The following is a 113,715-nucleotide window of genomic DNA, read 5'->3' on the forward strand; positions in this document are numbered from 1 at the left end:
TGGGCTGGGCCCTGCAGCGGCCTTTGCCGATCGAGCCCCTCAAAATCAGCAAGGCCAACACCGCGGCCCAGATCGTGTTCGCCGGCCTCGTGCTCGGAGGCGACGGATTCGGGCTGCGGTTCGGCATGCTGGAGGCCGCGGTTGGCTGGGTGGTCGCCGGCTTGACGCTGGCTTCGGCGGGGGCATATCTCCTCGCATTCGCAAAACACATGGCGCGCGCGGAGACCGGACGGCGGGACCCGTGACCGCGGACCGTCGCGGGAGAGACGAGACCACGATGGCCTTGCAGCGTCAGGTACTGTTCTGGATCGGACTGGCGGCGGTCGTCGTCCTCTTTCTCTACCTCTTCTCCAGCATCCTGCTGCCGTTCGTGGCGGGCCTCGCGCTCGCCTATCTGCTCGACCCGCTCGCCGACCGGCTCGGCCGACTGGGGCTGCCGCGCGTCTGGGCGACGGTCGTGATCCTCGTCACGGTGGTGCTGACCTTCGTGCTGCTGATCATGCTGATCGCGCCGCTGCTGGCCGAACAGCTCGCAAACTTCGTCGAGCGGCTGCCGCAGACCATCGCCCGCCTGCAGGAGCTGATCGCGCAGCAGAACCAGCCGTGGATCGAGCGTCTGCTTGGGCAGGGGCTCGGCCAGGTCCGTTCCTCCATCGGCACGATCGTCAGCCAGGGTCTGAACTGGATGACGACGTTCCTCGCCTCGCTCTGGACCGGCGGGCAGGCGGTGCTCTCGGTGATCAGCCTGCTGGTGGTGACGCCGGTCGTCGCCTTCTACATGCTGATCGACTGGGACCGGATGGTGGAGACCATCGACGGCTGGGTGCCACTCCGCCACAAGGCCACCATCCGCCGGCTCGCACGCGACATCGACGGGGGCGTGGCCGGCTTCGTGCGGGGCCAGGCGTTGGTCTGCCTGCTGCTCGGCACGTTCTACGCCATCGCGCTGAGCATGGTGGGGCTGAACTTCGGCCTGCTGATCGGCCTCGGCGCCGGCTTGATCGGCTTCATCCCCTACATCGGCTCGATCACCGGCCTGCTGGTGTCGCTCGCCGTCGCGATCGTCCAGTTCTGGCCCGACTACACCATGGTGGCGATCGTGCTCGGCATCTTCGTCTTCGGACAGTTCGTCGAGGGCAACTTCCTGCAGCCCCGCCTCGTCGGGCGCTCCGTCGGGCTGCATCCGGTGTGGCTGATGTTCGCGCTGGTCGCCTTCGGCTACCTGTTCGGCTTCGTCGGCCTGCTCGTCGCCGTGCCTCTGGCGGCGGCGGTCGGCGTGCTGTTGCGGTTCGGGCTGGACCGCTACCTCGAAAGCCCGTTCTACACCGGCGACGAGGGCGAACCCGACGTGCTTCCGGGCGGCCCCAAGGGCGCGAGCCTGTTCGGACCGCGCACGACGATCGCGCCTCCTCCTCCGCCCGCCGCGCCTCCCGCCGAGGGGCGCTGAGGACCGCCGTCTTGGCCCGCGACATTCCGCGCCAGATCCCGCTCGTCCTGCCGCACGACCCGCGCTTCGGCGTCGAGGATTTCCTGGTCACGCCTGCGAACGCCGCGGCGCATGCGATCGTGACATCCTGGCCGCGCTGGCCGGATCGCTCGCTGCTGCTCGTGGGCGCGGGCGGCGCGGGCAAGAGCCATCTCGCCGAGATCTGGCGCGTGGCGAGCGGGGCGGCGGCCGCGGCTTCGGCCGAGGATGCGATCAATCGCCTGCGCGCCGAGGCGGACGACGCAGCGCTGCTGCTCGACGACGTCGATCGCGACGGCGCCGACGAGAACGCGCTGTTCCACCTGCTCAATCTGGCGCGCGAACGCGCCGCTCGCTTGCTGCTGACCGCGCGCCAGGCGCCCACGCTGCTGTGGCCGACGCTGCCCGACCTCGCGTCGCGGCTTCGCGCGCTGCCGGTCGCGCGGCTCGAGGAGCCCGACGACGAGACGGTCCGCGCCGTCCTGCTGAAGCTGCTCGACGACCGGCAGCTCAAGGTCGAGGCGGGGGTGATCGACTATGTCGCCCGACAGTGCGACCGTTCGCTCGGCGCCGTTCGCGAACTCGTGGAGGCGCTCGACCGGGAATCGCTCGCCCGCGGCCGATCTATCGGCCGGGGGCTCGCGGGCGACGTCCTGCACCGCTTGAGGGGAGACGATGACTGAGAGCGCCGTTGCGAAGTCGTCACACAACCGTCGTATGCAGCCTCGCCGCGCCCGCGCCAAGCCGAGCGCCGCGGTGACGGTTTCGCCGGCGAAGGGTGACGACATGGCCGAGATTGCAAGCGTGACGCCGCGGGCCGCGATCGCCGAGGCGAAGCTGGAGAGCGCGCCGGCGACACCTGCGTCGGAAAAGACGGGCGACCCGTCGCGCTTCGTCAACCGTGAGATTTCGTGGATCTGGTTCAACCGACGCGTGCTGGAGGAGGCGGCGAACCAGAGCCATCCGGTGCTGGAGCAGCTCCGCTTCCTGTCGATCTCGGCGAACAATCTCGACGAGTTCTTCATGGTGCGCGTCGCGGGCCTGCGCGGCCAGCTCCGCTCCGGCCTGACCGAGCTAAGCCCCGACGGCCGGACGCCGGCCGAGCAGCTCGCGCGGATCGGCGAGGTGGTGTCCTCGCTCGCCCACGACCAGCAGATCCGCTGGCTCGAACTGCGCGCGGCGATCCAGAAGGCCGGCATCGTCCTGGTCGAGGGGCCCGGCCTGACCAAGGCCGAGTTGGTCTGGCTCGAAGAGCATTTCCTGAACTACGTGTTCCCGATCCTGACGCCGCTCGCGGTCGATCCGGCGCACCCATTCCCGTTCATTCCCAATCTCGGCTTCACCATCGCGCTGCAGCTCGCCCGCCATTCGGACGGCCGCCCGCTGAACGCGCTGATCCGCATGCCGGCGCGGATCGATCGCTTCATCCGGCTGCCGGATGGCGAGCCGGGCGTGACCCGCTTCATCAGCCTGGAGCAGGTCATCGGCCTGTTCACCCGTCGGCTGTTCCCCGGCTACGACATCAAGGCGCAGGCCGCCTTCCGCGTCATCCGCGACAGCGACCTCGAGGTGGAGGAGGAGGCCGAGGACCTCGTCCGCGTGTTCGAGAGCGCGCTGAAGCAGCGCCGGCGCGGGTCGGTGATCCGGCTCGAGATCGAAAACGCCATGCCGCCCGAGTTGCGCGCCTTCGTGGTGGCCGCGCTCCACGTGGCCGACGACGAGGTGTTCGTGGTCGACGGCGTGCTGGCGCTCGGCGACCTCAGCCAGATCGTCTCGATCGACCGCCCTGAGCTCAAGTTCAAGCCGTACAACCCGCGCTTCCCCGAGCGGGTGCGCGAGCACGCCGGCGACTGCTTCGCGGCGATCCGCGAGAAGGACATCGTCGTCCATCACCCATACGAATCGTTCGACGTCGTGGTGCAGTTCCTGAACCAGGCGGCGCGCGATCCGAACGTGGTAGCGATCAAGCAGACCCTCTACCGCACCTCCTCCGACAGCCCGATCGTGAAGGCGCTCGCCGAGGCCGCCGAGGCCGGCAAGTCCGTCACCGCGCTGGTGGAGCTCAAGGCCCGCTTCGACGAGGAGGCCAACATCCGCTGGTCGCGCGATCTGGAGCGCGCCGGCGTGCAGGTGGTGTTCGGCTTCATCGAGCTGAAGACCCACTCCAAGCTGTCGCTTGTGGTGCGGCGCGAGAGCGGCGGGCTCACCAGCTACTGCCACGTGGGCACGGGCAACTACCACCCGATCACCGCCAGGATCTACACCGACCTGTCGTTCTTCACCGCCGATCCGGTGATTGGGCGGGACGTCGGCCGGCTGTTCAACTTCATCACCGGCTACGCGGAGCCGGACGCTCTGGAGCGCATGGCGGCCTCGCCGCACACGCTGCGCAAACGCTTCCTCCAGCACGTCCATGAGGAGATCGCGCACGCGAAGGCCGGCCGGCCGGCCGCGATCTGGGGCAAGTGCAACAGCCTCGTCGACCCCGAGACGATCGATGCGCTCTATGCGGCGAGCGAGGCGGGGGTGCAGGTCGATTTCGTCGTGCGCGGCATGTGCTCCCTCCGCCCCGGCGTGCCCGGCCTCAGCGAGAACATCCGCGTCAAATCGATTGTCGGCCGCTTCCTGGAGCACAGCCGCATCTACGCCTTCGGCAACGGCCACGGCCTGCCGTCGCCGAACGCGCATGTCTACATCTCCTCGGCGGACCTGATGCAGCGCAATCTCGACCGGCGCGTCGAGGCCTTGCTTCCGATCCTCAACCCCACCGTCCACGAGCAGGTGCTCGACCAGATCATGGTGGCGAACCTCAAGGACAATCAGCAGAGCTGGACGCTGTTGCCCGACGGAACCTCGCGACGCATAGTCCCGGCCGACGGCGAGGAGCCTTTCAATGCGCATCAGTATTTCATGACGAACCCCAGCCTCTCGGGACGCGGCAAGTCGTCCAAGACCAGTTCGCCGCGCCGCCTGGCCAAGCGTGGCTAAGCCCAAATCGCCGTCGGAAGGAACGTCCGGAAGCGGACGCGCCCTCCCTCCCGGGCGCCTGCCTTACGGCCCGCCCGTCGCCATCGTCGACATCGGCTCGAACTCCGTCCGCCTCGTCGTCTACGAAGGGCTGTCGCGGGCCCCGACGCCGATGTTCAACGAGAAGGAGCTGTGCGCGCTCGGTCGTTCCGTAGCCGTCACGGGCCGTCTGTCCGAGGACAGCATGGCGAAGGCCTTCGCGGCGCTACGGCGGTTTCGCGCTCTCGCGGACGCCATGGGCGTCGGGCGCATGTTCGTGCTCGCGACCGCGGCCGCCCGGGACGCCGCCAACGGCCAGGAGTTCATCGCCGAGGCCGAGCGCCTGTGCCGGACCGAGATCCAGCTCCTGTCGGGCAAGCGCGAGGCCAGGCTTTCCGCGCTCGGCGTGGTATCCGGCTTCTTCAAGCCGGACGGGATCGTCGGCGATCTCGGCGGCGGCAGCCTCGAACTCATCAGCGTGTCGAAGGCGCGGCTGTCGGACGGCGCGACCTTCCCGCTCGGCGGCATCCGCCTGCAGGACGTGTCGGAGCAGTCGATCAAGAAGGCGGACCGCATCACGCGCGACGCTCTCGACGACGCCCGCGAACTGGAGAAGCTCAAGGATCGCACGTTCTACGCCGTCGGCGGCACCTGGCGCGCGCTCGCCCACATGCACATGGTGCAGAAGAACTACCCGCTGCACGTGCTGCACGGCTACACCATCCCGGCCAAGGAGGCGCTGGAGTTCTGCCGCCTCGTGCGGCGGGTCGACCCCGAGACGCTGCCGGGGATCAACGTGGTGTCCTCGGAGCGGCGCCCGCTGCTGGCCTATGGCGCCGTCGTGCTCGAACACATCCTGCGCATCGGCAAGCCGCGCGAGGTCGTGCTGTCCTCGCTCGGCGTGCGCGAAGGCCTGCTCTACGAACTGCTCGACGACGACGGCCGCCGCGAGGATCCGCTGATCTCTTCGGCGCGGGATCTCGGCTATCTCCGCGCCCGCGCGCCCCGGCACGGCGACGACCTCGTGGAATGGACCGACCGGCTGTTCCGTTCGGTCGACATCGACGAGACGGTGGAGGAGCGCCGCTGGCGGCATGCGGCCTGCCATCTCGCCGACATCGGCTGGCGCGCCCACCCGGACTACCGCGGCGAGCAGAGCCTCGACACCATCGCCCATGGCAGCTTCGCAGGCGTCGACCATTTCGGCCGCGCCTACATGGCGCTCGCCATCTTCTACCGGCACATGGGCCTGCTGGACGACGAGGCCAGCCCGCGCATCCGGGAACTCGCCTCCACCCGCATCCTTGACCGGGCGCGGACGCTCGGAGCAGCAATGCGCGTCGCCTATCTCGTCTCCGCCGCGGTCGCCGACGTGCTGCCGCGCGCGCCGCTGACGCTGAAGCGCGACGTGCTCACGCTCCGGCTGCCGACCGAGCTCGGCGAACTTGCCAGCGACCGTCTGCGCAACCGGCTGAACAAGCTCGGCAAGCTGCTGGCCCGCCCGACCGCGATCGAGACGATCTGAAAGCGAGGGCGCGTCAGTCGGCGGACGCGGCCGCCGGCTCTTCGCTGCGGCGTTCGCCGCCGCCGCGGCGCTTGCGGCGCTGGGGGGCGGGCAGGGGCTCGTCGCTCGACGGATCGCGCTCCACCGCGACGACGCGGCCCCGCTCCAGCGCCAGCGCCAGCGTGCCGGCCTTCAGGCTCAGCGCGCGCTGGCCGAACAGCTCCCGCCGCCATCCCGCAAGCGCGGGCACGTCGGCGTCGTCGTCGGACGCGATCCGCTCCAGATCGTCGGCGGTGGCGATGATCTTGGCGGCGACGGCGTTCTGCTCGGCGATCATCCGCAGCAGGACCTTCAGCAGCTCGACGGTCGCGCCGCTCGCGGGCGTCGCGCCGCGTTCGCGGTCGATGGGCGGCAGGGAGGCGGGATCGCGCTCGAGGCCGCGGGCGACCGCCTCGAGGATGTCCTGTCCGGCGCGGGAGCGTTCATAGCCGCGCGGGAAGGTGCGCAGCGCGCCGAGCGCGTCCACGGTCTTCGGCGCGCGCATCGCCACCTCGACCAGCGCGTCGTCTTTCAGCACGCGGGAACGGGGCACGTCACGCCCCTGCGCCTCGCGCTCGCGCCAGGCCGCGACCTCCATCAGCACAGCGAGATCGCGCGGTTTCCTCACGCGGGACCTGAACCGCTGCCAGGCGTCCTCCGGATCGGCCCGGTAGGTGGCGGGAGAGGTCAGCACCTCCATCTCCTCCACGAGCCATTCGGCGCGGCCGCGGCGCTCCAGATCCGCCGAGAGCTTGGCGTAGACCGTGCGCAGATGGGTCACATCCGCGATCGCGTAGGTGATCTGCTCCTCGGACAGCGGGCGACGGCTCCAGTCGGTGAAGCGCGAGGACTTGTCGAGCGTCACGCCGGCGGTGCGCTGCACGAGCTGGTCGTAGGAGATCGAGTCGCCGAAGCCGAGCACCATCGCGGCGACCTGGGTGTCGAACACCGGATGGGGCACGAGGCCCGCGAGATGGTGGAAGATCTCGATGTCTTGCCGGCCGGCGTGGAAGACCTTGAGCACGGCCTCGTTCGCCATCAGCTCGAACAGCGGCTGAAGGTCGATGTCCGGCGCGAGCGCGTCGACCACGACCGGCCCCTCGGCGTCGGCGATCTGCACCACGCAGAGCTTCGGCCAGAAGGTCGTCTCCCGCAGGAACTCGGTGTCGACGGTGACGAAGTCGGCGCGCGCGAACCGCGCGCAGGCGGCCTGGAGGTCTTGGGTCGAAGTGATCATCATGTCGTCTCCGCATATAGCGGAGTCGAAACGACCTGTCTCGCGTCCGTCGGGCCATTCGCCTTGACAAGCCGCGCGCGCGCATGCCGTGGTCCGGCGGCTTTTTCGGGCGCCCTACGGGCGCCGACCGATCCGGGATCTTTCGACGATGCACCGCTACCGCACCCACACCTGCGGCGAACTCAGGGCCGAGCATGTCGGCCAGAACGTCCGCCTGTCCGGCTGGGTGCACCGCGTCCGCGACCACGGCGGCGTGCTGTTCATCGATCTGCGCGACCATTACGGGCTCACCCAGGTCGTGGTCGATCCCGACAGCCCCGCCTTCGGGCTCGCCGAGACGGTGCGTTCCGAATGGGTGATCCGCATCGACGGCGCCGTGCGCACGCGGCCCGCAGGGACCGAGAACGCAGAGCTGCCGACGGGGCAGGTCGAGATCTACGCCCGCGACGCCGAGGTGCTAGGGCCCGCGGCGGACCTGCCGCTGCCGGTGTTCGGCGATCAGGACTATCCGGAGGAGACGCGGCTCAAGTACCGCTTCCTCGACCTGCGCCGCGAGAAGCTGCACCGGAACATCATGATCCGCGGCGCGATCATCGACGCCATGCGGGCCAAGATGAAGGGGCAGGGCTTCTTCGAGTTCCAGACCCCGATCCTGACCGCGTCGAGCCCCGAAGGCGCGCGCGACTTCCTGGTGCCGAGCCGCATCCATCCCGGCAAATTCTACGCGCTGCCGCAGGCGCCGCAGCAGTATAAGCAGCTCATCATGATGAGCGGCTTCGACCGCTACTTCCAGATCGCGCCCTGCTTCCGCGACGAGGACCCGCGCGCCGACCGCCTGCCCGGCGAATTCTACCAGCTCGACCTCGAGATGAGCTTCGTCGAGCAGGAGGACGTGTTCGCGGCCGTCGAGCCGGTGATCACGGGCGTGTTCGAGCAGTTCGCGAACGGCAAGCCGGTGACGAAGAACTGGCCGCGTATTCCCTACGCCGAGGCGATCGCGAAATACGGCACCGACAAGCCGGACCTGCGCAATCCGCTGATCATGCAGGACGTCTCCGAGCATTTCCGGGGTGCGGGCTTCAAGGTCTTCGCCCGCATGCTGGAGACCGAGGGCAATCAGGTCTGGGCGATCCCCGGGCCGACCGGCGGCAGCCGCGCGTTCTGCGACCGCATGAACTCCTGGGCGCAGAGCGAGGGCCAGCCGGGCCTCGGCTACGTCATGTGGCGCGAGGGCGGCGAGGGCGCGGGTCCGATCGCCAACAACATCGAGCCGGAGCGCACCGCCGCGATCCGCGACCAGCTCGGCCTCAAGGAGGGCGACGCGGCTTTCTTCGTCGCGGGCGACCCGGCGAAGTTCTGGAAGTTCGCGGGCCTCGCCCGCACGCGGGTCGGCGAGGAGCTGAAGCTCGTCGACCACGATCGCTTCGAGCTCGCCTGGATCGTCGACTTTCCGTTCTACGAATGGAGCGAGGAGGAGAAGAAGGTCGACTTCTCCCACAACCCGTTCTCGATGCCGCAGGGCGGGCTCGACGCGCTGACGGGCCAGGACCCGCTGACCATTAAGGCGTTCCAGTACGACATCGCCTGCAACGGCTTCGAGATCGCCTCCGGCGGCATCCGCAACCACCGCCCGGAGGCGATGGTGAAGGCGTTCGAGATCGCGGGCTATGACGAGCAGACGGTGATCGAGCGCTTCGGCGGCATGTACCGCGCGTTCCAGTACGGCGCGCCGCCCCATGGCGGCATGGCGGCGGGCGTGGACCGCATCGTCATGCTGCTGACGGGCGCGCAGAACCTGCGCGAGATCTCGATCTTCCCGATGAACCAGCGCGCCGAAGACCTGCTGATGGGCTCGCCGTCGCCCGCGACGCCGAAGCAGCTCAAGGAGCTGCACATCCGGCTCAGCCTGCCGCAGAAGTAGGCCGAGGCTCAGAGCGCCCGGCTCAGCACCGACACGTCGAGCGCCTGGGCGACGCCCGCCGGTCCGAGCTGGATCAGCCCCAGCAGCTGGAGCAGCGTGGTGTCGGGCGAGCGGGGGACGATCCGGGCCTCGAGCGTTCCACCTGTGCGCAGAAAAAGCTCGGTCGCGATCGCCGAGGCTTCGGCGCTCGGGCCGAGCACCGCCTCCATCCGCTCTTTTGCCTCCTGCGCGAAGCCGTTGCGGTAGGCGGTCGGGTCCGCGCTTTGCGCCTTCGCGGCGGAGGCGAGCGCGCCCGCGATCCCGCCCTTGTCGGTCAGGCGCAGGGTGAAGGGCTGAAGGGTGACGCGCGAGAGCTTGTCGACGAGCTCGGCTCCGGTCGCGACCATGAGCGTCGGGTCCACCTGCGTGAGCTCGCCTTCGAGATGGAGGTCCGCGATCTCGGGCGAGGAGTAGTCGAGGCCGTCGAGCTTCAGAATCTGCGTGCTGGGATCGAGCGACAGCAGCACCCGGAAGTCGAGGTCGAGGCGCTCGACGCCTGCGTCGGCGAGGTACTTCGAGTACCAGCGGTCGGTCGGAGCCGCCGCCTCGAAGTCCTCGATCCGGAGACCGATGCGGTTCGGAACGGTGTCGTTCTCGCCGCGCGCTCCGGTCCGGATCATCCCGACCCGGACGACGCCGTGCCGGCGCGTCAGCAGCTCGACTTTCGAGACGCCGGCGCGGCGCGGGCGCGGGATGAGCTCCAGCATTTCGTCGGGCGCGGGCGTCGTGGTGAGCAGGATCTCGTCGCGGCCGACCCGCTCAGCGTGCGTGAGCAGGTTCGCGGCGTCGATCTGGTCGACGAAGGCCTCGCCGATCGTGGCGCTGCGTCCGTCCCACGCGATGCGGGCGCCCATCGTGACCACACGCTCAAGCGCCGCGTCGGCGTAGCCCGCGAACACCACGCGTTCCGCCGCGAACGACAGGGGCGGGGAGGCCGGAGGCTGCGCGTCGAGCGAGGCGTCGAACGCGCCGATGCGCGCGAAGGCCACGGCGCGCGCGGCGTCGGTCATCAGGGTGATCTGCCGGCGCGTTTCGGCGGGCGTCAGCGGTTCGCCGCGCTCCGCCTTGCTCTGGATCAGTTCGAGTGCCTCGGCCGGCGCCGCCAGCGCGCGCAGGCGCAGATCGTCGATCTCGAACCGCCCGATCGCGCCCTTGACCGGTCCGAGCGTGGCCGTCGGCGCCGAGAAGGCGATCCGCTCGATCGAGGCTTTCGCGATGGCGGCCTCGCGCGTGCCTTGTCCGTCGCCGGCAAGGAAGCGCAGCAGCGCCGGCAGGCTCAGGCCCTCGAAGCTCATCGCGCCGGTCGAGGCCTCGAAATCCGGGCCGACCCGGGCCGAGAACAGGCGCGCCGGCGCCTGCGCGGTCGCGCTCCCGACGTCGACGCGGCGCGCGACGCCGGCCTCCGTCGGCCCGAACGCGACCTCCGTGATCCGCCGCCGCACTCCAGCCTTGTCGTTGTCGATCTCGATGATGGGAATCGTGGCGCCGTCGGCCCAGAGACCGGCCGCGATCTCGGCCTGCGTGCGGGCCACCACGCCCGAGCCCGTCGCGGCGACCAGCCCCTGGGGCGGCCCCGCATAGCCCGTCAGCGTGACCGACGGAATGCGCACCGTCTCGCGACCGAGGCTTACGACGACGTTGTCGAACCGCACCTTCGCCGCCGTGATGCGGCCGTCGCTTTCGCTTGGGCGCTCGATCGTCACCAGCGCGATCCGCAGCCGGGCGCCGTCCGCCCCCGGCGTGTCGACCGCCACGTCGCGCACGGCGACGGAACGTGCGCCGATGTCCACGGCGATGTCGCCGCGGGTGACGACAGCGGTGCTGCGGACGCGCACCTCGTCGAGCGCCTTGTCCACCTTGGCGGTCGCGTAGCGGTCCACCGCCCAGGGCAGGGCGGCGAGGCCGGCGAGCAGCAGGACGCCGCCCGCCGCGGCGATCGTGATGGCGCGTATGTTCATATGTCCTCGGGGCGTCCCTGGCGTCGGCGCGTTTCGCAACGCTCCTGACACGCGTCGAGGTAGGACGCCCTTCGCCGCCGTCCATCGCTTGAAGGGGCGATCGTTCGGCGGCATGGTGCCGCCCTCCCTCTCGGCCGCCTCGGCCGCAGGCCCGCCCGCGCTTCCCCGGACTTCGATGTGACCCAGACGTTCATATGCATTCGCTGGGGCGAGCTCTACGGACCCGATTACGTCAACAAGCTCTACGCCATGATCGCGCGGAACACCGCGCGGCCGATGCGGCTCGTCTGCTACACCGACGACGCGTCCGGCATCCGGCCTGAGGTCGAAACCTTTCCGCTGCCGCCGATCGACATGCCGGCGAGCCACATGTGGAAATCTTGGCGCAAGGTGTCGCTGTGGGGCCCGGCGCTCGAAGGGATTTCGGGGCGCGTGCTGTTCACCGATCTCGACGTGGTGATCACCGGCGGCCTCGACGCGTTCTTCGACTTCGCGCCCGAGGCGGACTTCGTGGTGGCCGAGAACTGGACCCAGATGGGGCAGGGCGTCGGCAACACCTCGGTCTACCGCTTCGACGTGGGATCGAAGGCCCACATCTACGACGCGTTCCGCAACGACCCCGAAGGCACGATCGCGGGTTACGACAACAGCCAGACCTACATCTCGCGCACGATCGGCGAACGGCGCTATTGGCCGGCGCCCTGGTGCGTCAGCTTCAAGCACAGCCTGATGCCGCGCTGGCCGTTCAACTTCGTCCGGACGCCCGCGCTGCCGGCCGACGCCCGGATCATCTGCTTCACCGGGCGGCCCAATCCGGACGAGGCGCGCGACGGCCACTGGCCGACGACGCCGATGAAGCGGCTCTACAAGCACGTGCGGCCGACGCCCTGGATCGCCGAGCACTGGCGGGAGTAGGTCCGGTGGTGGACGGCGCGGCTCCGCTTCGCGCGCTTGTGCTGACGGACGGCGTCGCGGGCCACGACCGCATCAATCTCGGCGTGCTGGCGGCGCTCGGCCGTCTGGCGCGCGTCGAGGCGCGCTGGATCGGCGTACGGGAGGCAGGCTCGCGCTCGCGCGGCTTCGACCGGATCGCGGCGCGGTTCGTCCCGTTCGAGCGGTTTTTTCGCAGCCGTTACGAGATCGAGGGCAAAGAAGCGAGATGGCTTGGTCCGGCGGAAGGCGCGCGCTTCGACGTCGTGGTCTCCGCCGGGCCATCGACCGGCGCGGCGAACATCGCACTCGCGCGTCAGGTGGGCGGTCGCTCGATCTTCTTCGGCTTTCCGAAGCTGCCGCTGCTGCCCGAGTTCGACGTCCTGCTGCGGCCCGACCGGCCGGCGGTGCGGCTCGGCCGCGGCGTCACCGTGCTGCGGCCGAGCGAGATCGATCCCGACGCGCTTCCGCGTCCGCGCCGCGGCGGGGAGGCGCGCACGATGGCCGCGTTGATCGGCGGCGACACCAAGCACTACGCCTTCACCGCGGAGGATTTCGCGCTCCTCGCCGAAGGCCTGCGCCGCGCGGCGGCGCGGGGCGTCACTGTCACGGCCTTCAACTCCCGGCGAACGCCTGCGGCCCATTTCGACGCCTTCGTCGCGGCGTTCGCCCCGGACGACGTGACGCGCCGCGTGGTCGATTTCCGCCGCGAGGGCTTCCGGTCCAACCTCGACGCCTACGCCGCGGACGTCGTGGTCGCGACCGCGGACTCGATGTCGATGATCGCGGAAGCGCTCGCAGCGCGGCGGCCGACCCTGATGGCGAGGCCGGTCGGTTATCGTCCGCCGGCGCGCGACGCCGCCGAGCTTGCGGAGCACGTCCAGGCGGGCGTCGCCGCCTTCATCGGCTTCGACGAGTTCGCCTTCGACCACTGGCCTGATCGCGCGGCGCGGCTCCGCGAGCTACCCTATCACCCGCTCGCCCGTCTGGCCGAAGCGGTCCGTCCCGCGCTACGACGCGCAGGCGCAAGATAGCCGCTGGCAATTCGCGCGATCTGTGCGAAAAGGCCGCATTAGACGTCCGACGTAGAACGACGCCGTCCTGGGAGAGTCCGCATGCCGATCCAGATGTCCGACGACCTGCGCACGGGCGCGCTGGTCTATCACCGAGGCTCGGCTGCGACCGGGGCCCGGCCGGGCAAGATCGAGATCCAGGCGACCAAGCCGCTCGGCAACCAGCGCGACCTCGCTCTCGCCTATTCGCCCGGCGTCGCCGCGGCCTGCGACGCCATAGCGGAGGACCCGGACCAGGCGGCCGAACTCACCGCGCGGCAGAATCTGGTGGCGGTGCTCTCCAACGGCACCGCGGTGCTAGGTCTCGGCGACATCGGCCCGCTCGCCGGCAAGCCGGTGATGGAGGGCAAGGCGGTCCTGTTCAAGAAGTTCGCCGGCATCGACGTGTTCGACATCGAGGTGGCGGAGAAGGACGCGGCGCGACTGATCGAGGTGGTCTGCGCGCTGGAGCCGACCTTCGGCGGCATCAACCTCGAGGACATCAAGGCCCCCGAGTGCTTCGAGGTCGAGGAAGCCTGCAAAAAGCGGATGGGCATCCCGGTCTTCCACGACGACCAGCACGGCACCGCGATCATCGTGGCGGCGGCGATCGTCAACGGGCTGGAGCTCGCGGGCAAGTCGCTCGGCTCCGTCAAGATCGTGACTTCGGGCGCCGGCGCGGCTGCGCTTGCCTGCCTCAACCTGCTGGTCACGCTCGGCGCGAAGCGTGAGAACATCTGGGTCACCGACATCGACGGCGTCGCCTACAAGGGCCGCGAAACGCTGATGGACCGCTGGAAGGCGGTCTACGCGCAGGAGACGGACAAGCGGACGCTCGGCGAGGTGATCGACGGCGCCGACGTGTTCCTCGGCCTGTCGGCCGGCGGCGTGCTGAAGCCCGAGATGGTGAAGCGCATGGCCGAGAAGCCCATGATCCTGGCGCTCGCCAACCCGACGCCGGAGATCATGCCCGACGTCGCGCGCGAGGCGAGCCCGGGCGCCATGATCTGCACCGGCCGGTCGGACTTCCCGAACCAGGTCAACAACGTCCTCTGCTTCCCCTACATCTTCCGCGGCGCGCTCGACGTGGCCGCGACCGAGATCAACGAGGAGATGAAGGCGGCGGCCGTCCGCGCCATCGCCGCGCTCGCGCGCGAACCTTCGTCCGACGTCGTCGCCAAGGCCTATGGCGGCGAGACCCGGCTGTTCGGGCCGGAATCGCTGATCCCAAGCCCGTTCGATCCGCGCCTGATCCTGCGCATCGCGCCCGCGGTCGCGCGCGCGGCGATGGAGAGCGGCGTCGCCCGCCGGCCGATCGCCGATTTCCGGGCCTACGAGGACCAGCTCAACCGCTTCGTGTTCCGCTCGGGCTTCGTGATGAAGCCCGTCTTCGGCGCCGCGAAGGCTGCGCCGAAGCGCGTGATCTACGCCGACGGCGAGGACGAGCGCTCGCTGCGCGCCGCGGAGGTCGCGCTGGAGGAGGGGATCGCGACGCCGATCCTTATCGGCCGCCCCCACGTGATCGAGGTTCGCGCCAAGCGCTGGGGCCTGACGATCAAGCCCGGCGACGTCGAGGTGATCAACCCCGAGGACGACCGGCGCTACCGGGACTATGTCGCGCTTTATCTTGAGCTCGCAGGCCGGCGCGGCGTGACGCCGGAGCTCGCCCGCACGGTGGTGCGCACCAACGCGACCGCGATCGCGGCGCTCGCCGTCGTGCGCGGCGACGCCGACGCCATGATCACCGGCCTCGAAGGCCGCTTCCACGACCATCTCGAAATCATCGATCAGGTGATCGGCCGATCGGACGCAGCGCCGGACTATTCCACGCTGTCGCTGCTGATCACGGGACGGGGCGTTTACTTCCTGACCGACACCTACGTCACGCCTGAACCCGACGCGGTCAGCGTCGCCGAAAGCGCGATTCACGGCGCCCGCAGCGTGGAGCGCTTCGGCATCACGCCGAAGGTCGCGCTGCTGTCGCATTCCTCGTTCGGGTCGCACGACACGCCGTCGGCGCGAAAGATGCGCGACGCGCTGCGGATCATCCAGGAAAAGGCGCCGCAGCTCGAGGTCGACGGCGAGATGATGGGCGATGTCGCCCTTCTGCCGTCGCTCAGGGAGCGGCTTCTGCCGTCCTCGACGCTGACGGGGGAGGCGAACCTGCTGGTTTTCCCGAACCTCGACGCCGCAAACATCGCGGCTCAGCTCATCAAGGCGCTCGCCGACGCGCTGCCCGTCGGCCCGATCCTGGTCGGCGCCAAGCGCCCGGCGCACATCCTGACGCCCTCCGTCACCGCGCGCGGCGTGGTCAACATGACCGCGATGGCGGTGGTCGAGGCGCAGGTCGGTAGCGCCGATTAGGCCGCCGTTAAGCGAGCCTGGCATACCTGTAACTGGGAATCGGGAGCCAACTCCGTCCCGTCGGGTGAGCAGGGACAGGCCAGCGTTGCGCGACGTCGCAGGCTCTTGGAAAAAGGCATTGTTGACGGGGATCGCGCTGGCCGCGGTCCCCATCGTGGGCCTCAACCTCGTTCTCGGCGCCAACATCGTCACGGTCGCTCAGGACGAGGCCGACGGCGTCGCCGCGGAGATACTCGCGGTCGTCGAGCAGCGGATCGACGACGCGGCCACCGCACTCATCAAGCTCGGCCTCAAAAGTCCGCAGGGCTGCGGCGACGGAACGCGCGCGGCGCTCCTGTCGGCGACGCTGCGCTCCGGCGCCGGCGCGGAAGTCGTCGCGGTGGATGAGAACGAGCGCGGCGAATGCGGCGCCTATGCGCCGCCGCGGATCGTCCGGCGAATCTCGGCCGAGCACGGTACGCGCAGCTCCAACGTCACGTTCTCCGCCGCAGGCTATGGAGCGTCGGGCGGGCCGCAGTTGATCCAGCTGGTCTGGCGGGCGACGCCGGGAGCTCCCGGCTTCCGTGCGCTGCTTCTCGGCGAGAACCTCGTGCCGCTGATCCTGAAAAGCCGCCTGACGGGCGACTTCTCGATCCGCGCCGTCATGATCGATGGGACCACGGTCTTCCGAAAGTCGTTGGGCGCGGCGCCGTCCGACGGGGCGGCGACCTGGCGACTGCCGGCGGTCGCGGCTTCCGCCGCCTCCGAGCGCTATCCGCTGCGGATCGAGGTGGCGGCGCCCGGCGAGGCCTTGCTGGCGGCGAACGCGAGCCTGTTCCTTTACGCCAATCTCGGCGGGCTCGCCTTCGCTCTGTTCGTCGTCGCCGCCTCGGTGCTGCTTACGCGCCGGGGAGCCGGGCCGCTGCGTGAGATCGCTGATGGCGTGCGGCGGCGGGAATTTGTGCCGTACTACCAACCCGTGATCGACATCGCGGCCGGCAAGCTGGTGGGCTGTGAGGTGCTCATGCGCTGGAAGCGGCGCGACGGCTCGGTGCTCGCCCCGGGCCGGTTCATCGCGCTCGCCGAGGCCAGCGGCGAGATCTTCCCCATGACGCTTTCGGTGATGGAGGCGGCGCGCGACGACCTTTCGGAGGTGTACGCCCGCCTTCCCCAGCTCGAGCTCGGCTTCAACCTCGTCGCCGGGCATTTCGACAGCACCGCCATCGTCGACGACGTCGTGCGCATTTTCGGCTCCTCGGCGATCCGCATGAACCAGCTCATGTTCGAGGTGACCGAGCGCCAGCCGCTGCAGGACATCACCCGCGCGCGTCTCGTCATCGCCCGCCTCCAGGCGCTCGGCGCCCGCGTCGCGCTCGACGACGTCGGCACCGGGCACGGCGGCCTGTCCTACCTGCTGAAGCTCGGCGTCGACGTGATGAAGATGGACAAGATGTTCGTCGACGCGATCGGCACCGAGCGCTACTCGGTGGCGATCGTCGACAGCCTCGTGAAGCTCGCCGACGATATGCGCCTAGAGCTGGTGGCGGAGGGCGTGGAGACCTTCGAGCAGCTCGAGTACCTGCGGGCGAAGGGCGTGCGGCGCGCGCAAGGCTACGTGTTCGCGCCGCCGCTGTCGGCGTCTTCGTTCGTGGCGCTCGTGCGCGCGATGCACCCCGGCCTCGCCGACGCTGCGGCGTCGACGCCCATGCGCGACTATGTCGGACCGCTGCGGCGGACAAGTTCGGTTTGATCCAAAGGCCGTCTTCCGCGTAAAGCAGGACAGAGCGGCGACCATGCGCCGCGCCGCGCGGGAGGGTTGGATGACCGTCGATCGCCGCACGTTTCTTGGCTTCGCCGGTGGGCTCCTTTGCTGCGCGCCCGCGGTCCCGGCGCTGGCGCAGGCCTCGTCGAGGGTTAGCGCAGCCTCGTTCTCGTTCGAGAAGCTGGACGGCGGGCGCATCAGCCTCGGCGCCTATCTCGGCAAGCCGGTGCTGGTGGTGAACACGGCGTCGCGCTGCGGTCTGGCCGGCCAACTCGGCGACATGGCCGAACTCTGGACGCGGTACCACGATCGCGGGCTCATGATCGTCGCGGTCCCTAGCAACGACTTCTGGCAGGAGCCCGGCGACCCGGCGGCGATCCGCCAGTCCGGCGCGGCCCATGGCGCGAACTATCCCTTCGCCGCCGTGCAGAAGGTGACCGGCGCGGACGCCCATCCGTTCTATCGCTGGGCCGCGCGTCTCGAGCCTCAGTCGACCCCGAGCTGGAACTTCCATAAATATCTCGTCGGCGCCGACGGGGGCCTCGCCGGCAGCTTCTCCTCCCGGACGAGCCCGACCGATCCCAAGATCGTCGCGGCGATCGAGCGCGAGTTGGCGTCGCCCGCCCAGGCCCCCGCCGTCCGCTGACGCCCGCGGTCCGCGCCGACATGGATCTCTGGGCGCCGGTGCTGGGCGTCTACTGCGAACGGCAGGACGCCAGCTTCTGGGCCGAGCCCGTCAACGCCGTCACCAACCTCGCTTTCGTCATCGCCGGCGTCGTCGCGTTCCGGCGTTCGGGGAATGATCGGGCGGCCGCGGCGCTCGCGCTAATCGTGATCGCGATCGGCGTCGGCAGCTTCCTGTTCCACACCTTCGCGACGCGGTGGGCCCTGATCGCCGACGTCGCGCCGATCCAGCTCTTCGTCGCAGCCTATTTCGGCCTGGCGATGCGGCGCTTCCTCGGACTTTCACGGGGCGGCGCGATCGTCGCGACCGCTCTCTTCCTCGCCGCGGCCGCAGGCCTCGGCGCGGCGCTGGCGCAGGGGCCGTTGCGCGGGGCCGGCGGCTACGCCGGAGGCCTCGCGGGGCTTCTCGGCGTCGCCGCAGCCTGCCTGATCCGCGCGCGCGGCGGGCCGCCTGAAACAGAGGCCGCGAGGTCCCGCCGAACGGGCTACGCGCTCCTTGGCGCGGCGGCGCTGTTCGCGGTCTCGCTCGGCTTCCGCACGATCGACGGCCTCGCCTGCGCCTATGTTCCGACCGGGACCCATCCGGTCTGGCACCTCCTGAACGCTGTGACGCTGTTCTGGCTGGTCGAGACGTTCCGGCGCGCCCGCGCCTGACGCCGACAGGCGCCAAGCGTCGTCACGTCACGGCTCATCACTTTTGGCGAAGCCACTGGCCGACGGTCGCTTTCGGCCTAATTCCGCCCGCATCGACCACGGGAGCCAGGACGCTCATGAAGAAGATCGCCACCCTCACCCTTGTCGCCGGCCTCGGGCTTGGCCTCGCCGCCTGCGGCGAGACCCGCAACGAGCGCACGCTCAGCGGCGCGCTGATCGGCGCCGGCACCGGCGCCGTCATCGGCGGCGCGGCCACCGGCAAGGCCGGCGGCGCTCTGGTCGGCGGCGCGCTCGGCGCGGGCGCCGGCGCGGTGATCGGCTCGCAGACCCGCGGCTCGCGCCGCTGCTACGCGACCAACCGCTACGGCGAGCGCTACCGCACCCGCTGCCGCTACTGAGACCAAGCGTCTCCGGTTCTTCCGCTACGGGCGCCCCGCGAGGGGCGCCCGTTTCGCGTCGGGGGCCCTATTGGCCGCGACGCGCGGCGTGGGCGAAGCGGCGGGCTTCCTCCGCCGCGCGGAACAGCGCCTTGGCCTTGTTGACGCACTCCGCCTGCTCGGACGCCGGCACGCTGTCGGCGACGACGCCGGCCCCGGCCTGCACGTGGATGCGGCCGTCCTTCACCACCGCCGTCCGCAGCACGATGCAGGTGTCCATCTCGCCATTGGCGCCGAAGTAGCCGACGCAGCCGGCATAGACCCCGCGCTTGTGCTTCTCGAGCTCGTCGATGATCTCCATCGCGCGCACCTTGGGCGCGCCCGAGACGGTGCCGGCGGGAAAGCCCGCGATCAGCGCGTCCAGCGCGTCGAGCGAGCCCTTCAGGCGCCCCTCGACGTTCGAGACGATGTGCATGACCTGGCTGTAGTACTCGAGGAAGAATTGGTCGGTCACCTCGACCGAGCCGATCTCCGCCACCCGGCCGACGTCGTTACGGCCGAGGTCGAGCAGCATGAGGTGCTCGGCCCGCTCCTTGGGGTCCGCGAGCAGCTCCTCCGCCAGCGCGCGGTCGTCCGCCGGCGTCGCGCCGCGAGGCCTGGTGCCGGCGATCGGGCGGATCGTGACCCGGCCGTCGCGCATGCGGACCAGGATTTCGGGGCTTGATCCGACGATCTGGAAGTCGCCGAAGTCGAGATGCACCAGGAACGGCGCCGGGTTGGTGCGGCGCAGCGCGCGGTAGAGCGCGAAAGCCGGCAGGTCGAACGGCGCCTCGAACCGCTGCGACAGCACAACCTGGAACACGTCGCCCGCGGCGACGTACTCCTTGGCGCGCAGCACCATGGCCTCGTACTCCTGAGGCGTGGTGTTCGAGGTCAGCTCGTAATGATCGGCGCCGGCGTTCGGCGCGGCCGGTTCGCGCGGGGCGGGGCGGTCGAGCCCCTCGACGATCTCGGTGAGCCGGTCGACCGCGCGGCCGTGGGCGACCTCGGCTGAAACGCCGGGCTCGGGCCGGACCGGCGTGATGACGGTGATCTCGTCCTTCACGCCGTCGAACACAAGCATGACGGTCGGCCGCATCAGGATCGCGTCCGGAACCTGCAGCACGTCGGGATTGGGAGAGGGCAACTCCTCCATCTCGCGCACCATGTCGTAGCCAAGATAGCCGAAGACGCCGGCCGCCATCGGCGGCAGGCCTTCGGGCGTGTCGATGCGGGAACTGGCGAGGAGGTCGCGCAACGCGTCGAGCGGCTTCGCGGCGCAGGGCTCGTAGGCGGCGAGATCGGTCAGCGCGGTTCGGTTGATCTCCGCGACTCCGCCGCGCGAACGCCACAGCACGTCCGGCTTGAGGCCGATGATCGAGTAGCGTCCGCGCGTCGCGCCGCCTTCGACGGACTCGAGCAGGAACGCGTTTGGCCGGCCTTCGGCGACCTTCAGATAGGCCGAGACCGGCGTCTCGAGGTCGCCCACCAGCGTCGTAAAGACCACCTGCGGCGCGCCGGCGTCATAGGTTGGAGCGAACGCCTCCAGCGGCGGCGATATCAGCATGGCGGAAACTCTGAAGGTATGGGCGCGTCAGCCTTCGCCGCCGCCGACGACCTGCGCCACGGCGCCGGCGTTGATCTCGGCGCCGAGATCGTTGCGCAGGCGGCGCACGAACGAGGTGACGAGATCGGCGCCGAGCCCTTGCGCGATGCGGTCGGCCTGGCCGCTTAGATCCGGCGCGTTGGGATCGAACGGCCGGGTGTTCTCGGCGGTGACCCTGAACACGAGCCGCGCGCCCTGCTCGTTGGGGGCGGTCTTGCCGAAGCCGTCGACCGGGGTCGCAAACACGGCGGTCGCCTGTTCGGCGGTGATGTCGGGAGCCCCGCCGGAGCGGGTCGTCTCGCTCTGGTCGACCTCGAGCTTCTGCGCCTGAGCCACCTGCTCGAGCGTGCGGCCGCCCTTCAGCTCCGCGATGATCGCGTCGGCGCGCGTGGCGAGCCGCTTGCGGGCCTCCTCCTCGCGCCAGCGCGCCTCGGCGGTCGCCCTGGCCTCCTCGAAGTTGCGGTCGTGGGCAGGCGCGATCTCGCGCACCTCGTACCAGACATAAGCGTCGCCGGCCGTGACCGCCTCGTTCTCCGCGCCGACCTGCGCGGCGAAGGCGGCTTCCGCCACCTTGGAGATCTCGGGAACGTCGGTGACCGGATTGCCGGCCTTGTCGGCGCCCTGGGCGTCGATCTCGATCGTGCGGACCTTCAGACCTTGCGCCTTGGCGATCTCGTCGAGCGTCTGGCCGCCGAGCCGGGCTTCGTCGATCTTGTCGTGAAGACCGCGCAGTTCGGAGCGCGCCTGCTGGTCCGCGATCACCTTGCGGATTTCCCCGCGCACGTCCTCGAAGCGACGGGCCTGCTCCTGCTGGACGCCGGTGACGCGCAGCAAGACGGTCGAGAAAGACCCTTCGACCGGCTCGCTCACCGTGTTGGGCGCGAGCGCGAAGGCGGCGTCCGCGATCTTCTTGTCGAACATCTCGGCCTTGGTCAGGTTGCCGAGGAAAGCGTCGGTGGGGGCAAGCTTGCGGGCGATCATCTCTTGCTCGAACAGGCCGCCGCCCTTGATGCGGTCGGATGCGGCTTTGGCCTCATCGAGCGACGGGTAGGTGATCTGCTCGATCGAGCGCTTCTCGGGTGTGACGTATGTCGGCTTGTTCTGGTCGAAGTAGGCTCGGAGGTCCTGCTCGCTCACCTGCTTGGTCGCGGCGATGGCGGCGGGGTCGAGCGTGAGGATCGCGAGCTTGCGGTACTCCGGCGCGGCGAAGCTGCCCTTGCGCTCCTCGAAGAAGGCCTTCAGCGCCTGCTCGGACGGCGCCGGCACGGCCGAGGGCGCCTCGGGCGCAAGCGTGAGATAGGAAATGGTGCGGCTCTCGGAACTGAAGGCGTGCAGCGCCTCGCGCATCGCGGCGGGGGCGACGACCGCGCCGGTGAGCGCGTCGGTGAGCTGGCGGCGGGCGGTGAAGGCGCGCTGGAGCGCGACGTAGTCGCTTTCGCGCAGGCCGTTGCTGCGCAGGATCTCGTTGAAGCGGTTCCGGTCGAACCGGCCGTCGAGCCCTTTAAAGATTTCATCGTCGGCGATCTCGCGCGCGACCTCGTCGTCGGAGACGGTCAGCCCGAGCGCCTGCGCGCGCTGGTCGAGCGCCGCCTCGTTGATCAGGTTGCCGAGCACGCGGTCGCCGAAGCCCGCCATGCGAGCGATCTCGGGCGTGATCGGGCGCCGCGCCTGCTCGCTCACCCGCTGGATCTCGTTGCGGTAGGACTGCCGGAAGGTCTCGACCGAGATCTCGCGGTCGCCGACCTTGGCCGCGACGTTGGGAGAGCCGCCGCTGCGGAACACGTCCTCGATTCCCCACACCGCGAAGCTCAGCACCAGCGCGCCGAGGAAGATTTTGGCGAACCAGCCGGCGGCGCCTTTGCGGAGAAGCTGCAGCATTGCGGATCACATGTCGTTTCGTTCGAGGGACGGCGGCGCCTGACGCCGTCCGTCGGGGAGCGCGACCTTAAGCATCACCGACGGATGGCCGCAAATCGCAAGAGCGCGCGTGATTTGCAAGCGCGTCGCGTTTCGCTTAACCCGCGGAGCGAGAGAAGCGCCAGACTTTTCAGGACATGAGAGGACGCCGACGCATGGCCGACGCCGCACGCAAGCCGCTGGTCGCAGGCAACTGGAAGATGAACGGCCTCGCGGCCTCCGCGCCGGAGTTCGTCCGCATCGTCGGCGGCCACGGCGCGCTGAAGGCCAAGGTCGACTTGATGGTGTTCCCGCCGGCGACGCTGCTGACCAGCTTCGCGACCGCGACGCGGGGCTCCAGCGTCCTCGTCGGCGCGCAGGACTGCCACGCCAAGCCTTCCGGCGCGCACACCGGCGACATCTCCGCGGAGATGATCGCCGACGTCGGCGGCCGGGCCGTGATCGTCGGCCATTCGGAGCGCCGCGCCGATCACGGCGAGACCGACGCCGTCGTCCGCGCCAAGGCGGAGGCAGCGCTGCGGGCGAAGCTCGTCGCGGTCGTCTGCGTGGGCGAAACCCGCGAGGAGCGCGACGCGGGCCGCGCGACCGACGTGGTCGGACGCCAGCTCGCCGGGTCGCTGCCGGACGCCGCAACGGCCGCGACCGTGGTCGTCGCGTACGAGCCGGTCTGGGCGATCGGGACGGGACTGACGCCCACGGTCGCCGACGTCGCTGAGATGCACGGCTTCATCCGCGCCGCGCTCACTGACCGTTTCGGGGAGCAGGGGGCTGCGACGCGCGTGCTCTACGGCGGCTCGGTGAAGCCCGACAACGCCGCCGAGTTGCTGCGCGCCCAGGACGTCGACGGCGCTCTCGTCGGCGGCGCGAGCCTGAAGGCGGACGACTTCCTCGCGATCGCCCGCGCCGCGATCGCCTGAAGCCGTCGGGAACCCGGTCTCAACTTCGCCGTTTCGCCATGGTGGTAACGGCGGTGCGCGTGGTGTAAACAGCGCGCCAACTTTGTCCGGCCTCTCTTTTAATCCAAGACCGTATCGCGAGCGTCATGCAGACCGTTCTCATCGTCCTCCATCTGATGATCGTGCTGGCGCTCGTCGTGGTCGTGCTGCTCCAGAAGTCGGAGGGCGGCGCCCTCGGCATCGGCGGGGGTGGCGGTTTCATGGCCGGGCGCGGTCAGGCCAATCCGCTGACGCGTCTCACCGCCTACCTCGCCGCCGGCTTCTTCGCGACGAGCTTGGCGCTGACGATCGTCGCGGGCTACGGCGGCGGCTCGGTGCTCGATCGGCTTCAGCCGACTTCCTCGACGCTGAACCCGGCCAACGCGCCCGCCGGCGCCGCGGGTCCGCAGGCGCCGCTCGGCACGGGGCAGGGCGGCATTCTGCCGGCGCTGCGCAAGGCGACCGAGCAGCAGCAGGGCGGCGCCGGCGCGCCGCCGCAGCCGCAAGCTCCGATCGGCGGAGCGCAGCCGCCGTCGCCCGAGGCGGCCCCGGCGGCGCCCACCGGCACCCCGCCCGGCACGCAGACCGACGGCGCCGTGACGCCGCAGTCGGCGGACCCCGCCCAGCAGGAGCAGGGCGCCGCGCCTGCGCTGAAGGAGGAGCCGCTGCAGGCGCCGGCGCAGGCGACATCGCCGGCCCAGGAGGGAACCGACGCGTCGTCGCCGCCCTCGCCGGCGACCCCGCCCGCCGCGACCGAGGAGCCTGCCAAGCCTCAGGGCCAGCAGTAAGCGAGGCCTTCCAAGCTTCGTAAGCGATAAAAAAGCCGGCGCTCAGCGCCGGCTTTTTCGTGTGCGGGGGCCGCAGAAGGTCAGCCGACGCCGTCGTCGTTAGCGCTCGACAGTTCGTCGACGGGGATCGATTGCGGTTCGCCGAAACCGCCGTGGTTCTGGACGTAGTCGCGCAGGGCGGCGTTAATGCGGTCCTGCCAGCCGGCGCCGTCCTCCTGGAAGTAGAGCAGCACGTCCTGATCGAGCCGCAGCGTCACCTGCTCGCGGGCGCCTGGAATTGCGGAAGCTATCGGAGCGGGCGGGGCTACGGGCGCCTTCGGCTTGAACGCGGCCTCCGCGGCGGCGCGGGGGTCGGACGGGCGGCGGGCCATGGCGGTCTCCTGGGTGTCGGAATCGGCGCCCGACGGGCGCGTGCGACGTTTCATTATGTGGCGGCCTGGCCGTCGATTGCGAGCCGCATAACCGGCGGACGGCATGACAGCAGAACGACAGGCGCACGCGATCGTGTCCGAAGTCGGAGGCCGAACCGCCGCTTCGGCCACGCAGTCCTCGTCAAAGGGATAATGGTCCGCGACAGCCTCCGGGGCTGACGAGCCGATCCATCGGACCTGCAAGGCGAATCCAGCCTTATCCGCGGCCGCGACAGCGGCGGGAGACGCTAGAAATTCCAGGTTCGTCGCCGCGGACTGCGCCCGCCCATTGCGAAGGATGGCTCTTTTGCGCGTGTGAGCGCTGCAAATTGCGCCGCGGCGCTCTCGCCGCCGGGCCGCGCCGCCGCTAGCCTTGGCTTCTTGTTCTGCATTGGAGGTCGCCTGATGAACACCACCGCCCTCGCCGCATGGACGCCGCGCGTTCTGAGCGTGCTGCGCATCATGGCCGCGCTGCTTTTCATTCAGCACGGCACGGTGAAGCTGCTCGGCTTTCCGGTGGCCTATTCGAACCCGCTGACCCCGCTCAGCCTGACGGCCGGCATTCTCGAACTGTTCGGCGGCGTGCTGCTTGCGATCGGCCTGTTCACGCGCCCGGTCGCCTTCATCCTGTCGGGCATGATGGCGGTCGCCTACTTCATCGCCCACGCCGGCAGCAGCTTCTATCCGATCGTCAACAAGGGCGAGCTCGCGATCCTGTTCAGCTTCGTGTTCCTGTACATCTTCTTCGCCGGTCCCGGACCGTGGAGCGTGGACGCGAAGCGCGGCGCGGGCGCGATCTGACCCAAGTAAAACGGCCGGCGTAAACGCCGGCCGTTTCCGTTCAATGTCGGATGGTTCAGGCGAATCGCCGCTTCAATTGCGCGACGCGGCGCTTTACGCCGGAGAGGCTGTAGCGCCAGGCCGTACGGAGCGATGACCTTAGCGCGGGCAGGGCGCTTTCGGGGTGACCCGCGACGCGTCCGCCTGCGTCACGCCAGGCCTGCAGACCGCCGCGCATGGCGCGGGCGTCGAGGCCCATAGCGCGAGCCTTCCGCGCGGCCGCGAGCGGCGAGGCGTTCGGGCCGCCGTAGAACACGATGGTCGCGCCCGGCTCGAACAGTCGGACGTGCAGCGGGCTCGCCGGATCGATCAGCGCGGCGAATTCGCCCGGAGGGCAGTGCAGAGAGCCGCTGACCCAACCGGTGCGGTCGAGCACCTCCCAGTCGCGCAGGTCGACGACCGCGCACCCCTGCTTGCGCTTGAGGGCGACCACGCTGCGCGCGTCGATCGCCACCGGCCGGCGCGAGCGGCGCGCCCGAGGCGTCTGGGAAGTGGAGCCGAAGCCGGCGGTGAAATTGAGCATGTCAGGGGCGGTGGGGGCGGTTGTCGAGGTCATGCGCATCGTCCTCTCGGATCCGCGTTCTTCTTATGTGGTTAGAATGACCCAAGGGGTGGATGGTTCCAGCCCGACTATGGTTTTGCTAAAGTTGTCTGTAGTTTGGCGTCGCGATGTTATCGATCAATCGGACCTCCTGGATGCGGGCGGCGACCAACAGGCGGCCGGGCCTTCCGGGTTCCGGTCGGCCCAAGGTCTCGGCGTCGCGGTGCTCCACATAGTCGATAGCAAACCCCGCCGCGGCGATGTCCGCTGCGGCCGCTGCGACCGCCGCCTCCGAAGGCAGCCCCTCGCCGATCGCGGCCGCCGCGCGCGTCAGCGCGGCGTAGAGCGCCGGCGCCCTGCTCCGGCTGTCGGCGTTGAGATAGACATTGCGCGACGACATTGCGAGGCCGTCCGGCTCGCGCACCGTCGGGCGCCCTTCGACGCTCACCGGCAGGCTAAGGTCGCGTGTCAGCCGGCGGATGACCGCGAGCTGCTGAAAATCCTTCTCGCCGAAATAGGCGACGTCCGGCAGACACTGCGCGAACAGCTTGGTCACGACGGTCGCGACGCCCGCAAAAAAGTGTGGGCGCGCGTCGCTTTCCAGGCCGACCGCCGGGCCGCCGACGGTGACGGTGGTGGCGGCGCCTTCGGGATACATCTCCCCCGTCTCGGGCGCGAACACGAGATCGACGCCTGCCCCCGCCAGCTTGGCCAGGTCCCCGTCGAGGTCGCGCGGATAGGTGGCGAGATCCTCGGTCGGCGCGAACTGGGTCGGATTGACGAAGATCGAGACCACGACCCGATCCGCGCCGCCGCGCGCGGCCTCCACCAGCGAGAGGTGCCCGTCGTGCAGCGCGCCCATGGTCGGGACCATGCCGATGCGGGCGCCGTCGCGCCGCCACGCGGCGACGCGGGTCCGCAATTCGGCGACGGTCGTGACGACGTCCGGACGGGACATGCTCGGCTCCAGGCTGCCGCGGCCGACAGGCCGCTTTGGGCCGAGCGGATTATCAGGATAGGAAGCCTGACGCCACGCGACATCCGCGGGGCGGACCCGCGGCGTCGGAGTGGGCGATGATCTGGATCCTGCTTGGCGCGATGGCGGTGGCGGCCTTCCTGGCCGTCGGTCGCATCGTGATCCGGACCGATCCGCGCCGGCTGCTGCGCGCGGCGAGCTTCGCGTCGAGCGCCGCGTGGGCGGTCGGGCTCGCGCTCACCCTGTCCGGCAAACCGGTATTCGGTCTGACGCTGCTCGGGCTCGGCGCGATGGGGCTCGGGCTCGCGGCGCTGCCGAAGGCGTCAGGCGGACGGGGGCCGTCCGAAGGTCACCGACGCGGCCCGTCGTCCGGTCGGGGTCCAGACGTCGAGGGTGATGCGCACCGGCGGCAGGGCCGGGGCGGCGGGATGTCCGGTCCGGGCGTAATGACGGAACAGGAAGCGTATCAGGTCCTTGGCCTGGAGCCGGGGGCGAGCGCGGAACAGATCGTCCGTGCGCATCGGACGCTGATGAAGAAACTCCATCCCGACCATGGGGGGACGACGGCGCTCGCCGCCCGCGTCAACGCCGCCCGGGATCTTCTGATGCGGCCGAGCCATCGCTGACCCTCCCTGGCGTCAGTTCTTGATCGCGAAGCAGCTCATGGAGCTGCGCTTCAGCGCCTTGCACGCGGCGTCGGCCGAGCGCTCGTTCAGGCCGGCGAAGCGCGCGCGGTAGAAGGTCGTGTCGCCCTTCGCGTAGACCTCGGTGTAAGGCTCCGCTGCGGCGAGGGCGCGGCCGGCCTTGGACTTGGCGTCCGAGAGCAGCGCCTGGGCCGCATCGGCCGCGGTGGTGGCGCCGATCTGGATCATCCAGCCCTTGCGGACCGGCTGACGCTCGGCGACCGGAGCGACGCTGGGCGCGCCCTCGATGTCGGCGGGCTCTTCGCGCGGAGGCTGCGCGGCGTAGGCGGCGACGGTGGACGGCTTGTCGACGGCGACGCTCCCGGTGGTCGCGGGCGCGCCGACGACCCAGCGCATCGGTTGCGGGGTGCGGGTCGGGCCGGTCGAGGCGATCACGGGCTCGACGTCCGCCGCAAGGGCGCGCGGGGCCGAAGGCGTGACGGCCGCCGCCTGGGCGACGCGCACGGGGGCGGGAGCCGGGGCGGGAAGCGGCACGGGGTCCGTCGCCGCGGCGACGCGGGCTTCGGCGGGAGCCAGCGCGGGGGCGGGCGTCGGGAGCGGAATCGGAGCCGCGGCGACCACCGCCGGCCGGGCGCGGACAGGCGAGCGCTCCTCGACCTCGGCGACCAGCGGCGCGACGCGCGAGCCGGTCGAGGCCTTCGGCAGATTGAGCGCGATAAGCTCGCGCATGTGGGCGTCGCGCGCGGCGCCGGTGCGGCCGCCCATGACGACCGCGACGATGCTGCGGCCGTTGCTCTTCACGGAGGTCAGCAGGTTGAACCCGGACGCGTTGGTGTAGCCGGTCTTGATGCCGTCGACGCCTTCGACCCGGCCGAGAAGCCGGTTGTGGTTCGGCATGGTGCGGCCGGCGAAGTTGAACGACCGGGTGCCGAAATAGCCGTAATAGCGCGGGAAGCGGTCCTGGACTGCGCGGCCGAGCACCACGAGATCGCGTGCGGTGGTGACGTGCGCCGGGTTCGGCAGGCCGGAAGCGTTGCGGTAGACCGTGTCGGTCATGCCGAGCGCGCGCGCCTTGCGCGTCATGCGGTCGGCGAAGGCGAGCACGGAGCCTTCGAGATTTTCGCCGACGGCGCAGGCGACGTCGTTCGCGGACTTGGTGACGAGCGCGCGGATGGCGTCGTCGACGCGCAGGGACTGGCCCGGACGCATCCCGAGCTTGGACGGCGCCTCGGCGGCGCAGTGGGCGCTCATGGTGAGGCGGGTGTCGAGCCGGACGCGCCCGCGCTCGAGATCCTCGAACATGAGATAGACGGTCATGACCTTGGTGACCGAGGCCGGGAAGCGCCGGGCGTCCGCGTTGCGCTCGAACAGCACCTTGCCGGTCTTGGCGTCGACCACGAGCGCGGCGTAGGTCGGCCCGCCCGTGAACGGCGTGGCCCGGGCGGCGATCGCGGGCCGCTTGGACTTCACGACCTTCCGCTTCGACCTCGCCTCGGCGTCGCCGACGCTTGCGGCGAAGGCTCCGAAGACGACGCCCGCCGCCAGAACGCAGGAGAGGGCGCGCCCGCCCCATTTCGTTACGCAACTCGCAGTCATCACGCCGTCCCGCCTGGTCTCGGCCCGACCGTTCTGGCCGGCCTCGTCGCACCTCCGCGGCGGCGTGATTTGTCCCGTAACGCGCCTGGGCTTCCGAACAAGGCCAAGCGCCCGTTGACGAATCCGCTTCCGTCGCGGCCTCCGCCACGTGGGCGAAGCTGTCAACGAGGTTAGGAAGATGCGGTTACGGAGCGGTTAAGGGCGGCGCAATTGTGCGCTGCAAAAAGTGCGCCGTTGACATTTATGCTGCAGTGCATATAAAACATTCGGCGGGAGCGATCCCGCACCGCATCCGTCGAACGGGTCGAACCGGCATCGACGGCGCCGCCACATCTGGCGCGGCGTTCGGGCAAGACGCCGACGACCGCAGGAGGAAGCTATCATGACCGCCACTTTCGAAGACGCTCAGAAGTACAGCAAGGAAAACGTCGACCTCGCCCTCAAGAGCTTCGGCACGATGTCGAAGGGCTTCCAGGCGATCGCCGTCGAGGTCGCCGACTACTCGAAGAAGTCGTTCGAGGACAGCGCCGCCCATGTCGAGAAGCTGCTGGGCGTGAAGTCGTTCGACAAGGCGATCGAGGCGCAGTCGGCGTTCGCGAAGTCGGCCTACGAGGCTTACATCGCCAAGATGACGAAGCTCGGAGAGCTCTACGCGGACATCGCGAAGGAGTCTTACAAGCCGGTCGAGACCGCGTTCGCCAAGGTCAAGTGACCGCCTTCGTCGCGGCGGGGCCGCGCTGAGCGGCCCCATCCGATCAAAGAATGCCAGCCCGGCTCGCGCCGGGCTTTTTTTTGGCCTCGAGCGACCATACCTGCCAATTGGCCGCCGGGGTCCGCCCGGTCTGGCGCACCTTAAAAAGCAGAGCTAGGATCGCTGCTTCGGACGCGTGCGCCGCAGCAGCGGCGAGCTTCGCGACAGGCGGGCGGCGCAGGCGAGGAACCATCGCGGAACGATGCACGACCGAACGATCGACACTGCGGCCGGCGTCCCGACGTCGGCGTCCCAACTCCCGGCGGTCGCCGGCCCCCGTCGCGCCGACGACGGGCCGGGGACGGCCGTGGTCACCAAAACGCGGCCCAAGGTCAAGCGGCCGAGCCTGTACCGCGTCCTCATACTGAACGACGACTACACCCCGATGGAGTTCGTCGTTCATGTGCTCGAGCAGTTTTTCCAGAAAGACCGTGAGGCGGCGACGCGGATCATGCTCCACGTCCACAACCACGGCGCGGGAGAGTGCGGCGTCTACACTTACGAAGTCGCCGAAACCAAAGTGACGCAGGTGATGGATTTCGCCCGAAAGCACCAGCACCCCCTGCAGTGCGTCATGGAAAAGAAGTGAGGTTCGTCCATTGCCGTCATTTTCGCGCAGCCTCGAACAGTCCCTTCACCGCGCTCTCGCCTTCGCCAATGAGCGCCGCCACGAATACGCGACGCTGGAGCACCTGCTGCTCTCGCTGGTCGACGACCAGGACGCGGCGGCGGTCATGCGCGCGTGCAACGTCGATCTCGAGATCCTGCGCCGCAATCTCGTCGAATACGTCGACACCGAACTCGACAACCTCGTCGGCGACACCTCCGAGGACTCCAAGCCGACGGCCGGTTTCCAGCGCGTCATCCAGCGTGCGGTGATCCACGTCACCTCGTCGGGCCGGGAGGAGGTGACGGGCGCGAACGTGCTCGTCGCGATCTTCGCCGAGCGCGAGAGCCACGCCGCGTTCTTCCTGCAGGAGCAGGACATGACGCGCTACGACGCGGTCAACTACATCAGCCACGGCATCGCCAAGCGGCCGGGCCTCAGCGAGACGCGCCCCGTGCGCGGCGCCGAGGAGGAGACCGCGACCAGCGGCGACGAGGCGGCGGGAGCGAAGAAGAAGGCCGACGCGCTTGAGGCCTACTGCGTCAACCTCAACAAGAAGGCGAGGGACGGCAAGGTCGACCCGCTGATCGGCCGCGACGCCGAGGTCACGCGCACGATTCAGATCCTCTGCCGCCGCACCAAGAACAACCCGCTGCTGGTGGGCGACCCCGGCGTCGGCAAGACCGCGATCGCCGAGGGCCTCGCGCTGCGGATCGTCCGCAGCGAGGTGCCGGAGGTGCTCGAGGACGCGATCGTGTTCTCGCTCGACATGGGCGCGCTGCTCGCCGGCACCCGCTACCGCGGCGACTTCGAGGAGCGGCTGAAGCAGGTCGTGAAGGAGCTCGAGGCGACCCCCGGCGCGATCCTGTTCATCGACGAGATCCACACCGTGATCGGCGCCGGCGCCACTTCGGGCGGGGCGATGGACGCATCCAACCTGCTGAAGCCCGCGCTGGCCTCCGGCTCGCTGCGCTGCGTCGGCTCGACCACCTACAAGGAGTACCGCCAGTACTTCGAGAAGGACCGGGCGCTGGTCCGGCGCTTCCAGAAGATCGACGTGGCGGAGCCCTCGATCCCGGACGCGATCGAGATCCTCAAGGGCCTCAAGCCCTATTACGAGACCTACCATCAGGTCCGCTACACCGCCGAGGCGATCAAGGCGGCGGTCGAGCTGTCGTCGCGCTACATCAACGACCGCAAGCTGCCGGACAAGGCGATCGACGTCATCGACGAGACCGGCGCGAGCCAGATGATCCTGCCCGAGGCCAAGCGCCGGAAAACGATCGGCGTGAAGGAGATCGAGGCGACGATCGCCACCATGGCGCGCATCCCGCCGAAGTCCGTCTCCAAGGACGACGCCGAGACGCTGAAGACGCTGACCACGAGCCTGAAGCGCGTGGTCTACGGTCAGGACGCGGCGATCGAGGCGCTGTCTTCGACCATCAAGCTCGCCCGCGCCGGCCTGCGCGATCCGGAGAAGCCGATCGGCTGCTACCTGTTCTCGGGGCCGACCGGCGTCGGCAAGACCGAGGTCGCGAAGCAGCTTTCCTCGCTGCTGGGCGTGCGGCTGCTGCGCTTCGACATGTCGGAGTACATGGAGCGGCACACCGTCAGCCGGCTGATCGGCGCGCCTCCCGGCTATGTCGGCTTCGACCAGGGCGGCCTGCTGACCGACGGCATCGACCAGACGCCGCACTGCGTGCTGCTGCTGGACGAGATCGAGAAGGCGCATCCCGACCTGTTCAACATCCTGCTGCAGGTGATGGACCACGGGAAGCTGACCGATCACAACGGCAAGCAGGTCGACTTCCGCAATGTCATCCTGATCATGACGACCAACGCCGGCGCCTCCGACCTGGCGAAGGAGCCGATCGGCTTCGGCCGGGCGAAGCGCTCGGGCGAGGACACGGAGGCGATCAACCGCCTGTTCGCGCCGGAGTTCCGCAACCGGCTCGATTCGATCATCGCCTTTGGCAACCTGCCGATCGATGTGGTGCGTCAGGTGGTCGAGAAGTTCGTGCTCCAGCTCGAGGCGCAGCTCGCCGACCGCAACATCACGATCGAACTGTCGGATGAGGCGCGGGACTGGCTGGCGGAGCGCGGTTACGACCCGCAGATGGGCGCTCGCCCGCTCGCCCGGCTGATCCAGGAGACGATCAAGACGCCGCTCGCCGAAGAAGTGCTGTTCGGCAAGCTCCGGGGCGGCGGCGCCGTGCGCGTCGTGGCTGCGACGAAGGAGGACGGTCAGGCCGGCCTTGGCTTCGAGTTCCCCGAAGGGCCGGTGACGCCGAAGCCGGAGCCCGTCGGACGCGGCGACGACAAGGCCGAGCCGAAGGAGCCGAAGAAGCGCGGCTCCCGCGACGGCGACCGCAAGGCCTCCGCGAGCCGGACGCCGCCGCTCGTGCGGACGTGAGCCGTCTTGCGCGGCGCGCGGCGATGAGCGCTGACCGGCGCGCCGCCTCGACGGCATGAGCGGGAACGACGAGGGCGGGACGGCGCTCGACGCCGCCTCGCACAGTCCCAAAGGCTGGGCGTTGCGCGGCGCGCGGGCGGCGATCGCCGTCCCGGGCGTCGTGCTGTTCGGCAGCTTCATCGGCTTCGGCGCGATGACGCATGACTACGGCTGGCCGCTCTGGATCGCCGTGCTGTCGACGCTCCTGGTCTGGGCCGCGCCGGCGCAGGTGGTGCTCGCCGGGGCGCTCGCGAGCGGCGCCGGACTTGCCGGCGCGACGCTCGCGGTCACGGTCTCGGCGGTGCGGCTGCTGCCGATGGTGGTGTCGATCCTGCCGGTGCTGCGTTCGGAGCGCACGTCGGTCTGGACGCGTCTTCTCGCCGCCCACTATGTCGCCGTCACCGCCTGGTTCGAGGGGCTGCGCCTCACGCCGACGCTGCCGCGGGCGGCGCGCATGCCGTTCTTCCTCGGCCTCGCCAACGCGCTCGTCGTGGGCAGCGCCCTTGCGACCGCTGCCGGCCACGCGCTCGCGGGCGTGCTGCCCACCGCGCTTTCGATCGGCCTGCTCGGGCTGACGCCGCTCTACTTCCTGATGTCGCTGGAACGTGGCGCGAAGGGCCTGGGCGAACGCGTCGCGCTCGTGCTGGGGCTTGCGCTCGCGCCGCTCATCGCGCCGTTCACGCCGCAATACGACATCCTGCTCACCGGCGTCGTCGGCGGCACGATCGCCTTCGCCGTCGAACGCGCGGCGCGGCGGCGGGGGCGCGCCGCATGAGCCACGTCTCGCTCGACGCCGGCTACCTGCTGCTCGCGGTGGCGCTGGCCTTCGTCGCGAACGACCTCTGGCGCGTGCTCGGGGTCGCCCTGTCCGCGCGGATCGATGAAGACAGCGGCCTGTTCGCCTGGGTGCGCATGGTGGCGACCGCGCTGGTCGCAGGACTGGTGGCGAAGCTGATCCTCGCGCCGGCCGGCGGCCTCGCGCTGGCGCCGCTCTGGCTGAGGCTGGTCGCCGTCGCGGGCGGCCTTGGCGCTTATGCGATCGGCCGCCGCTCGCTCGCCCTCGGCGTCGCCGCCGGAGAAGCGGTCCTGATCGGCGGCGTGCTGCTGCTCGACGCCTGAGACGGCCTACGCAGATCGTCCGTCAGTCGGCCGCGAGCGCCACCCGGATCTTCTCCGCCAGCGCCGCCAGCGCCTCCGGAGCCTCCATCTTGCCGGTGTGCGGCTTCAGCGGCACGTCGGTCCAGCGCGGGATGACGTGGACATGGGCGTGGAACACGCTCTGGCCAGCAGGCGCCTCGTTGAACTGGGTGATCGTCACGCCGTCGGCGCCGAGCGCGGTCTTCACGCCGCGCGCGACCGTCTGGACCGCCGCGAACAGAGGCGCGATCGTCGCCTCGTCCATGTCGAGCAGGTTGCGCGACGGGGCGCGCGGGATCACCAGCGCATGGCCGTCGGCCTGGGGCATGGCGTCCATGATCGCGACGACGGATTCGTCCTCGTAAATCGTGTGGGACGGGAGATCGCCGCGCAGGATCTTCGCGAAGATGTTGTCGGGATCGTAGTCGGCCATCGGGACGGTCCTCGGGGACGGGGCGTCGGGCGCCAAGCCATCGCGGAGCGGCGCGTCGACGTCAAGCGTCGGGCGCGACGCCTTCGGTCGCATGCCGGAACGGGGCCGCCGCCTCCAGCTCGTCGGTGACGGCGGCCATGTAGGCGCGCTCGCGCACGAGATAGTCGGCCACGGCGCGCTGCAGGCCGGGATCGGCGAAGGCGTGGGCGGACCAGGTGGTGACGGGCCGGTAGCCGCGCGCGAGCTTGTGCTCGCCCTGGGCCCCGGCCTCGACGCGCGCGAGGCCGCGGGCGATCGCGGCGTCGATCGCCTGATGGTAGCAGACCTCGAAATGCAGGAACGGTCGCTCCTCGAGCGCGCCCCAGTAGCGGCCGTAGAGCGCGTCGTCGCCGATGAAGTTGAGCGCGCCGGCGATCGGGCGGCCGCCGGCCTCGGCGAGCACGAGCAGGATGCGCTCCGGCATCGCCTCGCCGACGAGGCTGAAGAACCGCCGCGTCAGGTAGGGCCGTCCCCATTTGCGCGCGCCGGTGTCCATGTAGAAGCCGAAGAACGCGTCCCAATGGGCCTCCGTCAGCTCGGAGCCGGTGACGTGGCGGATCGTGACTCCGTCGGCGAGCGCTTCGCGCCGCTCGCGCTTCAGCTGCTTGCGCTTGCGCGAGGCGAGGGCGGCCAGGAAGTCGTCGTAGGAGCCGTAGCCGTCGTTGCGCCAGTGGTATTGCTTGTCGACGCGCGGCAGGAAGCCGGAGCGGACAAGCGCCTGCTGCTCGGCCTCGCTCGCGAAGGTGACGTGGATCGAGGAGGCCTCCGTCTGGCGCATCAGGCCGCGCAGCGCCGCCGCGAGCGCGCCGCGGACCGTGTCCGGATCGCGTCCCGGCGCCGGAATCAACCGCGGGCCGGTGACGGGGGTGAAGGGCGCCGCCACCTGCAGCTTCGGATAATAGCTGCCGCCGGCCCGCTCATAGGCGTCGGCGAAGGCGTGGTCGAAGACGTATTCGCCCTGGCTGTGGCTCTTCAGATAGCAGGGCGCGAGGCCCGCGAGGCCCGCCTCGTCCTCCAGCACGATGTGGGCCGGCGCCCATCCTGAGCGGCCGCCGACCGAGCCCGAGCGCTCGAGCGCCAGCAGGAAGCGGTGGTCCACGAACGGGTTGTATGGCGCCCCGCCCGCGCGGGCGCAGGCGTTCCAGTCGTCCGGGGCGATGGCGGCGAGGTCTTCGACGACGCGCGCGCGGAAGGTCGGTTCTGTCGGCATTCCGGAATCCGGGGAGGCTCCGTCGCCGCCGCACGCGGCTTGACCCACGCCTCCCAACTTAATCCGGCCGGCGCGACTTCCAAGCCGTCAGGCGGGCCGAAAGCCCTCGAACACGATCTGGTCGGCGCCGGCCGCGGCGCGCGCGACGTCGTCCGGCGTGCGCACGGTCCACGTCGTGACCGGCCGGCCGGCCTTGCGCGCCATGCGGACGGCGCGGCGGTCGAGGTCGCGCACGTTCCAGGACAGGAAGTCCGGCCGCGTCGCCCGCCAGTGCAGCAGGTTGCGGGCGAAGAAGCGCTTGGCGGGCGACAGATGCGCCCAATGCGCGTCGCCGTCGGCGAAGGCGTCGCCCACGATCCCGCGCGGCACGTGCGGCGCAAGCTGCCGCATCAGCGCGAGCACGCGCGGGTCGAAGGACTCGACCACGACCGGCCCGCCGCGTCCGCCCACCACCTCGGCGACGCGCCGGGCGAGGCGGGTGTCGCCGGTCGCCGACGACTTGACCTCGACCACGAGCGGAACCCGGCCGCCGACGAGGTCGAGGCACTCGTCGAGCGTGATGAGGCGCTCGCCGCAGTCGCGGAAGGGCAGGGTGCGGAGCTCGGCGATGGTGCGCTTCGCGACCGGCCCGGTCGCGTCGATCAGGCGGTCGAGCTCGGCGTCGTGGAACACCACCGCCTCGCCCTCGGCGGTGGAGCGCACGTCGATCTCGACGCCGTAGCCCGCGGAGGCCGCGGCCTCGATCGCGGCCGCGGTGTTCTCGATCACCCTCGCCGCGCGGTCATGCAGCCCGCGATGGGCGATCGGGCGGGCGGTGAGCCAGTCGAGCCCGGCCATGGCGGATCAGGCGAACTCGATAATCGCGTCGATCTCCACCGCCGCGCCGAGCGGCAGCGCCGCGACGCCGACCGCGGAGCGGGCGTGGCGGCCCTTGTCGCCGAGCGCCTCGACGAGGAAGTCGGACGCCCCATTGACCACTTTGGCGTGATCGGCGAACTCGGGCGTTGAGGCCACGAAAGCGCCGAGCTTGACGATGCGGGTGACGCGGTCGAGATCGCCGAGCGCGGCGCGCGCCTGAGCGAGGATGTTGATCGCGCAGAGCTTGGCGGCGGCCTGCGCGTCCTCGATCGCGACGCCGTCGCCGAGCCGCCCGGTCAGCGAAACGCCGCCGGGGCCCATCGGGAGCTGGCCGGAGATGAAGAGCTGCTGGCCGGTGCGCACCGCGGGAACATAGTTCGCGACCGGCGCGGCGGGCGTCGGAAGGGTGACGCCCAGTTCGCCGAGCTTCGCTTCGATCTGTCCGGCCATGCGCGTGAGGCTCCGTTCGGTGACGTGGCGGCTTCAAGGCTTGCGGGTTTGGCGCAAGCCGATCGCCGCCGCAAGCCTTACGACCCGCGGCCGCGACCCATTTCCGCCACTTCCGCCGTCGAATGCTGGTGGCGCGCAGCCGCGACGCGTTTGCGTTCGCGGCCCGGCGCCGCATGATGATCCCCAAGGTTCACGCGAGGCAGATTTCGTGGCGACGTCGACACTCCCGAATTCCCGCTCCCTTCTGATCGCCGCGGCGGTCGCGGCGGCGTCCGTCTGGTCCGGCCAGGCGAGCGCCGACGCCGCGCTCGCGCCGCACCGCGCGATCTACGAGCTGAAGCTGCGGGAGGCCCGCAACTCCACCAACGTCGATCGCATCCGCGGCCGCATCGTCTACGAGTTCACCGGCGACGCCTGCGAAGGTTACGCGCTCAGCTTCCGGCAGGTGACGGAGATCGGCAACGGCGAGGGCGAGACCAACGTCTCCGACCTCAGGGCCGCGACCTGGGAGGACGGGCGGGCGCAGAGCTTCCGCTTCACCGCGCAGAACTATCTGAACCAGGTGCTGGACAAGGACACCGACGGCCGGGCCGAGCGCGCCGACGCGGCGCTCAACGTCGCGCTGTCGAAGCCGAACAAGGACAGCAAGACCTTCGACGGCCGCACGCTGTTCCCGACCGAGCATCTCAAGTCGATCATCGCGGCAGCCGAGAAGGGCGAGACGCTGCTCGAGGCGCCCGTCTACGACGGCTCCGAGAACGGCGACAAAAGCTACGACACGCTGACCGTGATCGGGAAGCAGGAGCAGGGCGAGCCGGCGGGCGTCGAGGAGGCGGCGAAGACGCCGGAGCTCCAGAAGGCCAAGCGCTGGCCCGTTTCCGTGAGCTACTTCGAAAGGGGCAAGCGCGAAGCGAACGGCGAGCAGACCCCGGTCTACGCCATGAGCTTCGACCTCTACGACAACGGCGTCAGCCGGGCGATGAAGATCGACTACGGCGACTTCGTGCTCGACGGCGAGCTGAAGGAGCTCAAGTTCCTGAAGGCGTCAGCCTGCAAGTGACGCGGGACGGAAGGGGAGGACCCTTCGATCCCTCCCCGCTGGCGGGGAGGGTGGACCGGCGAAGCCGGGCCGGGTGGGGGGAGCGTCGGAAGGGCGCCGGCCAGGATGAGCGTCGAGCGTGCTCGCGAACTGCGCAAGTCAATGACGCGGCAGGAGGTGAAGCTGTGGGTCCGACTTCGCGAACTGCGCGGCCTCGGTTTTCATCCACGCCGTCAGGCGCCTCTTCTCGGCTATATCGTTGATTTCGCCTTCAAATCGGAGCGTATCGTCATCGAGATCGATGGGGGACAGCACGCCGAGGGCTTAGGAGCGATGCGCGACAGAACCAGACATGAAGCTCTGAACGCGGTCGGCTACAGCGTGCTTCGCTTCTGGAACGTGGACGTCGATCGCAACCTCGACGGAGTGGTCGAGGAGATACTGAATGCTTTGCGGGAGCGGGCCGGCGGGCTTTAGGAACGGATTGGTGGCGGCATAGGCCTCAGGCCCGACCCGACCCCGGCCTGCGGCCGGGGCCACCCTCCCCGTCTTGGCGGGGAGGGATAAGGAAGCGCCAGCAACCTCACTCGCGCTTGGGGCGCCTGGCGAAAGCGCGGTCGACGGCGTCGCGGCCGAAGCGGTCGCGCAGGGCGGCGACGGCGGTCTCGACCGCCGCGAGCCGCTCGCCCCGATTGTCGACGAGATCGCGCGGGTCGGCCTCCGCGGCCGGGCCGAGGTCGGACAGCGACACCCCGATCAGCCGGAACGCCGAGCCGTCCGCCTCGCGGCGCAGCATGGCGCAGGCGGCCTCGTACAGCCGGCCGGCGAGCCGCGTCGGGTGCGGCAGCGCGCCGGCGCGGGTTCTCAGGCGGAAGTCGGCGGTCTTCAGCTTCAGCGTGACGGTGCGTCCGGCGATGTCGTCCTTGCGCAGGCGGTCGGCCACCCGCTCGCACATCCGGTAGAGGTGGACCGAGAGCTCATCGAAGGTCTTAAGATCCGCGTCGAAGGTGGTTTCTGCGCCGACGCTTTTGCGTTCGTGGACCGGGTTGACGGACCTCTCGTCCCGTCCGAAGGCGAGACGCGAGAGCCTCAGGCCGCCGTCGCCGTAGCGCCGGGCGAGATCCTTCGGGTCGGCGCGCTGCAGGTCGCCGATGGTGCGGAAGCCGTCCCGCATCAGCGAGCCGGCGAAGGCGGGCCCGACGCCCCACAGGAACGACACCGGCCTGGGAGCGAGGAAGGCCGGCGCCTCCTCGATCGACAGCACGGAGAAACCGCGCGGCTTGTCGAGGTCAGAGGCGATCTTGGCCAGGAACTTGTTGGAGGCGAGGCCGACCGACACCGAGATGCCGATCTCGCGCTCCACCTCCTGCGCGAAGCGCGCGAGCGTGACGGCCGGCGGGGCCTTGTGCAGCGCTGAGGTGCCGCCCAGATCAAGAAACGCCTCGTCGATCGACAGCGGCTCCACCAGCGGCGTCAGCGCCAGCATCTTGGCCCGCACTGCCCGTCCGGCCTCGACGTACTTCGCCATATTGGGCTTCACGACCACAGCATGCGGACAGAGCTTCAGCGCCTTGAACATCGGCATCGCCGACTTCACGCCGTAGATCCGCGCGATGTAGCAGGCGGTGGAGACGACGCCGCGCCGGCCGCCGCCGATGATGACCGGCTGATCGGCGAGGCTCGGGTCGTCGCGCTTCTCGATCGCAGCGAAAAAGGCGTCGCAGTCCACATGCGCGATGGTCATGCGCGCGAGTTCGGGGTGCCGCGCGACCCGCGGGCTGCCGCAGGACGGGCAGCGCGGCGCGGGGCCGGCCGGCGAGAGGCAGTCCCGGCAGAAGGCGAGGGCGGCCTCCACCTCGGGTCAGAGCGAGGTTTCGGGCGTCGCTCCGCCCAGCAGCCGCCGCGCTTCGGAGACGGTTTCCGGCGCGAGCGACTCGGCCTCCGCGAAGTCGAGCAGCAGCCGTTCGTCGGCGAGCACGTGGTCGAGAACCGACGGCAGGAAGCCGGGATCGGCGGCGGCGGCCCGCACGTTCGATGGATCGAGGCCGGACAGGGCGAAGAATCGCCCGAGGCGGTCGGGGTCGGCGGCGAGAAAGCCCAGCGCCCGGGCGGCGACGCCGCCGGCGGAATCGAGATCGAGGCGAAGCGGCCGGATCATCTTTGCGTTCGTCCTTTCTCAATGAATCTTCAGTAGAAGTCTCGATAGCGTCGAACGGGCGTAACCGCCGCGCACGGGCGGGCTTTCCACCCAGCGCGCGCGCAAGGCGCATGTTCGAACCGCGTGTCGCGTAAGGCGGGAGAAGAACGGCTCATGCCCAAGACAGTCCTGATCGTGGAGGACAACGAGCTCAATATGAAGCTCTTCCACGATCTTCTGGAAGCGCATGGCTACGCGACCATCGAGACCCGCAACGGCGTCGAGGCGCTGGAGCTCGCGCGCACGCACATGCCGGACCTCATCCTCATGGACATCCAGTTGCCCGAGGTCTCCGGCCTCGACGTGACGCGCTGGATCAAGGAGGACGAGCGCACCCGCGCGATCCCCGTCATCGCCGTCACCGCCTTCGCCATGAAGGGCGACGAGGAGCGCATCCGCGGCGGCGGCTGCGAGGCTTATCTGTCGAAGCCGATCTCCGTCGCGAAGTTCCTGGAGACGGTGCGGCACTATCTCGGCGACCTCTGAGCGGAGCCGCAGGCATGACCGCACGAGTCCTCGTCGTCGACGACCTTCCCATCAACCGGAAGCTGCTCGATCAGCGGCTCACAGCTGAATATTTCGAGGTCATCACCGCCTCGACGGGGCAGGAGGCGCTGGACATCTGCGCCCGCTCGCAATGCGACATCGTCCTGCTCGACGTGATCATGCCGGGCATGGACGGATTCGAGGTGTGCCGCCGGCTCAAGGTCGATCCCAAGACGCACCACGTGCCGGTCGTGATGGTGACCTCGCTCGACCTGCCGTCGGACCGCGTGCGCGGGCTTGAGGCCGGCGCCGACGATTTCCTGACCAAGCCGGTCGCCGACGTGCCGCTGTTCGCGCGCGTGCGTTCGCTCGCCCGCCTCAAGATGCTCGGCGACGAGCTCCGGCTCCGCGCTCAGACCACGCGCGAGCTCGGCATGAGCGACATGCTGATGGACGTCATCAAGGACGACGGCCTCAACGGCCGCATCCTCGTGGTCGACGACCGCCCGAGCTCCTCGGACCGCCTCGCCGCCGCGCTGTCGGGCCAGCAGCGGGTGGAGATCGAGCCGGACCCGCACGAGGCGCTGTTCCGCGCCGCGGAAGGCGACTTCGATCTCGCGATCGTCGCGCTCGGGCTTGAGGGTTTCGACGCGCTGCGGCTGTGCGCCCAGCTCCGATCGCTGGAGCGGACCCGGACGCTGCCGATCCTGCTGCTGGCGGACCCCGACGACAACGGGCGGGTGCTGCGCGGGCTCGAGGTCGGGATCAACGACTATCTCGCGCGCCCGATCGATCCGAACGAGCTGGTGGCGCGGGTGCGCACGCAGGTGCGCCGCAGGCGCTACACCGAGCGGCTCCGCTCCAACGTCCAGGCGAGCATGGAGCTCGCGATCACCGACGGGCTCACCGGCCTGCACAATCGCCGCTACCTCGAGATGCATCTGCAGAGCCTCCTGGACCAAGCGACGGCGCGCAACCGGCCGCTGTCGGCGCTGATGGTCGACATCGACCACTTCAAGGCGGTGAACGACACCCACGGCCACGACGTCGGCGACGAGGTGCTGCGGGAGGTCGCAAGGCGCCTGAAGGCGAGCGTTCGCGGCATCGACCTCGCCTGCCGGCTCGGCGGCGAGGAGTTCGTGGTCGTGATGCCGGAGACCGACGCCGCGGTCGCGCGCCTTGTTGCCGAGCGCATCCGCAGTCGGCTGGCCTCGGAGCCGGTCGCGAGCCGGGTCGCCGCGCCGCTGGCGGTCACGGCGTCGATCGGCGTCGCGACGTTCCATCCGGAGGCCGACGACGCCGCGGCGCTGATCAAGCGCGCCGACGTCGCGCTCTACCGCGCCAAGCGCGAAGGCCGGAACCGCGTCGTCGACGACGCGGCCTGACCGCCGCCGCGCGGCCCGCCAACGAAAAAGGCGCCCCGGAGGGCGCCTTTTGCGTTTAGAAACCAAAGATCATTTGATCTTGGTCTCCTTGAAGTCGACGTGCTTCTTGGCGACCGGATCGTACTTCTTCAGCACCATCTTCTCGGTCTTGGTGCGGGAGTTCTTGCTGGTCACGTAGAAAAAGCCGGTGTCGGCCGTGCTCAGCAGCTTGATCTTGATGTTGGCGGCTTTCGCCATGGCGTGGACCTCGAGCGGGCGGGCGCGCGGGACGCCAGCGTCTGAATGTGAGCGCGCAACCTACTCACGCGCGCTCGCCTGTCAAGGGCGTCAGGCGCTGCGCAGCCGCGCGGCGGCCACCGCGACGAACAGCGCCATCAGCAGGGCGATCGCGACGGGCACGCCGTAGGGCGGCCACAGGTCGAGGCCGACGCCCAGCGCCGGCGGGCCCGCGATCAGCCCGAGCGAGTACATCACCACGAAAGCGGCGTTGGCGGTGGCGAGGTCGACGCCGGAGAAGCGCGCGCCGAGATGGGCGAGCGCGACGGTGTAGAGCCCGCACACCACGCCGCCCCAGGCCGCGACGGCGACATAGAGCCCCCAGCCGGAGCCTGCGAACGGCAGCGCGATCGCGCCGAGCAGCCCGACGACGCCGATGATCAGCAGCAGGAGGCGGCGGTCCATGCGGTCGCTGACGAGGCCGAGCGGGATCTGCAGCGCGACGTTGCCGACCTCCATCGCGGTGACCAGCAGCGCCGCCGACAGCGGCGCGAGGCCGACGCCGACGCCGTAGAGCGGCAGGAAGGCGAAGGCCCCGGTCTCGACCGCGCCGAAGGTGAAGCCCGACAGGGTCGCGACCGGCGCGACCGCGAGGAAGAACAGGATGCCGCGGCCGGGCGCGGCGCGCTCGATCGGAGGCGCCGCGACGCCCGCGAACAGCAGCGGCGCGCCCGCGACGAGGAACAGCGCCGCGCAGGCGAAGTAGGGCGCGAGCGAATCCATGCCGACGCCCGCGAGAATCAGCGGCCCGGCGCCGAGGCCGACCGACAGCGCGGTCGCGTAGACGCCCATCACCAGCCCACGCGAGGCGGGCGGCGCGAGCGCGTTGATCCAGAACTCCGACAGCACGAACAGGATGGCGAGCGCGACGCCGAAGGCGAATCGCAGCGGGAACCAAGCCCAAAGCGGCGCGACGAAGGCGAAGCCGAGAATCGACGCCGCGCCGAGCGCGAGCGCCGCGAACAGCGTCGCCCGAACTCCGAACCGGGACGCGACGCGGGGAATGAAGGGCGCGGTCACGACCGTCGCGATGCCGCCCATGGCGGTGTTGAAGCCGATCAGGGTTCCGCTCGCCCCGCGGCTCTCCAGGGCGAAGGCGAGCAACGGGATCGACAGGCTAAGGCCGACCCCCACCAGCGCGATGCAGGCGATCGCGACGCCGATGCCGACCTTGCGGTCGCGGGCGCTGAAAGCGGCGAGGGGATCGATCACGGCGGACATGGCGGCGGCGAGAAAGCACGCCCGCGCCCGCCGCGCCAGCCTCCGCCGCGCGCGGCCGGGTTGCTTGGCGTTTCCGGTAGAGCGGAGGGGGCGGTCGGGCGCGATGGCGCCTTCCTTGTCCCGGCCTTGAGCCGGGACCCAGACGCGCGACGGCTTACGGCTATGAAGCGGTTGTCGCGCATATCCGCGACGCTGGAGCGTCTGGGTCCCGGCTCAAGTCCGGGACAAGACGAGGCTGCGCCGGATCGGCTAGAGCAGCTCCGGCTCCGATTTCGAGCCCTGGCGGTAGAACGGCACGGGGAGGTCGCGCTCGAGCCCCTCGTCGAGGCGGCGCGCGAGATCCTTGAGCACGATCCGCGTGATCGGCGGCAGGTCGAGGTCCTGCGCGTCGTCGAAGGTCACCCAGACCAGCTCCACCAGCTCCGCGTCGGGCGTGACGATTCCCTCGACTCTGCCCGCGACGAGGCTGGCGTCGGCGGCGAAGAAGCGGGTGTCGAACCGGCGCGGGCGGCCGGGCGGCGTGATCGCGCGCGCCACGAAATGCAGCCCTTCGAGCGAGGGAAACACGTCGGCCTCCGCGAAAGGCTTCCAGGCCTCGCTCCGGGCCGCGAACGCGCCGGTCTCGCGCTCGCCGATCAGCAGCCCGGTCTCCTCCGCGAGTTCGCGCAGCGCCGCGAGGCCATAGGCGCGGGCGCGCGAGATGGTGGGGCGGCGCACCTGCGTCTGCAGCCGGCGCTCCACATGGGGCGCGTAGGCGCCGGCGATGTTGACCCGGCCGTCCTCGGTCTCGACGCGGCCGCCGGGGAAGACGTATTTGCCCGGCATGAAGCGCACGCCTTCGTGGCGCTTGCCCATCAGCAGCTTTGGCGACGCCGCCTCGCGGTCGACCAGGATGATGGTGGCGGCGTCCTTCGGAACGAGCCGCTGCGGCGCGGCGGCCTTCGCGGGCGGGACGACGCCCTGCTCCTCGCCGGCGCTCACGCCCGGGGGCCCCGGCCGGCGGGCGCGGGCGCGAGATGCGCGTCGTCGTCGGCGCCGCCGAAGCCGTGCATGCGCAGCGCCCATTGCAGGCCGACGAGAGCGCCCTTCACCGGCGGCAGCAGCGCGAGCGACATGGCGATGGTGAGCGGAATCCACAGCACGAGATGCACCCAGATCTCCGGCTTCCACGTCAGCTCGACCGCCATCAGCGCCGCCACGATCACATGGGCGACGATGCTGATGACGACGTAGGGCGGCGCGTCGTCGGCCCGCTGGTGGTGAAGCGCCTCGCCGCAGGCGGGGCAGGCGTCGTTCACCTTGAGATAGGCGCGGAACAGACGGCCCTCGCCGCAGGCCGGGCAGCGCAGCTTCAGGCCGCGGCCTATGGCCTGCGCCACGGCGCGCGGAGGTCCTTCGGCCGACTCGTCATGGCGGTGAGGCTCGAGCGTCATCAGCGTCGTCCTTTCGCCTTGCGAGCGGATTTGCCTTTGGCTGCGGTCTTTCCAGCCGCGGAGCGGGCGGATTTCGCTCCGTCCCCGCCCGGCTTCGATGCGCTCGCGGCCCGCCGCAGCCCGCGCTTGCCGCGGCCGACGGGCTTCGCCTGGCGGCCCTCCGACAGCATCTCGAACCGCAGCGCGCCCGCGACCGGCGCCGCCTCCACGAGCTTCACCCGCACGGTGTCGCCAAGCCTAAAACTCTCGCCGGTGGCGCTGCCGGTGAGCGCTCGGGCGGCCTCGTCATGCACGAAATAGTCGTTCCCAAGCGAGCCGATCGGCACGAAGCCGTCCGCGCCGGTGCCTTCGAGCTTCACGAACAGGCCGGAGCGGGTGACGCCCGCGATGCGGCCGGTGAAGCTCGCGCCGACGCGGTCGGCGAGGAAATGCGCGATCAGCCGGTCGACGGTCTCGCGTTCGGCCGCCATCGCCCGGCGCTCCGACGCGGAGATGCGCGCGCCGATCTCGCCGAGCGTCTCCGGCGTCGTCCCGTCCGGCAGGCCGTCGGAGCCGAGATCGAGCGCGCGGATCAGCGCGCGATGCACGATCAGGTCGGCGTAGCGGCGGATCGGCGAGGTGAAGTGGGCGTAGCGGCGCAGGTTGAGGCCGAAATGGCCATAGTTCTCGGCGGCGTATTCCGCCTGCGCCTGGGTGCGCAGCACCACCTCGTTGACGAGCGTGGCGTTGTCCGATCCTTCAACGCGGGCGAGGATGCGGTTGAAGTGCATCGGCCGCAGGTTGCCCGCCTTCGGGGCCTCGATGTCGAGCGTCGCCAGCAGCTCGCGCAGCGCCTCGAGCTTTTCGAGCGAGGGCGCGTCGTGGACGCGGTAGACCAGCGGCGTCCGCCTCTGCTCCAGCGTCTCGGCGGCCGCGACGTTGGCGAGGATCATGCACTCCTCGATCAGCTTGTGGGCGTCGAGGCGGACCGGGGTGATGACGTCGTCGAGCGAGCCGTCCGGCTTCAGCAGCAGCTTGCGCTCGGGTATGTCGAGATCGAGCGGCCCGCGGCCTTCGCGCGCGATCTTCAGCGAGGCGTAGGCCGCCCAGAGCGGGCGCAGCGCCACGTCGAGCAGCGGGCCGGTGGTCTCGTCCGGCGCGCCGTCGATCGCGGCCTGCGCCTGGGTGTAGGACAGCTTCGCCGCCGATTTCATCATCACGCGGTGGAAGGAGTGGCGGAGCTTGCGCCCGTCCTTCGCCAGATACATGCGCACTGCGAGGGCGGGCCGGTTCTCCAGCTCCCGTAGCGAGCACAGGTCGTTCGAAATCCGTTCCGGCAGCATCGGCACGACGCGGTCGGGGAAGTAGACCGAGTTGCCGCGGTCGAGCGCTGCGCGGTCGAGCGCCGAGTTCGGCCGGACATAGGACGCGACGTCCGCGATCGCGACGGTCAGGATGTGGCCGCCGGGATTGTTCGGATCTGGGTCCGGCTCGGCGTGGACCGCGTCGTCGTGGTCCTTGGCGTCGTGGGGATCGATGGTGACGAGCGGCAGCCGGCGCCAGTCCTCGCGGTCCTTCATCGTCGCCGGCCGCGCGGCCTCCGCCTCCGCCAGCGCCTCGCGCGGGAACACGTGCGGGATGGCGTGGGCGTGGATCGCGATCAGGCTGACCGCTTTCTCGCTCTTGAGCGAGCCGAGCTTCTCGCGCACCCGCGCGGTGGGCAGGCCGTAGCGCCCCTGCTTGACGATGTCGGCCGCGATCAGGTCGCCGTCCTGAGCGCCGTCGGCGGCGTCGGCGGGGATGGCCAGCTCCTTGCCCATGTTGCGCTTGTCGACGGGCACGAGCCGGCCGGACCCGTCGGGAAGCCCGCGAAACACGCCGAGCACGCGGGCCTGCGGCTTCGACAGCACCTTGACGACACGGCCCTGATGCGTGGGGCCGTCTGGCTCGATCTCGTCGAGCGGTTCCACACGGATCAGGATGCGGTCGCCCACGCCCGGCGCAAGGCCCGGCGCGCGGCCGCGGGTCGGGATCTGCACCAGGATGCGTGGGGAGGGGCCGAGATCGTCCTCGTCCCAGTCCGCCGGCGTCGCGATCAGCTCACCGTCCTCGTCGCGGCCCGTCACGTCGGCCAGCACCACGGACGGGAGGTGTCCGGCGCGGCCGATGGTCCTGCCGCGACGGTTGACCACGCCCTCGGTCTCGAGCTCGGCCAGCAGGCGCTTGAGCTCGATCCGCTCGGCGCCGGTGATGTGGAAGGCCCGGGCGATCTCGCGCTTGCCGGTCTTGCCGCCCTGCGACGCGATGAAGGCAATCAGCTCCTCACGCGAGGGCAGGCCACGCGGCAGGATGGGCGGCGTCTTCGATGGTCTGGCGCTGGCGGCGGGTTTACGGGCCAAGGTTTCCCTGCGGGCGATTATGCGATCAGGGCCGACCCTATACGATTTTCGTGCGCCGGGCGGCGAGCCCGCCGATGGACGACGTCACTGGGGCCCGGACGCCACGTAGGATCGGATCACCCAGGTTCGGATTACTTGGGCGCGTTGGCCAGATGCTCCAGCAACGCCACCGACGCCCGCTCCACCGTCATGCGCGGGTTCTTGTCGCACCAGTCGTCGACCCACTTCGTCAGCGCCTCGGCGTTGATGTCGACGTCCTTCTTGAGCGCGAGGCCCTGCCGGCCGAAGGCGGCGCCGGTGACGAAGGCGTGCGCCCAGGACTGGTAGGCTTCGTACCGGCCCTTGTCCGTGCGCTGGGCGTCGGTCCAGGCGCCGCAGGTCTTGGAGCCGATGCCCCACACGACATAGGCGCCGTCGGCTTTCGCAGGAGCGGCGGCGAACACCGCGGCGACCGCCGCGGCGAACATGATGCGTCGCATGATCCCCATCCTCCCCGAGGCCGCTCTTACTCGGCGGCCTTGCGCGTGGTCTTGGCGGCGGCGGGCTTCTTGGCCGCCTTTTTCGCCGCCGGCTTCTTCGACGCGGTCTTCTCGGACGCCGGCTTCTTCGCGGCGGCCTTGCGCGCGGGCTTCTTGCCGCCGCCGGCCGCAGCCTTGGCGTCCACCAGCTTGATCGCGTCCTCGAGCGTCAGCGCGTCCGCTTCCGAACCCTTCGGCAGCGTGGCGTTGACCGAGCCGTGCTTGACGTAGGGGCCGTAGCGCCCGGCGTGGACCGTGACGGCGCCGCCGTCCGGATGGTCGCCGAGCGCGCGTCCGGCGGGCGCCGCGCCGCGCCCGCGGCCGCCGCGCTCCTTCTTCTCCGCGATCACCGTGACGGCGCGGTTGAGGCCGACCGTGAACACCTCTTCTGGCGTATCGAGGTTGGCGTAGGAGCCGTCATGGCTGACATAGGGGCCGTAGCGGCCGAGATTGGCCTCGATCGGCTTGCCCGTCTCCGGGTGCAGGCCGACGAGCCGCGGCAGCGACAGCAGCTTGAGCGCGCCTTCGAGGTCGAGCTCCGCGGCCGACCAGCCCTTGGGCAGCGAGGAGCGCTTGGGCTTCTCCTTCTCCGCCGGCTCGCCGAGCTGGACGTAGGGGCCGAAGCGTCCGGCCCTGAGCGTGACGTCGAGCCCGGTCTCGGGGTCCTGGCCCAGCACCTTGACGCCGTCGGGTCCCGTGGCGGCCCCGTCCTCGCCGCCGGAATCGGCGCCAAGCGGCCGCGTGTAGCGGCATTCCGGATAGTTCGAGCAGCCGACGAAGGAGCCGAACTTGCCGAGCTTCAGCGACAGCGTTCCGGTGCCGCAGACCTGACAGGTGCGCGGGTTCGAGCCGTCCGGCTTTGGCGGGAAGATGTAGGGGCCAAGGATCTCGTTCAGCGCGTCGATGACCTGCGCGAACCTGAGCTCCTTGGTGCTCTCGACGGCGCCGGCGAAGTCCTTCCAGAAGGCGCGCAGCACCTCTTTCCAGTCGAGCTCGTGGTTCGAGACCTTGTCGAGCTGCTCCTCGAGCGCCGCCGTGAAGTCGTACTCGACGTAGCGGTCGAAGAAGCTCTGCAGGAAGGCGGTGACGAGCCGGCCCTTGTCGTCGGGCACCAGCCGCTTCTTGTCGATCTTGACGTATTCGCGGTCGCGCAGCACGGCGAGCGTGGCGGCGTAGGTGGAGGGACGGCCGATGCCGAGCTCCTCCATGCGCTTGACGAGCGCGGCCTCGGTGTAGCGCGGCGGCGGCTCGGTGTGGTGCTGCGTGGCGGCGACGGGGGCGAGGCGCTTCAGCGGATCGCCCGCGGCCATGGCCGGCAGGCGCTTCGCCTCCTCGTCGTCCTCGTCGTCGCGGCCTTCCTGGTAGAGCGCGAGGAAGCCGTCGAAGGTGACGACCGTGCCGCTGGCGCGCAGCTCGATCGGGCGCGCCGATCCTGTCGCCGCGATGTCGACCGTCGTGCGCTCGACTTCCGCCGATTCCATCTGGCTTGCGACGGTGCGCTTCCAGATCAGGTCGTAGAGCCGGGCCTGGTCGTCGTCGAGGCGCTTCGCCATCTCCTTCGGCGTGCGGCTCGGATCGGTCGGGCGCACGGCCTCGTGGGCTTCCTGCGCGTTCTTCGCCTTGACGAGATACTTGCGCGGCGCGCCCGGAACATAGCGGTCGCCGTAGTCCGCGCCGATCACCGCGCGCACGGCCGAGACCGCGCTCGGGTCCATGTCGACGCCGTCGGTCCGCATATAGGTAATGAGGCCGACCGTCTCGCCGCCGAGGTCGATGCCCTCGTAGAGCCGCTGAGCGATCTGCATGGTGCGGTTCGGGGCGAGGCCGAGCTTGCGGCTCGCCTCCTGCTGCAGGGTCGAGGTGGTGAAGGGCGGCGGCGGGTTGCGCTTGCCGGGCTTCGCCTCGACGCTTGAGACCTTGAGGTCGGACGCCTCGATCGCGGCCTTCAGCGCCTTCGCGGTCGCCTCGTCGGGAATGTCGAGGCGGCCGATCTTGCGGCCGTCGGCGGAAGAGATGCGGGCCTCGAAGGCCTCGCCCTTCGGCGTCGCGAGATTGGCGACCAGCGACCAGTATTCGCGCGGGACGAAGCGCTCGATCTCGGCCTCGCGCTCGCAGACGAGCCGCAGCGCGACCGACTGCACTCGGCCGGCGGAGCGGGCCCCCGGCAACTTGCGCCACAGCACCGGTGAGAGGTTGAAGCCGACGAGATAGTCCAGCGCCCGGCGGGCGAGATAGGCGTCGACCAGCGCGACGTCGATCTCGCGCGGCTTCTTCATCGCGTCGAGAATCGCCTGCTTGGTGATGGCGTTGAAGACGACGCGCTCGACCGGCTGGTCTTTGATCGCCTTCTTGGCCCGCAGCACTTCGAGCACGTGCCACGAGATGGCCTCGCCCTCGCGGTCCGGGTCGGTCGCGAGGATGAGCCGGTCGGCGCCCTTCACGGCGCGGGCGATCTCGTTCAGCCGCTGCGCGGACTTGCCGTCGATCTCCCACAGCATCGCGAAGTCGGCCTCCGGATCGACCGAGCCGTCCTTGGCCGGCAGATCGCGCACGTGTCCGTAGGAGGCGAGGACCTCATAATCGGAGCCGAGATACTTGTTGATCGTCTTCGCCTTCGCAGGCGATTCGACGATGACGACGTTGTGCATGAAACGGAAGCCCTTCCGCGACGCCCGGGCCATTCGGCGGCGGCGGCGAAAATGGGGAAGCGCCCTGCCGGTGTCAAATCCGGACCGCGGGGCTGCGACGCAACCTGAAACCACATCTGTTCACAATGTACAATCAAAGGTATATGTCGCGATCATTTTAGGGATCGGAGGATGGCCGTCGATGGTGAAGGTCGCGCGCGGAACGCAGTCGATGTCGCCGCCGGTCGAGGCGGAGGAGACCGCGGCGTATGTGGCGACGTTGGCCGGTGAGCTGTCGCGGCTTTCGCGGCGGTCGGGCCTGCCCACGCTCGCCTATCTCCTGGACATGGCGCGGCTCGAGGCCGAGGGGCATCTGGCGGGCGAGGCGGCGCTCCGCGAGCGATCCTCAGATCCAGGCGTCGGGCTGCCGTAGCGCGACCCGCCCGCCGGCCATCCGCTCTAGCCGACCGGCGAGCTCGAGCTCCAGCAGCACGAGTTGGACGCCGCGGGCCTCGACGCCGGATTGGCGCACGATCTCGTCCACGGCGGCGGGGGCGGGACCCAAAAGCTCCAGCACCCGGGCCCGCTCGTCGTCGGCGGGCTCGGCGGGGCGGAAGCCCGCGGTCTCGGCCTGCGCCAGAGAGATCGGCTTCGGCTCCGGCGGCCCGCGGTCGACCATGGGGGACAACGCCTCCAGCACGTGCTCGGCGCGGGTGACGAAGGTGGCGCCGTCGCGCAGCAGCGCGTTCGAGCCTTCGCAGCGCGGATCGAGCGGCGAGCCCGGCGCGGCCATGACCTCGCGGCCGATCTCGGCGGCGAGGCGCGCCGTGATGAGCGAGCCCGACCGCGTCGCGGCCTCCACGATCACGACGCCGAGCGACATTCCGGCGATGATGCGGTTGCGGCGGGGGAAGTCGCGGCCGCGCGGCTGCCAGCCGAGCGGCATCTCGGTGACGAGCGCGCCGTGCTCGATGATGCGCCGGGCGAGGTCGGCGTGCTCGGGCGGATAGATCCGGTCGAGCCCGCCCGCGCAGGCCGCGACGGTGCCGCTCTCGATCGACGCCGCGTGGGCCGCGGCGTCGACGCCGCGCGCAAGCCCGGAGGCGATCACCCATCCGGCCCCGCCGAGGTCGGCGGCGAGGCGGGCGGCGAAGCTGCGGCCGGCGGAGGAGGCGTTGCGCGCGCCGACGATCCCGACCGCCGGACGATGGAACACGGAAGGATCGCCCGCGACCGTCAGCAGCGGCGGCGCGCCGTCGGCGGCGGCGAGCGCGCGGGGGTAGTCCGCCTCGCCGAGCGCGATCATGCGGGCGCCGAGGCGCTCGACCTCGGCGAACTCGTCCTCGGCCTCCGCGCGGGACGCGACGCGGATCGCGCGTCCGCCGCGGCGGGCGAGGGTCGGCAACGCGTCGAGCGCGGCCGAGGCGCCGCCGAAATGGTTCACGAGATCGCGGAAGGCGCGGGGGCCGACGTTCTCGGACCGGATGAGCCGCAGCCAGGCGACGCGCTGTTCCGGCGTCAGGCGCGGCATGGCGGTCAGGCCCCGGCGCCGGGCGAGGGCGACGACCGCTCGCCGATGCGGCCTTCGCGGCCCTCCAGCAGCCGTCCGATGTTCTCGCGATGAAGCAGCCAGAGCGCCGCGGTCATGGCCGCGAACACGCCGGCGGCGACCGGACCTTCGCCGAAGAACAGCAACAGGAGCGGCGCCAGCAGGCTCGCCGTCAGCGCCGAGGCCGAGGAGTAGCGCGTGGCCGCGGCGACCGCGATCCATATGGCTGCGAAGGCGAGGGCGACCGGCCACGCCACGCCGATCAGCGCGCCGAGATAGGTCGCGACGCCCTTGCCGCCCTTGAACCTCAGCCAGACGGGGAAGACGTGGCCGACGAAGGCGGCCGCGCCGGCGACGAGGCCCGCCTCAGGCCCCCAGAGAGGCGCCGCGATCAGGACCGCGGCGGTCGCCTTCAGCATGTCGCCCAGCAGCGTCGCGGCCGCGAGGTCCTTGCGCCCCGTGCGCAGCACGTTGGTGGTGCCGATGTTGCCGGAGCCGATCTTGCGGAGGTCGCCCGCGCCGGCCGCCCGGGTCACGATCACGCCGAACGGAATCGAACCGAGCAGGTAGCCGAGGACGGCGGCTGCGATCAGGGCGGCTGCGGCGACATCCGGCATGGCGGGAGCTCGAAACGACGGCGGGGCGGTGGGCGCCGCCGCTCAACCGTAGGGATAGACGGGGCGGCCGGCAACGACCGTGCGGAGCACGCGGCCCTGAAGCCGGGCCTCGTCATAGGGCGTGTTCTTCGACTTGGACTTAAGCGTCGCGGCGTCGAGGACCCAGGGGGCTTCGAGGTCGAACAGCACGAGGTCGGCCGGCGCTCCGGCCTTGAGGGCGCCGCCGGGCAGGCCGAGCATCTCGGCCGGCCGGGTCGACATCGCGGCCAGCAGCCGGTGCAGCGTGACGTCGCCGGAATGGACGAGACGCAGCGCCGCCGGAAGCATGGTTTCGAGCCCGATCGCGCCGTCGTCCGCTTCCGCGAACGGGCGGCGCTTGGTCTCCACGTCCTGCGGGTCGTGCGCGGAGCACACCACGTCGATCAGCCCGTCGGCGAGCGCCTGCACCAGCGCGCGGCGGTCGTCCTCGTGGCGGAGCGGCGGCGCGAGCTTGAAGAAGGTGCGGTACTCGCCGACGTCGTTCTCGTTCAGCGTCAGATGCGCGACGGAGGCGCCGCAGGTGACGGGCGAGCCGGCCGCCTTGGCGCGGCGCACCACGTCGAGGCTCTCCGCGCAGGTGACGAGGCTCGCGTGGTAGCGGGCGCCGGTCAGCGCCGCGAGGCGGACGTCGCGCTCGATCACGATCGCCTCCGCCGCCGTCGGACGGCCGGGCAAGCCGAGCCGGCTCGCGAACTCGCCCTCGTTCATGGCGCCGCCGGCCGAGAGCTCGGCGTCCTCGGCGTGATGGCAGATCAGCGCGCCGAAATCGCGGCCGTAGGCCATGGCGCGGCGCATCACCCGCGCGCTCGCGATCGAGCGCGGCCCGTCGGTGAATGCGACGGCGCCGGCTTCGAGCAGCAGCCCGATCTCCGTCATCTCGTGGCCGGCGAGCCCTTTCGTGAGGGCCGCCATCGGATGGAACCGGACGCTCGCGGTGTCGCGGGCGCGGCGCATCAGGTAGTCGACGATTTCCGGCGCGTCGACCGGAGGCGTCGTGTCGGGGCGCGCGACGATGGTCGTCACGCCGCCGGCCGCCGCCGCCCGGCTTGCGGCCTCGATGGTCTCGCGGTGCTCGGCCCCCGGCTCGCCGACGAAGGCGCCGAGGTCGACGAGGCCCGGCGCCAGCACATGGCCGCGGCAGTCGATCGTCTCTGCCCGCGCGGAGGGCGCGACCTTCGCGCCGACCTCGGCGATGACGCCGTCGTCGACCAGCAGCGAGCCGATCTCGTCGCGGCCGCTCGCGGGGCAGACGAGGCGGGCGTTGACGTAGAGGGTGGGGCGGTCGGCGGGCGGCTGCATGTTGGTCACGCGTCCGGCAGGTGCTGCGCGAGCGTTTCGAGCACGGCCATGCGCACCGCGACCCCCATCTCGACCTGGTCGCGGATCAGCGAACGCGGGCCGTCGGCGACCTCGGAGGCGATCTCGACGCCGCGGTTCATCGGGCCGGGATGCATCACGACCGCGTCCGGCGCGGCGTAGGCGAGCTTGGCGGCGTCGAGTCCGAAATGGGCGAAGTACTCCTTCACCGAAGGCACGAACGAGCCGTTCATGCGCTCGAGCTGCAGGCGCAGCATCATCACCACGTCGGCGCCGGCGAGGCCCTCGCGCATGGTGCGGAACACCTTGACGCCCATCCGCTCGATCCCGACCGGGAGCAGCGTCGACGGCGCGATCACGCGGACCTCGGCCCCGAGCGCGTTCAGCAGCAGGATGTTGGAGCGCGCCACGCGGCTGTGGAGCACGTCACCGCAGATCGCCACCACGAGGCCATGGATCCCGCCCTTGGCGCGCTTGATGGTGAGGGCGTCGAGCAGCGCCTGTGTCGGATGCTCGTGGGCGCCGTCGCCGGCGTTCACGACCGAGCAATCGACCTTCTGCGCCAGCAGCGCGACCGCGCCCGCTGCGTGGTGGCGCACCACGATCACGTCCGGCCGCATCGCGTTCAGCGTCGCGGCGGTGTCGAGCACCGTCTCGCCCTTCTTCATCGACGAGTTGCCGACCGACATGTTCATGACGTCGGCGCCGAGGCGCTTGCCGGCGATCTCGAACGAAGACTGGGTCCTGGTCGAGTTCTCGAAGAACAGGTTGATCTGCGTCCGGCCGCGCAGCGTGGCGCGCTTCTTCTCGACCTGCCGGTTGAGCGCGACCGCGTCCTCGGCCGCCGCGAGCAGGTGGGAGATTTCGGCCGGCGACAGCCCGGCGATGCCGAGCAGGTGCCGGTGCGGGAACAGCGCGGTGGAAGCGGCGGGCGTGGGCATCGAGGAGCGGTCATAGCCTCTGCGCGCGCGCTCCGGCAAGCGGCCCGAGCGCGCGGTCCACCGCCGCTTTGCCGCGATAGCCGCGTAGGTTATCATCTTGTTCGGGAGCGCGGCGTTACCGTCTGCGATCCGCCGGCCGCGCCGGCGGCGTCGGGCGGGGGCCGCATGAGGGCGGCGACGACACGACAACGCGACAGGAGAGTGCGCGAATGACGTCCTTCATCAAGCTTGGTCTGGCCGGCGCCTGCGCGTTCGGCATGGCCTTCGGCAGCCTGCCGGCGCAGGCGGCGTGGGTCGGCTCGGCCGCCGCCGTCGAGACCGCCAAGACGTCCTCGATCGAGACGGTCGGCTGGCGTGAGCGCCGCGGCTACTATCGGGGCGGCGGCCGTCACTATCACTACCACCGCCACCGCCGCGGCGGGAACGCGGCTGGCTACGCCGCGGCCGGCATTCTCGGCCTTGCGGCGGGCGCCGCCATCGCCGGGTCCGCGAGCCGCGACCGCTACTACGACGACGGCTATTACGACGGCCCGCGCCGCGTCTACGTCGAGGAGCCGCGCCGTTACCGCCAGTGCCGGGTCACGCGCTGGGGCGAGAACCGCTACGGCGAGCCGGTGCGGGTGACGAGCTACCGTCCCTGCTGATCCGAACTGCGCCCCACGGCGCCTGAACCGGCCGGCGGAGCGCCACGCTCCGCCGGCCGTTTTGGTTCCAGCCTCACGAAGAAAAGATTCCGGAGCGGCGAACTCTCGCGCGTCTGTGAGCGTTAGAGGCGCGTCAAGGTCGAGACCGAAGCTTGGGGGCGGCGGTCATATCCTCGGCCCGATCACGGCCTTCGCCGGACGTGCGCGTCGGCGGAGCGCTTCAGGAGGCTACCCCATGACGTCCATTCGAAACGCATTTTTGGCCGGCGTCTGCGCGCTGGCCGTAGGCTTCGGCTCAATGCCGGCCGAGGCCGCGTCCTCTAACCGCGGCGACCGCGCCCCCGCCGCGAACACGATCGCAGGCGTGCCCTACGACCAGATCCAGACCGTCGGCCGCCGCGGCGGCGGCTGGCGCGGCGGCGGGTGGCGCGGCGGCGGCCATCGCGGCTGGCGCGGCGGAGGCTATCGCGGCGCGCGCTGGGGCGGAGGTCGCCATTGGGGCGGCGGACGCTATTACGGTCGCGGCTGGGGCGGACGCCGGTACTACTACGGCCACCGTCACCGCAACTATGGCGGCTACGCCGCCGCCGGCATCCTGGGCCTCGCGGCCGGAGCGGCGATCGCCGGCAACGGCTACGGCTACTACGACCGGCCCTACTACGGCGGCGGGTATGGCTATTACGACCGCCCGTACCGTCGCGGCTACTACAGCCGGGCCTATTACGGCGGCCAGTGCAAGGTGCTGCAGACGCGCCGCGACTATTACGGCCGGCGCTACACCGTGGCGCGCTATCGCCCCTGCTGATGCATAGCCGGGGGCGGAGCGACGCCCTCGAGCAGGCCGACGACCACCGGCAATGTCGTGAAAGACACGACCATCTGCGCGGTGATGATGGCCGCCATCAAAGGCGCGTCGCCCCCCAGGCGGCGCGCCAACACGTATGAGCTGCTTGCGGTCGGGACCGCGCCGCAGATCGCGACGATCGCGAGCGCCACGCCTTCGACGCCGAAAGCCCAGGCCGCTCCGGTCATGAGCGCGGGCATCACCGCCAGCTTGATCGCGACGATCGCGATCAGCTCCCGACGCGGCGCGAGCGTTCGGAAGGTGAGGCCCACGCCCACCAGCAGCAGACCGACGCCGAGGGCGCCGCGCCCGAGCAGGTCGAGCGTCTCGACAACCGGGCCGTAGACCGTCACGCCGAATCCGTTGAGCGCGCCGCCTGCGACCGTCGAAAGAAACAGCGGATTGCGGACGATCTCGCGCAGGATGCGAGCTATGGTCGGCGGTTCGCCTGCGCCGTTGGCGGCGATCACCGCGACCGACAGCACGTTCAGCAACGGAATCATCGCCGCCACGCCGATCGCCGCGAGCGCAAGGCCTTCGCGGCCGTAGAGCGAGGCGGCGACGGCGAGCGCCACCGGCGTCTGCCAGCGCACGGCGCCCTGAAACAGCGAGCTGAACGCCGGGCCGTCCACGCCGGGCGACTGGAGCCACAGACGCCGCGACAGCAGCATCGCGCCGGCGACGACGAGCACGGCGAGGATCATGGCCGCGGCCATCGGAGCGATCGCCAATCCCCGGAGGTCCGCGCGCACCAGCGTCACCAGCAGCAGCATCGGGAACAGCACGTAGTAGTTCAGTCGCTCGACGCCTTCCCACATCGGCGGGGAAAACATTGTCGTCCGCGCGAGGCCATAGCCGAGCACGATCAGCAGCAGCGACGGCAGCAGGCTTTCGATCGCGATGATCATCCGGGCGCTCCCGCGCGGTCCCGGCGGGTGGTCCTGGAGCATTTCCTGTTTCGCATAGCTGCCATTACGCTCTGAATGCCGAAGCTCTAACGACGTTTTGCACCTGAGCCCACCGAAGAGGCTTCCCATATCGGGGCGGCGCAGTCCGTATGCTTTCGGCGGACTTTCCTTGAATGATGAGGACAGTTCGATGTCGTCTCTTCGCACCAAAATCGCAGCGGCGGTCTGCGCGCTCGGCGTCGCAGGTCTGGCCGCGGCTCCCGCCAGCGCGGAGCCGTTCCACCATGGCCCCGGCGGCTACAGCCACCCGGGATGGGGCGGACCGCATTGGGGCGGGCCGCGCTATTCCGGATATCATCATCGCGGCCCAGGCTGGGGCGGCGCCGCGGCGTTCGGCGCTCTCGGCCTCGCCACCGGCGCCGTTCTCGCCGGCGAGGCTGGCCCCGCGCCGGGCTATTACGCCTATGGCGGCGAGTGCCGGGTCACCTCCTGGCGGCATGACTCCTTTGGCTATCCCGTCAAGGTGATCAGCTACCGCCCGTGCTGATCGCGGCGAATGAGAAGCCGCCCGGTTCTCACCGGGCCGTCTTTGCGTCAGACGGCGTCTTCGGAGGCGCGGCGCAGACCGGCGATCCGGTCGAGCGCGCCCTGGAGGATGTAGGCGGCGGCGAGCTTGTCCACGACCTCGTCGCGGCGCTTCCGGCTGGTGTCGAACGAGATCAGCATGCGCTCGACGGCGGCCGTCGACAGCCGCTCGTCCCAGAACCCGATCGGCAGCAGCGTGCGGCCCGACAGGCTGCGGGCGAAGGCGCGCGTCGCCTGACAGCGCGGCCCTTCGGTGCCGTCCATGTTGACCGGCAGGCCGAGCACGACGCCGACCGCCTTGCGGCTGTCCGCGATCGCGAGCAGCCTGTCGGCGTCGGGCGTAAACTTTTTCCGCGCGATGGTCTCGAGCGGCGAGGCCACCATCCGGTGGGGATCGGAGGCCGCGACGCCGATCGTCTTGGTTCCGAGGTCGAGCCCGAGCAGCGTCCCCAGCGGCGGCAACGCCGCGACGAAGGCGCCGATGTCTTGGAAGATCGTGGACATGTGCGTCGCCGTAGCACGCCAGCGTGACCGGAGTGAACTTGTCCTGATGCGGGGCGGGGCTATTCTCCGCCTCCGACTCGACCAAGCAACAGCACAAGGACGTCGCCCGCCCATGCGCATCACCTGGTTCGGCCACTCCGCCTTCCGGCTCGATTTCGGATCGAAAGTGGTCCTGATCGACCCGTTCCTCGAGAACGGCGTGTTCAAAGGCGACAAGGCCGCGGCCGCGAACGGCGCGACGCACATCCTGCTGACGCACGGCCATTTCGACCATGTGGGCTCCACCGTCGAGATCGCGCAGCAGACCGGCGCGACGGTGGTCGCCGACTACGACCTCGCCATGTGGGTCGGCTCAAAGGGCGTGAAGGCGCTGGAGCCGATGAACACCGGCGGCTCGATCGAGCTCGGCGGCTTCCGCGTGACCATGACCCAGGCGCTGCATTCGTCGGGCCATCTCGACGAGAACGGCGTCTCGCAGTACCTCGGCGACCCGCACGGCCTGATCGTCGCGCCGGACGGCGAGGACGAGCCTGTGGTCTACGCCATGGGCGACACCGGCATCTTCGGCGACATGAAGCTGATCAACGAGCTCTACGCACCGACCGTCGGCTTCGTGCCGATCGGCGACCGCTTCACCATGGGCGCGAAGACCGCGGCCTACGCCTGCCGGCACTTCTTCGACTTCGACCTCGTGGTGCCGTGCCACTACGCCACCATGCCTATCCTCGATCAGACCGCCGACCGCTTCGTCGAGCTGATGGAGAGCGTCCGCGGCACCACCGTGAAGGTTCCGAAGGTCGGGGAGCCCTTCGAGGTCGAGGGCTGAGGCTCAAGCCTCAGCCGGCCCTGAGCAGCCTGACGGCGGCGTCGCGCTCGAACAGGTGGAGCAGCAGGCGCAGCGCCTCGCCGCGCTCGCCGGTCAGGTTCGGGTCCTTGGCGAGCACGAGCCCGACGTCGTCATGGGCGACGCGCACCAGCTCCGCGTGGCGCTCCATGCGGGCGAAGCGGAACACCGGCGCGCCGGACTGGCGCGCGCCCAGCACCTCGCCCTCGCCGCGAAGCTCAAGATCCTTCTCGGCGATGACGAAGCCGTCGTCGGTCGCCTTCATGGTCTCCAGGCGCTGCTTCGCGGTCTCCCCCAGAGGCTCCTTCCACAGCAGCAGGCACATCGAGCGCTCGGCGCCGCGCCCGACGCGTCCTCGAAGCTGGTGGAGCTGCGCGAGGCCGAAGCGCTCGGCGTGCTCGATCACCATGACGGTCGCCTCCGGGACGTTGACGCCGACCTCGATCACCGTGGTCGCGACCAGAATCGACGACCGGCCCTCCACGAAGGCGGCGACGGCGGCGTCCTTGTCGGTCGACTTCATCTGGCCGTGCACGATCCCGACGCGGCCGGGGAAGGCCTCCGCGAGATGCGCGAAGCGGTCCTCGGCGGCGGCGATCCCTTCGAGCTCCTCCGAGCTCTCGACCAGCGGGCAGACCCAGTAGACCCGAGCGCCGGAGTCGATCGCCCGGCCGATCGCGGCGACGATCTCGTCGAGGCGGTCGAGGTTGAACAGACGGGTCTCGATCGGCGTGCGGCCCGGCGGCTTCTCGTCGAGCGCCGAATGGTCCATGTCGCCGAACGTCGTCAGCACCAGCGTCCGCGGGATCGGCGTGGCCGTCATCACCAGCACGTCGACCGCCACGCCCTTGGAGGCGAGCGCGAGCCGCTGGCGGACGCCGAACTTGTGCTGCTCGTCGACGATCGCGAGCGCGAGGTCGCGGAACGCGACGTCGTCCTGGAACAGCGCATGGGTGCCCAACAGCAGGTCGATCTCGCCGGCCGCGAGCCGCTCCAGCGTGCGGGCCCGCTCGCGACCCTTCTCGCGCCCCGTCAGCAGCGCGACGGTGAGCCCGCCGACGGCTGCGAGCGGCTCCAGCGTCGCGAGGTGCTGGCGGGCGAGGATTTCGGTCGGCGCCATCAGCGCGGCCTGCCGTCCGGCTTCGACGGCGGTCGCGGCCGCGAGCAGGGCGACGACCGTCTTGCCGGAGCCGACGTCGCCCTGCAGCAGCCGGAGCATGCGGGTCGGCGCGGCGAGGTCGGCGCGGATCGCCTCGAGCGCGCGGGCCTGCGCGCCGGTGAGGCGGAACGGCAGAGCAGCCGTGACTCGCTCCGCAATTCGCCCATCGCCCGCGGTGGCGCGGCCGCTGCCTCGCTTCATGTGCGCACGCACGAGCTGCAGCGCGAGCTGGTTCGCGAGCAGTTCGTCATAGGCGAGGCGGGTGAGCGCCGGGCCGTCGGCGGAGACGTCGCCGGGCGTCGTCGGCCGATGCAGCGCGTTGAGGCTCCCGGCGAAGCTCGCGAATCCCCGGCGGGCGAGAAAGGCGCCGTCCTGCCATTCCGGCAGCCGCGGCAGCCGCTCGAACGCGGCGCGCGCGACGCGGGCGACGAGATTGTGGGTGAGGCCTTCGACCAGCGGATAGGTCGGCTCCACGGGCGGCAGCTTCGCGACCCCCTCCGCGTCCAGCACATGCGCCGGATGCACCATCTGGAACATGCCGTCGAACAGCTCGGGCGCGCCCGAAACCCAACGCGTCTCGCCGAGCGGCAGCAGGCGCTCGATGTAGGGGCCTTGCGCCTTGAAGAACACCAGCGTCATCGCGCCGGTGTCGTCGGCCACGACGACGCGGTAGGGCGCGCGCGGGCTGCGCGGCGGCTGATGCCGCTCCACCACGACCTCCACCGTCGCGATCTCGCCGGGGACGAGCTCCGCGATCGTCGGCCGGGCGCGCCTGTCGACCGCTCCGGTCGGCGCATGGAACAGCGCGTCGATGACCCGCGGCGCTCCGCCGGCGGGCGAGGCGCCGAGCAGGCGCGTCAGGGCCTTGGCGACCTTGGGCCCGACGCCGGGCAGGGCGGTCGCGTCGGCGAACAGGGGATCGAGCCGGGAATCGCGCATGGGCCGCTAAAGAAGTCCGGGGCCGCCGCGAAGGCAAGGCGTCGCGCAGCCGTTCAGGCGGCGGCTTCGATCCGGGCCCGCAGCGCGCGCTGCGACGCCTCGTCGAGCGGGAAGCGCCACATCAGCGCCACGGCGCCGAGTTTGAGCGCGACCGGCAGTCCGCCATAGAGCCAGGCGAGCGCGACAAGCCCGGCCTCCGTCTTCTCGCCCGCCGCCGGATCGAAGCCCGCGGCCGATAGCGCGGGAAAGGCGAGCCCGACCGCGAGCGCCAGCGCGAGCTTTGTCGCAAGTCCCCAGGCCGCGAGGTAGAATCCGCTGCGCTGCTCGCCGGAGGCCGCCGTGTCGACGTCGATCACGTCCGCCTGGATCGAGGGCGGCAGCGCGAGATCGGCGCCGACGGTGAAGCCTGTGACGGCGCAGATCACGCCGAAGGCCGCGAGGTCGCCGGGACCGAGGAGAGGAGCGAACACGAAGGTCGCGCAGGCGACGAGCATGGCGTAGCTCCACGCCGCATGCTTCGAGGTCCGCCGCGCGAGCCACAGCCAGAACGGCACGCCGATGAGGCCCGCCGCGAAGTAGCCCACAAGGAAGAGGCCGGCGTAATCCGGCGCGGCCAGGCGGTCTCCGACATAGAACAGGAACAGCGTCGCCGGTAGGCCGTTGGCGAAGCCGTTGAGCAGGAAAGCGGCCAGCAGGCGCAGGAAGGCGGTGTTGGCGCGCATCGCCCTCAGGCCTTCGCGCAGGCCGAGCCGCGCGCGCGAGGCGTCGATCGGCTCGGGCGTGAGCGACAGCGTCGCCAGCGCGAACAGCGGCAGGCCGATCCCGACCACCGCGGCGTAGGCGGCGAGCCCCGCGCGCGGCGCGTCGTCGGACAGCGCCGGAGCCGCCGCCTGCAGCGCCAGCGCCACGAGCGTTCCGACGAGCGCGGCGGTTTCGCGCCACGCCGCGATGCGGCTGCGCCCGGCGTAGGAGGTGGAAAGCTCAGCGCCCCAGGCGTTGTAGGGGACCAACGCCGCGGTCCAGGCGATCGAGAGCAGCGAGCCCCACAAAAGCAGATAGCCGATCCCGGCTCCCTCGTGCGGGCGGAACAGCATCCAGGCCGACACCGCGGTCGGCAGCATCGCGGCGGCGAACCAGACCCGGCGTCGCCCGAAGCGCGGCCGGAACCGGTCCGCCAGCAGGCCGACGGCCGGATCCGCGACGGCGTCGACCAGCCGCACAATCAGCAGCGCGCTGCCGACCGCCGCGATCGGCAACCCCAGCTCCGCGGCGTAAAAGTTCGGAAGCACCACGTAGAGCGGCAGGGTCAGAACCGCGAAGGGGATCGCGGGCAGCGCGTAGGCCGCCAGCGCGAGCAGGCCGAGCTCGCGCCTCCCGGCGGACCGGCCGTCAGCCACGCGCGAATACGACCTGACGCACGTCGATGTTGCCGGAGCGGAAGCCGGCCTCGCAGTACGACAGGTAGTACTCCCACAACCGGCGGAAGCGCTCGTCGAAGCCGAGCGGCGTGATCGACGGCCAGGCCGCGCGGAAGCGCGCGCGCCACTCGGCGAGCGTCTCGGCGTAGTCGAGGCCGAAGACGCGCTCGCCGGCGATCCGAAGACCCGCCTTCACCGCGGCGCCGTTCAGGGCCGTCGGCGACGGCAGCATGCCGCCGGGGAAGACATAGCGCTGGATGAAGTCGACCTCGCGCCGGTAGGCGTCAAACAGCCGGTCCTGGATAGTGATGACCTGCACGCCCGCCGCGCCGCCGGGCTTCAGGCGGTCCCGCAGCTGCGTGAAATAGGTCGGCCACCAGCGCTCGCCGACAGCCTCGAACATCTCGATCGAGGCGATCCGGTCATAGGTTCCGCGCTCGTCGCGATAGTCCTGCAGTTTGAACTCGACCCGTTCGGCGAGCCCCGCCTCGAACAGGCGCCGGCGGGCGTAGTCGAGCTGGGCGGGGCTGATGGTCAGGCCCGTGACCCGGCAGCCGATCTCGCGGGCGGCGTATTCGGCGAAGCCGCCCCAGCCGCAGCCGATCTCCAGCACGTGCTCGCCCGACTGGGCGCCGATCGCGCGGGCGAGGGTTTCGTATTTCCGCGTCTGGGCGGCCGCGAGGTCGCGGGACGAGCCTTCGAAGACCGCCGAGGAGTAGGTCATCGTCGGGTCGAGCCAAGCGGCGTAGAAGGCGTTGCCGAGATCGTAATGCGCGAGAATGTTCCGCCGCGCGCCGCGCCTCGTGTTGCGGTTGAAGAAATGCCGGACGTTCTGGAACGCCCGGTACAGCGGCTTCATCGCGAGGTGCGCGTTGACGTGATCGGCGTTGACGCAGAACAGCTCGAGGAACGCCGTGACGTCCGGGCTGTCCCATTCGCCGCGCATGAAGCCCTCGGCCACCCCCAGATCGCCGTTGCGCAGGATGCGGCCCGCGAAACGCAGGTCGTTGACGACGAGCGTCGCCGAGGGGCCGGGCTCGCCGCCCTGAAACACCAGCGTCCGCCCGTCCGGAAAACGGGCGGTCAGCCGGCCGCGGGCGATCCGCGCCGCGATCTGGACGGCGAGCTGGACCTGAAGCGGCAGGCCGCGCACGGCCTCCCGCAGGGTCTCGGGCGTCACGGGAACGGCGACGTCATGACAGGGCGATGCGGTCGTCATGGCGCGATCGGGTCCGTATGCGTGGGGGGCGGAGGAGAGGAAGGGGCGGCCGGGCGCCCGCTGGGGCGGCCATGGCGGAACGGCCCGGGCGCGTCGTAGCTCGCGGGCGAGGGCGGGCCGACATGGGCGACCAGCGGCAGGCCCTTGAGCCACAGCCGGAGCGCCTCCCAGTGGATGCCTGCGAACACCTTCAGCGTCATCAGCGGCATCGCCGCGCAGAGCTTCAGCAGGGTGGAGGAGGACAGTGGCGAGCGCTCGCCCGCGAAGGCGGCGGACAGGATCGGTCCCTCCGCGTCGCGTTCCAGGATGCGCAGCCGCACCGAACCGGTCGGCGGGCGCAGCCGGAAGCCGTAGCGCATCGCCGTCTCGATGAAGGGCGAGACGTAGAACAGCTTGTCCCGCTCCTGACGAAGGCCCGCGGGCCCGAGTTCGCCCGGCGCGACCGGCGCGACATAGGCGTGACGCTCGCCGAGAGTGTTGGTGACCTCGTAGATCACCGCGGCGAGCTCGCCGTCCGCACGGTAGCACCAATAAACGCTGATCGGATTGAACACATAGCCGAGGATGCGGGGGTAGCAGAGCAGCAGGATGCGCCCGCCCGCGAGGTCGACGCCGCCGCGGGCGAGCAGCGCGCGGGCATGCCGCGCGAGCGAGCCGTTCGTCGCGCCGTGGTCGCGTTCGTGAAAGCTCGCGAGGTTGAACCTGTTGACGGAGAACAGGCGGCACATGCGATCCGCGTCCCCGAGCGCGTCGAGGTCGATCAGCAGCGAGAACACCTTGTAGGCGAAGCGGTGCGGCTTCGGCTTCAGCCGAGCGTGCATCACCTCGCCGACATAGAGCGACGCGGCCGCCTCCGGCGGCGGAAAATCCACGTTCTGGCCCGTCATTCCGCCGCCGCCAGCACCCCGGAGTCCCGCCACGGCGTGCGGGCGCCCAAAGCTTCAGCCACCGCGAGGCCGGAGGACAGACCGTCCTCGTGGAAGCCGTAGCCGGTCCAGGCGCCGCAAAACCATGTCCTGCGCATGCCCTGAATATCGGCGAGTTCGCGCTGCGCGGCCAGCGCCGCGGCGTCATATTGCGGATGATCGTAAACATAGCGCCCGAAAACCTTGGCGGGATCGGGCTCGAACGGCGGATTCAGCGTCACGAACAGCGGGCGGGCGGGATCGACGCCCTGCAGCGCGTTCATCCAGTAGGTCACGGCGACGTCGCGGCTCGCGGCGTCCGGGTCCTTGCGGCTCCCGAGATAGTTCCAGGCCGACCAGACGCCCTCGCGCTTCGGCATCAGCGCCCGATCGCGGTGAAGTATGACGTCGTTCGGCCGGTAGCGGATCGCCGACAGCACGCGCCGCTCCGCCGCGTCGGGCTCGGCGAGCATCGCCAGCGTCTCGTCGGTGTGCGCGGCCATGATCACGTGATCGAACCGGTCCCGTCCGCCCGCAGCGTCGATCACGGTCACGCCGGCGTCGTCGCGCTCGACCCTGGCGACGGCGACGCCCGACCGGATGGCGTGGCCGAACGGCGCCGTCAGGCGCTCGACGTAGCGCCGCGAGCCGCCCTCGACCGTGCGCCAGACCGGCCGGTCGTGGTTGATCAGGCGATGGTTCGCGAAGAAGGCCACGAAGCTCTCGGCGGGGAAATCGAGCACGTGCGCCGCCGGCGTCGACCAGATCGCCGCCGCCATCGGCAGCAGGTAGTCGTCCCGGAAGCGCTGCGCGAACTTGCGCCGCTCCAGCCAGGCGCCAAGGCTCAGGCCGACCAGAACGCCGGCGGCGCGGTCCGCGAGGCAGAGCTTGTTGAAGCGCAGCACCTCGCGCAGCATCCAGAGATAGGACGGCGCGAGGATGTTGCGGCGCTGGGCGAACAGCGCCCCGATCGTCTTGCCCGACCATTCGAAGGCGCCACCGTCGAGCGACAGGCCGAAGCTCATCTCGCTCGGCTTCGTCGCGACCCCGAGATGGGCGAACAGCGCGGTCAGGTTGGGATAGTTCAGCTCGTTGTAAACGATGAAGCCGGTGTCGACCGCGACCGTCGCGCCGTCGTAATCGATCTCGACCGTGTGGCTGTGGCCGCCGAGGCGCGGCTCGCGCTCGTAGACGACCACGTCGTGCGCGCCGCACAGCGCCCAGGCGGCCGAAAGACCCGAGACGCCCGAACCGACGACGGCGATGCGCATGGAGGCTCCTGTGACGCCGTGGCGTCGAAATGCGGGCCGCACCGGCCTCAGGCCTTGATGCGGTCGAAGGCCGCGAGCGCACGATCGCGCGCGGCGTGATGATCGACGATGGGCTTCGGATAGTCCTTGCCGAGGGTGACGCCGGCGGCGCGCAGCGCCTCCTCAGGCGCCTCCCAGGGCCGGTGCAGCCACTTCAAAGGGACGTCCTTCAACTCCGGCACGAAGTTCTTCACATAAGCGCCTTCAGGGTCGAACTTTTCGCCCTGAAGCGTGGGGTTGAAGACGCGGAAGTAGGGCGCTGCGTCCGCGCCGGATCCTGCGACCCACTGCCAGCTCGCGGCGTTGTTGGCGGGATCGGCGTCGACCAGCGTGTCCCAGAACCAGTCCTCGCCCACGCGCCAGTCGACCAGCAAATCCTTGATCAGGAAAGAGGCGCAGATCATGCGCACGCGGTTGTGCATCCAGCCCGTCGACCAAAGCTGGCGCATGCCGGCGTCGACGATCGGATATCCGGTCAGCCCTTTCCGCCAGGCGCGGAGATGCGCCGGATCGGGCTTCCTCCAGGGGAACTCGTCGAACCGGGCGTTGAAGTTCCGCGCCGCAAGGTCGGGGTTGTTATGGAGCAGGTGATAGGAGAACTCGCGCCATCCCAGCTCGGCGTGGAACTTGTCCACGTCCTTCGCCGAGGCGTCGCCGCCGTCCGCCGCCTGCTTCGCCGCATGCCAGAGCTGGCGCGGGCCGATCTCGCCGAAGCGGAGATAGGGCGACATGCGCGACGTGGCCGGTCGGTCCGGCCGGTCCCGATCCGTCGCATAGCCCTTCAGGCCGTGCTTCAGGAACGCCGAAAACGTCTTGCCCGCGCCGGCTTCTCCGGGCGGCCACGCCTCGCGCAGTCCGCCGGCCCAATCGGGCTTCGTCGGCTCGAGCTCCAGGTCGTCGATCGCGATTCCCTTGAGTTTCGGGCCGGCGGCGATTTTGGCCTTGGACGGCTTCGGCAGCGGCTCCGCCGGTTCGCCCTTGGCGCGGCACGCGCGCCAAAACGGCGAGTACACCTTGAGCGGGCCGCCGGACTTCGCTTCGATCTCCCAGGGCTCGTACAGCAGGCGGGCGTTGAAGCTCTCGACGTCGACCCCCTCGTCGCGGAGGCCGCTCTTGATGTCGGCGTCCGTGTCGCGCTCGGCCGCGACGTAGCGCCGGTTCCAAACGACCAGACCGGCCCCGGCCTCGGCGACGGCCTTCCGCACCGTCTTCTCCGTCGGCCCGGCGCGGACGGCGAACGGCAGGCCGATCGCGGCGCAGTCGTCGGCGAGCGACCGCAGCGACTGCGCCAGCCACCAGCGCGAGGCGGCGCCGAGGGCGCGCGCGCCGCTGAGGTCGGGATCGAACACGTAGAGGGCGGTGACGGGCCTGCCGGACCGCGCGGCGGCCGTCAGCGCGGGGTTGTCCGCAAGCCGCAGGTCCTCCCTGAACCAGAGCAGCGTGCAGGATCGGCCAGGATCGGACGTCATTCGGTTCCGCGGATCGACAGGAAGGTCACGGCCGAGCTTACGGGCGCGCGAGGCCGCCGGATCATGGAAGCGGCGCTTCCGCGCTCGCCGGCGCCGGACAGGGCCGAAACGAACGAAGGGGCCGGTTCATCCAAACCGACCCCTTCGCGAAACTGGCTCCCCGGGCAGGATTCGAACCTGCGACCGATCGATTAACAGTCGATTGCTCTACCGCTGAGCTACCGAGGAACACGGGGCGCTGACGCGTCGTCCCGAGGGCCGGGCCTATAACAGATGGCCGGTCGGTCTGCCAAGCGGCATCGCGCCGAAAACCGCGTCTGCGTCATTTGTCGCGGGCTCCGTCTCCCAGCGCGTCAAAACCCTCCGGCGTGACCTCCCAGCCCGTCACCTCGAACGCCACGAGCCCCTTCTCGTGCAGCTCGCACAGCGTCGATCCGTCGAACACCTCGAACGCCGTCCGGTGCGCGAGCTGCATCAGGGTGTCCCGCTCGCGGTCGTCGACAGTGGTCATTGCGTTTTCTCCCGAGCCCATAGTCCGGGCTGGTAACGCGAACGTTGGCGACAGGTTCCAACCCAGAGGTTCGCGTCGTGGTCGGCGCACAGCCGCAGGACGCATAGGGAAGAGTGGAGGCCACGCCCGGAATCGAACCGGGATACAAGGATTTGCAGTCCTCTGCGTAACCATTCCGCCACGTGGCCTCGGGAAGCGTCGAGTTGGGCGTCGAAGCGACGCCGGCTCAGCTCCGCGGAACGGCGCACTCCCATAACGCGGCGCCTGCGAGGCCGCAACTCGCGAATGACGGAACTGTTGCAAGCGCGCCTCCGCTGGAGCAGAACGGGCTCAAGGCGGAGGTCCGCCGAACGACGAAGGTGACGCCGATGACGGATTTCGCCCGCCTCCGGACCGGAATGGTCGACTGCCAGATCCGTGTCGCGGACGTCACCGACCACCGGGTGCTCGGCGCCTTTCTCACCGTCGAGCGCGAGCGTTTCGTGCCCGAGTCGCGCCGCGGGCTGGCCTATCTCGACACGCGCACGCCGCTTGCGCCCGGCCGGGCGACGATGGAGCCGATGACGCTCGCGAAGCTCGTCCAGCTCGCCGATCCGCAGCCGGCCGAGCGGGCGCTCTTGGTCGGCGCCGGGCTCGGCTACACCGCGGCCCTGCTGGCTGAACTCGTCGCCGAGGTCGTCGCGCTCGAATCCGATCCGGAACTCGCGGCGGGCGCCCGCGCGGCGCTGGCCGCGCTTCCGAACGTCACGATCGTCGAAGGGCCGCTGCCGGACGGCGCGCCGGCCGAGGCCCCGTTCGACCTGATCTTCTGCGACGGCGCGGTCTCGGACGGGCTCGACAGGCTCGCGCGGCAGCTCGCGCCGGGCGGCCGGATCGTTGCGCCCTGGGGCGGCGTCCGCCCCGGCAAGGCGGCGGTCTTCCGCCTCAACGGCGGCGAACTGTCCGCCGCTCCGGCCTTCGACGCTTCCGCGCCCGCGCTGCCGGGCTTCGAGCGGATCGAGGCCTTCGCGCTCTGATCCTGCCCGAGTGGGGCGTTTGCGCCACACGCTTACGGCTTTCGGACTGTGGCGCCGCGGAGTCGTTTCGCCGTCGCGATGGCGCCGGTAGGATGCCCGTGGGACGCGTCTTGCAGGTCGTACGGAAACATCCGGCGGTCGGAACTCGGAATCCGGTGAGTAACATGTCGACGAGCGAATCCCATCGCCGCCGTGGCGGGACGCTGCGCGTCTCGCTGCTGGCTCTCGGCGCAGCGCTGGCGTTTCTGCCGGCGCCGGCTGCGGCGCAGACTCTGGAGAGCGCTCTGTCCCGGGCCTATGGCTCGAACCCGACCCTGAACGCCCAGCGCGCGCAGGTGCGCGCCACCGACGAACAGGTGCCCCAGGCACTGTCCGGCTACCGTCCCATCATCACCGCCACCGGCGACGTCGGCGCGCAGCGGACGAGGACGGTGGCCGACAGCCAGCTTGGCCAGCTCGCCGCGGTTATTCCTGGCCTGCCGCCAGGCGCCCTGCCTCAGGGACGAACGACGCAGATCGAGACCAATTATCCCCGCGGCGCCGGCGTCGCGGTGCAGCAGAACGTCTTCAACGGCTTTCAGACCCGCAATCAGGTCCGCACCGCCGAATCCAACATCCTTGGCGCGCGCGAGACGCTGAGGAACAGCGAGCAGAACGTGCTGTTCGACGCGGCGCAGGCCTATATGGACGTGTTGCGGGACTACGCGATCCTCGACGTGCGCCGGAACAACGTGCAGGTGCTCGAGGAGGAGCTGCGCGCCGCGCGGGAGCGCTTCCAGGTCGGCGAAGTGACGCGCACCGACACCGCTCAGGCCGAGTCTTCTCTGCAAGGCGCCCGCTCGCAGGTGAGCGCGGCAGAGTCGCAGCTGAACACAAGCCGCGCCACCTATCGGCAGGTGGTCGGCGAGGACATTTCGCGCCCACGCGCCGCGCGCTCCATCGACAAGCTGCTCCCTCGCTCGCTGCCGCAGGCGATCGGCCTCAGCCAAGCCCAGCATCCCGCGATTCTCGCGGCGTTCCACGGCGTCGACGCTGCGACGCTGCAGATCCGCGTGTTCGAAGGCCAGCTGCTGCCCTCGCTCAACCTCGAGGCGTCGTTCCAGCGCCGCTACGACGAGAGCTCGGCGGACCGGCTCACCTCCGGCGCCGTCGTCGGCCGCCTGACGATCCCGATCTACGAGGGCGGCTCGGTCTACAGCCAGGTCCGTCAGGCCAAGGAGACCGCCGGGCAGCGCAGGCTCGAGGCCGACATCGCGCGCGACCAGGTGCGCCAGGCCACCGTGTCCGCCTGGGGGCAGGTCGAGGGCGCGACCGCGCAGATCGCCGCCGCGCAGGCGCAGATCGAGGCGTCGCAGACGGCGCTGAACGGCGTGCGCGAGGAGGCCAAGGTCGGCCAGCGCACCACGCTCGACGTGCTGAACGCGCAGCAGGACCTGCTGAACGCAAGGCAGTCCCTGATCACCGCCCAGCGCGACCGCGTCGTCGCGGCCTATGCGCTGCTGTCCGCGGTCGGCTGGCTGACCGCCGACAAGCTCGGCCTCAAGGTCGTCCGCTACGATCCGAACACGCATTACGACCAGGTGCGCGACAAGTGGATCGGCCTGCGCACGCCCGACGGCCGCTGAGCGGAGCCTGTGGGCGGCGCGCCCGGCGCGCTTGTTCCTCGTGTCGGCGGTGCGATACTCGCCTGCGATCGGGATCGGCGTCCCGCGGTGATTCGATCTGGTCGCGCGCGGTCGCGGCTGGTTCCCGTAGGCGGTCCCGGGCGCGAGCGGAGACATCATGAACACGACCGCGAAGGCTCACGAGCCGACGATGGAGGAGATTCTCGCCTCCATCCGCCGCATCATTTCCGATGACGAGCCGACAGCCGCAGCGAAGGAGCCTGTTCCCTTGAAGCCGCTGGAAAAGCCCGCCGCCGAAGCGCCGGCGTCGCTCGGCCAGGACGACATCGACGCGATGCTGGCCTCCTTCGACGAACCCGAGCCTGCGCCGGCGAAGGAGGCGCTCGCCGCGCCCCCGCCCGTCGCCAAGACGCGCCAGGCTGAAGCCCCGCTTGGCGGGCAGCGCGGCGCGAAGATCGAGTTCGAGCACGACGTCGACGTGTTCGAGTTGACGGACGCGATGGTCGCCGAACCCGCCGAGCCCGAACCGGAGCCCGCGCCGCGGCCCGCGGCGCGAGCCCAGCCGCGGGAGCCGGAGCCCGCCGCCGCGTTCGCGGACCGGCTGGTCTCGCCCTCGACCGACGAGACCGTCGGCGCCGCCTTCGGCTCGCTCGCCAACACCATTCTCGCCACCAACGGCCGGACCATCGACGATCTGGTCAAGGAGATGCTGCGGCCGATGCTGCGCGCCTGGCTGGACGACAATCTGCCGCCGCTGGTCGAGCGCTTGGTTCGGCAGGAGATCGAGCGGGTCGCCCGCGGGCGCTGACGGGCTCGAATTCGCGCAGACGCTCGTTCGGCGCGCCGCGCAGCCATGTCCATCGCGCGGCTTCCCCTCGCGGCGCGACCGATGTAGGAAGATCGCCCAGACAAAACGCGCGACCGTTTTCGCCCCCGCCGGAGACCCGGCCGGGGGACGGGCGCGCGTTTGATCTGTGTACAGGCACGACCGCCGCCTGCCCGAATCGGGCGCGGTCGGATAGGTCCGGACGGTCGTCGCCCGACGCGGTCCGGACGCGACGGATGAGCGGAAGAGAGCGGATGGCCCGATACGTCTTCATCACCGGCGGCGTGGTGTCCTCGCTCGGCAAGGGCCTCGCCTCGGCGGCGCTGGGCGCCCTGCTGCAGGCGCGCGGCTACACGGTGCGGCTGCGCAAGCTCGACCCCTACCTCAACGTCGATCCCGGCACCATGAGCCCGACCCAGCACGGCGAGGTGTTCGTCACCGACGACGGCGCCGAGACTGACCTCGACCTCGGCCATTACGAGCGTTTCACCGGCAAGGCGGCGTCCAAACAGGACAACATCACCACCGGCCGCATCTACCAGGACATCATCGCCAAGGAGCGCCGCGGCGATTATCTCGGCGGCACGGTGCAGGTGATCCCGCACGTCACCGACGCCATCAAGACCTTCGTCCGCGAGGGCAACGAGGGCGTCGACTTCGTGCTGGTGGAGATCGGCGGCACGGTCGGCGACATCGAGGGCCTGCCGTTCTTCGAGGCCATCCGCCAGCTCGGCAACGACCTGCCGCGCGGCGACGCCATCTACATCCACCTCACCCTGCTGCCGTGGATCCCAAGCGCGGGCGAGCTCAAGACCAAGCCGACCCAGCATTCGGTGAAGGAGCTGCGTTCGATCGGCATCCAGCCGGACATCCTGCTCTGCCGCTGCGACCGGCCGATCCCGCCGGAGGAGCGCCGCAAGCTCGGCCTGTTCTGCAACGTGCGCGAAAGCGCCGTGATCGAGGCGCGCGACGTCGATACCATCTACGACGTGCCGGAGGCCTACCACCGCGAAGGCCTCGACACCGAGGTGCTGCGCGCCTTCGGGATCGAGCCGGGCGAGGCGCCGGACCTCGCGCGCTGGCGCAACGTCACCCATCGGGTCAAAAACCCCGAGGGCGAGGTGACGATCGCGATCGTCGGCAAATACACGGGCCTGAAGGACGCCTACAAATCGCTGTCCGAGGCGCTGGCGCACGGCGGCATCGCCAACACCGTGAAGGTCAACGTCGACTGGATCGAGAGCGAGATCTTCGAGAACGAGGACCCGGCGCCGTTCCTCGAGCACGTCCACGGCATCCTTGTGCCCGGGGGCTTCGGTCAGCGGGGGGCGGAAGGAAAGATCAGGGCCGCCACCTTCGCGCGTGAGCGGAAAGTGCCCTATCTCGGCATCTGCTTCGGCATGCAGATGGCGGTGATCGAGGCCGCGCGAAACCTTGCCGGCATCCCGGACGCGAACTCCACCGAGTTCGGCCCGACGACCGAGCCGCTGGTCGGCCTGATGACCGAATGGACCCGCGGCAACGCGCTGGAGGCCCGCCGCGCCGACGGCGACCTCGGCGGCACCATGCGTCTGGGCGCCTACGACGCGCGGCTCAAGCGCGGCTCCAAGGTGGCGGAGATCTACGGCTCCGAAGACATCTCCGAGCGCCACCGCCACCGCTACGAGGTCAACACCGCCTACCGGGAGCGGCTGGAGGCGAATGGGCTTGTGTTCTCCGGCATGTCGCCGGACGGGCTGCTGCCTGAAATCGTGGAGTACGAGGACCACCCGTGGTTCGTGGGCGTCCAGTTCCACCCCGAGCTCAAGTCGCGCCCGTTCGAGCCGCACCCGCTGTTCGCATCCTTCGTCACGGCCGCGCTGGCGCAGAGTCGGTTGGTGTGAGGGACGACTGAGGTCTTGCGCCGCTTCATGAAGCGGCGCGTCGTCCTCCGGCTTGACCGCAGGACCCATTTTGGACGTCAGGCTCGACGTCGGACATGGATGTTCCGGTCAGGCCGGACCATGAAGAGCATCGCTTTGCAGACGATCCCGGATCGGCCCATGGCCGTCCGGGATGACGCGCTCTACGGCTTACGTCCCGGCCCCGTCTCGACCGGGCGTCCGCCGGCGCCCCATTCGGCCCAGGAGCCGTCGTAGAGCCCCTCCGCCTTGGCCCCCGCGCCTTCGAGCGCCAGCGCAAGAATGGCGGCGGAGACGCCGGAGCCGCAGGTGGTGACGATGGGGGCGGAGACGTCGACGCCCGCCGCCTCGAACGCGGCGCGCAGCTCCGCTTCCTCTGCGAGCCGTCCGTCCTTCACGACCTGGTCGAACGGAACGTTCAGCGAGCCCGGGATGTGCCCGAGCGCGAGGCCGGGCCGCGGCTCGGGCGCTTCGCCGCGGAAGCGCGGGGCGGGGCGGGCGTCCACCACCTGGAACAGGCCGGCGTCGACGCCTTCGGCGATCTGGTCCCCGGTCCTGACGACCGTCGCGTCGAAGTTCGGCATGAAGGTTTTCGCTGGACGCGCCGCGGGGCCGCTTTCGAGGGGGCGGCCTTCGGCCTTCCATTTCGGCAGGCCGCCGTCGAGCACATAGACCTGCTTCACGCCGAAGGCGCGGAAGGTCCACCACACGCGGGCGGCGGCGAACAGGCCGGCGCCGTCATAGGCGACCACGGTCGCGCCGTCGCCGACCCCGAGCTTGCCCACGGCTTCCGCGAAGGCCTCGGGCGAGGGCAGCATGTGCGGCAGGTCGGTCGAGAGGTCCGCCACCTCGTTGATGTCGAAATAGACCGCGCCGGGGATATGGGCCTCGAGAAACTCCGCGGCGCCGTCGCGGTTCGCGGTCGGGAGGTACCACGAGCCGTCGACAGGGATGACGTCGGGGTCGCCGAGACGTTGGCTAAGCCATTCGGTGGAGACCAGATTGGGATTGGTCACAGCAGCACCTTGTTCAGATCGACCGTTCCGGGCCGTTCGAGCCAGCCGGGAACCGGCAGCTCCTTCGAACGGAGAAAGTCGGGATTGAAGAGCTTCGATTGGTAGCGCGTGCCGTAGTCGCAGAGAATCGTCGCGATGGTGTGGCCGGGCCCCAGTTCCTTCGCGAGCCGGATCGCGCCGGCGACGTTGACGCCCGACGAGCCGCCGAGGCACAGACCCTCGTGCTCCAGCAGGTCGAACACGATCTGAACCGCCTCCGCGTCCGGGATCTGGTAGGCGAAATCGACCGGCGCGCCTTCGAGATTGGCGGTGATGCGGCCCTGGCCGATGCCCTCGGTGATGGAGGAGCCTTCGGCCTTGAGCTCGCCCGTGGTGTAGTAGCTGTAGAGCGCGGCGCCCGGCGGGTCGGCGAGGGCGATCTTCACGTCCTTCGAGCGCTCCTTCAGCGCAATGCCGGTCCCGGCGAGCGTGCCGCCGGTGCCGACCGCGCAGATGAAGCCGTCGACCTTGCCGTCGAGGTCGTTCCAGATCTCAGGGCCGGTCGAGTCGATGTGCGCCTGACGGTTCGCCATGTTGTCGAACTGGTTGGCCCAGATCGCGCCGTTCGGTTCGGTCTTCGCCAGCTCCTCGGCGAGGCGGCCGGAAAGCTTCACGTAGTTGTTCGGGTCCTTGTAGGGGACGGCCGGCACCTCCACGAGCTCCGCGCCGGCGAGGCGCAGCATCTGCTTCTTCTCGTCGGACTGGGTGTCCGGAATGACGATCACGGTGCGGTAGCCGAGCGCGTTCGCGACCAGCGCGAGGCCGATCCCGGTGTTGCCCGCCGTGCCCTCCACGATGACGCCGCCGGGGTTCAGCGCGCCGCGCCGCACCGCGTCCTCGATGATCCAGACCGCGGCGCGGTCCTTGACCGACTGGCCCGGATTCATGAATTCCGCTTTGCCCAGGATCTCGCAGCCGGTCGCCTCGGAAGCGCGGTTCAGCCTTATGAGAGGCGTGCGGCCGATGGCGTCGACGAGACCGCTGCGAATGGACATGGAATAACTCTCGATCGATGAACTGAAGTGTGGCCGAAGCGCCACGCGCACCCTAATCGGCGAACATTCGCTTGAAAAGCCGACCTATGCCGATGCGTCGTCCAGCCTAGCCAATCCAGACTTCCAACCGCGACGTAACGGCTTTATGCCCTGGGAAGGGCGCGAAGGCCTGCGCGAGCGGCTTTCCGGCGAGAGGACTTCGGATCTTGAACCCCACAGTTCGGCCGGATGGTGGCGGCGGCAGGCCGATCGACGCGCTGCTGGCCGGGTTCGTGGCGGGAACCCTCGATCCCTATATGCACGCTCTGATCGGATCGCACCTGACGCTGTCGGACGCCAACCGCGGCTTCGTGCGCGCGCTCGAGGCCGAAGCCGGCGCCGCGCTCGAGGAGATTGACGCGCCCAAGCCGTTCCGCCCGGCCCGCGACCATGTGCTCGCGGCGATTTTCGCAGGCGGCTATTACGGAGCGCCGCGGCCGCCGGCGCGCGATCCGGAGATTCCTGAGCCCCTGTTCCGGCTGGTGGGACGCGGCGTCGATTCGATGCCGTGGAAGATGAGGGCGCCGGGCATCAAGGCGCATGTGTTGCATGACGACGACGGCGTCGAGGCCTCGTTCCTGTCCGTCCGGCCGGGCTGGAGCGCGCCCGCCCATACCCACGGGGGCGTCGAGGTCACGCTGGTGCTGCGGGGCGCGTTCTCCGAAAAATCCGGCACGTACGCGCGCGGCGACATTCTGATCGCCGACCAGACGGTGGATCACCACCCCATCGCGGATCCCGAGGCCGGTTGCGTCTGTTTCGCAGTCACCGAAGGCTCCTTGAAGATGACCGGGCCGGTCCTCGGCCTGCTGCAGCGGATGTTCGGCAGGTGAAAGACGTCGGCGTCGCCTGGGTCACCGGCGCGAGCTCGGGCATCGGCCGCGCGGTCGCGCTGGAGCTCGCGCGCGCCGGCGTGACGGTCGCCGCCACCGCGCGACGGGCTGACCCGCTCCAGAGTCTCAAGGAGGAAGCGGCCGGATTTGGCGGCCGCGTCGCCGCCTATCCCGGCGACGTGACGGAGCGCGACGGAATCGCCGACGTCGCCGGCCGCATCGCGGACGAACTTGGGCCCATCGATCTCGCCATCCTGAACGCGGGTGCGTTCATCCCCGTCCGGGCGGCTCCGTTCGACGTCGACGCCTTTCACAGGACGTTCGACGTCAACCTTGGCGGAACGGTCAATTGCCTGGGCGCGGTCCTGCCGGCGATGACCTCCCGCCGTGGAGGCAAGGTCGTGCTCGTGGCGTCGGTGACGGGCTATGGCGGCCTGCCGACGTCCGCGGCCTACGGCGCCACCAAGGCGGCGCTGATCAATCTCGCCGAGAGCCTGAAGTTCGATCTCGACGCTCTCGGCGTCGGGATCCAGCTGGTCAATCCGGGCTTCGTCGACACGCCCGCGACCCAGAAGAACGCGTTTCGCATGCCGGCGCTGCTGCCCGTCGACGAGGCTGCGCGGCGCATCGTCGAGGGGATCGGGCGCGGCGGGTTCGAGATCACCTTCCCGAAGCGCTTCACCTATGCGCTGAAGCTCCTTCGCCTGCTGCCCTATCCCGCCTATTTCAAGCTCGTGGCGAAGGCGACCGGCTGGGACGGCCGATCCGGCGGCTGACATGGCGCCGGACGGCTGGTAGGCGTCGGGGCGCAGCCGCAGTCCGCCGCAGGAGTTCGCGATGACCGGAACAACACGCACGGGGGAGGGGCTCAATCCCCGCCGTCGCCGCGCGCTCTACCGCTCCTGGCGGCGGGGCACGCGCGAGATGGACCTGCTGATGGGCCGGTTCGCCGACGCCGAGATCGACCGGCTCGACGACGACGAGCTCGGCGTGTTCGAGGCGCTGATCGAGGTTCCCGACCGCGACCTGTTCGCATGGATCGCGGAGAAGGAAGCCGTCCCGGACAATTACGACACGCCGGTCTATCGCCGCCTGCGCGCCTTCCACGAGGCCTATCCGACCACGGAGCACATCGGGTAGCGCGGCATTTTTGTCCCGGCCCTTGAGCCGGGACCGAGAAACGCAGGCTCTTCAAGCAAATCGCGCCTGGGTCGCTTTCTCTTCCCAGTCGTCGCGGTTATGGGTCCCGGCTCAAGGCCGGGACGAGGCCGCGCTTATGTTGCCGGAACGATGACCCTCAAGCCTGACGCCCTTCTGACCCTCGCGCCCGTCACCGTCACCAACGTGCCGGACGGGTTCGACGCGCTGATCCTCGCCGACCTGGCGCGGGCGATGGCGGCGCGCGCGCATGACGCCGCCGGCGTCGTCTTCGTCGCGCGCGACAGCCAGCGGCTGGCGGCCATGGAGCGGGCGCTCGACTTCGTCGCGCCGGAGGTGGAGCGGCTGACGTTCCCGGCATGGGACTGCCAGCCCTACGACCGGGTTTCGCCCAACGCCGCGGTGATCGCGCAGCGGACGACGACGCTGGCGCGCCTCGCCCGCACCCGCGGCGGCGACAAGCCGCGCATCGTGCTGACCAGCGTCAACGCCGCGCTCCAGCGCGTCGCGACGCCGGAAGCGGTCGCGCGCCAGAGCTTTTCGGCGGCGCCCGGCAACGTCGTCGACCTGAAGAAGCTCGCGGACTGGCTCGAGATCAACGGTTTCATGCGCTCGTCGACGGTACGCGACTATGGCGAGTACGCCATCCGCGGCGGCATCGTCGATCTGTTCCCCGCCGGCCACGCGGAGCCGATCCGGCTCGACTTCTTCGGCGACGTGCTGGAGACGATCCGGCCGTTCGATCCCGAGACCCAGCGCTCCACCGGCCAGCTCCGCGCGCTCGATCTGGTGCCGATGTCGGAGGTGCAGCTCACCAGCGACACGATCCGCCGTTTCCGGCAGGCCTACGCCGCGACCTTCGGCGCGCCGACGCGCGACGACCAGCTCTACGCCGCGATCAGCGAGGGTCGCCGCTATCCGGGTCTCGAGCACTGGCTGCCGCTGTTCGCCGACCGGCTCTCCACGCTGTTCGACCATGTGGCGGACGCGCGCGTGGTGCTCGACCCGCTGGCGGACGACGCGGCCGGCGAGCGGCTGGCGCTGATCGCGGACTATTACGACGCCCGGGTCACGCAGCTTCGCCAGGACAGGGACGGCGGCGCCTACAAGCCGCTGCCGCCGGAAGCGCTCTACCTCAAGCCAGAGGAATGGCGCGAGCGGCTGGAGCAGGCGGCGCCGGTGCGGCTGACGCCGTTCGCGCTGCCGCCGGGGCAGGGCGGCCGCGTGCTCGACGCCGGCGCCCGCGCCGGCCGCAGCTTCGCCGCGGAGCGGGCGGACGAGAGCGCCAACGTCTTCGACGCCGTCGTCGCGCATATCCGCGAGTTGAAGCAGGACGGCAAGCGGGTCGTCGTGGCGGCGTGGAGCGACGGCGCCCGCGACCGGCTGAAGACGGTGCTCGGCGACCACGGGCTCGGGAGCGGCAGGGAGGTCCGAAGCTGGCGCGAGGCCGTCGGCCTGCCGAAGGACGCGGTGGCCTTCGGCGTGCTCGGCATCGAGCACGGTTTCGAGACCGACGACGTGGCCGTCGTCGCCGAGCAGGACATTCTCGGCGACCGGCTGGTCCGCGCCAAGGCGAAGCGGCGGCGCCCGCAGGATTACCTCACCGAGGCAGCCGGCCTGTCGGCGGGCGATCTCGTGGTGCACGTGGATCACGGCATCGGCCGCTTCGTGGGCCTCAAGACCATCGAGGCGGCGGGAGCGCCGCACGACTGCGTCGAGCTGCATTACGCCGACAAGGCCAAGCTGTTCCTGCCGGTCGAGAACATCGAGCTGCTGACGCGCTATGGCTCGGAGGAGACCGAGGCGGTGCTCGACCGGCTCGGCGGCGCGGGCTGGCAGTCGCGCAAGGCGCGGATGAAGAACCGCATCCGCGAGATGGCCGGCGAGCTGATCAAGATCGCCGCCGCCCGCCTGACCAAGGAGGCGCCGCGCGCCGTTCCGCCGGAAGGGCTCTACGACGAGTTCTGCGCGCGCTTCCCCTACGACGAGACCGAGGACCAGCAGGCCGCGATCGACGCTGTGCTGGACGATCTCGCCGCCGGCCGCCCGATGGACCGGCTGATCTGCGGCGACGTCGGCTTCGGCAAGACCGAGGTTGCGCTGCGCGCCGCCTTCGTCGTCGCGATGAGCGGACGGCAGGTGGCGGTCATCGTCCCCACCACGCTGCTGGCGCGCCAGCACTTCAAGACCTTCGCCGAGCGCTTCCGAGGCCTGCCGCTGAAGGTGCGCCAGGCCTCGCGCTTCGTCTCGCAGAAGGAGCTCAACGAGACCAAGAAGGGTCTCGCGTCCGGCGACGTCGACATCGTGGTCGGCACCCACGCGCTCTTGGGCAAGACCATCGGCTTCAGGGACCTCGGCCTCGTGATCGTCGACGAGGAGCAGCACTTCGGCGTCGGCCACAAGGAGAAGATGAAGACGCTGCGCGCCGAGGTGCATGTGTTGACCCTCTCCGCGACGCCGATTCCGCGCACGCTCCAGCTCGCGCTCACCGGCGTGCGGGAGCTGTCGATGATCGCGACCCCGCCGGTCGATCGGCTCGCGGTGCGCAGCTTCGTCGCGCCGTTCGATCCGCTGATCGTGCGCGAGGCCCTGTTGCGCGAACGCTATCGCGGCGGCCAGTCGTTCTTCGTCTGCCCGCGCATCGAAGATATCGCCGAGGCCCGCGCCTTCCTTGAAAGCCAGGTGCCTGAGGTGAAGTTCGTGGTCGCGAACGGCCAGATGGCGGCCGGCGACCTCGAGCAGGCGATGACCGATTTCTACGAGGGGCGCTACGACGTCCTTCTCTCGACCGCGATCGTCGAATCGGGTCTCGACATCCCCAACGCCAACACGCTGGTGGTCTACCGCGCCGACATGTTCGGGCTCGCCGCGCTGTACCAGCTTCGCGGCCGCGTGGGTCGCGCCAAGACCCGCGCCTACGCGCTGTTCACCGTGCCGGCCAACAAGGCTCCGACCGTCAACGCCGAACGCCGGCTCAAGGTGCTGCAGTCGCTTGAAGGGCTCGGCGCCGGCTTCCAGCTCGCGAGCCACGACCTCGACATCCGCGGAGCCGGCAATCTTTTGGGCGAAGAGCAGTCCGGCCACATCCGGGAGGTCGGCTACGAGCTCTATCAGCAGATGCTGGAGGATGCCGTCGAAAGCCTGAAGGAGGGCGGGGCGGCCGTCGTCGCGGACCAGTGGTCGCCGCAGATCACCCTCGGCGCGCCGGTGATGATCCCGGAAGAGTTCGTGGGCGATCTCGCGGTTCGCCTGTCGCTCTACCGGCGCCTCGCCGAGATCGACACCGACGAGGGCCTCGATTCGTTCGCGGCCGAACTGGTCGACCGCTTCGGGCCGCTGCCGAGCGAGGTGAAGCAGCTGCTGGAGATCGCCGCGATCAAGGCGCTCTGCCGCCGCGCCAATGTGGAGAAGATCGACGCCGGCCCGAAGGGCGTGGTGCTGTCGTTCCGCGACAACTCCTTCGCCAATCCGGACGGCCTCGTCATGCATATCGCGCGCGAGGAGGGGCCGAACGCCAAGGTGCGGCCGGACATGAAGATCGTGTTCAGGCGCGAATGGCCGACGGTCGAGAAGCGGCTGAAGGGCGCCGCGAAGCTGCTCCGCGATCTCGTGAAGATCGCCGAGGCCGGCAAGAAGGCGGCGTGAACGTCCCGGCCGTTTCTCCTCTGTGTTGCAGGGGAGGAACGAGGATCGTTCAGAACCAGCGCTCGTTGACGGTGATGGTGTCGCCCGGCCGGACCGGGTAGGTCAGCGGCACCTCGGCCTTGTACACCCTGTCGCCGTGGCGGCGGGTGAGCTCGACCCGATCCTTGACGGCGCGGGGGGAGAAGCCGCTCGCGATCGCGACCGCGTTCTGCGCGGTCATGCCCACGACGTAAGGGTATTGTCCGGCGTTGTTGACCTCGCCGAGGATGTAGAACGGCCGGTAGCCTTCGATCTCGACCGACACGTTCGGATCGCGCAGGAAGCCGGTCTTCAGCTTGGCCTCGAGGCCGGTGCGCACCTGGTCCGGCGTCTTGTTCACGACTTCGTAGCGGCCCACCAGCGGCATGGCGATGCGGCCGTCGGCTTCGACGGTGTAGCTGTTCGAGAGGTTCGGCTGGCCGAACACGTTGATGCGAAGCCGGTCGCCGGTGGCGAGAACGTAAGGTTCGTCGAAGGCCGCCGCGAGCGGCGGGGGAACCGCCCGCGGCCCGGCGCAGCCTGCCAAAGCAAGGGCGAACGCCAGAAAAGCCAAGCAAACACGCGGCATGTCGAACCCCATCGCCGGCCACCAAGGTTTACGGTTAGTTACCGGAACAGGGTTAACAATCGGTTGTCTCGCGATCAGGGGCGCTGTCGAATGATTAACGCGTCGGCAACCATGTTCGTGATGTTTTGAACCGACGAACGGTCAACGGCATTAAGAATCGGGTCCAACCATGTCGGAGCGTGGCAGCCATCGCGGAGAGGAGCTTCCCGAAACCGGGGAGATCGATCTGCGCGTCCTCGGCGCCGGCATATGGCGGCGCCGGCTCTGGATCATCGGGCCGACCATCGTCGCGACGCTGCTCGCGATCGCTTTCGTGCAGCTGACCTCGCCTTACTTCCGTTCGTCCGCGCTTGTCCTGATCGAGAACAACGCTTCGCTCGCGCCGGGTGGAGCGAACGCGGCGCGCGAGACCCCTCTGCCGGACGAGCAGGCGGTCGCGACCCAGGTGCAGTTCATCGAATCCCGCGACCTCGTCCGCAAGGTCGCCCGCGACCTCGATCTCGGCCGCGATTCGGAGTTCGCCGCGAACGGCGACCGCTCGCTGGCTAGGCGTCTGTTGGGCTTCCTCGGTTTCGCCGCCTCGGACGACAGCCAGCCGGTCAGCGAGCAGGTGGTCGACAAGGTCGCCGCGAACCTCTCCGCTTATCCGGTCTCCGGCGCGCGCGTGATCGGGGTCGAGTTCGTCTCGACCAATCCCGACACCGCCGCGAAGGTCGCCAACGGCTTCGTCGACGCCTTCTTCGACGTCCAGCGCGAAGCCAAGCGCGACGTCAACCGGCAGGCGACGACCTATTTCTCCGGCGAGATCGAGCAGCTGCGCCAGCGCGTCGCTGAAGCCGAGGGCAAGGTCGAGGCGTTCCGATCGCAGGCCGGCCTTCTCGTCGGGCAGAACAACACCACGCTCGCGGCCCAGCAGCTCGGCGAAAGCAGCACGCAGCTCGGCACGGCGCGGACGCAGCAGGCCGAGGCGCGCGCCAAGGCCGACGCGATCCGGGACTATCTGCGCGCCGGCCGCGCGGCGGAGGCGCTCGACATCGCGAATTCCGACGTGGTCCGCGCGCTGGTCCAGCAGCGGTCGCAGCTTGCGGCCCAGATCGCGAGCGAAGGCCGCACCCTGCTCGGCCAGCATCCGCGCATGCGCGAACTGGCCGCTCAACTCTCAGGCCTCGACGGCCAGATCCGCAACGAAGCCGAGAAGCTCGCCCGCGCCTATGAGAACGAGGCCAAGACCGCCGGCGCCCGCGTCGCCGCGCTGTCCTCCGCGCTCGACGCTCAGAAGCAGAACGCGGCGACCGCAAACGAGCGCGACGTCGAGCTTCGCGCGCTCGAACGTGAGGCCCGCGCGGCCCGCGACCTGCTCGAGCAGATGCTGGCCCGCTACCGCGAGGCGGCCGCGCGCGACAATCCCGACGCGCTGATGGCGGACGCTCGCATCATCTCGCGCGCCGCCGCGCCGACGGAAGCCTACTTCCCCAAGAAGGCGCCGACGGTCGCGCTCGCGGCCATCGCCGCCTTCGTGCTGGCGCTGTTCGCCGCGGCCACCGCCGAAGTCTTCGGCGGCGGGGCGCGTCGGCGCGACGGCGTGACCGCCGCCCCTCCTCCGCCGCCCGCGATCGGCGAGGTTCCCGTGTTCGGCCGGCTGCACGGTCCCCAGCCGTCCGCACAGGCCGAAGTGAAGCCGTCGTCCGACCCGACGCCCACCGAGACATCCACGAAGCGCGCGACGCCGGCGCTGTCGGCGCAGCGGATCGACGCGATCGAGGTCGCCGACGCCACGCTGGTGGCCGCGCTGGCGCGCCAGCTCGCCTCGATGCCGACAACGGACGGCGCGCTGCGCATCCTGGCGGCCGGCGCCCATCCCGGCGTGCGCGTCGACGAGGTGGTGACGGAGCTCGCCCGCACCATGTCGGAATCCGGCCGCCGGGTCGTTGCGGTGGACGCCGGGGGCGGCGCGCCGCGCGCCTCCGACGCGGACCGCGGTCCGGGCCTTGCCGAGCTGCTGGCGGGCTCCGCCACCTTCGCGCAGGCGATCCACCGTGATCCCGGCTCCCGCGTCCATGTGGTGCCGCGCGGCGAGGCCTCGTTCGACGAGCTCGACCGGGCGTCGCAGGCCCGCGTCGGCGTGGTGCTCGACGCGCTGGCGCTGACCTACGACTTCGTGCTGCTGACGGCCGCGCCGGGCGCCGCGGTCTCCGACATCTTCTCGCAGCAGGCCTCCGCCGCGATCCTCGTCTCGAACGCCGGCGCCGGCGATCTCGCCACCGTCGAGGCCCATGACAAGCTGAAGGCCCACGGCATCGAGGACGTCGTCGTGCTGCTGGTGCGCGACGGCGACGGCGCGCCCGAAGGCGGCTCGCGGCTCGCGGCCTGACGCCGCCTGCCTCACGATCCCGAAGACCATCACGACGCGCGCCGGCACGGCGCTATATCCCACGCCCCGTTCGCTGCATCCGCGGCGAGAGGAGGCAAGTGGGAGGAAGTCCGATCATGCGTCTGTCCGCGTCGTTCGTCGTCGCCGCGACCATCGCGCTCGTCTGTCCGGCATGGGCCGCGGAGCCGGAGAAGCTCTGGGAGGTCGGCGGCCTGCAGGAGCCGGAATCCGTGCTTCCGGACGGGGACGTGCTCTACGTCAGCAACGTGGTCGGCGGCTTCCGGGACAAGGACGGCGTCGGCTTCATCTCGAAGGTCTCGCCCGACGGGCGGATGCTCGCGCGGGAGTGGGTGTCGGGCCTGAATGCGCCGAAGGGCTTGGGCAAGGTCGGCGGCACGCTCTATGTGGCCGACATCGACGAACTGGTGGCGATCGACGTCGCCGCGGGCAAGGTCGCGCAGAGGTACCCGGCCGAGGGCGCCGTGTTTCTCAACGACGTCGCCGCCGCCTCGGACGGGCGTGTGTTCGTGTCGGACACAGGGACCAACACGATCTGGAAGCTCGAGGGCGGCGTCTTCGCCCCCTGGGTCGAGGGCGAGGCGCTCAAGGGCCCGAACGGCATGCTGGTGGAGGACGACCGGCTGCTGGTCGCCGGGATCGGCAAGACGCCGAAGGACGGCGACGCCGGGACGCCGGCCAACCTGATCGCGGTTCCGTTCGCGACGAAGACGCCGAGCGACCTCGGCGAAGGCTCGCCGGTCGGGTTCCTCGACGGCCTCGTACGGACGGCCGAGGGCGTCTATCTCGCGACCGACTACGTCCGGGGGCCGCTCTACGAGATCAAGTCCGACGGCTCGTTCCGGATCCTGATCGACGGCTTCGGCCCCGGCACGGCCGATCTCGCCTATGACGCGGCCTCGAAGACCGCCTTCATTCCGTTGTCGCGCGACAGGAAGCTGGTCGCTTACCGGATCCACTGAGCGCACGAGCCGCCGCCCGAGGCGAGGTCGAACGATCCACGCTGCGCTCGGCCTCGACGCTGCTTCGTCTTCGACTTTCGATTAATACGAAATTAGTCCGCCTGGGCGAGTGTGATGGGAGTCCGTTAACCGCCCTGCGACGAGCTCCCCAATGCTGAAGACCGCCACCATCCGGCGTAAGCTGAACCTCGCGTTCGGCGGCCTCGTCGTCCTTGTCGCGGCCCTCGGCGGGTTCGCGCTCTATGAGCTTGGCCAGGTCAACGGCGCCGCCGAGGACCTCCGCGCGAGCCGGCTGCCGACCACGCAGATTCTCGGCAAAATGCAGGTCGCGACGCTGCGGCTGCGGATCAACGGCGGTCGGCTGATCTCCGCCGACACCCCCGCGCTCCGGGAGGAGGTTGCGGCCACGCTGGCCAAGCGGGAGGGCGAACTCGCTCAGCTCCAGGCGCAGTACGTGGGGCAGACCACGACGCCGGCCGAAAAGGAGGCCTACGTCGCCTTCGTGGAGCGCCGGGCGGCCTACGGGCGGCTCCAAAGCGAGATGAACGCGCTCGCCGCGGCCGGCGACATCGCCGGCGCGCAGCGGCTGTACAACACCACCATGTCGACCGCGAGCAACGCCGCGCTGTCCGAACTGCAGAAGCTGATCGACCTTAACGACGCCGCCGCTCAGCAGAGCGGCGCGGCGGCCCAGAAGGCCTACGCCGAAGCGACGGTCGCGACCGTGATCTTCGTCGCGCTCGCCATCGCCTTCGCCATCGGCGCCGCGGCGCTGCTCACGGTCAACGTCGCGCGTCCGCTGCGGCGCATGACCGACGACATGAAGCGCCTCGCCGACGGCGATCTCTCGGTGGAGGTCGTCGGCCGCGACCGAGGCGACGAGGTCGGCGGGATGGCGCGGGCGGTCGACGTGTTCAAGGACGGCATGATCCGCGCCCGAGCGCTGGAGGAGGAGACCGCGTTCGCCCGCGCCGGCGCCGAGGCGCAGCGCAAGGCCACGATGCGCGACATGGCCGATCGGTTCGAAGCGGCGGTGAGCGGCGTGGTCGGCGCCGTGGCGGCCGCCTCCACCCAGCTTCAGGGCACGGCCTCGGGCATGGATCAGGCCGCGAGCGACACCGCCCGCCGCTCCACCACCGTTGCTGCGGCCGCCGACCAGGCGGCGTCCAACGTGCAGATGGTCGCCGCGGCGGCGGAGGAGCTCGGCGCCTCCGTCCAGGAGATCGCGCGTCAGGTCCAGGGGTCGGCGGAGCTCGCTCGGACCGCCGTCGCCGACGCCGGCGCGACCGCCGTGCTGGTGCGCGACCTCAGCGTCGCGGCGAACACGATCGGCGACGTCGTCGCGATGATCCAGGCGATCGCGAGCCAGACCAACCTGCTCGCGCTCAACGCCACCATCGAGGCCGCACGGGCGGGCGAGGCCGGCCGCGGCTTCGCGGTGGTGGCCTCCGAGGTCAAGAGCCTCGCCAGCCAGACGGCGCAGGCGACCGAGCAGATCTCGTCGCAGATCGCCCAGATCCAGCTCTCCACCACCGACGCGGTGGCCGCGATCAGCGGCATCACCAGCCGGATCGAGGAGATCTCGTCGGCGTCGAGCGCGATCGCGGCCGCCGTCGAGGAGCAGGGCGCGGCGACGCAGGAGATCGCCCGCAACGTCTCGCAGGCCGCCGTCGGCACGACCGAGGTGACCGAGAACATGGGCGCCGTGGCGAGCGCCGCGCAGGGCGCCGGGATCGCGGCCGGCGAGGTGCTGTCCTCGGCCTCGAACCTGTCGGAGCGCTCCGCCGAACTCCGCGTCGAGGTCGAGCGCTTCCTCGCCACGGTCCGGGCCGCCTGAGGCGGCCCGGCGGGCAACGCCGGACTTCGCCTCCGGCGAGGACGGCCTATCCGAGGGCGAGCGTCCCTGCCGCAAGCGCCGCGTAGCGCGCCGTCTTGGCCAGCGCCACCAGCAGTAGAAAGCTCCAGAGCGGCTCGCGCAGGACGCCGGCCACAAGGGTCAGCGGATCGCCGATGATCGGGACCCAGCTCAACAGCAGCGACCAGCGGCCATAGCGCCCGTACCAGCGCTTGGCTCGTTCGAGCGCGCGATCGGACGCCGGAAACCAGCGCCTGCCGCGGAAGCGCTCCACCTGCCGGCCGATCGCCCAGTTCACCAGCGAGCCTAACGTGTTGCCGAGGCTCGCCGTCGCCACCAGGGCCCAAGGCGACCGTTCGCCGAGCGCGATCAGACCGACGAGCACCGCTTCCGACTGCGCCGGCAGCAGCGTCGCGGCGAGAAACGCGGCGACGAACAGCCCGCCATAGGTCGCGACGCCGCTCATCCGCGCGCATCCGCAACTCCGGAAGCGTCCGGAGGACGCGACGGGCGACGGCGCAGCCTCCGGGCCGCGTCGCGCGTCATCGATTGCGTGGGGAGGAGAGCGCGCCCGATCGGTTCGGCGTCAGAACGGGATGTCGTCGTCCATCACGTCGCTCATGCGGCCGCCGCCGCCGGCGGCTGGAGCGGGAGCGCGGCGCTGCTCCATCGGGCTCGACCGGCCGAAGCTGTCGTTGGAGGAGGCCTCGTAGCTGTCGTCCGATCCGCCGCCGCCGCCGCGGCCGTCGAGCAACGCGAGCTCGCCGCGGAAGCGCTGGATCACGATCTCGGTCGTGTATTTCTCGGCGCCGGACTGATCGGTCCACTTGCGGGTCTGGAGCTGGCCTTCCACATAGACCTTGGAGCCCTTGCGGAGATAGTTCTCCGCGACCTTGGCGAGGTTCTCGTTGAAGATCACGACCGAGTGCCACTCGGTCTTCTCGCGCCGCTCCCCGGACTGTTTGTCGCGCCAGTTCTCGGAGGTCGCGATGCGCAGGTTCACCACCGGCTCGCCCGAGTTCAGGCGGCGCACTTCCGGATCGCGGCCGAGATTTCCGACCAGAATGACCTTGTTGACGCTGCCCGCCATGACGATCTCCTGAAAGCTTGATCGCGCACCCTAGTCGCCATGCCGCCTTGCGTCGCCCTCGGGCTCGGGCTTGTCCACAAGCCGCGGGACGGGCACTGTCGGACTGGACAGCGATCTTTGTTCTATTTATGTTCCTTAACATGCCGATGGGAGCGCGACAAGCGCCCGGCTTGACCCGAACGGCGTGCGGGACGACGTGACGAGCGGATGGTGGCGCGGGCCGCCACGGGACGACGAGTGCCTATGACGAAGACCTCCTCGCAGGCCGAAAAGGCCCGCGCGCCGAAGCGGGCTGCGGCCTCCTCCAGGCCGGACGATGCGCCCGCGACGCCCAAGACGGCGATGGCAAAAGTCCCTGCGGCCAAGGCCCCGAAGGCCGCGGCGCTGGAGGCCGCCTTCGACGCGGCCGCCGAGCGGCGGCTGGAGCGGCGCGACCAGCGCATGATCTCTATCCGCGGCGCGCGCGAGCACAACCTCAAGAACGTCGACCTCGACATCCCGCGCGACCGGCTGGTGGTGTTCACGGGGCTGTCGGGCAGCGGAAAATCGTCGCTCGCCTTCGACACCATCTACGCCGAAGGCCAGAGGCGCTATGTCGAGAGCCTCTCGGCCTACGCGCGCCAGTTCCTCGAGATGATGCAGAAGCCGGACGTCGACCAGATCGACGGCCTGTCGCCGGCGATCTCGATCGAGCAGAAGACCACCTCGAAAAACCCGCGCTCGACGGTGGGCACCGTCACCGAGATCTACGACTACATGCGCCTGCTGTGGGCGCGCGTCGGCATCCCGTATTCCCCGGCGACCGGCCTGCCGATCGAGAGCCAGACGGTCAGCCAGATGGTGGACCGGCTGATGGCGCTGCCCGAGGGTTCGCGGCTCTACCTGCTCGCCCCGGCGATCCGCGGCCGCAAGGGCGAGTACCGCAAGGAGATCGCCGAGTTCCAGAAGAAGGGGTTCCAGCGCCTCAAGATCGACGGGACCTTCTACGAGATCGCGGACGCGCCCGCGCTCGACAAGAAGCTGAAGCACGACATCGACGTGGTCGTGGACCGCGTCGTCATTCGCGGAGACATCGCGAGCCGGCTGGCGGACAGCCTCGAGCAGGCGCTCGGACTCGCCGACGGCATCGCGATCGCCGAATTCGCCGGCGAGACCGACGAGAACGGCCAGCCGAAGCGGCTGACCTTCTCGGAGAAATTCGCCTGTCCGGTCTCGGGCTTCACCATCGCCGAGATCGAGCCCCGGCTGTTCTCCTTCAACAATCCCTTCGGCGCCTGCCCGGCCTGCGACGGCCTCGGCACCGAGATGAGCGTCGACCCCAACCTCGTGGTTCCCGACGGCGGGCTGACGCTGCGCAAGGGCGCGATCGCGCCCTGGGCGCGCTCGACCTCGCCCTATTACATCCAGACGCTCGACGCGCTCGCGAAGCATTACGGCTTCTCGCTGACCAAGCCCTGGGCGGACTTGGCCGAGAAGGCGCGCAACGTCATCCTCTACGGCTCCGGCGACGAGAAGGTGCGCTTCGTCTACGACGACGGCTTGCGCTCCTACGAGACCAACAAGACTTTCGAAGGCGTCGTGCGCAATCTGGAGCGGCGCTGGAAGGAGACCGAGAGCGACTGGTCCCGCGAGGAGATCGGCCGCTACATGTCGGACGTGCCGTGCCTCGTCTGCGAGGGCTATCGCCTGAAGCCGGAGGCGCTCGCGGTTCGGGTCGCCGACCGCCACATCGGCCGCGCCTCCGCCCTGTCGGTCAAGGCGGCGCACGCCTGGTTCGAGGACCTGCCGAACCACCTGACCGACAAGCAGAACGAGATCGCCTACCGCATTCTGAAGGAGATCCGGGACCGGCTGCGCTTCCTCGTCGACGTGGGGCTCGACTACCTGACGCTTGCGCGCAACTCCGGATCGCTCTCCGGCGGCGAAAGCCAGCGCATCCGGCTGGCGAGCCAGATCGGCTCAGGCCTCACCGGCGTGCTCTACGTGCTCGACGAGCCGTCGATCGGCCTGCACCAGCGCGACAACGAGCGTCTGCTCGGGACGCTGGAGCGCCTGCGCGACCTCGGCAACACCGTCATCGTTGTGGAGCACGACGAGGACGCCATCCGGCTCGCGGACTACGTGGTCGACGTCGGGCCGGGCGCCGGCGTCCATGGCGGCGAGATCGTGGCCCGGGGCACGCCGGCCGAGGTGATGGCGAACCCGGCGAGCCTCACGGGCCAGTACCTCACCGGCGAGATGATGGTGCGCACGCCGTCGCGCCGCCGGCCGTTCGACAAGAAGCGGGTGCTAAAAGTCGTCGGCGCCAGGGCCAACAACCTCAAGGAGGTGACGGCCGAGATCCCGCTCGGAACCTTCACCTGCGTCACCGGCGTCTCCGGGGGCGGCAAGTCCACGCTGCTGATCGACACCGTGTTCCGGGCGGCGGCGCGCAAGCTGAACGGCGCCAACGAGAATCCCGGCGCGCATGAGCGCATCGAGGGCTTCGAGGCGCTCGACAAGGTCATCGACATCGATCAGTCGCCGATCGGCCGGACGCCGCGCTCCAATCCCGCGACCTACATCGGCGCCTTCACGCCGATCCGCGACTGGTTCGCCGGCCTGCCGGAGGCGAAGGCGCGCGGCTACATGCCGGGCCGTTTCTCGTTCAACGTGAAAGGCGGCCGCTGCGAGGCCTGCCAAGGCGACGGCGTCATCAAGATCGAGATGCACTTCCTACCGGACGTCTACGTCACCTGCGACGTGTGCAAGGGCAAGCGCTACGACCGCGAGACGCTCGAGGTGCTCTACCGCGGCAAGTCGATCGCCGACGTGCTCGACATGACGGTCGACGAGGCTGCGGCCTTCTTCAAGGCGGTGCCGTCGATCCGCGAGAAGATGGACACGCTCGCGCGCGTCGGCCTCGGCTACGTCAAGGTCGGCCAGCCCGCGACCACGCTGTCCGGCGGCGAGGCGCAGCGGGTGAAGCTGTCCAAGGAGCTGTCGCGGCGCGCTACGGGCCGCACGCTCTACATTCTCGACGAACCGACCACGGGCTTGCACTTCCACGACGTGGCCAAGCTGCTCGACGTGCTGCACGAACTCGTCGACCAGGGCAACACGGTCGCCGTGATCGAGCACAATCTCGAGGTCATCAAGACCGCGGACTGGATCATCGACATGGGTCCGGAAGGCGGCGACGGCGGCGGTGCGGTGGTCGCGGCCGGAACGCCGGAGCAGATCGCCGGCAAGCGCGCCAGCCACACCGGGCGCTTCCTCGCGGAGGTGCTGGAGCGGCGTCCGCTGAAGCGCGCCGACGCGGCGGAGTAAGTGGACCGCGCGAGCATCGCGATGGCGCCTAGCAGGCGTGCATGGTCAAGTCGTGGCCGAAATTCGACTGACCATGAAATAGGCGTGTCGCGGTTCGCGGCAGTAATCGGATCGGTCGGAAGGTTTCATTAAGCCGTCATGACGCGCGCGCATCCCAGCAACGCGTGGGCGAGCATTTGTCGACTGCGGAACATCACGTATATCCAGCCCACGAAACGCAGGCGGCCACCGGCCATCGACCGCTGCGGCGGCCGGAACGCTGAGCGACCGGCGGCCGCGCCGCGGGCGCGCTCCGACCGCCGCCGCAGGATTTGGGACTACGACAATGCTGTTCTGGGCTTTCCTTCTGAAGCGCTACCGGATGTGGCGCGTGTACCGCGAGACCTTCGTCGAGCTGACGAGCCTCGACGACCGCACCCTGGCCGACGTCAATCTCGGCCGCGGCGACATCGAGCGGGTCGCGCGCCGCGCCGCCCGCGAGGCCGTCGCCGCCTGATCTTCCGATCGGCGGGATGACGACAAAAAGGCCCCGGCTTCCGCAGCCGGGGCTTTTTTCATGCGCGGATTTGCGTCAAACCCGGACCTTCACATAGGCGCCCGGCGCGTCGTCGATCGCGGGGTAGGGGCCTTCGCCCGGAACGCGCGCCGGCACGGCGGTGGCGTCGGACGCGGCGAGCCAGGCGCGCCAGTCCGGCCACCACGAGCCGGGACGCTCCTCCGCCTTCGCGAACCAGTCCTCGAACGCGCCCGCGGGCTCCTCGCCCACCCAGTGCTGGTACTTCATCTTGGCCGGTGGGTTCACCACGCCCGCGATGTGGCCGGAGCCGGCGAGCACGAAGCGCACCGGGCCGCCGAACATGGTCGCGCCGAGGAAGGCCGAGCGGGCCGGGGCGATGTGGTCTTCCCGGGTCGCGAGCTCATAGACCGGAACCTTCACCTTGCCGAGGTCAAGGACCTCGCCCGCGATCTCCATGCGGCCCTGCGCCAGGTCGTTGTTGAGGTAACAGCCGCGCAGGTAGAACGAGTGGTTCGCAGCCGGCATCCGGGTGGTGTCGGAGTTCCAGTACAAGAGGTCGAACGGGAAGGGCGCCTTGCCCTTCATGTAGTTGTTGACGACGTAGGGCCAGATCAGGTCGTTCGAGCGCAGCATGTTGAACGCGTTCGCCATGCTGGAGCCTTCGAGGAAGCCGAAGGCCGCCATCTTCGCCTCCACCGCGGCCACCTGCGCCTCGTCCACGAACACCTTCAGGTCGCCGGCGTGGGTGAAGTCCACCTGCGTGGTGAGAAAGGTGGCGCTCGCGATGCGCTGGTCGTCACGCGCCGCCATGTAGGCCAGCGTCACCGCGAGCAGCGTGCCGCCGACGCAGTAGCCGACGGCGTCGACCTGCTCGGCGCCGGTCGCCGCGCGCGCGACGTCGACCGCGGTCATCACGCCGTCGCGCATGTAGTCGTCGAAGCTCTTGGCGGCGTGGCGGGCGTCGGGGTTCACCCACGACACGCAGAACACCGTCAGTCCCTGGTCGACGCACCACTTGATGAAGCTCTTCTCGGGCGTCAGGTCGAGAATGTAGAACTTGTTGATCCACGGCGGCACGATCAGCACCGGCCGCGTGCGCGTCATCGCCGTCGTCGGCGCGTATTGGATCAGCTCCATCAGCTCGTTGCGGAAAATGACTTTGCCCGGCGTGGTGGCGAGGTTGCGGCCGACCTCGAAATTGGCGTTGTCGGTCTGCCGGATGCGCAGATCGCCGTTTCCGGCCGCGATGTCCTCGGCGAGCATCTGCATGCCGCGGACAAGGTTCTCGCCCTTCTGGGCGAAGGTCTCGCGCAGCAGCTCCGGGTTGGTCGGCACGAAGTTCGACGGCGACACCGCGTTCGCGATCTGCCGCACGTAGAAGGCCGCCTTCTGGCGTGTGTGGGGGTCGAGCTCATGCGCCTCGTCCACCATGCGTTCGGCCCAGCGGGCGGAGTGGAGATAGGCCTGCTTCAGGAAGTCGAAGAAAGGGTTCTGCGACCATTCCGGATCCCTGAAGCGCGCGTCCTTGGGGTCGGGCGCCGCGGTGGGCGGCGCCTGTTCGCCGGAGAAGCGCCGCAGCGTTCCGGTCCACAGGTCGAGGAAGCCGGTGGTGAAGGCCTTCTGCGCCTCGACGGTGCGCGACGGGTCGGCCATCCAGCGCTCGGCGACCTGGCCGATGGTCTTCACCACGTCGACGATCTCGTCGGTCGCCGCGAACGGGCGCTCGCCGCTCTCGCGCGGGCGCATGTAGGCGGACATCGCCCGCCCACCCTCTTCGTAGAGCCGCGCCATGTTGGCCGCGAACGTCTCGACGTCGGCGGTGAGGAACGGGTTCGCGTCGGGCGCTTCCGCTCCGCCGGCGGAGGACGACGACCGTGGCGCCTGGGCCGGCCGCGGCTCCGCCGCCTGAGCGGTCTTCGGAGCACGCCGTTTCGGCTTCGGGGCCTTCGCGGGATCCCGGGCGGTTTCGCGCGCGGGGGCGGATTTCGCGGGTCGGGCGCCTTGCGTCTTCGGCTTTGCGGCGGCCGGCCGCCGGGTTCCGGACGCCGCGGCGGGCTTCGGCGCGGCCTCGTCCGGCGCGCGGGGCTCGGCCGGGGGCGGCGGCGCCTCGGCCTTGCTCGTCCTCATGGTCTGCGGTTGCCGTCCGGGCTTCGAGGCCTTCGCGCGCCGCGCCGGCGCAGCGGGAGCCGTCGAGCGCTCGACCGCGTTCCGAGCCATAGACCCATACCCTCCCAAGGATCCCGCGGTTGCGGCGCGTCTTGCGCGCCGCTCCACGGGTTGCTTCGTAACCGCTTCCCATGACAATAGGCGCAACCCGCGCCGCGCGTCACGTGCGGCATGGGCGGTCGGCCCCCGAAATCGGGCCGGGATCGTTCCCGTGTCGAGACCCAGCCCATGAGCGTTTCACGGCCCGCTTTCGCCGTCGTCCTTGTCGCCGGCTGCGGCCTGCTGCTCGGGGGCTGCGATCTCGAGAAGTACCGCGGCACGCGGGGGCTGCCGCCGGCTCCCGACAATCTGGCCTATCCGAACGTCAACGTGACGCCGCCCCAGCGTCCCGGAACGCTGCGGACGCCCGAAGAGCAGAAAAAGCTCGAGGCGGACCTGCTGGCGCGCAAGCGCCGCTGACAGGCCTCAGGAAGGTTCGCACCGCAGGCGCGGTCTCCGACGAATTGCCGAGAGCGGGGCCTCGCCCGCGTTTGCTCGCGATCCGGCCATACGGTATCTCGGATGATCCCTGCGCGATGGTGCGCGGGTAAGCTCCCGAATCGTGCCGCCATGACCGAATTCCATTCCGTGCGCCGTCTGCCGCCCTACGTGTTCGAACAGGTGAACCGGGTGAAGGCCGCAGCCCGGAAGGCCGGCGCCGACATCATCGACCTCGGCATGGGCAACCCGGACCTGCCGACGCCCGACCACATCAACGAGAAGCTGGTCGAGGCCGTCACCAAGCCGCGGACCAACCGCTACTCGACGTCGAAGGGCATTCCGGGGCTGCGCAAGGCCCAGGCGGCCTATTACGCCCGCCGCTTTGGCGTGACGCTGAACCCCGACACGCAGGTGGTCGCGACCCTCGGCTCCAAGGAAGGCTTCGCCAACATGGCGCAGGCCATCACAGCGCCGGGCGACGTGGTGCTGACGCCGAACCCGAGCTACCCGATCCACGCCTTCGGCTTCCTGATGGCCGGCGGCGTCATCCGCAACGTGCCGGCGACTCCGGGACCGGAGTATTTTCACGCGCTCGAACGCGCGGTGATCCATTCGGTGCCGAAGCCGATCGCGCTCATCACCTGCTTCCCGTCGAATCCGACGGCGGAAGTGGCCGACCTCGAATTCTATAAGGACGTCGTCCGCTTCGCGAAGCAGCACGACATCTTCGTGCTTTCGGATCTCGCCTATTCCGAGATCTACTTCGACGGGAACCCGCCGCCCTCGATCCTGCAGGTGCCGGGCGCGATGGACGTGGCGGTCGAGTTCACGTCGATGTCCAAGACCTATTCGATGCCGGGCTGGCGCGTCGGCTTCGCGGTCGGCAACGAGCGGCTGCTCGCCGCGCTCGCGCGGGTGAAGTCCTACCTCGATTACGGCGCCTACACCCCGATCCAGGTCGCGGCCTCGGCCGCGCTCAATGGGCCGGACGACTGCATCGCGGAGATGCGCGAAATCTACAAGAAGCGCCGCGACATCATGGTCGACACGTTCGGCCGCGCCGGCTTCACGGTGCCGAGCCCGAAGGCCTCGATGTTCGCCTGGGCGCCGATCCCCGAGAAGTTCCGCTCGCTCGGCAGCCTGGAGTTCTCGAAGCTGCTGGTGGAGAAGGCCCATGTGGCGGTGGCGCCGGGCATCGGCTTCGGCGAGCACGGCGACGAGTTCGTGCGCATCGCGCTGGTCGAGAACGAGCACCGCATCCGGCAGGCGGCGCGATCGATCCGCCGCTTCCTTGAAACTGCGGACGAGACGTTGCACAACGTCGTCCCGCTCGCCGCGGCGCGCTGAGGGGACCGAACGTCGCGACGGTCCTCCCGCCGCGGCGTTCCTTCTCCTGAACGCATTCGGATGTCCTCATGGCGGAACCTCTGAGGGTCGGCGTCGCCGGCCTTGGCACGGTCGGGTCGTCCGTCGTGCGCATTCTCGGCGCCAAGGCTGAGGAGCTCGCGGCGCGCGCCGGTCGCCCGATCGTCGTCACCGCGGTCTCGGCCCGCGAGAAGGGTCGCGACCGGAAACTCCCTCTCGACGGCGTCGCCTGGCACATGGACGCGACCCAGCTCGCGCGCTCGAATGACGTCGACTTGGTGGTGGAGCTGATCGGGGGCGCCGAGGGCGCCGCCCGCGGCTGCGTCGAGACTGCGATCGAGTTCGGCCGCCCGGTCGTCACCGCCAACAAGGCGCTGCTCGCCCGGCACGGCCTCGCCATCGCGACCGCCGCCGAGCAGAAGGGCGTCGCGGTCGGGTTCGAGGCGGCGGTCGCCGGAGGCATCCCGATCGTGAAAGCCCTGCGGGAAGGTCTGTCGGCGAACAGCCTCAACCGCGTCTTCGGCATCCTGAATGGCACGTGTAACTACATCCTGACGCGCATGGAGCGCGAGAAGCTCGGTTTCGCCGAGTGCCTCGCCGACGCGCAGAAGCTCGGCTACGCCGAGGCGGACCCGACCTTCGACGTCGGCGGGTTCGACACCGCGCACAAGCTGGCGCTGCTCGCGGCCCTCGCCTTCGGCGTCGCTCCCGATCCGGACGGCATCTATGTCGAAGGCATAACCTCGATCACGCCGTTCGATCTCGCCATGGCCGAGGAGCTCGGCTACCGCGTGAAGCTCCTCGGCGTCGCGACCCGCACCGACTCTGGCGTCGAGCAGCGCGTGCATCCCTCGATGCTGCCGAAAGACGCCGCGGTCGCCCGCGTCGACGGCGTCACCAACGCGGTCGAGATCGACGGCGACGTGGTCGGCGCGCTGGTGTTCGCCGGGCCCGGCGCCGGTGGCGACGCCACCGCTTCGGCCGTGATCGCCGACATCGTCGACATCGCCCGCGGCCTTCGCATGCCGGCCTTCGGCGTGCCGGCCGCCAGCCTCGCCGCGCCGACGCGCGCGCCGATGAGCCGCCACGAGGGCGGCTATTACATCCGCCTGTCGGTCATCGACCGCCCGGGCGCCGCCGCGGCGATCGCCGCGCGCATGGCGGAGCAGGGAATCTCGCTCAAGAGCATCGTGCAGCGAGGCCGCGAGCCCGACAGCGACGCGCCGGGCGTGGATCCGGTGGCGGTCGTGCTGATCACCTACGCCACAGCGGAGGCCGCGCTACGCGCCGCTTTGGACGCGATTGAGGCGGACGGTCACATCGACGGCGCCCCGCAGGTGATACGGATCGAGAAGCGCTGATCCGAAAGGCGCAGCCGCTTTTCGCCCGCCGCGCTTGATCGCATGGTCGGCGACATGTTCGAATCGACTGGACAAGCCGCGACGGCTCCGGTCGTTCGCATCGCGTCGCGGGCGGTTCCGATGTGTTCGGGCCGGAGGCCATGCGCGGCGGGAGCCGCGCGATTCGGGGAGCGGGGACGTGGTGAAGAAGCTGGCGGCGAGAGCCGTGCATCCGTCCATCGTGGAGGACCGGCCCGACATCGACGCGGTCGACGTGATCGACCGCGCTTTGACGATCGAACTCGTGCGGGTCACGGAGCGCGCCGCCGTGGCGGCCGCGCGGCTGCGGGGGCGGGGCGACGAGCGTGCGGCGGACGAGGCCGCGGTCTCCGCCATGCGCCGCGAGCTGGACCGGCTGCCGGTCTGCGGCACGGTGGTGATCGGCGAAGGCGAGAGCGACGAGGCGCCGCTGTTGTGGATCGGCGAGCAGGTCGGAACCGGGCAGGGGCCGCGGGTCGACATCGCGCTCGATCCGCTGGAGGGCGCGACGCTCTGCGCCAAGGCGCAGCCGAACGCGATCGCGGTTCTGGCGCTCGCCGAAGCCGGTTCGCTGCTGAAGGCGCCCAACGTCTACATGGACAAGATTGCGATCGGGCCGGGCTACCCACCGGGCACGGTCCGGCTCGACCGTGCGCCGGCTGAGAACCTCGCCTCGCTCGCGGCCGCCAAAGGGGTTGAGGTGTCGCAGCTCACCGCCTGCATCCTCGACCGGCCGCGGCATCTCCGCCTGATCGACGCGGTGCGCGCGGCCGGCGCCGCGATCCGCCTGATCACGGACGGCGACGTCGCGGGCGTCATCCATACGACCGATCCCGAAGAGACCGGCATAGACATCTACCTCGGCGTCGGGGGCGCGCCCGAGGGCGTGCTCGCGGCCGCCGCGTTGCGCTGCACCGGCGGGCAGATGCAGGCCCGCCTGCTGCTGGACCAGCCCGAGAGCCGCCGTCTTGCGGCCGCGGTCGGGATAAAAGATTTCAGCAAGATCTATGATCTCAGCGAGATGGCGCGCGGCGACGTGCTGTTCGCGGCCACCGGCGTCACTGACGGCGGCCTGCTCTCCGGCGTGCGGTTCGGCCGGCGCGGCGTCACGACGGAGACGCTGGTGATGCGCTCCTCCACCGGCACCACGCGGCGCATCCGCGCCGAACACGCGCAAACGGAGAAGTTCCATCTCGATTGAGGTCCGCCGCCCCCCGGCGGAGGCCTTCCTCGGCGTGGAGGCCTCGTTCGGCGGCCGCGCCTGGCGCGACCGGCTGGACGCGCGCGGCCGCGCGGTCGCCGCGGAGATCGCGCGACACCACCCCGTGTCAGACCTCCTCGCGCGGGTGCTCGCGGGCCGCGGGGTGGCGACCGCGGACGTCGCGGAGCATCTCGACCCCTCGATCCGCCGGCAGATGCCGGATCCCGACACTTTGACCGACATGACGGCGGCCGCTTCGCGCCTCGCAGACGCCGCCGAACGTGCGGAGAAGGTCGCCATTTTTGGCGACTACGACGTCGACGGCGCGACCTCGACCGCGCTGCTGGCGGACATGCTGGGCCATGCCGGCTGCGATGTCCGCACCCACATCCCCGACCGCATCTTCGAGGGCTACGGCCCGAACGTCGCCGCGATCGACATGCTCGCGGACGCCGGCGCGACGCTGCTGATCACCGCGGACTGCGGCTCCACCAGCTTCGAGCCGCTGGCCCACGCGAAGGCGCGCGGCATGGACGTCGTGGTCGTCGACCATCACCAGGTCGGCGCGACCCTTCCGGAGGTCGCCGCGCTGGTGAACCCGAACCGGCAGGACGATCTCTCCGGTCTCGGCCATCTCGCGGCCTGCGGCGTCGCCTTCATGACGCTGGTCGCGACCAGCCGCGAACTGCGCCGCCGCGGCTTCTGGGCGGTGAGGGGCGGGGAGCCCGACCTGCTGGCCGGGCTCGACCTCGTGGCGCTCGGCACCGTCGCCGACGTGGTGCCGCTCAAGGGCCTCAACCGCGCCTTCGTCGCGAAGGGCCTGATCGCGCTGCGCGGCCGGGGACGCGTCGGCCTCCGGGCGCTGATGGACGTCGCCAGGCTCGACGGCCCGCCGACGCCCTACCATCTCGGCTTCCTGCTCGGCCCGCGCGTTAACGCCGGCGGACGGATCGGCGACGCCGGGCTCGGCTGCCGGTTGATGCTCTGCGACGACGAACCGGCCGCCGCCGCGATCGCAGCCGAACTCGACCGCCTTAACGGCGAGCGTCAGGCGATCGAGCGCGTCACCCTCGACGAGGCGATGGCCGAGGCCCAGGCCGCGCTCGGCCTCGACGAGGAGGGCGGGTCGACCGTCGTCGTCTCAGGCGAGGGCTGGCACGCCGGCGTGGTCGGGCTGGTGGCAGCGCGGCTGAAGGAGCGCTTCCGCCGTCCGGCCTTCGCGGTGGCCTTCGGGCCGGACGGCGTCGGCACCGGATCCGGACGTTCGCTGCCGGGCGTCGATCTTGGCGCCACGGTGCGCGCAGCGGTCGAGGAGGGCCTTCTGGTCAAGGGCGGCGGCCACGCCATGGCGGCTGGCGTTACGCTGAAGGCGGACCGGCTCGGCGCGTTCCGCGCCTTCCTCGAGGAGCGTCTCGACGCCGCCGTGGCGGTTGCGCGCGCCGACCGCTCGCTCAGGATCGACGCCGCGCTCACGGCCGCCGCCGCGACGCCGGAGCTGGTGCGCGATCTCGACCGCGCGGGCCCCTTCGGCTCGGGCGCGCCGGAGCCGATGCTGGCGCTGCCCGCCCACATCGTCGCTTCCGCCGACGTGGTCGGGCAGGGGCATGTGCGGCTCAGGCTCCGCGCCGGCGACGGGGCTTCCGTCGGCGCGATCGCCTTCCGCGCGGCGGACGGCGATCTTGGCCGCGCGCTGCTGGACGCCCGCGGCGCGCGCGTCCATGTGGCCGGCAGTCTCGGCGTCGACCGCTGGGGCGGGTCGGAACGGGCGAGCCTCAGGGTGCTCGATGCGGCGCCCGCCGAGCGCTGACCGCGAGAAGTCTCGCGTCTCGCCACTCGATCTTCACGATTTGCGGCTCTATGTGCTTGGAGCGCGACGGCTTCCGCCGTCGTCTGAGCCTACTGGAGCGACGTGACCGACATCGCCACGCCCCCCGCCACCGCCGGCGAGCCGTCGCCAGAGCGCCAGCATCGCGGCTTCTCGCAGGTGCTGCGCGAACTCGCCGACGGCTCCGAGCCCCGCATCAGCGTCGCCGCGATCCTCGACGCCTTCGGCGACCGCGCTTTCGGGGCGCTGCTGCTGATGTTCGCGCTGCCGAACGCGCTGCCGATGCCGCCGGGCACCTCGGCGGTGCTTGGCGCGCCGCTGGTCTTCATCGCGCTGCAGCTCATGGTCGGCGCGCAGCGGCTTTGGCTGCCGCGCTTCATCACGCAGCGCTCGATGCGCCGCGAGGACTTTCAGGCGCTCACCCGCAAGGTCGTGCCCTGGGTGAACAAGCTGGAGCGGCTGCTGAAGCCGCGCGCCGAGGTGATGACGACCTATGTCGCGGACCGCCTGACGGGCCTCGCCTGCTTCGTGCTCTCGCTGATCCTCGTGCTGCCGATCCCCTTCGGCAACATGCCGCCGGCGATCGCGATCTCGGCTTTCGCGCTCGGAGTGATCGAACGCGACGGCGTCGCCATCGGCGTCGGCTGGGCGGCGACCGCCGCAAGCTTCGCGATCCTGGGCGCGCTGTCGACGGCGATCGTGAAGGGCGTGGAGTATTTCGCCGGTCCGCTGCTTCGCCTGTTTGGGGGCTGATCGGCGCACTTGCGGCGCCGTCCGAACCCCCCTATACGTCCCGCCGCAAGCGCCCTTCGTCTATCGGTTAGGACGTCAGCCTTTCACGCTGAAAAGACGGGTTCGACTCCCGTAGGGCGCGCCACTTCGCGAAAATAGTCCGACGTCACGACGTCCTACGGATGGAATGCGCGAGCCGTTCCGGCACGTTCGCGCTTTTGGGCGTTTGTCTGCCGTGAGCGCTGCGATTCCCGCCCAAGCTTCAGACCAGCCCTTGACTCCTTTTCAAGCCGGGGTTTGATAGAAGAACAAACAGGAAACAAAAATGCTCGCGGCGCACGAGATCGCTCTTGCACGATTGCGGAAAGACGTCGCCGCGCTGGAGCCCGGCGCCTGCCGGCGCGGCGGCGCGTCGTTCCGCCTCGGCTTGCCGACGCTCGACGCGGCGCTCGGCGGCGGGCTGGCCCGCGGCGTCCTGCATGAGGTCTACGCCCGCGGGCAGCAGGACGTTGCGGCCGCCGCCGGGTTCGGGCTCGGCGTCGCTTTGAGGGCCGCCGACGGACGGGCGCTGGTCTGGGCGCGGCAGGACCTCTTGGACATTGAAGCGGGCGCGCTCTACGGCGACGGGCTCGCCGCATTCGGCGCCGACCCGAAGCGTCTGCTGGTGGTTCGCGCGCGCGACCCGACCGGCGTTCTGCGCGCCGCGGCGGAGGCCGCGCGTTGCGCGGCGGTCGGGGCCGCGGTCATCGAAATCTGGGGCGAGCCGAAGACGCTCGATCTGAACTCAAGCCGGCGGCTGACGCTTGCGGCCGGCGCCTCGGGCGTCACCGTCGTCATGATCCGGCTCGGCGCGAAGCCCGCTCCGAGCGCCGCGACCAGCCGGTGGGGCGTGGCCGCCGCCGCCTCCGCGCCGCTTGAGGCGAACGCTCCGGGCCGCCCGGCCTTCGAAGCCGCCTTGCTGCGTCATCGGGCCGGAGTCGGTCCACGAACCTGGCGTCTGGAGTGGGACCGTGACCGCGCATCCTTCGAGTCTGCGCCGCTATCTCGCTTTGTGGTTTCCGTTCCTGCCGGCGGACCGGCTGTTGCGGATGACGGCGCGCCATGGCGGCGCGCCGGCTGAACCGCTCGTCCTCGTCCATTCCGTCAAGGGAGCGTTGCGGCTCGCCGCGGCGAGCCGGGAGGCCTCCGCGCTTGGCCTGACGTTTGGCCTGACGCTCGCCGACGCCCGCGCGCGCATTCCGGGCCTGGTCGCCGCCGACCACGATCCGGCGGCGGACGACGCGCTGCTCGCCCGGATGGCGGAGACGTGCGACCGCTGGACCCCGCTCGTCGCCCTCGACCCGCCGCACGGCCTGATCCTCGACATCACCGGCTGCGCTCATCTCTTTGGCGGCGAGGCCGACTTGAGGCGGCGGATCGCCGGACTTTTCCGGCGGAACGGCCTCGCGACGCGCGCCGCGATCGCCGGAACGCCCGACGCCGCGCGCGCTCTCGCGCGATACGGCCGCGTGCCGATCGCGCCTCCGGGCGGCGAGGCCGAGGCGGTCCGCCCTCTGACGGTCGCGGCGCTGGGGCTTGCGGAGGACGTGCGCCGCGCGCTCTCGCTCGCAGGTCTGACGCGCATCGCCGATCTCGCCGATCGGCCAAGCCGCCCGCTCGCCGCCCGCTTTGGCGAAGACCTGCCGACGCGGCTGCGGCGGACGCTTGGGGAAGAGGACCGACGCATCACGCCGTTGAGGCCGAGGCCTGCCTGCCGCGTGCAGCAGATGTTCGCCGAGCCGATCGCGCATAATGACGCGATCGAGGCGACGATCCGGGATCTGCTCGGCAAGGCGATGGAGCTGCTCGAAGCCGCCGGCCAGGGTGGCCGCGCCTTCGAGGCGAGTTTTTTCCGGACCGACGGGGCGGTGCGGCGCGTCGACGTCGCGACGGGACGGCCGACGCGGGACGTCGCCGCCGTGCTTCGCCTCCTGCGGGCCCGGATCGAGGCGCTCGCCGATCCGCTCGATCCGGGCTTCGGCTTCGACCTCATCCGGCTCGCGGTCCCCGTCGCCGAGCCGCTGGCGCAGCTTCAGCCGCAGTTCGACGGCGAAACGCGGGAAGATGAAGCGGTCTCCGATCTGGTCGATCGGCTCGTGGCGCGCTTCGGCGCGTCCCGCGTCCTCCGATTTTCGGCCGCCGACAGCCACGATCCGACGCGCGCTTCGCGGCTCGTTCCCGCGACGTCCCTTGTGGCGGCGACGTCTGCGTCGCCCCCGCCCGAAGAACCGGGGGAGCCGCCTCTGCGTCCCTTGCGCATGTTCGATCCTCCGCAGCCCATCGAAACGCTCGCCGAGACGCCGGACGGGCCGCCGCTGCGGTTCCGCTGGCGGCGCGTGCTCCATAGCGTCGCGCGCGCCGAAGGGCCGGAGCGGATCGCGCCGGAGTGGTGGCGGGAGCCGGATGCGCCGACGCGCGACTATTACCGCGTCGAGGACGCGGAAGGCCGCCGATTCTGGGTGTTCCGCGCCGGCCTTTACGAGCGCGAGACCGACCGGCCGCGCTGGTACCTGCACGGACTGTTCGCATGACGGGCGCCGTCCCGCCTTACGCGGAGCTCGCGGCCGCGACCAATTTCTCCTTCCTGCGCGGCGCGGCGCCCCCGCAGCACATGCTGCTGACGGCGCTGCTGCTGGGCCAGACCGGAATCGGAATCGCGGACCGCAACACGGTGGCGGGCGTCGTGCGCGCCTACAGCGCGCTGAAGCAGCTGCGGCTGGAAGGCGCGCCGCCGCCCGAAAAGGTCCGCGAAGGATCGGGGCCCGGAGAGCACGTCTTCATCGAGAGTCCCTGGACGCCCGCCGAGCCGTTCACGCGCGACGCGCTCAGGCGCCGCGCCAAGGCGTTCAAGCTCGTGGTCGGCGCGCGGCTTGTCTTCGCCGATGGCGCGCCGGACGTGATCGCCTATCCCGTGGACCGCGCAGGCTGGGGCCGGCTCTGCCGTCTCCTCACCCTAGGAAATCGCCGCGCCAAGAAAGGCGACTGCATCCTGCGTCTCGACGACCTGCTCGCCGACGCCCGGGGGCTTCTTCTTATCGTCATGCCTGAACGCCGCCTCAGCGGGCTTTCCGCCACGCTGTCGCGGATCGAGGAGGCCGCCCCAGGAGCCGTATGGCTGGGGGCGGCGCTGCACCGGCGCGGCGACGACCTGCGGCGGCTCGCCCGGCTCAAATCGATCTCCGCGGACGCAGGCGTCCCCCTGATCGCGGTGAACGACGCGCTCTATGACGAGCCCGGCGCGCGCGACCTGCAGGACATCCTCACCTGCATCCGGGAGGGCAAGACCGTCGAAACGGCAGGGCGGCTGCTCGACGCGAACGCCGAGCGGCACCTCAAGCCGCCCGAAGAGATGGCGCGTCTGTTCCGCGAAGCGCCCGAGGCGATCGCCGAAACGCAGAACCTGCTCGTGCGCGTCGATTTCTCGCTCGCCGACCTGAAATACGACTACCCCGAGGAGCCGGTCCCGCCCGGCTGGGAGCCGCAGGACTGGCTGGAGGAGCAGACCTGGCGCCGCGCCGCGATCCGCTATCCTGGCGGCGTGCCCGAGAAGGTCGAGGCGCTGCTGCGCGACGAACTCGCCCTCATCAAGAAGCTCGACTACGCCCGCTATTTCCTGACGATCCTCGACATCGTGCGCGTCGCCGAGGACAAGGGCATCCTTTGCCAGGGGCGCGGGTCGGCGGCCAACTCCGCCGTCTGCTACGCGCTCGGGATCACGGCCGTAGACCCGGCCGAGCACGATCTCCTGTTCGCCCGCTTCCTCTCGGAGGAGAGGCGCGAGCCGCCCGACATCGACGTCGATTTCGAGCACGAGCGGCGCGAGGAGATCATCCAGCACATCTACGCCCGCTATGGGCGGGAGCGGGCCGGGATCGCCGCGACCGTCATCAGCTACAGGCCGCGCAGCGCCATGCGCGAAGTCGGCAAGGCGCTCGGCCTGACGGAGGACGTCACCGCCCGCCTCGCGTCGACCCAGTGGGGAAGCTGGGGAACGGACATCAAGGACGCGCACATCCGTCAGACCGGGCTCGACCCTCAAAACCCCGCCATCCGCCGCGCGCTCGATCTCGCCCGCCGCCTGCTCGGCTTTCCCCGTCACCTTTCGCAGCACGTCGGCGGCTTCGTGCTGACCCGCGGCCGGCTCGACGACACCGTGCCGATCGGCAACGCCGCGATGGCGGACCGCACCTTCATCGAATGGGACAAGGACGACATCGACGAACTCGGCCTGATGAAGATCGACGTGCTCGCGCTCGGCATGCTGACCTGCATCCGCAAGGCGTTCGATCTCATCCGCGAAAATGGCGGTCCGGATCTCGGCCTCGCCGACATCCCGCAGAACGATCAGGCCGTCTACGAGATGCTGCAAAGGGCGGATTCGCTCGGCGTGTTCCAGGTCGAGAGCCGCGCGCAGATGAACATGCTGCCGCGGCTGAAGCCGAAGGAGTTTTATGACCTCGTCATCCAGGTCGCGATCGTGCGGCCCGGGCCGATCCAGGGCGACATGGTGCACCCCTATCTCCGGAGGCGATCGGGGCTGGAGCTGGTGGAGTACCCGTCGCCCGGGCCGGAGCACGGACCGAAGGACGAGCTCGAGAAGGTGCTCGCCAAGACGCTCGGCGTGCCGCTGTTCCAGGAGCAGGCGATGCGGCTCGCCATGGTCGCCGCCCGCTTCAGCGACATCGAAGCGAACCAGTTGCGCCGCGCCATGGCGACGTTCCGCAACGTCGGAACGATCCAGAATTTCGAGGCCATGATGGTCGAACGGATGGCGGCGCGCGGCTACGACCGGGCCTTCGCGCAGCGCTGCTTCGACCAGATCAAGGGCTTTGGCTCCTACGGGTTCCCGGAGAGCCACGCGGCGTCCTTCGCCAAGCTCGTCTATGTCTCATCCTGGATCAAACGCCATCATCCGGCGGTCTTCGGCTGCGCTCTGCTCAACGCGCAGCCCATGGGGTTCTATGCGCCCGCGCAGATCGTGCGCGACGCCTGGGAGCACGGCGTCGAGGTCCGGCCCGTCGACGTCAACCACAGCCTTTACGACAACGCGCTGGAGCGCGACGCGAAGGGGGAGCTCGCCTTGCGTCTCGGCTTTCGTCAGATAGGAGGCCTCGTCGAAGCCGACGGCCGTCAGATCGTCGACGCGCGCGGCGACGGATTCGGCGGCGTCGAGGAACTGGCGGCGTGCACCCGTCTTTCGTCCCGCGCTCTCCGCCAACTTGCGGACGCCGACGCGTTTCGCTCCTTGGGCCTCGATCGGCGAGCGGCTCTCTGGGCCGTCCGCCGCCTTCCGGACGACGCGCCGCTGCCCCTGTTCGCGGCGGCCGCCGCGCGCGAGCTCGGCGAAGAGCCGGCCGTCAACCTGCCCGCCATGCCGCTCGGCGCGCATGTGGCGGCCGACTATCAATCCCTTCGCCTCTCGCTCAAGGCCCATCCGATGCAGATTTTGCGTCCGGTCTTCGCAAGAGAAGGCGTCGTGACATGCGCGGCGACCTCGGCCCGGCCGGACAAAGCCCTCTGCCGCACGGTGGGCGTGGTTCTGGTCCGCCAGCGTCCGGGCGCCGGCAACGCGATCTTCCTTACGCTGGAGGACGAAACCGGCGTCACGAACGTCGTCCTGTGGGCGCGCACCTTCGAGAGGTTTCGCCGCGACGTGATTTCCGCGCGTCTGCTGCTCGTCGAGGGCCGCGTGCAGAAAAGCCCGGAAGGCGTGACGCATCTGATGGCCGAGCGCGTCTTCGACCGTTCCGACGAGCTCGGGCGGCTTTCGGAGGATGCGCCAGTCACGATCCAGCTCACCCGGGCCGACGAGTTCAAGCACCCTCAGCACCCGCGCGGCTCCTCAAGCCACCCGCGCAACGTCCGCGTCATGCCGAAGTCGAGGGATTTCCATTGAACGCGCCGTAGCGACGCGGAGCTTGGGAGAGATTGGCGACGTCCTGGGTGACGGCGTCGGCGGCTGAGGCTCCGGCGCATCAACCTTCGCGTGATCGGGCGGGCGTCGCAGGCGCTGACATCGTTCCGCCTCAAACGGATGGCCAAAGGTCAGCATGGTGAAGGCGTGCGGCGGGTTTCGCGTTCGGGTTCAGGGCGGTAACGGGCTGCTGTTCCGAACGTGATCGCCTCGGCGTGACGTCCACCGGCCGCAGGCGCCTCGGGGTCGGGGTTCCTTAACCATGGCCGCCGCATTTTGCTCGGAGGCGAGCCGCCGCGTCCATGACGCGCAGAGCGCGCCTCCTTTACGGTGTGGGAGCTGACGATCGTGACGGAACGGTCCATGAACTTCGGCATGATGACGCGCCGCGGCGCGATGCGTCTCGGCTTCGGCGCGGCTGCGGGCGCGCTCGCAACCGCGGCCTCCGCTCAGGAGATGATGCTGTCCTTCGACAGCCAGGCCGAGTGGAAGGACCGTTTCGACGCCTCCTCGTCCCGCGTCACCCGCACATCCGCATCGCGCACGCCGACGCTGTCGCCCGAGACGGTCCAGCAGACCGAACTTGCGATCCAGGACTACGCGTCCCTCGTGTCGCGCGGCGGCTGGAGCCGCGTGCCCGGCGGCGAGCGGCTCAAGCTCGGCTCGCGCGGCGAGCGCGTGGTCGCCCTGCGCCAGCGCCTCGCGGCCACCAACGACCTCGATCCCAATCTCGGCATGTCGCCGGTGTTCGACTCTTATGTCGAGGGCGCGGTGAAGCGCTTCCAGGCCCGCCATGGCCTGATCCCGGTCGGCGTGGTCGGCGACGACACCATGCAGTCGCTCAACATTCCGGCCGAGACCCGGCTGCGGCAGCTCGAGACCAATCTCGTGCGCATCCGCACCATGGCCGGCGGCAATCTCGGCGAGCGCTACGTGCTCTGCAACATCCCGGCGGCCGAGATCGAGGCGGTCGAGAACGGCCAGGTCGCCGCGCGCTACACCGCGGTCGTCGGCAAGGTCGATCGCGCCTCGCCGGTGCTCGACGCCAAGATCCAGCAGGTGAACTTCAACCCGTTCTGGACCGTGCCCGCCTCCATCATCCGGAAAGATCTCATCCCGATGATGCAGAAGGACCCGCAGTACCTGACGAAGAAGAAGATTCGCATCATCTCGCCGTCGGGCGAGGAGGTGCCGCCGACCGCCATCGACTGGAACACGATGGACGCGACCCGGTACATGTACCGGCAGGATCCGGGCGACGACAACTCCATGGGCGTCGTGCGCATCAACATGCCGAACAAGGATGGCGTGTACATGCACGACACGCCGTCGAAGAACCTGTTCGGCGAAAACGCCCGGTTCCATTCCTCCGGCTGCGTGCGCATCCAGAACGTCAAGGAGCTGGTCGGCTGGCTCGCCAAGAACCAGGCCGGCTGGGACCGCCGCGCGATCGACGCGGCGATCAAGTCGGGTGAGCGCATCGACATCAACCTCACGCCCTATGTGCCGGTCTACTGGCGCTACATCTCGGGCTGGGGCGGCGCCGACGGTCTGGTGCAGTTCCGCGAGGACATCTACGGGCTCGACGGCACCGGCGAACTGGCGATGGCGCGCTGACGCGCCCTTCGCCCCGGAGCCTCGACCGATGACAGACGGCCGCCCGCGCCCCCCGCAGGCGGCCGTCGCCGCATCCGGCGAGACCCTTTTCGAGATCACGATCATCGGCGCCGCCGCCCGCTGCGCAGCGATCGACGCCGCGACCGGCGTCGAAGTGGTGGTGACAGGCCCTGCGAACGCCGCGGAGACGCACCTGAAGACGCTCGCGCTCAGGAAGCTGCGCGCTCGGCTGGAGCGTTCGTGAGGCGGGTTCGCGACGTCCGCCATCCTTTTTTCGCCGTATCGCTGTCGTGTAGATTAACGCGCCCGCTGCGGGTCGCCGCGCCGACTGATGATCGAGGAGCTTTCATGAGCCAAACCACCGCCCGTCCTCAGATCGCGAGCGGCGCGCGGCGCGCGCTGGCGTTGGCGCTTGCGGCGACCGTCGCGTTCGCGCCGCTCGCCGTCGCCCCGGCGGCGGCTCGCGCCGCGCCCGAAAGCTTCGCCGATCTCGCCGAGGGGCTGCTCGACGCGGTGGTCAACATCTCCACGTCGCAGAACGCGCCGGCCGCACAGGAAAAGGCGGTGCCGAAGCCGGACGTGCCGGAGGGCTCGCCGTTCGAGGAGTTCTTCGACGAGTTCTTCAACAAGCGCGGCGGCGGCGGCGCCCCCCAGCAGCGCCAGCGCAAGCAGAGCTCGCTCGGCTCCGGCTTCGTGGTGGACCCGTCCGGGATCGTGATCACCAACAACCACGTCATCGACGGCGCGGACGAGATCACCGTGAACTTCAACGACGGCTCGAAGCTCGTCGCCGAACTCGTGGGCAAGGACACGAAGACCGACATCGCCGTGCTGCGGGTCAAGCCGCCGAAGCCGCTCAAGGCGGTGAAGTTCGGCGACGCGACCGCTTTGCGGGTCGGCGACTGGGTGCTCGCGATCGGCAACCCGTTCGGTCTCGGCGGTTCGGTCTCGGCCGGCATCGTCTCCGCCCGCAACCGCAACATCAACTCCGGCCCCTACGACAATTTTATCCAGACCGACGCCGCCATCAACCGCGGCAATTCCGGCGGCCCGCTGTTCAACACGGCCGGCGAGGTCGTGGGCATCAACACCGCGATCATCTCGCCCTCGGGCGGTTCGATCGGCATCGGCTTCTCGGTTCCCTCCACCACCGCGCAGCCGGTCGTCGACCAGCTGCTCCAGTTCGGCGAGACGCGGCGCGGCTGGATCGGGGTGCGCATCCAGGAGGTCACCGACGAGATCGCCGAAAGCCTCGGCGTGAAGGGTCCGAACAAGGGCGCGCTCATCGCCGGCGTGAACGACGAAGGCCCGGCCGACAAGGGCGGGATCGAGGCCGGCGACGTGGTGCTGAAGTTCGACGGCAAGACGGTGAAGGACGTGCGCGACCTGCCGCGGATCGTCGCCGACACGCCGATCGACCGCGACGTCGACGTGGTGGTGCTGCGCAAGGGCAAGGAAGAGACCAAGAAGCTCAAGGTCGGCCGCCTCGAGGAGGCCGCCGACGCCAAGCCGGCGGCGCTGAAGCCCGGCGGGCCGGAAGAGGCGCCCAAGACCGTTCAAGCGCTCGGGCTGACCTTCTCGGCGGTGACCGACGACCTCAAGGGACGCTTCGGCCTCAAGCCGGACGCCAAGGGCGTCGTGATCACGGATGTCGCGGAGGGCTCGAAGGCGCAGGAGAAGCAGATCCAGCCCGGCGACATCCTGGTCGAGGTTGCGCAGGAGGCGGTAGAGACGCCGGCCGATGTCTCGAAGCGGATCGAGGCGCTGAAGAAGGACGGCAAGAAGACCGCGCTGCTGTTGCTGTCCAACAAGGCCGGCGACGTGCGCTTCGTGGCGGTCTCGCTCGACTGAGCCTCGCCTCTCGGAACGACGCCGTCTTGAAGCCAGACGGCGTCGTTGAGCCGGCTTAGCTCTTTCTCACGCGTTTCATCAGTCCTGCGCCACCACGTTGAGGTCGAGGCCGTGTTCGGCGGCGTTCGTGAGCCGCTTTTGTGTTCAGCCGGCTTCGATCTCGTCCGCCGAGTAACCCTGCAGGTAGAGCAGGGCGGACAGGTCGCCGTGATCGATCCGTACGTGGGCGGCTTCCGCCACGGCGGGCTTGGCGTGGTAGGCGACCCCGAGCCCTGCCGCCTGCAGCATGGCGAGGTCGTTGGCGCCGTCGCCGACGGCGAGCGTCTCGGAGCGGTCGAGCCCCTTCGCGGCGATCAGTTCGTTGAGCGCCGCAAGCTTCGCCTCGCGGCCGAGGATCGGCTCGGTCACGAGCCCGGTCAGGAGCCCCGCGCCGTCGATCTCGAGCACGTTGGCGCGGTTCTCGTCGAAGCCGAGCCGCGCGGCGACCTCTTCGGTGAAGGCCGTGAAGCCGCCGGAGACGAGGGCGGCGTAGGCGCCGTTCGCGCGCATGGTGGCGACGAGCGCGCGGGCGCCGGGGGTCAGCGTGATGCGCTCGTCCAGCACCGCCGCGATCGTGTCGGCGGCCGGAAGCCCCTTCAGCAGCGCGACCCGCTCGCGCAGAGCCGGCTCGAACGCGATCTCGCCGCGCATGGCGCGTTCGGTGACGCCGGCGACCTGGTCCTTGAGCCCGACCCTGTCCGCGAGCTCGTCGATGCATTCCTGGCCGATAATGGTCGAGTCCATGTCGGCGATCAGCAGCGTCTTGCGGCGTCCCTCCGCCGGCACGACGCAGACGTCGACCGGCGCGGAGCCGATGGCCAGCTGCAGGCGGCGGCGGAGCGTCGAGGGGGCGAGGTCGCTGTCGAGAACGAACTCCGCCGCGACGCCGCCGTCGAGCATCCGCACCTCGGCGCCCTGCACCACCTGGGCGGCCTTCATCACCAGCGCGGCGTCCACCGCCGGCTCGTTCGGGTTCGCGATCAGGACGGCGGCGAGGGCGGGCATGGGCGCTCCGGCGGGGGCGAGCGGGGATGGCGTCGGCGACTGAGCTGTCTATAACGGCCCGCCGCGCCGCGGGGAAATGCGCCGACAGCCTGGGGACGGGAAACGAGTTCGATGACGCAGCCGGTCTCGGCCATTCTGATCGCGGGCCCCACCGCCTCGGGCAAATCAGGGCTGGCGCTGGCGCTCGCCGAGCGGCTCGGCGGCGTGGTGGTCAACGCCGACGCGCTGCAGGTCTACGCCGATCTCCGCACGCTCACCGCCCGCCCGCCGGACGCCGATCTCGCGCGCGCTCCCCACGCGCTCTACGGCCATGTGGACGGCGCCGCGCCTTACGCCGTCGGCCGCTGGCTCGACGACGTCGCAGGCGTTTTGGATGGGGAACGCCTGCCGATCGTCGTGGGCGGCACGGGGCTCTATTTCGACGCGCTGACCCGCGGGCTGTCCGCGGTGCCCGAGATCGCGCCGGAGGTGCGGGAGCGCTGGCGCGCGGCGGGGCCGGACGTCGACCTCCACGCCGAACTCGCCCGTCGCGATCCCGACATGGCGGCGCGGCTGAGGCCGTCCGACCCGCAGCGGCTGATGCGCGCGCTCGAGGTGATCGAGAGCACCGGCCGTTCGCTGAAGGATTGGCAGGACGATGCGGCTGCGCCCCTGCTTGCGCCCGACGCGGCGCTCCGGATTGTGCTCGCGCCCGACCGCAAGGCGCTGGACGTGCGGATCGCGACGCGCCTTGCGGGAATGATCGAGGACGGCGCGGCGGAGGAGGCGGAACGGCTCGTGGCGCGCGGGCTGCCGCGCGCGGCCCCGGTGATGAAGGCGCTCGGCGTCGAGGCGCTCGCCGCGTGGCGCCGCGGCGAGATCGCGCGCGACGACGCGGTGGAGCGGACCCGGGTCGACACGCGCCGCTACGCCAAGCGCCAGTCGACCTGGTTCCGCAACCGCATGCCGGACTGGCTGCATGCGGCGCCTGACGATGCGCTCGGCCTCGCGACGGACGAGATCGAGCGCCGCGGCAGGATTTGAGCTTTACGCCGCGGCGTCCTTGCGCTTCGCGCTTTCGGCTTCGGCGGCCGCGAGCAGGATGCAGATCGCGATGCCCTCGGAGGCCGCCTTCACGTCCGAAAGCGAAGGGAACGATGGCGCGAGCCGCAGGTTCTGGTCGCGCGGATCCTTGCCCTTCGGCCAGGTCGCGCCGGCGCCTGTGAGCAGCAGCCCGGCGTCCTTCGCGAGCTGCACGACGCGCGAGGCGGTCCCTTCAACCACGTCGACGCTGATGAAGTAGCCGCCTTCGGGCTTCGTCCACCGCGCGGCGCCGGTTCCGGCGAGGCGCGCCTCCAGCGCCTCGTCCACCGCCGCGAACTTCGGCGCGAGCAGGGCCTTGTGCTTCGCCATGTGGGCGACGAGGCCGTCATGGTCCTTGAGGAAGCGGACATGGCGGAGCTGGTTGAGCTTGTCCGGCCCGATCGTGCGCTTCGAGGCGCTCGCGAGCAGCCACGCCACATTGGCCGGCGACGACGCGAAAAAGGCGAGGCCGGCGCCGGCGAGCGTCATCTTGGAGGTCGAGGCGAACACGAAGGCGCGGTCGGGATGGCCGGCCTCGGCGCAGGCGTCGAGCACATTCAGAATCTCGCGCCCGTCGTCGGTCAGGTGGTGCAGGACATAGGCGTTGTCCCAGAACAGCCGGAAGTCCGGCGCGGCCGTCGTCATGCGGGCGAGCCGGCGGATCGTCTCGTCGGAATAGACGTCGCCCGACGGGTTGGCGTATTTCGGGACGTTCCACATGCCCTTCACGGCCGGA

Annotated in this window: 99 protein-coding genes and 3 tRNA genes (2 of these 102 running past the window's edge); 58 read left to right on the forward strand and 44 right to left on the reverse strand. The window is 70.3% G+C overall.

The genetic code is table 11. From position 1 onward, the window contains the following. The 5 genes from PKE78_RS12570 to ppx all read left to right on the forward strand — a co-directional run. Nucleotides 1–245, forward strand: the final stretch of a protein-coding gene (locus tag PKE78_RS12570; RefSeq protein WP_271201249.1) for a CDP-alcohol phosphatidyltransferase family protein. It extends 313 nt beyond the left edge of the window; the window shows 245 of its 558 coding nt (coding positions 314–558); its start codon lies beyond the left edge, outside the window; its stop codon occupies nucleotides 243–245. Nucleotides 246–277: 32 nt separating this feature from the next. Then, nucleotides 278–1,447: an AI-2E family transporter gene (locus tag PKE78_RS12575; RefSeq protein ID WP_271201250.1), complete on the forward strand. Its 1,170-nt coding sequence runs from the start codon at nucleotides 278–280 to the stop codon at nucleotides 1,445–1,447. 11 nt (nucleotides 1,448–1,458) lie between these two features. Further along, on the forward strand, nucleotides 1,459–2,148 hold the full coding sequence (locus tag PKE78_RS12580) for a P-loop NTPase family protein (protein ID WP_271201251.1): 690 nt from the start codon (nucleotides 1,459–1,461) through the stop codon (nucleotides 2,146–2,148). A 103-nt stretch (nucleotides 2,149–2,251) separates the two neighbouring features. After that, nucleotides 2,252–4,453 carry an RNA degradosome polyphosphate kinase gene (locus tag PKE78_RS12585; RefSeq protein ID WP_271201252.1) on the forward strand — a complete coding sequence of 734 codons (2,202 nt, stop codon included), beginning with the start codon at nucleotides 2,252–2,254 and terminating at the stop codon, nucleotides 4,451–4,453. Beyond that, nucleotides 4,446–5,996 carry an exopolyphosphatase gene (gene ppx, locus PKE78_RS12590; RefSeq protein WP_271201253.1) on the forward strand — a complete coding sequence of 517 codons (1,551 nt, stop codon included), beginning with the start codon at nucleotides 4,446–4,448 and terminating at the stop codon, nucleotides 5,994–5,996. Before PKE78_RS12585 ends, ppx begins: the two co-directional genes overlap by 8 nt. Before the next feature lie 13 nt (nucleotides 5,997–6,009). Here ppx and rnd read toward each other — a convergent pair whose 3' ends face one another. Next, nucleotides 6,010–7,254, reverse strand: coding sequence for a ribonuclease D (gene rnd, locus PKE78_RS12595; protein ID WP_271201254.1), 1,245 nt, complete (start codon nucleotides 7,252–7,254; stop codon nucleotides 6,010–6,012). Nucleotides 7,255–7,399: 145 nt separating this feature from the next. Between rnd and aspS the strand changes: the two genes are divergently transcribed. Beyond that, complete coding sequence (aspS, locus tag PKE78_RS12600; protein WP_271201255.1) at nucleotides 7,400–9,172, forward strand: aspartate--tRNA ligase; 1,773 nt, start codon at nucleotides 7,400–7,402, stop codon at nucleotides 9,170–9,172. A gap of 8 nt (nucleotides 9,173–9,180) precedes the next feature. On the opposite strand, the gene PKE78_RS12605 is transcribed toward aspS, so the two are convergent. Further along, a complete protein-coding gene (locus tag PKE78_RS12605) occupies nucleotides 9,181–11,169 on the reverse strand; it encodes a hypothetical protein (protein WP_271201256.1) in 1,989 nt (662 codons plus the stop codon). A gap of 177 nt (nucleotides 11,170–11,346) precedes the next feature. Between PKE78_RS12605 and PKE78_RS12610 the strand changes: the two genes are divergently transcribed. The 7 genes from PKE78_RS12610 (at nucleotide 11,347) to PKE78_RS12640 (ending at nucleotide 18,992) form a co-directional block, all read left to right on the forward strand. After that, on the forward strand, nucleotides 11,347–12,084 hold the full coding sequence (locus PKE78_RS12610; RefSeq protein WP_271201257.1) for a hypothetical protein: 738 nt from the start codon (nucleotides 11,347–11,349) through the stop codon (nucleotides 12,082–12,084). Between the two features lie 8 nt (nucleotides 12,085–12,092). Then, complete coding sequence (locus PKE78_RS12615; RefSeq protein ID WP_271201258.1) at nucleotides 12,093–13,133, forward strand: ELM1/GtrOC1 family putative glycosyltransferase; 1,041 nt, start codon at nucleotides 12,093–12,095, stop codon at nucleotides 13,131–13,133. Nucleotides 13,134–13,214: 81 nt separating this feature from the next. Continuing rightward, nucleotides 13,215–15,515: an NADP-dependent malic enzyme gene (locus tag PKE78_RS12620; protein ID WP_271201259.1), complete on the forward strand. Its 2,301-nt coding sequence runs from the start codon at nucleotides 13,215–13,217 to the stop codon at nucleotides 15,513–15,515. 121 nt (nucleotides 15,516–15,636) lie between these two features. Continuing rightward, nucleotides 15,637–17,244: an EAL domain-containing protein gene (locus tag PKE78_RS12625; RefSeq protein WP_271201260.1), complete on the forward strand. Its 1,608-nt coding sequence runs from the start codon at nucleotides 15,637–15,639 to the stop codon at nucleotides 17,242–17,244. 70 nt (nucleotides 17,245–17,314) lie between these two features. After that, a complete protein-coding gene (locus PKE78_RS12630; RefSeq protein ID WP_271201261.1) occupies nucleotides 17,315–17,902 on the forward strand; it encodes a glutathione peroxidase in 588 nt (195 codons plus the stop codon). A 20-nt stretch (nucleotides 17,903–17,922) separates the two neighbouring features. Further along, a complete protein-coding gene (locus PKE78_RS12635) occupies nucleotides 17,923–18,594 on the forward strand; it encodes a ceramidase domain-containing protein (protein WP_271201262.1) in 672 nt (223 codons plus the stop codon). 116 nt (nucleotides 18,595–18,710) lie between these two features. Next, nucleotides 18,711–18,992: a YMGG-like glycine zipper-containing protein gene (locus PKE78_RS12640; protein ID WP_271201263.1), complete on the forward strand. Its 282-nt coding sequence runs from the start codon at nucleotides 18,711–18,713 to the stop codon at nucleotides 18,990–18,992. 67 nt (nucleotides 18,993–19,059) lie between these two features. On the opposite strand, the gene trpE is transcribed toward PKE78_RS12640, so the two are convergent. After that, nucleotides 19,060–20,577, reverse strand: a complete 1,518-nt coding sequence (gene trpE / locus PKE78_RS12645; RefSeq protein WP_271201264.1) for an anthranilate synthase component I — start codon at nucleotides 20,575–20,577, stop codon at nucleotides 19,060–19,062. Nucleotides 20,578–20,604: 27 nt separating this feature from the next. Beyond that, nucleotides 20,605–22,494, reverse strand: coding sequence for a SurA N-terminal domain-containing protein (locus PKE78_RS12650; RefSeq protein ID WP_271201265.1), 1,890 nt, complete (start codon nucleotides 22,492–22,494; stop codon nucleotides 20,605–20,607). A 194-nt stretch (nucleotides 22,495–22,688) separates the two neighbouring features. Here PKE78_RS12650 and tpiA point away from each other — a divergent pair, with 194 nt between their 5' ends. Next, nucleotides 22,689–23,450, forward strand: a complete 762-nt coding sequence (gene tpiA / locus PKE78_RS12655; RefSeq protein ID WP_271201266.1) for a triose-phosphate isomerase — start codon at nucleotides 22,689–22,691, stop codon at nucleotides 23,448–23,450. A gap of 125 nt (nucleotides 23,451–23,575) precedes the next feature. After that, on the forward strand, nucleotides 23,576–24,256 hold the full coding sequence (secG, locus tag PKE78_RS12660) for a preprotein translocase subunit SecG (RefSeq protein WP_271201267.1): 681 nt from the start codon (nucleotides 23,576–23,578) through the stop codon (nucleotides 24,254–24,256). 80 nt (nucleotides 24,257–24,336) lie between these two features. On the opposite strand, the gene PKE78_RS12665 is transcribed toward secG, so the two are convergent. Then, nucleotides 24,337–24,627 (reverse strand): BrnA antitoxin family protein, encoded by a 291-nt coding sequence (locus tag PKE78_RS12665; RefSeq protein ID WP_271201268.1) that lies wholly within the window; start codon nucleotides 24,625–24,627, stop codon nucleotides 24,337–24,339. A gap of 444 nt (nucleotides 24,628–25,071) precedes the next feature. Here PKE78_RS12665 and PKE78_RS12670 point away from each other — a divergent pair, with 444 nt between their 5' ends. Beyond that, entirely contained in the window at nucleotides 25,072–25,467 is a 396-nt protein-coding gene (locus PKE78_RS12670; RefSeq protein ID WP_271201269.1) for a DoxX family protein, read from the forward strand. Between the two features lie 55 nt (nucleotides 25,468–25,522). On the opposite strand, the gene PKE78_RS12675 is transcribed toward PKE78_RS12670, so the two are convergent. Continuing rightward, nucleotides 25,523–26,062, reverse strand: coding sequence for a rhodanese-like domain-containing protein (locus PKE78_RS12675; RefSeq protein ID WP_271201270.1), 540 nt, complete (start codon nucleotides 26,060–26,062; stop codon nucleotides 25,523–25,525). A gap of 85 nt (nucleotides 26,063–26,147) precedes the next feature. Further along, complete coding sequence (panC, locus tag PKE78_RS12680) at nucleotides 26,148–27,005, reverse strand: pantoate--beta-alanine ligase (protein ID WP_271201271.1); 858 nt, start codon at nucleotides 27,003–27,005, stop codon at nucleotides 26,148–26,150. Between the two features lie 116 nt (nucleotides 27,006–27,121). Between panC and PKE78_RS18545 the strand changes: the two genes are divergently transcribed. Further along, nucleotides 27,122–27,649 carry a J domain-containing protein gene (locus PKE78_RS18545; protein ID WP_428981270.1) on the forward strand — a complete coding sequence of 176 codons (528 nt, stop codon included), beginning with the start codon at nucleotides 27,122–27,124 and terminating at the stop codon, nucleotides 27,647–27,649. A gap of 12 nt (nucleotides 27,650–27,661) precedes the next feature. Here the strand turns inward: PKE78_RS18545 and PKE78_RS12690 are convergent, their stop codons facing one another. Beyond that, nucleotides 27,662–29,263 carry a serine hydrolase gene (locus PKE78_RS12690; RefSeq protein WP_271201272.1) on the reverse strand — a complete coding sequence of 534 codons (1,602 nt, stop codon included), beginning with the start codon at nucleotides 29,261–29,263 and terminating at the stop codon, nucleotides 27,662–27,664. Nucleotides 29,264–29,645: 382 nt separating this feature from the next. Between PKE78_RS12690 and PKE78_RS12695 the strand changes: the two genes are divergently transcribed. From PKE78_RS12695 to PKE78_RS12715, 5 genes are all read left to right on the forward strand, one after another. Beyond that, entirely contained in the window at nucleotides 29,646–29,975 is a 330-nt protein-coding gene (locus PKE78_RS12695; RefSeq protein ID WP_271201273.1) for a phasin family protein, read from the forward strand. 241 nt (nucleotides 29,976–30,216) lie between these two features. Continuing rightward, the gene (clpS, locus tag PKE78_RS12700) at nucleotides 30,217–30,603 is read left to right on the forward strand and encodes an ATP-dependent Clp protease adapter ClpS (RefSeq protein WP_271201274.1); all 387 of its coding nucleotides are present in this window, start codon (nucleotides 30,217–30,219) and stop codon (nucleotides 30,601–30,603) included. Between the two features lie 10 nt (nucleotides 30,604–30,613). Beyond that, nucleotides 30,614–33,034 (forward strand): ATP-dependent Clp protease ATP-binding subunit ClpA, encoded by a 2,421-nt coding sequence (gene clpA / locus PKE78_RS12705; protein ID WP_271201275.1) that lies wholly within the window; start codon nucleotides 30,614–30,616, stop codon nucleotides 33,032–33,034. 55 nt (nucleotides 33,035–33,089) lie between these two features. Further along, complete coding sequence (locus PKE78_RS12710; protein ID WP_271201276.1) at nucleotides 33,090–33,848, forward strand: AzlC family ABC transporter permease; 759 nt, start codon at nucleotides 33,090–33,092, stop codon at nucleotides 33,846–33,848. Beyond that, complete coding sequence (locus PKE78_RS12715; protein WP_271201277.1) at nucleotides 33,845–34,192, forward strand: AzlD domain-containing protein; 348 nt, start codon at nucleotides 33,845–33,847, stop codon at nucleotides 34,190–34,192. The genes PKE78_RS12710 and PKE78_RS12715 overlap by 4 nt, the downstream gene beginning before the upstream one ends. A 22-nt stretch (nucleotides 34,193–34,214) precedes the next feature. Here the strand turns inward: PKE78_RS12715 and PKE78_RS12720 are convergent, their stop codons facing one another. The 4 genes from PKE78_RS12720 to PKE78_RS12735 form a co-directional block, all read right to left on the reverse strand. Continuing rightward, complete coding sequence (locus PKE78_RS12720) at nucleotides 34,215–34,643, reverse strand: HIT family protein (protein ID WP_271201278.1); 429 nt, start codon at nucleotides 34,641–34,643, stop codon at nucleotides 34,215–34,217. Between the two features lie 61 nt (nucleotides 34,644–34,704). Beyond that, nucleotides 34,705–35,892, reverse strand: coding sequence for a GNAT family N-acetyltransferase (locus PKE78_RS12725; RefSeq protein WP_271201279.1), 1,188 nt, complete (start codon nucleotides 35,890–35,892; stop codon nucleotides 34,705–34,707). 87 nt (nucleotides 35,893–35,979) lie between these two features. After that, nucleotides 35,980–36,729: a glycerophosphodiester phosphodiesterase family protein gene (locus PKE78_RS12730; protein ID WP_271201280.1), complete on the reverse strand. Its 750-nt coding sequence runs from the start codon at nucleotides 36,727–36,729 to the stop codon at nucleotides 35,980–35,982. A 6-nt stretch (nucleotides 36,730–36,735) separates the two neighbouring features. Continuing rightward, nucleotides 36,736–37,200: a RidA family protein gene (locus tag PKE78_RS12735; RefSeq protein WP_271201281.1), complete on the reverse strand. Its 465-nt coding sequence runs from the start codon at nucleotides 37,198–37,200 to the stop codon at nucleotides 36,736–36,738. A gap of 208 nt (nucleotides 37,201–37,408) precedes the next feature. On the opposite strand from PKE78_RS12735, the gene PKE78_RS12740 reads away from it, so the two are divergent. Together PKE78_RS12740 and PKE78_RS12745 are read left to right on the forward strand one after the other, a co-directional pair. Further along, nucleotides 37,409–38,260, forward strand: coding sequence for a cell envelope integrity EipB family protein (locus PKE78_RS12740; protein WP_271201282.1), 852 nt, complete (start codon nucleotides 37,409–37,411; stop codon nucleotides 38,258–38,260). A gap of 105 nt (nucleotides 38,261–38,365) precedes the next feature. After that, nucleotides 38,366–38,716, forward strand: coding sequence for an endonuclease domain-containing protein (locus PKE78_RS12745; RefSeq protein WP_271201283.1), 351 nt, complete (start codon nucleotides 38,366–38,368; stop codon nucleotides 38,714–38,716). Nucleotides 38,717–38,822: 106 nt separating this feature from the next. Here PKE78_RS12745 and PKE78_RS12750 read toward each other — a convergent pair whose 3' ends face one another. Both PKE78_RS12750 and PKE78_RS12755 read right to left on the reverse strand, forming a co-directional pair. Further along, nucleotides 38,823–40,094: a DNA polymerase IV gene (locus tag PKE78_RS12750; RefSeq protein WP_271201284.1), complete on the reverse strand. Its 1,272-nt coding sequence runs from the start codon at nucleotides 40,092–40,094 to the stop codon at nucleotides 38,823–38,825. Nucleotides 40,095–40,100: 6 nt separating this feature from the next. Further along, entirely contained in the window at nucleotides 40,101–40,397 is a 297-nt protein-coding gene (locus tag PKE78_RS12755; protein WP_271201285.1) for a DUF3572 domain-containing protein, read from the reverse strand. Between the two features lie 153 nt (nucleotides 40,398–40,550). Here PKE78_RS12755 and PKE78_RS12760 point away from each other — a divergent pair, with 153 nt between their 5' ends. Both PKE78_RS12760 and PKE78_RS12765 read left to right on the forward strand, forming a co-directional pair. Beyond that, nucleotides 40,551–40,922, forward strand: coding sequence for a response regulator (locus tag PKE78_RS12760; protein ID WP_271201286.1), 372 nt, complete (start codon nucleotides 40,551–40,553; stop codon nucleotides 40,920–40,922). Nucleotides 40,923–40,936: 14 nt separating this feature from the next. Then, nucleotides 40,937–42,307, forward strand: a complete 1,371-nt coding sequence (locus PKE78_RS12765) for a PleD family two-component system response regulator (RefSeq protein WP_271201287.1) — start codon at nucleotides 40,937–40,939, stop codon at nucleotides 42,305–42,307. Between the two features lie 69 nt (nucleotides 42,308–42,376). Here the strand turns inward: PKE78_RS12765 and rpmG are convergent, their stop codons facing one another. The 7 genes from rpmG to topA form a co-directional block, all read right to left on the reverse strand. Further along, nucleotides 42,377–42,544, reverse strand: a complete 168-nt coding sequence (gene rpmG / locus PKE78_RS12770; protein WP_271201288.1) for a 50S ribosomal protein L33 — start codon at nucleotides 42,542–42,544, stop codon at nucleotides 42,377–42,379. A gap of 90 nt (nucleotides 42,545–42,634) precedes the next feature. Continuing rightward, a complete protein-coding gene (locus tag PKE78_RS12775) occupies nucleotides 42,635–43,804 on the reverse strand; it encodes an MFS transporter (protein ID WP_271201289.1) in 1,170 nt (389 codons plus the stop codon). Between the two features lie 249 nt (nucleotides 43,805–44,053). Then, complete coding sequence (locus PKE78_RS12780; RefSeq protein ID WP_271201290.1) at nucleotides 44,054–44,785, reverse strand: NUDIX hydrolase; 732 nt, start codon at nucleotides 44,783–44,785, stop codon at nucleotides 44,054–44,056. Beyond that, nucleotides 44,782–45,237 (reverse strand): DUF983 domain-containing protein, encoded by a 456-nt coding sequence (locus PKE78_RS12785; RefSeq protein ID WP_271201291.1) that lies wholly within the window; start codon nucleotides 45,235–45,237, stop codon nucleotides 44,782–44,784. Before PKE78_RS12785 ends, PKE78_RS12780 begins: the two co-directional genes overlap by 4 nt. Continuing rightward, entirely contained in the window at nucleotides 45,237–47,615 is a 2,379-nt protein-coding gene (rnr, locus tag PKE78_RS12790) for a ribonuclease R (RefSeq protein ID WP_271201292.1), read from the reverse strand. Before rnr ends, PKE78_RS12785 begins: the two co-directional genes overlap by 1 nt. Nucleotides 47,616–47,746: 131 nt before the next feature. Then, nucleotides 47,747–48,094, reverse strand: a complete 348-nt coding sequence (locus tag PKE78_RS12795; RefSeq protein WP_271201293.1) for a hypothetical protein — start codon at nucleotides 48,092–48,094, stop codon at nucleotides 47,747–47,749. 26 nt (nucleotides 48,095–48,120) lie between these two features. Further along, nucleotides 48,121–50,781, reverse strand: a complete 2,661-nt coding sequence (gene topA / locus PKE78_RS12800; protein ID WP_271201294.1) for a type I DNA topoisomerase — start codon at nucleotides 50,779–50,781, stop codon at nucleotides 48,121–48,123. A gap of 181 nt (nucleotides 50,782–50,962) precedes the next feature. Between topA and PKE78_RS12805 the strand changes: the two genes are divergently transcribed. Then, entirely contained in the window at nucleotides 50,963–51,193 is a 231-nt protein-coding gene (locus tag PKE78_RS12805; RefSeq protein ID WP_271201295.1) for a hypothetical protein, read from the forward strand. Here PKE78_RS12805 and dprA read toward each other — a convergent pair. Genes dprA through PKE78_RS12825 form a run of 4 tightly spaced genes read right to left on the reverse strand, consistent with a single transcriptional unit; the run spans nucleotide 51,167 to nucleotide 55,223 of the window. After that, nucleotides 51,167–52,291, reverse strand: coding sequence for a DNA-processing protein DprA (gene dprA, locus PKE78_RS12810; protein WP_271201296.1), 1,125 nt, complete (start codon nucleotides 52,289–52,291; stop codon nucleotides 51,167–51,169). The genes PKE78_RS12805 and dprA overlap by 27 nt on opposite strands. Before the next feature lie 5 nt (nucleotides 52,292–52,296). Continuing rightward, on the reverse strand, nucleotides 52,297–52,926 hold the full coding sequence (plsY, locus tag PKE78_RS12815; RefSeq protein ID WP_271201297.1) for a glycerol-3-phosphate 1-O-acyltransferase PlsY: 630 nt from the start codon (nucleotides 52,924–52,926) through the stop codon (nucleotides 52,297–52,299). Between the two features lie 42 nt (nucleotides 52,927–52,968). Continuing rightward, nucleotides 52,969–54,264 (reverse strand): dihydroorotase, encoded by a 1,296-nt coding sequence (locus tag PKE78_RS12820; protein ID WP_271201298.1) that lies wholly within the window; start codon nucleotides 54,262–54,264, stop codon nucleotides 52,969–52,971. Between the two features lie 5 nt (nucleotides 54,265–54,269). After that, nucleotides 54,270–55,223: an aspartate carbamoyltransferase catalytic subunit gene (locus PKE78_RS12825; protein WP_271201299.1), complete on the reverse strand. Its 954-nt coding sequence runs from the start codon at nucleotides 55,221–55,223 to the stop codon at nucleotides 54,270–54,272. 209 nt (nucleotides 55,224–55,432) lie between these two features. On the opposite strand from PKE78_RS12825, the gene PKE78_RS12830 reads away from it, so the two are divergent. After that, the gene (locus tag PKE78_RS12830) at nucleotides 55,433–55,867 is read left to right on the forward strand and encodes a hypothetical protein (RefSeq protein WP_271201300.1); all 435 of its coding nucleotides are present in this window, start codon (nucleotides 55,433–55,435) and stop codon (nucleotides 55,865–55,867) included. A 235-nt stretch (nucleotides 55,868–56,102) separates the two neighbouring features. After that, nucleotides 56,103–56,672, forward strand: a complete 570-nt coding sequence (locus PKE78_RS12835; RefSeq protein ID WP_271201301.1) for a hypothetical protein — start codon at nucleotides 56,103–56,105, stop codon at nucleotides 56,670–56,672. On the opposite strand, the gene PKE78_RS12840 is transcribed toward PKE78_RS12835, so the two are convergent. Beyond that, nucleotides 56,657–57,619: an AEC family transporter gene (locus tag PKE78_RS12840; RefSeq protein ID WP_271201302.1), complete on the reverse strand. Its 963-nt coding sequence runs from the start codon at nucleotides 57,617–57,619 to the stop codon at nucleotides 56,657–56,659. The two genes, PKE78_RS12835 and PKE78_RS12840, sit on opposite strands and share 16 nt — an antisense overlap. A 190-nt stretch (nucleotides 57,620–57,809) precedes the next feature. Between PKE78_RS12840 and PKE78_RS12845 the strand changes: the two genes are divergently transcribed. Beyond that, entirely contained in the window at nucleotides 57,810–58,166 is a 357-nt protein-coding gene (locus PKE78_RS12845; protein ID WP_271201303.1) for a hypothetical protein, read from the forward strand. A gap of 47 nt (nucleotides 58,167–58,213) precedes the next feature. Here the strand turns inward: PKE78_RS12845 and ruvX are convergent, their stop codons facing one another. Next, entirely contained in the window at nucleotides 58,214–58,708 is a 495-nt protein-coding gene (ruvX, locus tag PKE78_RS12850) for a Holliday junction resolvase RuvX (protein WP_271201304.1), read from the reverse strand. A gap of 112 nt (nucleotides 58,709–58,820) precedes the next feature. Between ruvX and PKE78_RS12855 the strand changes: the two genes are divergently transcribed. Beyond that, on the forward strand, nucleotides 58,821–59,534 hold the full coding sequence (locus tag PKE78_RS12855; protein WP_271201305.1) for a metal-dependent hydrolase: 714 nt from the start codon (nucleotides 58,821–58,823) through the stop codon (nucleotides 59,532–59,534). A 10-nt stretch (nucleotides 59,535–59,544) separates the two neighbouring features. Here PKE78_RS12855 and recG read toward each other — a convergent pair whose 3' ends face one another. The 9 genes from recG to PKE78_RS12900 form a co-directional block, all read right to left on the reverse strand. Then, nucleotides 59,545–61,650, reverse strand: coding sequence for an ATP-dependent DNA helicase RecG (gene recG, locus PKE78_RS12860; RefSeq protein WP_271201306.1), 2,106 nt, complete (start codon nucleotides 61,648–61,650; stop codon nucleotides 59,545–59,547). Nucleotides 61,651–61,703: 53 nt separating this feature from the next. Next, nucleotides 61,704–63,047 (reverse strand): MFS transporter, encoded by a 1,344-nt coding sequence (locus PKE78_RS12865; protein ID WP_271201307.1) that lies wholly within the window; start codon nucleotides 63,045–63,047, stop codon nucleotides 61,704–61,706. Next, the gene (locus PKE78_RS12870) at nucleotides 63,040–64,287 is read right to left on the reverse strand and encodes an SAM-dependent methyltransferase (RefSeq protein ID WP_271201308.1); all 1,248 of its coding nucleotides are present in this window, start codon (nucleotides 64,285–64,287) and stop codon (nucleotides 63,040–63,042) included. The genes PKE78_RS12865 and PKE78_RS12870 overlap by 8 nt, the downstream gene beginning before the upstream one ends. Next, nucleotides 64,284–65,174 carry a DUF1365 domain-containing protein gene (locus tag PKE78_RS12875; protein ID WP_271201309.1) on the reverse strand — a complete coding sequence of 297 codons (891 nt, stop codon included), beginning with the start codon at nucleotides 65,172–65,174 and terminating at the stop codon, nucleotides 64,284–64,286. Before PKE78_RS12875 ends, PKE78_RS12870 begins: the two co-directional genes overlap by 4 nt. Further along, a complete protein-coding gene (locus tag PKE78_RS12880) occupies nucleotides 65,171–66,463 on the reverse strand; it encodes an NAD(P)/FAD-dependent oxidoreductase (protein ID WP_271201310.1) in 1,293 nt (430 codons plus the stop codon). Before PKE78_RS12880 ends, PKE78_RS12875 begins: the two co-directional genes overlap by 4 nt. 47 nt (nucleotides 66,464–66,510) lie before the next feature. Beyond that, on the reverse strand, nucleotides 66,511–67,971 hold the full coding sequence (locus PKE78_RS12885) for a cryptochrome/photolyase family protein (RefSeq protein WP_271201311.1): 1,461 nt from the start codon (nucleotides 67,969–67,971) through the stop codon (nucleotides 66,511–66,513). 153 nt (nucleotides 67,972–68,124) lie between these two features. Beyond that, nucleotides 68,125–68,199 (reverse strand) — tRNA-Asn (locus PKE78_RS12890). A gap of 94 nt (nucleotides 68,200–68,293) precedes the next feature. Beyond that, nucleotides 68,294–68,482, reverse strand: coding sequence for a hypothetical protein (locus PKE78_RS12895; RefSeq protein WP_271201312.1), 189 nt, complete (start codon nucleotides 68,480–68,482; stop codon nucleotides 68,294–68,296). A gap of 114 nt (nucleotides 68,483–68,596) precedes the next feature. After that, a tRNA-Cys gene (locus PKE78_RS12900) sits at nucleotides 68,597–68,670 on the reverse strand. Nucleotides 68,671–68,850: 180 nt separating this feature from the next. On the opposite strand from PKE78_RS12900, the gene PKE78_RS12905 reads away from it, so the two are divergent. From PKE78_RS12905 to pyrG, 4 genes are all read left to right on the forward strand, one after another. Further along, nucleotides 68,851–69,498 carry a protein-L-isoaspartate O-methyltransferase family protein gene (locus PKE78_RS12905; protein ID WP_271201313.1) on the forward strand — a complete coding sequence of 216 codons (648 nt, stop codon included), beginning with the start codon at nucleotides 68,851–68,853 and terminating at the stop codon, nucleotides 69,496–69,498. Nucleotides 69,499–69,662: 164 nt separating this feature from the next. Continuing rightward, complete coding sequence (locus PKE78_RS12910; protein ID WP_271201314.1) at nucleotides 69,663–71,123, forward strand: TolC family outer membrane protein; 1,461 nt, start codon at nucleotides 69,663–69,665, stop codon at nucleotides 71,121–71,123. A 190-nt stretch (nucleotides 71,124–71,313) separates the two neighbouring features. Next, a complete protein-coding gene (locus PKE78_RS18560) occupies nucleotides 71,314–71,931 on the forward strand; it encodes a PopZ family protein (protein WP_487349014.1) in 618 nt (205 codons plus the stop codon). Nucleotides 71,932–72,203: 272 nt separating this feature from the next. Continuing rightward, nucleotides 72,204–73,832, forward strand: coding sequence for a CTP synthase (pyrG, locus tag PKE78_RS12920; protein WP_271201316.1), 1,629 nt, complete (start codon nucleotides 72,204–72,206; stop codon nucleotides 73,830–73,832). Between the two features lie 182 nt (nucleotides 73,833–74,014). Here pyrG and sseA read toward each other — a convergent pair whose 3' ends face one another. Both sseA and PKE78_RS12930 read right to left on the reverse strand, forming a co-directional pair. Next, the gene (sseA, locus tag PKE78_RS12925) at nucleotides 74,015–74,866 is read right to left on the reverse strand and encodes a 3-mercaptopyruvate sulfurtransferase (RefSeq protein ID WP_271201317.1); all 852 of its coding nucleotides are present in this window, start codon (nucleotides 74,864–74,866) and stop codon (nucleotides 74,015–74,017) included. After that, complete coding sequence (locus PKE78_RS12930) at nucleotides 74,863–75,900, reverse strand: cysteine synthase A (protein ID WP_271201318.1); 1,038 nt, start codon at nucleotides 75,898–75,900, stop codon at nucleotides 74,863–74,865. Before PKE78_RS12930 ends, sseA begins: the two co-directional genes overlap by 4 nt. Before the next feature lie 206 nt (nucleotides 75,901–76,106). Between PKE78_RS12930 and PKE78_RS12935 the strand changes: the two genes are divergently transcribed. The 4 genes from PKE78_RS12935 to mfd all read left to right on the forward strand — a co-directional run bounded on the left by PKE78_RS12935 (nucleotide 76,107) and on the right by mfd (nucleotide 81,575). After that, nucleotides 76,107–76,772 carry a ChrR family anti-sigma-E factor gene (locus PKE78_RS12935; RefSeq protein WP_271201319.1) on the forward strand — a complete coding sequence of 222 codons (666 nt, stop codon included), beginning with the start codon at nucleotides 76,107–76,109 and terminating at the stop codon, nucleotides 76,770–76,772. Next, nucleotides 76,769–77,548, forward strand: a complete 780-nt coding sequence (locus tag PKE78_RS12940; RefSeq protein ID WP_271201320.1) for an SDR family NAD(P)-dependent oxidoreductase — start codon at nucleotides 76,769–76,771, stop codon at nucleotides 77,546–77,548. The genes PKE78_RS12935 and PKE78_RS12940 overlap by 4 nt, the downstream gene beginning before the upstream one ends. Before the next feature lie 61 nt (nucleotides 77,549–77,609). Next, on the forward strand, nucleotides 77,610–77,912 hold the full coding sequence (locus PKE78_RS12945; protein ID WP_271201321.1) for an FAD assembly factor SdhE: 303 nt from the start codon (nucleotides 77,610–77,612) through the stop codon (nucleotides 77,910–77,912). 150 nt (nucleotides 77,913–78,062) lie between these two features. Beyond that, on the forward strand, nucleotides 78,063–81,575 hold the full coding sequence (gene mfd / locus PKE78_RS12950; protein ID WP_271201322.1) for a transcription-repair coupling factor: 3,513 nt from the start codon (nucleotides 78,063–78,065) through the stop codon (nucleotides 81,573–81,575). Nucleotides 81,576–81,624: 49 nt separating this feature from the next. Here mfd and PKE78_RS12955 read toward each other — a convergent pair whose 3' ends face one another. Continuing rightward, nucleotides 81,625–82,182, reverse strand: a complete 558-nt coding sequence (locus tag PKE78_RS12955; RefSeq protein ID WP_428981271.1) for a polysaccharide biosynthesis/export family protein — start codon at nucleotides 82,180–82,182, stop codon at nucleotides 81,625–81,627. 169 nt (nucleotides 82,183–82,351) lie between these two features. Between PKE78_RS12955 and PKE78_RS12960 the strand changes: the two genes are divergently transcribed. From PKE78_RS12960 to PKE78_RS12970, 3 genes are all read left to right on the forward strand, one after another. Then, nucleotides 82,352–84,553: a GumC family protein gene (locus tag PKE78_RS12960; RefSeq protein ID WP_271201324.1), complete on the forward strand. Its 2,202-nt coding sequence runs from the start codon at nucleotides 82,352–82,354 to the stop codon at nucleotides 84,551–84,553. A gap of 116 nt (nucleotides 84,554–84,669) precedes the next feature. Next, complete coding sequence (locus PKE78_RS12965) at nucleotides 84,670–85,533, forward strand: SMP-30/gluconolactonase/LRE family protein (RefSeq protein ID WP_271201325.1); 864 nt, start codon at nucleotides 84,670–84,672, stop codon at nucleotides 85,531–85,533. Nucleotides 85,534–85,684: 151 nt separating this feature from the next. Then, nucleotides 85,685–87,370 (forward strand): methyl-accepting chemotaxis protein, encoded by a 1,686-nt coding sequence (locus tag PKE78_RS12970; RefSeq protein WP_271201326.1) that lies wholly within the window; start codon nucleotides 85,685–85,687, stop codon nucleotides 87,368–87,370. 46 nt (nucleotides 87,371–87,416) lie between these two features. Here the strand turns inward: PKE78_RS12970 and PKE78_RS12975 are convergent, their stop codons facing one another. Together PKE78_RS12975 and PKE78_RS12980 are read right to left on the reverse strand one after the other, a co-directional pair. Then, on the reverse strand, nucleotides 87,417–87,854 hold the full coding sequence (locus PKE78_RS12975; RefSeq protein WP_271201327.1) for a YqaA family protein: 438 nt from the start codon (nucleotides 87,852–87,854) through the stop codon (nucleotides 87,417–87,419). A 120-nt stretch (nucleotides 87,855–87,974) separates the two neighbouring features. Continuing rightward, the gene (locus tag PKE78_RS12980) at nucleotides 87,975–88,478 is read right to left on the reverse strand and encodes a single-stranded DNA-binding protein (RefSeq protein ID WP_271201328.1); all 504 of its coding nucleotides are present in this window, start codon (nucleotides 88,476–88,478) and stop codon (nucleotides 87,975–87,977) included. A gap of 243 nt (nucleotides 88,479–88,721) precedes the next feature. On the opposite strand from PKE78_RS12980, the gene uvrA reads away from it, so the two are divergent. Next, the gene (gene uvrA, locus PKE78_RS12985) at nucleotides 88,722–91,787 is read left to right on the forward strand and encodes an excinuclease ABC subunit UvrA (protein WP_428981272.1); all 3,066 of its coding nucleotides are present in this window, start codon (nucleotides 88,722–88,724) and stop codon (nucleotides 91,785–91,787) included. Between the two features lie 325 nt (nucleotides 91,788–92,112). After that, the gene (locus PKE78_RS12990; RefSeq protein WP_271201329.1) at nucleotides 92,113–92,283 is read left to right on the forward strand and encodes a DUF1127 domain-containing protein; all 171 of its coding nucleotides are present in this window, start codon (nucleotides 92,113–92,115) and stop codon (nucleotides 92,281–92,283) included. Nucleotides 92,284–92,358: 75 nt separating this feature from the next. Here PKE78_RS12990 and phaC read toward each other — a convergent pair whose 3' ends face one another. Then, nucleotides 92,359–94,431: a class I poly(R)-hydroxyalkanoic acid synthase gene (gene phaC, locus PKE78_RS12995; RefSeq protein WP_271201330.1), complete on the reverse strand. Its 2,073-nt coding sequence runs from the start codon at nucleotides 94,429–94,431 to the stop codon at nucleotides 92,359–92,361. A gap of 267 nt (nucleotides 94,432–94,698) precedes the next feature. On the opposite strand from phaC, the gene PKE78_RS13000 reads away from it, so the two are divergent. The 13 genes from PKE78_RS13000 (at nucleotide 94,699) to PKE78_RS13060 (ending at nucleotide 110,873) form a co-directional block, all read left to right on the forward strand. Then, nucleotides 94,699–94,929: a hypothetical protein gene (locus tag PKE78_RS13000; RefSeq protein WP_271201331.1), complete on the forward strand. Its 231-nt coding sequence runs from the start codon at nucleotides 94,699–94,701 to the stop codon at nucleotides 94,927–94,929. A 150-nt stretch (nucleotides 94,930–95,079) separates the two neighbouring features. Continuing rightward, complete coding sequence (locus PKE78_RS13005) at nucleotides 95,080–96,297, forward strand: LL-diaminopimelate aminotransferase (RefSeq protein WP_271201332.1); 1,218 nt, start codon at nucleotides 95,080–95,082, stop codon at nucleotides 96,295–96,297. Nucleotides 96,298–96,365: 68 nt separating this feature from the next. After that, nucleotides 96,366–97,676, forward strand: a complete 1,311-nt coding sequence (locus PKE78_RS13010) for a homoserine dehydrogenase (protein WP_271201333.1) — start codon at nucleotides 96,366–96,368, stop codon at nucleotides 97,674–97,676. A 238-nt stretch (nucleotides 97,677–97,914) separates the two neighbouring features. Continuing rightward, on the forward strand, nucleotides 97,915–98,895 hold the full coding sequence (gene glpX, locus PKE78_RS13015) for a class II fructose-bisphosphatase (protein WP_271201986.1): 981 nt from the start codon (nucleotides 97,915–97,917) through the stop codon (nucleotides 98,893–98,895). A 34-nt stretch (nucleotides 98,896–98,929) separates the two neighbouring features. Beyond that, a complete protein-coding gene (recJ, locus tag PKE78_RS13020) occupies nucleotides 98,930–100,702 on the forward strand; it encodes a single-stranded-DNA-specific exonuclease RecJ (RefSeq protein ID WP_271201334.1) in 1,773 nt (590 codons plus the stop codon). 102 nt (nucleotides 100,703–100,804) lie between these two features. After that, the gene (locus PKE78_RS13025) at nucleotides 100,805–101,473 is read left to right on the forward strand and encodes an exopolysaccharide biosynthesis protein (protein ID WP_271201335.1); all 669 of its coding nucleotides are present in this window, start codon (nucleotides 100,805–100,807) and stop codon (nucleotides 101,471–101,473) included. Between the two features lie 49 nt (nucleotides 101,474–101,522). Next, a tRNA-Glu gene (locus tag PKE78_RS13030) sits at nucleotides 101,523–101,597 on the forward strand. Nucleotides 101,598–101,777: 180 nt separating this feature from the next. After that, on the forward strand, nucleotides 101,778–102,572 hold the full coding sequence (locus PKE78_RS13035; RefSeq protein WP_271201336.1) for an ImuA family protein: 795 nt from the start codon (nucleotides 101,778–101,780) through the stop codon (nucleotides 102,570–102,572). Beyond that, a complete protein-coding gene (locus PKE78_RS13040; protein ID WP_309299105.1) occupies nucleotides 102,463–104,022 on the forward strand; it encodes a Y-family DNA polymerase in 1,560 nt (519 codons plus the stop codon). The genes PKE78_RS13035 and PKE78_RS13040 overlap by 110 nt, the downstream gene beginning before the upstream one ends. Beyond that, nucleotides 104,019–107,387 (forward strand): error-prone DNA polymerase, encoded by a 3,369-nt coding sequence (locus tag PKE78_RS13045; protein WP_271201337.1) that lies wholly within the window; start codon nucleotides 104,019–104,021, stop codon nucleotides 107,385–107,387. The genes PKE78_RS13040 and PKE78_RS13045 overlap by 4 nt, the downstream gene beginning before the upstream one ends. 366 nt (nucleotides 107,388–107,753) lie before the next feature. Next, nucleotides 107,754–109,022, forward strand: coding sequence for a L,D-transpeptidase family protein (locus PKE78_RS13050; RefSeq protein ID WP_271201338.1), 1,269 nt, complete (start codon nucleotides 107,754–107,756; stop codon nucleotides 109,020–109,022). A 28-nt stretch (nucleotides 109,023–109,050) separates the two neighbouring features. Then, nucleotides 109,051–109,266 (forward strand): DUF6898 family protein, encoded by a 216-nt coding sequence (locus PKE78_RS13055; RefSeq protein WP_271201339.1) that lies wholly within the window; start codon nucleotides 109,051–109,053, stop codon nucleotides 109,264–109,266. Between the two features lie 104 nt (nucleotides 109,267–109,370). Then, nucleotides 109,371–110,873 carry a Do family serine endopeptidase gene (locus tag PKE78_RS13060; RefSeq protein WP_271201340.1) on the forward strand — a complete coding sequence of 501 codons (1,503 nt, stop codon included), beginning with the start codon at nucleotides 109,371–109,373 and terminating at the stop codon, nucleotides 110,871–110,873. Between the two features lie 144 nt (nucleotides 110,874–111,017). On the opposite strand, the gene serB is transcribed toward PKE78_RS13060, so the two are convergent. Beyond that, nucleotides 111,018–111,917, reverse strand: coding sequence for a phosphoserine phosphatase SerB (gene serB, locus PKE78_RS13065; protein WP_271201341.1), 900 nt, complete (start codon nucleotides 111,915–111,917; stop codon nucleotides 111,018–111,020). Nucleotides 111,918–112,028: 111 nt separating this feature from the next. Between serB and miaA the strand changes: the two genes are divergently transcribed. After that, entirely contained in the window at nucleotides 112,029–112,940 is a 912-nt protein-coding gene (miaA, locus tag PKE78_RS13070; RefSeq protein ID WP_271201342.1) for a tRNA (adenosine(37)-N6)-dimethylallyltransferase MiaA, read from the forward strand. A 3-nt stretch (nucleotides 112,941–112,943) separates the two neighbouring features. Here miaA and PKE78_RS13075 read toward each other — a convergent pair whose 3' ends face one another. Next, a protein-coding gene (locus tag PKE78_RS13075) for an aspartate aminotransferase type Ic (RefSeq protein WP_271201343.1) crosses the window boundary here: on the reverse strand, nucleotides 112,944–113,715 show its 3' portion. It continues 566 nt past the right edge of the window; only the last 772 of its 1,338 coding nucleotides appear in the window; its start codon lies beyond the right edge, outside the window — the gene reads right to left on this strand; its stop codon occupies nucleotides 112,944–112,946.

Origin of the sequence: Methylopila turkensis (assembly GCF_027922325.1) — a bacterium.
Lineage (GTDB): Bacteria > Pseudomonadota > Alphaproteobacteria > Rhizobiales > Methylopilaceae > Methylopila > Methylopila turkensis.

Coding starts and splice junctions, on each gene's coding strand:
- PKE78_RS12785 (WP_271201291.1), bottom strand. CDS start 45,237: ATGACGCTCGAGCCTCACCGCCATGACGAGTCGGCCGAAGGACCTCCG.
- PKE78_RS12905 (WP_271201313.1), top strand. CDS start 68,851: ATGACGGATTTCGCCCGCCTCCGGACCGGAATGGTCGACTGCCAGATC.
- PKE78_RS12855 (WP_271201305.1), top strand. CDS start 58,821: ATGCGCATCACCTGGTTCGGCCACTCCGCCTTCCGGCTCGATTTCGGA.
- ruvX (WP_271201304.1), bottom strand. CDS start 58,708: ATGTCCACGATCTTCCAAGACATCGGCGCCTTCGTCGCGGCGTTGCCG.
- PKE78_RS13000 (WP_271201331.1), top strand. CDS start 94,699: ATGAGCGTTTCACGGCCCGCTTTCGCCGTCGTCCTTGTCGCCGGCTGC.
- PKE78_RS12840 (WP_271201302.1), bottom strand. CDS start 57,619: ATGATCATCGCGATCGAAAGCCTGCTGCCGTCGCTGCTGCTGATCGTG.
- PKE78_RS12845 (WP_271201303.1), top strand. CDS start 57,810: ATGTCGTCTCTTCGCACCAAAATCGCAGCGGCGGTCTGCGCGCTCGGC.
- phaC (WP_271201330.1), bottom strand. CDS start 94,431: ATGAGGACGAGCAAGGCCGAGGCGCCGCCGCCCCCGGCCGAGCCCCGC.
- PKE78_RS13055 (WP_271201339.1), top strand. CDS start 109,051: ATGACAGACGGCCGCCCGCGCCCCCCGCAGGCGGCCGTCGCCGCATCC.
- PKE78_RS12735 (WP_271201281.1), bottom strand. CDS start 37,200: ATGGCCGGACAGATCGAAGCGAAGCTCGGCGAACTGGGCGTCACCCTT.
- rnd (WP_271201254.1), bottom strand. CDS start 7,254: ATGATGATCACTTCGACCCAAGACCTCCAGGCCGCCTGCGCGCGGTTC.
- PKE78_RS12575 (WP_271201250.1), top strand. CDS start 278: ATGGCCTTGCAGCGTCAGGTACTGTTCTGGATCGGACTGGCGGCGGTC.
- panC (WP_271201271.1), bottom strand. CDS start 27,005: ATGTCCCGTCCGGACGTCGTCACGACCGTCGCCGAATTGCGGACCCGC.
- PKE78_RS12870 (WP_271201308.1), bottom strand. CDS start 64,287: ATGACGACCGCATCGCCCTGTCATGACGTCGCCGTTCCCGTGACGCCC.
- PKE78_RS12585 (WP_271201252.1), top strand. CDS start 2,252: ATGGCCGAGATTGCAAGCGTGACGCCGCGGGCCGCGATCGCCGAGGCG.
- PKE78_RS12675 (WP_271201270.1), bottom strand. CDS start 26,062: ATGACCTCGACAACCGCCCCCACCGCCCCTGACATGCTCAATTTCACC.
- PKE78_RS12665 (WP_271201268.1), bottom strand. CDS start 24,627: ATGGCCCGCCGCCCGTCCGACCCCCGCGCCGCCGCGGAGGCCGCGTTC.
- PKE78_RS12965 (WP_271201325.1), top strand. CDS start 84,670: ATGCGTCTGTCCGCGTCGTTCGTCGTCGCCGCGACCATCGCGCTCGTC.
- PKE78_RS12765 (WP_271201287.1), top strand. CDS start 40,937: ATGACCGCACGAGTCCTCGTCGTCGACGACCTTCCCATCAACCGGAAG.
- PKE78_RS12710 (WP_271201276.1), top strand. CDS start 33,090: ATGAGCGGGAACGACGAGGGCGGGACGGCGCTCGACGCCGCCTCGCAC.
- tpiA (WP_271201266.1), top strand. CDS start 22,689: ATGGCCGACGCCGCACGCAAGCCGCTGGTCGCAGGCAACTGGAAGATG.
- PKE78_RS12885 (WP_271201311.1), bottom strand. CDS start 67,971: ATGACGTCCGATCCTGGCCGATCCTGCACGCTGCTCTGGTTCAGGGAG.
- miaA (WP_271201342.1), top strand. CDS start 112,029: ATGACGCAGCCGGTCTCGGCCATTCTGATCGCGGGCCCCACCGCCTCG.
- PKE78_RS12715 (WP_271201277.1), top strand. CDS start 33,845: ATGAGCCACGTCTCGCTCGACGCCGGCTACCTGCTGCTCGCGGTGGCG.
- rpmG (WP_271201288.1), bottom strand. CDS start 42,544: ATGGCGAAAGCCGCCAACATCAAGATCAAGCTGCTGAGCACGGCCGAC.
- PKE78_RS12990 (WP_271201329.1), top strand. CDS start 92,113: ATGCTGTTCTGGGCTTTCCTTCTGAAGCGCTACCGGATGTGGCGCGTG.
- PKE78_RS12820 (WP_271201298.1), bottom strand. CDS start 54,264: ATGCAGCCGCCCGCCGACCGCCCCACCCTCTACGTCAACGCCCGCCTC.
- PKE78_RS12650 (WP_271201265.1), bottom strand. CDS start 22,494: ATGCTGCAGCTTCTCCGCAAAGGCGCCGCCGGCTGGTTCGCCAAAATC.
- PKE78_RS12830 (WP_271201300.1), top strand. CDS start 55,433: ATGACGTCCTTCATCAAGCTTGGTCTGGCCGGCGCCTGCGCGTTCGGC.
- PKE78_RS12930 (WP_271201318.1), bottom strand. CDS start 75,900: ATGTCCATTCGCAGCGGTCTCGTCGACGCCATCGGCCGCACGCCTCTC.
- PKE78_RS12825 (WP_271201299.1), bottom strand. CDS start 55,223: ATGCCCACGCCCGCCGCTTCCACCGCGCTGTTCCCGCACCGGCACCTG.
- serB (WP_271201341.1), bottom strand. CDS start 111,917: ATGCCCGCCCTCGCCGCCGTCCTGATCGCGAACCCGAACGAGCCGGCG.
- secG (WP_271201267.1), top strand. CDS start 23,576: ATGCAGACCGTTCTCATCGTCCTCCATCTGATGATCGTGCTGGCGCTC.
- aspS (WP_271201255.1), top strand. CDS start 7,400: ATGCACCGCTACCGCACCCACACCTGCGGCGAACTCAGGGCCGAGCAT.
- PKE78_RS12910 (WP_271201314.1), top strand. CDS start 69,663: ATGTCGACGAGCGAATCCCATCGCCGCCGTGGCGGGACGCTGCGCGTC.
- PKE78_RS12640 (WP_271201263.1), top strand. CDS start 18,711: ATGAAGAAGATCGCCACCCTCACCCTTGTCGCCGGCCTCGGGCTTGGC.
- dprA (WP_271201296.1), bottom strand. CDS start 52,291: ATGCCGCGCCTGACGCCGGAACAGCGCGTCGCCTGGCTGCGGCTCATC.
- PKE78_RS12730 (WP_271201280.1), bottom strand. CDS start 36,729: ATGGCCGGGCTCGACTGGCTCACCGCCCGCCCGATCGCCCATCGCGGG.
- mfd (WP_271201322.1), top strand. CDS start 78,063: ATGACCCTCAAGCCTGACGCCCTTCTGACCCTCGCGCCCGTCACCGTC.
- uvrA (WP_428981272.1), top strand. CDS start 88,722: ATGACGAAGACCTCCTCGCAGGCCGAAAAGGCCCGCGCGCCGAAGCGG.
- PKE78_RS13045 (WP_271201337.1), top strand. CDS start 104,019: ATGACGGGCGCCGTCCCGCCTTACGCGGAGCTCGCGGCCGCGACCAAT.
- PKE78_RS12775 (WP_271201289.1), bottom strand. CDS start 43,804: ATGTCCGCCGTGATCGATCCCCTCGCCGCTTTCAGCGCCCGCGACCGC.
- pyrG (WP_271201316.1), top strand. CDS start 72,204: ATGGCCCGATACGTCTTCATCACCGGCGGCGTGGTGTCCTCGCTCGGC.
- trpE (WP_271201264.1), bottom strand. CDS start 20,577: ATGCTGATATCGCCGCCGCTGGAGGCGTTCGCTCCAACCTATGACGCC.
- PKE78_RS12745 (WP_271201283.1), top strand. CDS start 38,366: ATGAGCGTCGAGCGTGCTCGCGAACTGCGCAAGTCAATGACGCGGCAG.
- clpS (WP_271201274.1), top strand. CDS start 30,217: ATGCACGACCGAACGATCGACACTGCGGCCGGCGTCCCGACGTCGGCG.
- PKE78_RS13010 (WP_271201333.1), top strand. CDS start 96,366: ATGGCGGAACCTCTGAGGGTCGGCGTCGCCGGCCTTGGCACGGTCGGG.
- plsY (WP_271201297.1), bottom strand. CDS start 52,926: ATGCCGGATGTCGCCGCAGCCGCCCTGATCGCAGCCGCCGTCCTCGGC.
- PKE78_RS18545 (WP_428981270.1), top strand. CDS start 27,122: ATGATCTGGATCCTGCTTGGCGCGATGGCGGTGGCGGCCTTCCTGGCC.
- PKE78_RS12720 (WP_271201278.1), bottom strand. CDS start 34,643: ATGGCCGACTACGATCCCGACAACATCTTCGCGAAGATCCTGCGCGGC.
- PKE78_RS12605 (WP_271201256.1), bottom strand. CDS start 11,169: ATGAACATACGCGCCATCACGATCGCCGCGGCGGGCGGCGTCCTGCTG.
- PKE78_RS12760 (WP_271201286.1), top strand. CDS start 40,551: ATGCCCAAGACAGTCCTGATCGTGGAGGACAACGAGCTCAATATGAAG.
- topA (WP_271201294.1), bottom strand. CDS start 50,781: ATGCACAACGTCGTCATCGTCGAATCGCCTGCGAAGGCGAAGACGATC.
- PKE78_RS13005 (WP_271201332.1), top strand. CDS start 95,080: ATGACCGAATTCCATTCCGTGCGCCGTCTGCCGCCCTACGTGTTCGAA.
- PKE78_RS12670 (WP_271201269.1), top strand. CDS start 25,072: ATGAACACCACCGCCCTCGCCGCATGGACGCCGCGCGTTCTGAGCGTG.
- PKE78_RS12725 (WP_271201279.1), bottom strand. CDS start 35,892: ATGCCGACAGAACCGACCTTCCGCGCGCGCGTCGTCGAAGACCTCGCC.
- PKE78_RS12755 (WP_271201285.1), bottom strand. CDS start 40,397: ATGATCCGGCCGCTTCGCCTCGATCTCGATTCCGCCGGCGGCGTCGCC.
- PKE78_RS12880 (WP_271201310.1), bottom strand. CDS start 66,463: ATGCGCATCGCCGTCGTCGGTTCGGGCGTCTCGGGTCTTTCGGCCGCC.
- PKE78_RS12620 (WP_271201259.1), top strand. CDS start 13,215: ATGCCGATCCAGATGTCCGACGACCTGCGCACGGGCGCGCTGGTCTAT.
- PKE78_RS13035 (WP_271201336.1), top strand. CDS start 101,778: ATGCTCGCGGCGCACGAGATCGCTCTTGCACGATTGCGGAAAGACGTC.
- PKE78_RS12805 (WP_271201295.1), top strand. CDS start 50,963: ATGGTGAAGGTCGCGCGCGGAACGCAGTCGATGTCGCCGCCGGTCGAG.
- PKE78_RS12955 (WP_428981271.1), bottom strand. CDS start 82,182: ATGCCGCGTGTTTGCTTGGCTTTTCTGGCGTTCGCCCTTGCTTTGGCA.
- PKE78_RS12875 (WP_271201309.1), bottom strand. CDS start 65,174: ATGACGGGCCAGAACGTGGATTTTCCGCCGCCGGAGGCGGCCGCGTCG.
- PKE78_RS12895 (WP_271201312.1), bottom strand. CDS start 68,482: ATGACCACTGTCGACGACCGCGAGCGGGACACCCTGATGCAGCTCGCG.
- PKE78_RS12795 (WP_271201293.1), bottom strand. CDS start 48,094: ATGCGACGCATCATGTTCGCCGCGGCGGTCGCCGCGGTGTTCGCCGCC.
- PKE78_RS12635 (WP_271201262.1), top strand. CDS start 17,923: ATGGATCTCTGGGCGCCGGTGCTGGGCGTCTACTGCGAACGGCAGGAC.
- recG (WP_271201306.1), bottom strand. CDS start 61,650: ATGCGCGATTCCCGGCTCGATCCCCTGTTCGCCGACGCGACCGCCCTG.
- PKE78_RS13060 (WP_271201340.1), top strand. CDS start 109,371: ATGAGCCAAACCACCGCCCGTCCTCAGATCGCGAGCGGCGCGCGGCGC.
- PKE78_RS12980 (WP_271201328.1), bottom strand. CDS start 88,478: ATGGCGGGCAGCGTCAACAAGGTCATTCTGGTCGGAAATCTCGGCCGC.
- PKE78_RS12945 (WP_271201321.1), top strand. CDS start 77,610: ATGACCGGAACAACACGCACGGGGGAGGGGCTCAATCCCCGCCGTCGC.
- PKE78_RS12970 (WP_271201326.1), top strand. CDS start 85,685: ATGCTGAAGACCGCCACCATCCGGCGTAAGCTGAACCTCGCGTTCGGC.
- PKE78_RS12835 (WP_271201301.1), top strand. CDS start 56,103: ATGACGTCCATTCGAAACGCATTTTTGGCCGGCGTCTGCGCGCTGGCC.
- PKE78_RS18560 (WP_487349014.1), top strand. CDS start 71,314: ATGGAGGAGATTCTCGCCTCCATCCGCCGCATCATTTCCGATGACGAG.
- PKE78_RS12975 (WP_271201327.1), bottom strand. CDS start 87,854: ATGAGCGGCGTCGCGACCTATGGCGGGCTGTTCGTCGCCGCGTTTCTC.
- PKE78_RS12630 (WP_271201261.1), top strand. CDS start 17,315: ATGACCGTCGATCGCCGCACGTTTCTTGGCTTCGCCGGTGGGCTCCTT.
- PKE78_RS12690 (WP_271201272.1), bottom strand. CDS start 29,263: ATGACTGCGAGTTGCGTAACGAAATGGGGCGGGCGCGCCCTCTCCTGC.
- PKE78_RS12695 (WP_271201273.1), top strand. CDS start 29,646: ATGACCGCCACTTTCGAAGACGCTCAGAAGTACAGCAAGGAAAACGTC.
- PKE78_RS12960 (WP_271201324.1), top strand. CDS start 82,352: ATGTCGGAGCGTGGCAGCCATCGCGGAGAGGAGCTTCCCGAAACCGGG.